The following is a 111,705-nucleotide window of genomic DNA, read 5'->3' as shown; positions in this document are numbered from 1 at the left end:
GACATGCGCTCCAAAGAACCCATTTCTTTCGGGCGCCGATGTTTCCCCATTCGGAATTCATCCCGTTTCCTCCGCCATGGCCGTCCGCCGACGAGTGACCGAATCATTGCGGCTGGTTACCAGCCGATCGTTCGATCGTTGACCGGTGAGTAATAAGAGCACTACCGTCAACGCGTTTCGAGCAAGCGTTTTGATCCCGCCTTCCGCGGTGACCTGTGCCCGCGCGAATGCGGCGCACCGCCTTTGCTGTCCTGAACACCCCCCACCCTGCGGTTTCACGCTGATTCGGAGAATCATGACGTCCGCTGCGCGTTCCGAGGACATGATCATCGGCATCACCCCGTTCGGCGAGCCCGACGCCGGTCTCGCCCTGGCGGTCGGCCGGGCCGGCGGCCTCGGCGTGCTCGATCTGGGGCCCGGGGACCGAAGAGCGCGCGAGGCGCTGGCCCGGCTGCGCCGCGCGTCACCGGGCGCCTTCGGGGTGCGGGTCGGACCGGGCTGCCGGCTCACCCCCGCCGATCTCCCGCCGGAGGACGCCGGGCCGCACACGGTGGTACTCGCCGCGGACGCGCGGTGGCCCGTGGCCGAGGTCGCGGGCCGGTACCGCGTGCTGGTGGAGGTCACCGATCTCGCGGGGGCCCGGGAAGCGGCGCGCGCCGGGGCGTACGGGCTGATCGCGCGGGGCGCCGAGTGCGGCGGCCGGGTCGGCGGGCTCAGCACCTTCGTCCTGCTGCAGCAACTGCTCGCGGCGCCGGATCCCGGGCTGCCGGTGTGGGCGTGCGGCGGCATCGGTCCGCGCACGGCCGCCGCCGCGGTGGCGGGCGGGGCGGCCGGTGTCGTCCTGGACAGCCAGCTCGCCCTGCTCGACGACTCGGCGCTGCCCGAACCGGCGGCCGCCGCGCTGCGCGCGATGGACGGCTCGGAGACCGTCGTCCTGGCCGGGCACCGTGTCCTGCGGCGCCGCGGCCCCGACGCCCCGCAGCTCCCGCAGGACACCGGGCCCGAGGCGGTGGCGGCGCTGCTCGGCGCACGCGATCCGCGCACCGAACTGCTCCCGGTGGGCCAGGACGGTTTCCTCGCGGCCCGCTTCGCCGACCGCTGGGGCGACGCCCGGCGCACGGTACGGGCCCTGCGCGAGGCGATGCTGGACGCCGTACGCGACGACACGGCCGTACGGGCCCTGTTGCCGGAGTCGCCGATGAGCGCCGCGCTCGGCACCCGGCTGCCGCTGGCCCAGGGGCCGATGACCCGGGTGAGCGACGAGGCGTCCTTCGCCGCCGCGGTCGCCGCCGAGGGGGCGCTGCCGTTCCTCGCGCTGGCGCTGGCCGACGGGGCGCGCACCCGGGAGCTGCTCGCCGCGACCCGGGACGCGGTCGCGGGCCGGCCCTGGGGCGTGGGCGTGCTCGGTTTCGCGCCGGAGGAGGTGCGCGCCGCGCAGCTGGAGGCCGTACGGGAGCTGCGGCCGACGCACGCGGTCATCGCGGGCGGACGGCCGTCCCAGGCGCAGGCGCTGGAGCGGGCCGGCATCCGGACCTTTCTGCACGTGCCGTCGCCGGGGCTGCTGCGGCAGTTCCTCCAGGCGGGGGCGCGCCGGTTCGTGTTCGAGGGCTCGGAGTGCGGCGGGCATGTGGGTCCGCGCGCCGGCTTCCCGCTCTGGGAGGCCCAACTCGCGGTTTTGGAAGACCACTTGGCCGAAGCCGACGGCTCGGACCTGGAGGTGTTCTTCGCGGGCGGGGTGCACGACGAGCGGTCGGCGGCGATGATCGCCGCGCTGGCCGCGCCGCTGACCGCCCGCGGGGCCGCGGTCGGGGTGCTGATGGGGACGGCCTACCTCTTCACCGAGGAGGCGGTGGCGCACGGCGCGATCCGCCCGCTGTTCCAGCGCCAGGTCCTGGCCGCCGAGGGCACCACGCTCCTGGAGTCCGCGCCGGGCCACGCCACCCGGTGCGTGCCGAGTCCGTTCGCCGCCGACTTCCGTACAAAGGCGGCCCGGCTGCGCACGGAGGGCCTGCCCGAGCGGCAGGTCTGGGAGGAGCTGGAGCGCCTCAACGTGGGCCGGCTGCGCCTCGCCAGCAAGGGCGTGACCCGCGACGGCGACGGCTCCCTCGTTCCGGTCGACGAGCAACGCCAGTACACGGAGGGGATGTTCATGGCCGGGGAGGTGGCCGTGCTGCGCTCGGCCACCACGACCCTCGCCGCGCTGCACACGTCCGTGACGACCGGCGCCGCCGCTCATCTCGCCCTGCGGGCCGCCGAGTGGGGCGGGACGGCGGGCGGGCGGGAGGAACCCGAGGCGCCGGCGCCGCTGGACATCGCGGTCGTCGGCATGGCCTGCATGTTCCCGCAGTCCCCCGATCTGCCCACCTTCTGGGCCAACGTCGTCGGCGGTGTCGACGCGGTCGGCGAGGTGCCGGCCGACCGCTGGGACCCGGCCGTCCACCACGGCGGGTCCACCCCGTCGAAGTGGGGCGGCTTCCTGCCGCCGATCCCCTTCGACCCGCTGCGCTACGGCATCCCGCCCGCGTCCCTCGGCAGTGTCGAACCGGTGCAGCTGCTGTCCCTGGAGGCCGCCCGGCGGGCCCTGGAGGACGCCGGATACGGCGACGGCGGAAGGGAGTTCGACCGCTCACGGACCTCGGTCGTGTTCGGCGCGGAGGCGGGCAGCGACCTGTCGAACGCGGCCACCCTGCGGGCCGTGCTGCCCTCGTACTACGGGAAGGTCCCGGCCGGCCTGGAGGAGCAGCTCCCCAAGCTCACCGAGGACTCCTTTCCCGGCATGCTCGCCAACGTGATCTCCGGGCGGATCGCCAACCGGCTCGACCTCGGCGGCGCCAACTACACGGTCGACGCGGCCTGCGCGTCCTCGCTCGCCGCGGTGGACGTCGCCTGCAAGGAGCTCGTCGGCGGCACCTCCGACGTGGTGCTGTGCGGCGGCGCCGACCTGCACAACGGCATCAACGACTACGTGCTGTTCTCCTCCGTCCACGCCCTGTCCCCCACCGGCCGCTCCCGGGCCTTCGACGGCTCGGCGGACGGCATCGCGCTCGGCGAGGGCGTGGCCTGTGTCGTCCTCAAACGGCTCGCGGACGCGGAACGGGACGGCGACCGGATCTACGGCGTCGTCAAGGGCCTCGGCGCCTCCAGCGACGGCCGCTCCCTCGGCCTGACCGCGCCCCGCCCGGAGGGGCAGCGCTCGGCGCTGGAACGGGCGTACCGCAACGCGGGCGTCTCCCCGGCCGACATCGGTCTCGTCGAGGCGCACGGCACCGGAACCGTGGTCGGCGACCGCACCGAACTGCGCATCCTGAGCGAGGTGTTCGCCGAGGCCGGGGCCGGGTCCGGGGCCTGTGTGCTCGGTTCGGTGAAGTCGCAGATCGGGCACACCAAGTGCGCGGCCGGACTGGCCGGGATGATCAAGACCCTGCTGGCGCTGTACACCGGTGTGCGGCCGCCGACGCTGCACCTCGAGGCGCCCAACGCGGCCTGGGACGCGAAGAGCAGCCCGTTCGCCTTCCACGCCGAGGCCCGGCCGTGGGCGGCGCCCGCCGGGGAACGGCTCGCCGGGGTGAGCGCGTTCGGGTTCGGCGGCACCAACTTCCACGCCGTGCTGAGCGCCTACGCGGACGGCGCGCCGCCGGCGCGCGGCCTGGACGCCTGGCCGGCCGAGCTGTTCCTGTTCCGGGGACGGGACGAGGGCGCGGCCCACCGGGCGGCCGAGGAGCTGCTGCGCGCGGCGGAGGCCGAGGGCCGGCCGTGGCGGCTGCGGGATCTGGCGCTGAGCGCGGCCCGGCGGTCGGACGCGAGCGGCGATCCCGTGCGGATCGCGGTCGTGGCGACGGACGCGGACGATCTGACGGGCAAGCTCCGGCGGGCGCTGCGCGGCGAGTCCGACCCCCGGCACGGGCTGCACACGTACGACCCGCAGGACGGCGCGGTCGCCTTCCTCTTCCCCGGCCAGGGCAGTCAGCGCCCGGGCATGCTCGCCGAACTCTTCCTGGCCTTCCCCGAGTTGCGCCCCTATCTGGAACTCGGCCGCTTTTACGCCGGCGCGCTGTATCCGCCGGCCGCCTTCGACGAGGCCGTACGGGACCGGCAGCAGGCCGCGCTGACCGACACCCGGGTCGCCCAGCCCGCCCTCGGGATGGCCGGGCTAGCCGCGCACGCCGTGCTCACGGCGGCCGGGGTGCGCCCCGACATGGCCGCCGGACACAGCTACGGCGAGCTGGTCGCCCTGTGCGCGGCCGGCGCCCTCGATCCCGAGACCCTGCTGGACCTGAGCGCCGAGCGGGCGGCGGCCATCCTGGACGCCGCCGCCGACGCCGGTCCGGAGCCCGGCACCATGGCCGCCGTCGCGGCCGGCGCCGAGGAGGTGGGCCGGGCCCTGCGGACGGCGGGCGCGCCGGACTCGGTCGTCCTCGCCAACCGCAACTCGCCCGAGCAGACGGTGATCTCGGGCCCGACCGACGCGGTCACGGACGCCGTACGGCTGCTGCGCGCGGCGGGTCTCGGGGCGAAGCGGATCCCGGTCGCCTGCGCCTTCCACAGCCCGCTCGTCGCCGGGGCCGGTGACCGGTTCGCCGAGGCGCTCGCCGAACGGCCGGTGCACGCACCCGAGTTCCCGGTGTGGGCCAACCGCACGGCCGCCCCCTACCCGGCCGACCCGGACGCCGTACGGGCCGGGCTCGCCGCGCAGATCGGGGCGCCCGTCGCCTTCGCCGAGCAGATCGAGGCGATGTACGCGGCGGGGGCGCGGGTCTTCGTCGAGGCCGGTCCGGGGTCCGTGCTGACCCGGCTGGTCGGACAGATCCTCGGCGACCGGCCGCACCGCACGGTGGCCTGCGAGCCCCGGCCTGGCGGCGGACTGCCCGGCTGGCTGGAGGCGCTGGCGCGGCTCGCCGTGGCGGGGCTGCCGGTGCGCACCGGCGGGCTGCTGCGCGGCCGGGACGCGGTCGACGCCGTCCACGCCCCCGTGCCGAAGCGGCCCGGCTGGACCGTGGACGGACAGCTGGTCCGCACGGCCTCCGGCGCCCTGCTGCCCGGTGCGCTCGCCCCCGCCCGACGCGTCCCTGACCCTGTCGAAAGGACCGTGCCGACTGTGACGACGAACCCTCCGCACGGCGTCCCGTCCGACCGGGACGCGCTGATCTCCGAGTTCCTGCGCACCAGCCGGGAGATGATCGCCGCCCAACGGGACGTGCTGCTCACCTACTTCGGGGCCACGCCGGGGGCACAGCCGCCGGCGCCGCTCGCACCGCGGACCGTGGCCGGGCCCGAGGTGATACCGGCGACGGCCGCACTCCCGGCGGCACCGGCACCGGTCGAGGAAACCGCATCCGTATCCGCGTCCGCCGGGGACACCGACGTCCGGCAGGTCGTCCTGGAGATCATCAGCGAGCGCACCGGCTACCCCGTCGACATGATCGAGCCCGACCTCGATCTGGAGGCGGACCTCAGCATCGACTCCATCAAGCGGGCCGAGATCGCCGGAGAGCTGGCGAAACGGCTGGGCACCGGGGCCGGGGCGGACCTCGCCTCGCTGGACGACGCCGAGTTGGAGGAACTGGCGAAGGCCCGGACGGCCGCGGCGGTGACGGACTGGCTCCGGTCCCGGCTGGACGGCCCGGCCCCGGCGGGCGGCACGGAGACCGCACGGCCGGCGGACGGTGCCCCTTCCCGGCCGGCCACCGGGGAGCCTTCCGGTCCCGGAGTGGTGGAACCGCCCCGACGGGGCGACCCGCAGTCCTTCCAACCGGCCGGTCCGGAGACTTCCCCACCGGCCGACCCGCAGACCTTCCGACTCGCCACCCCGGAGACTTCCCCGTCGGCCGGTCCGGAGACTGCCCCACCGGCCGGTCCGGACTCCCGCCCGGCCGACCCAGGCGCCGCCCGGCCCGTCGACGAGGTCGCCGGTGAGGCGCCCCGGCGGTATGTGCTGCGGCCGGTTCTGATGGGCGTCGGTGTGTCCGGGCCGTCCGTCGTGCTCTCCGGTGGCCGGTGGGCCCTCCTCGGGGACGCCCCGGAGATCGTCGCGCGCCTCGCGGCCCACGGCGCCGAGGTCGTCGTACACCCCCGGGACCACGCGCTGTCCGAGGCGGACGGGCCGGTGGACGGTGTGGTGTACCTCGGCGCGCTCGCGGGGCCCGAGGACGACGTGCCGGTGCTGCCCGACGCGTTCGGCGTGCTCAAGGCGGCCCTCGGGCGCGGTCCGCGCCGGCTGCTGGCCGTACGGCACCTGGACGCAGAGGCGCCGGACGCCCGTTCGGCCGGGCTGCGCGGGCTGTTCCGGACCGTGGCGCGGGAGTACCCCGAGACGCTCGCCCGGCTGGTCGACCTGACCGACGCCTCGCCGGACGCGGTCGCGCGCGCCGTGGTCGAGGAGGCCGTGGCCGCCGACGGGACGCCGGTGGTGGTGCGTGCGGAGGGCGGACGGTACGGCTTCGAGCTGGTGGAGGAGCCCCTGGGGGCGCTCGGCAGCACCGGCGCGGGACCGGCCGGGGACGGGGTCGCGGAGGCGGCCGCGCTCGGCCTGGAGCGGGACTCGGTGGTGGTGCTGACGGGCGGGGCGCGGGGCATCACCGCGCAGTTCGCCGCCGCCCTCGCCGGCGCCGCCCGCTGCCGGCTGGAACTGCTGGGCCGTACGCCCGCGCCGGACGGCCCCGAGGACCCCGGCACGGCCGCCGCGCGCACCACGGCCGAACTGCGGTCCGTGCTCGCCGCACGCGGCGGGCTGAAGCCGGCGGAGATCAACCGGGCCGCCGAACTCCTGCTGGCCCAGCGGGAGATCACCGCCACCCTCGGCGAACTCACCGCGCTCGGCGCCCGGGTGCGCTACCGCTCGGTCGACTTCCGGGAGCCGGAAGCGGTGGTGCAGACGGTCAAGGAGATCCACGCCGAGCACGGCCGGCTCGACGGCGTGGTGCACGCGGCCGGGGTCATCGAGGACCGGCTGATCGCGGAGAAGACCGCCGAGTCCTTCCAGCGGGTCTACGGCACCAAGGCGACCGGCGCGGACGCCCTGCTCACGGCGTTGGAGGAACTGCCGTCCGCGCCCGCGTTCACGGTGCTGTTCGGCAGCATCTCCGCCGTGCTCGGCAACCGGGGCCAGGTGGACTACGCCGCCGCCAACGACGCCCTGGAGACCCTCGGCGCCGCCTTCGCCGCCCGCACCGGACGGCGTGCGGTGACCGTGCACTGGGGCCCGTGGGCGCCCGCGCCCGGGCACGGCGGGATGGTCGGTGCGGAACTGGCCCGCGCGTACGCCCGGCGCGGCATCCGGCTGATCGACCCCGAGGAGGGCACCGCGGCGCTGCTGCGGGAGCTGGCGTGGGGCGATCCGTCGGTCACGGCCGTGGTCCACACCGCTTCGGGCTGGTGAACGGTGACGTCATCCCCTGTGACGGCGGACCCGCCGATCCTGACAGTCCGTCAAGTTCCGGTCGCCATCGTCGGCATGTCCGTGCTGCTGCCGGGATCCGCCGGTCTCGACGCGTACTGGCGGAATCTGCGGGACGGCGTGGACGCGATCGGCGAGGTGCCGGACGGGCGCTGGGACGCCGACTACTACCGGCCCGGCACGGCGGCCGAACCGGCCCTCGCGGACCGCGTCTACGCCCGCAGGGGCGGGTTCGTGGACGGGCTCGCGGAGGTGGAGGTCACCCGGTTCGGGATCATGCCGAACTCGGTGGCCGGCACCGAGCCCGACCAGCTGATCGCCCTGCACGTGGCCGCCGCCGCCCTCGACGACGCGGGCGGCACGGACCGGCTCCCCGACCGGGGGCGCGTCGGCGTCGTCCTGGGCCGGGGCGGCTACCTCACCCCCGCACTGGCCCGGCTCGACCAGCGGGTGCGTACGGCGGGACAGCTCGTGCGGACCCTGGGCGAGCTGCTGCCCGACCTGACCGACGGCCAACTCACCCGCATCCGGGAGGCGTTCACCGAGCGGCTGGGGCCGGACAGCCCCGAGTCGGCGATCGGTCTCGTGCCCAACCTCGCCGCTTCCCGGGTCGCCAACCGGCTCGATCTGCGCGGCCCGGCGTACACGGTGGACGCCGCCTGCGCGTCCTCCCTGGTCGCCGTGGACCAGGCGGTCGCCGAACTGGCCTCCGGGCGGTGCGACGTGATGCTCGCCGGGGGTGTCCACCACTGTCACGACATCACCTTGTGGAGCGTGTTCTCCCAACTGCGCGCCCTCTCCCCGAGCCAGCGGATCCGCCCCTTTCACCGGGACGCCGACGGCATCCTCATCGGCGAGGGCACCGGCGTCGTCGTCCTGAAGCGGCTGGCCGACGCCGAGCGGGACGGGGACCGGATCTACGCCGTGATCCGGGGCACCGGGGTGGCGAGCGACGGCCGGGCGGCCGGGCTGGTCAATCCCGATCCCGGCGGCCAGGCACAGGCCGTACGGCAGGCGTGGCGGGCCGCCGGACTCGACCCGGCAGCGCCCGGCGCGCTCGGGCTGCTGGAGGCGCACGGAACGGCGACCCCGGCCGGTGACAGCGCCGAACTGACCACGCTGGCCGAGGTGTTCGGGCCGGGTGACGGCGGGCGGGACGCCGTCCTGGGCTCGGTGAAGTCGATGATCGGGCACACCATGCCCGCCGCCGGTGTCGCCGGTCTGGTCAAGGCCGCCCTCGCCATCCACCACGCGACCCTGCTGCCCACGCTCCACTGCGACGATCCGCACCCGGGCCTCGCCCGCACCCGCTTCCGCACGCTGGAGAAGGCGGCGGAGTGGGAGACCGGCCCCGGACAGCCGGTCCGCCGGGCCGCCGTGAACGCGTTCGGGTTCGGCGGGATCAACGCCCACGTGGTGCTGGAGGAGGCACCGGGCGCACGGACGGGTGCCGCCGCGCCCCCCGGCCCCACCACCACACACGGCACCCGCCCGGCGGCTTCCCCGGGGGCCGCCCCCGCCTCCCAGGCCCACACTCTGGTCAGCGAGCCCGAGGCGGCTTCGCCGGGAGCCGACCCCGCCTCCCAGGCCCACACTCTGGTCAGCGAGCCCGAGGCGGCTTCGCCGGGAGCCGGCCCGGCCTCCCAGGCCCACACTCTGGTCAGCGAGCCCGAGGCGGCTTCGCCAGGGGCCGGCCCGGCCTCCCAGGCCCACACTCGGGCCGGCGAGCCCGAGGCGGCTTCGCCGGGAGCCGGCCCCGCCTCCCAGGCCCGCACGCAGGTCAGTGAGCCCGAGGAGATTCTGCTCCTGGCCGCCGACTCCCCCGCCCGGCTCGCCACCCTTCTGGACGCCGACGACGTCACCGTACGAGCCGCGGGACTCGATCCCGCTCGCCCGCACCCGGGATCGGGCCCGGCCCGGGTCGGGATCGTCGGACCCACCGCCAAGCGGCTCGCGCTGGCCCGTCGCGCGGTCGGCAAGGGGAGCGCCTGGCACGGCCGCAGCGACGTCTGGTTCCGGCCCGAGCCCCTGCTGGGCGCCGGTGGCGGAAAGCTGGCGTTCCTCTTCCCCGGCCTGGAGGGCGACTTCACGCCCCGGGTCGACGACATCGCCGCCCACTTCGGCCTGCCCGTGCCCGAACTCCCCCGGCGGGACGCCCAGGACATCGGCCGGCACGGCTTCGGTGTCGTCGCCGTGGGCCGGCTGCTCGACACCGCGCTGCGCCGCGCAGGGATCGTGCCGGACGCGGTCGCCGGGCACAGCGTGGGCGAGTGGACGGCGATGGCGGCGGGCGGACTGTACGCGGGGGACGAGGTCGACGCCTTCATGGCGGGCTTCGACCCGGACTCGGTGACGGTTCCCGGGCTGGCCTTCGGCGCGATCGGCGCGTCCGCCGCACGGGTGCTGGCGGCGCTGCGCGACGAGGGCGGGGCCGGGGCGGGACTCGTCCTCTCCCATGACAACGCGCCCGGCCAGTCCATGGTGTGCGGGCCCGAGCCGGCGGTGGAGGACTTCGTCCGGGTGTTCCGCTCCCGGGGCGTGCTCAGCCAGGTACTGCCGTTCCGGTCGGGCTTCCACACACCGATGCTGGAGCCCCATCTCGGCCCGATCGAGGAGGCCGCCGACCGGTTCCGGCTGCAGGCGCCCCACACGCCCGTCTGGTCGGGGACGACCGCCGCGCCCTTCCCCGAAGGGGAGGCGGAGATCCGGGCGTTGTTCGTCCGGCATCTGCTGGAGCCCGTGCGGTTCCGGCAGTTGGCGCAGGCCCTGTACGAGTCCGGGCACCGGGTGTTCGTCCAGGCGGGCCCGGGACAGCTCGGCTCCCTCGTCGGCGACACCCTCGGCGGACACGACCACCTGGTGGTCGCCGCCAACTCGCCCCACCGCACGGGCCTGGAACAGCTCCGCCGGGTGGCCACGGCGGTGTGGACGGCGGGGGCGAAGGTGGCTCCGGCCCTGGACCGCCCCCGGCGGGCCGGGGCCCGACGCCCGCCGGTGCGCCTGGACCTGGGGAGCGCACTCGTGTCGCTCCCGCCGGAGCGGCTCGCCGGACTCCGCGCCGGACTCGGCCCCGCGTCCAGCCCCGCATTCAGCCCCGGTCCCCGCCCGGGCGCCGGCGACCTTCCCTCCCCGCTGGATGCCCTTGCCGCACACTCTCCCCTGGCCGCCGAGTTGAGCGCCCTGATGCGCGAGACGGCGGACACGGCCGCGGCCCTGATGCGCCCACCGGCCCCGCACCACACTCCCGCCCCCGCCCCCACTCCCGCTCCCGCCCCTGTCCCCGTCCCCGTCCCCAGGGCGCTCACCCCCCGCCGCACCACCCTCCGCGTCTCCCCCGACACCATGCCCCACCTCCTCGACCACTGCTTCTTCCCGCAGCGCCCCGGCTGGCCCGAGGTAGCTGACCGGTGGCCCGTGGTGCCGGCGACGACGATCGTGCGGCACATCATGGACGCGGCGGCCGAGGCGGCCCCCGGCACGGTGCCGGTCGCCGTGCACGGCGCGCGGTTCGAGGAGTGGCTCACCGCCACCCCGCCGGTCGACGTACCGGTGACGGCGGTCCCGGAGGGCCCGGACCGCATGGCCGTGTCCTTCGGCCCGCGCGCCCGCGCCACGGTCGAACTGGCCGCCTCCCACCCGTCCCCGCCCCCGGCCCCCTGGCCGGCCGGCACCGCCGCCGAACGCGTCCCCGAACACACCGCCGCCCAGCTCTACGACGAGCGCTGGATGTTCCACGGCCCGGCGTTCCAGGGCGTCACCGAGCTGACCGCGATCGGCGACCGGCATGTGCGCGGGATCATCACCACCCCGCCCGCGCCCGGCGCGCTGCTGGACAACGTCGGTCAGATCCTCGGCTACTGGATCATGGCGACGCGGACCGAGCGGACCGTGGTGTTCCCGGTCGGTATGCGCGAGATGCGGTTCCACGGGCCGCATCCCGCACCCGGCACCGAGGTCGCGTGTCTCGTCCGGATCACCTCGCTCACCGACACCGTCCTGGAGGCCGACGTCCAGCTGACGGTCGCCGGCACGGTCTGGGCCGAGCTGTACGGCTGGCAGGACCGCCGCTTCGACAACGACCCGAAGACCCGTCCCGTCGAGCGCTTCCCGGAGCGCAACACCCTCTCCGAGTCCCGGCCGGGCGGCTGGACACTGCTGCACGAGCGCTGGCCGGACCTCGCCTCCCGCGAGCTGATCATGCGTAACTCGCTCGGCGGCCAGGAGCGTGACGAGTACGCGGCGCACGCCCCGCGCGGGCGCCGGCAGTGGCTGCTCGGCCGGATCGCCGTCAAGGACGCCGTACGGCGGTGGCTGTGGGACCAGGGCGAGGGCCCGGTCTTCCCGGCGGAACTCCGGGTGCGCAACGACGCGTCGGGCCGCCCGTACGTCACCGGCGTGCACGGGCGGGACCTGCCCCCGCTGGACGTCTCCCTGGCCCACTGCGCGGAGGCGGGCGTGGCGATCGTCCGCCCGCGCACACCCGGCCCGGGTCCCGGTCCCGGCATCGACATCGAGGAGGTCACGGCCCGCACGCCGGAGACCCTCGACGCGGCTCTGGGACCGGACGAACTCCGGCTGCTGAGCGGCCTGTTGTCGGCCGGCCAGGACTCCGAGGCGCTCTGGTTCACCCGCTTCTGGGCGGCGAAGGAGGCCGTCGCGAAGGCGGAGGGCACCGGATTCGGCGGCCGGCCACGGGACTTCACCGTCCGGAACGCGACCCCGGACGGCGACCGGCTGACCGTCTCCGGACGGCTGGCGCGCGCCTACACCGTGCTCTGCGAGCCCGCCGCCAACCCGCCCGCCCTGCCCGCCCGCCAGTACGTCGTCGCCTGGACCACCGGCCCGGCACAGGCACCCGCACCGGCACCCACACCGCCGAACCGACCGAACCGACCGAAGGAGTACGACCGATGACGCCCGTCACCGCCGACGAGGACAGTGTCCTCGCCGACATCACCGGCATGCTCGCGCGGCTCCTGGAGGACGAGTACGGCCTCGACGACGTGGAGATCGGCATGCAGACCTCGTTCAACCGCGATCTGGAGCTGGAGAGCATCGACCTGGTGACGCTGGCGGGACTGCTCCAGGAGCGGTACGGCGACCGGGTCAACTTCGCCGAGTTCCTGGCGGGGATGGAGTTCGACGAGATCATCGAGCTGACCGTCGGCCGGCTCGTCGAGTACGTGGTGACCAGTCTGAAGGCGGCGGGGGCGAGCTGAGCCATGGCGATGGTCGACACCGGCGCCGTCCGGTTGCACGTCCAGCGGCTCGGTCCCGGCGGGGGCCGCCCGGCCGGCGCCACCGTCGTCCTGGTGCACGGTCTGCTCACCGACAGCCTGGCCAGCCACTACTTCACCGTCGCGCCCGCGTTCGCGGCGGCCGGCCTGGACGTCGTCATGTACGACCTGCGCGGCCACGGGCGCAGCGGGCGCCCCGCCGAGGGCTACACCCTGGACCACAACATCGACGACCTGGAGGCGCTCCTGGACCGGCTGGGGGTGCCGGGGCCGGTGCATCTGGTCGGCAACTCCTACGGCGGCACGGTCGCGTTCGGTTACGCGGTCCGTCATCCGGAGCGGGCGGCCAGCGTCTGTCTCATCGAGTCCGAGCCGGCCACCCCGGCCTGGGCGCGGAAGCTGGAGCGGATCCTGGGCTGGGTGGTGGAGCGGCTCGCGCACCACGAGCCGGAGGCGCTCGCCTGGGTCACGGCCCACCGGGGGCAGCACACGGCCCGGCTGGCCAGGGGCGCGGCGCGGCTCGTGCGGGAGACGACCCTCGGCCGGGACATCCCGGCCAGCCGGGTGCTCACGCAGGAGCAGGTGGCGTCGGTGCGCTGCCCGGTGCTCGCCCTCTACGGGGGCGACTCCGACCTGGCCGAGCAGGCGGCCTGGCTGGAGGGGGTACTGCCGGACTGCCGGACGGTGATCGTGCCCGGTCATGAGCACTCGATCCTCGTGGAGGCCTCGGGGACGGTGGGCGGGCAGGTTCTGGCCCTGGTGGCGGAGACCCTGGGGACGGCGGCCCGGTGAGCCGGTTCCTGTTCGTCGTGCCGCCGCTGGTCGGGCATGTGAACCCGACGGTGGGGGTCGCGGCCGAGCTGGCCGCGCGGGGACACCGGGTGGCGTGGGTGTGCCCGGATCCGGAGCTGGTGGGGCGGCTCGCGGGGCCCGGTGCGCTCGTGTTCGGGTGTGCCGGTGCCGTCCGGGGCGAGCGGCCCGCCGAGCTGCGCGGCCCCGAGGCGCTGAAGTTCCTGTGGGAGTGGTATCTGCTGCCGCTGGCCGAGGCGATGGCGCCGGGTGTGCGGGCGGCCGCCCGGGAGTTCCGGCCGGATGTGGTGGTGGCCGACCAGCAGGCGTTCGCGGGGGCGTTCACCGCCGAGCGGCTGGGGCTGCCCTGGGCGACCTCGGCGACGACCTCGGCCGAGTTCACCGATCCGCTGGCCGGGCTGCCCAAGGTGCGGGAGTGGGTCGACGAGCGGCTGGCCGCACTGCGCACCTCGCTCGGCGCTCCCTCGGGGGCGACGGACCCGCGGTTCTCCCCGCATCTCGTGCTCGCCTTCAGCGCGGCGGAGTTGGCGGGCCCGGCCGAGGGGGTCCGCTGGGTCGGCCCCTCGATCGGCGCGCGCCCCGAGGCGTCCGGCTTCCCCTGGGAGTGGCTCGATCCCGGCCGGGCCACCGTCCTGGTGAGTCTCGGCACGGTCAACGCCGATGCGGGCGGGCGTTTCCTCGACGTGTGCCGCACCGCGATGCGCGAACGGGCGGACCGGGTGCAGGCGTTGATCGTCGACCCGGGCGGCGCCCTCGGCGCCGCCGGTGACGACAAGGACGTGCTGGTGGTGCCGTCCGTGCCCCAACTCGCGCTGCTGGAGCGGGGGCTGGACGCGGTGGTGTGCCACGCCGGGCACAACACGGTGTGCGAGGCGCTGTGGCACGGCGTCCCGCTGGTGGTCGCCCCCATCCGGGACGACCAGCCGGTGGTCGCCGGGCAGGTCGTGGACGCGGGCGCCGGGGTGCGGGTGCGCTTCGGCCGGGTCACGGCGTCGCGGCTGGGCGCCGCGCTGGACGCCGTACTGCACGAGCCCGAGTACCGGGCGGCCGCCGACCGGATCGGGTCGGCGTTGCGCGCCGCGGGCGGCGCACCGGCCGCCGCGGACCATCTCGACGCGTTGGCAAGGGAGTCCGGATGACCGACGAGACCCGGCCGGGCGAGCGGATCGCCGCGCTGCGCCCCGGCTACCAGGCCGACATCGCGGCCGGTGCGGAGCGCTTCCTGGAGCCCCGGCGCACCAGCTGCCCGTGGTGCGGCGGCGAGGCCCTCACCACCCGGCTGCGCACCACCGACCTGCTGCAGCACAAGCCGGGCCGGTTCGTCCTGGACCGCTGCGAGGGCTGCGGGCACGTCTTCCAGAACCCCCGGCTGAGCGCGGCGGGGCTGGAGTTCTACTACCGGGACTTCTACGACGGCCTGGGCGAGAAGAAGCTCGGGGAGACCTTCGGGGCGCGGACGAGGACGTACCGGAACCGGGCCGAGTCGATGCTGCCGTACGACTCCGCGCCGAAGGCCTGGCTGGACGTGGGCACCGGGCACGGGCACTTCTGCGCGGCGGCGCGGGAGGTGCTGCCGGACACGGTGTTCGACGGGCTGGACTTCACCGACGGCGTCGAACTCGCCGAGCGGGAGGGCCGGGTGGCGCACGGACACCGGGGGAGCTTCCCGGACCTGGCACCCGAACTGGCCGCCCGGTACGACGTGGTGAGCATGTTCCACTATCTGGAGCACAGCACCGACCCCGACCGTGAGCTGCGGGCGGCCCGGGAGGCGGTGCGGCCGGGCGGGCATCTGCTGATCGAGGTCCCGGACCCCGAGAGCCGGTACGCCCGGCTGCTCGGCCGCTGGTGGCTGCCCTGGCTGCAGCCGCAGCATCTGCATTTCGTGCCGGTGGCCAATCTGCGGGACCGGCTCACCGAGCTGGGCTTCACGGTGGTCGCGGAGCAGCATGCCGAGCCGCACGATCCGGTCGATCTGCTGGCCGCCGTGTGGCTGGCGCTGGACCACGCGGCGCCGCGCGAGGACGCGCCGTGGCTGTCCGCACGGCCGGGCGCGCTGCGCCGTACGCTGCGGGCCGCCCTGCTGATCGCGGGCGTCCCGGCGCTGATCGCGGGCACGCTGCTCGACCGGTTCGCCGTCCGGCCGCTGGCGCACCGGCTGGGTGTGTCCAACGCGTACCGGATCGTGGCCAGACGCGGCTGACGGCTGGGCAGACGGGTTCCGCCGTGCTAGCTTCAGGCCCACCGAACCATCAGGAATCCTGGCGATCCACGGTACGGCCCGACGAACGGAACCCGCATGTCCCTCCTGGCCAGACCGGCGGTGGCGACCCGCGCCGCCAAGACGATGCAGGGCCTCACCAGGCTGGCGAGCCGCCGCTCCGGCGGCCCCGGTTCCACGGCTGCCTGGCAGGCCCGGTTCCCCGAGTACCCGGGGGACGCAAGCGGGACGACCGTGTCGACGTCGGTGGCCCCGGCGCCGGTCACGGTGTACCTGCCGCCGGGCGGGACCGCCACCCGGCCACCCGTCCACGTCAACTTCCACGGCGGCGGCTATGTCATGTCGATGCCGGTGATGGACGACGCGCTGTGCCGCTTCCTGGCCGTCGAGGCGGGTGTGGTCGTGGTCAATGTGAAGTACGTGGTCGCGCCGCAGCACCCGTTCCCGGCGCCGACCACCCAGGCGTACGAGGTCGTGCGCTGGGTGGCCGGGCACGGCGCGGAGCACGGCTGGGACGGCGCGCGGCTCACCGTGGGCGGGCAGAGCGCGGGCGGCGGGCTCGCCGCGGCCGTGGCCCGCCAGGCCCTGGAACAGGACGGTCCGGCGATCGCCCTCCAGATCCTGCACTATCCGCCGCTGGACCTCGCCACCGCCGCCCGGGACAAGAAGGCGTCGGTCGCCCGGCCGATGCTGCGGCCCTGGATGGCGGACGTCTTCGACACGTCGTACGTGCCCGACCCGAAGGCGCGCGCCGACCGGCTCGTCTCCCCCGCGCACCCCTCGGACACCGCCGATCTCCGGGGCATCGCACCGGCTCTGGTGATCACCGCCGAGTACGACCTGCTGCGCGCGGAGGCGGTCCGCTACGCCGAGCGGCTGCGCTCGGCCGGCGCCCTCGTCGAGCATCACGACGTGACCGGCGCCGACCACGGCTACGACACGAGCGACGACGAAAAGGCCCGTACCTCTTACGCCCTGATGGCCCGTCATCTCCGCCGGGCCACCACGCCCGACGCCTCCTGAGAGGCGCGGGCGCCGCGGTCCCGCCGGAAGCCGCCGTCCCCCTATTCGGCGGCTTCCGGCGGGACGACCCCCAACTGCGCGGCCCGCCCGGCCAGTTCACGCCAGAGCTTCGGCGCCACCGGGATGCCCCGCTCCCCTCGCCCTGCGGCGACGGCGGCACTGCGTTCGCCCGGGTAGTACACGCCCTCCGCACCTTCCGCCACGGGCAGGCCCTTCAGCGCGTCCAGCGTCGCCCCGACGTCCTCGGCGAAGGTGTCCGCGCCGCCGAAGGCAGCCGGGTCGACCGCGATGAGCAGGGCGTTCTGGCGGTGCTTACGGCCCGCCGGATCACCGGAGTGGAAGGCCGCGAGGATCGGCGCGCCGACCAGCACACTGGTCAGCAGTTCGAACGCCAGGGACATGCCGGAGCCCTTCGCCCCGCCCAGCGGCAGCGGCATGACCGCCCGTTCCGGGTCGGTGGTGGGGATGCCGTCCTCGGTGGCCGCCGCCCCCTCCGGCAGCGGGGTGCCGGCCGCCTTCGCCTGCCGGATCTTCCCCAGGGCGATGGTGGCGGTGGCCATGTCGAGCAGCGGCGGGGCGTGCCGCGACCCCGGGGCGGTCGGTACGGCGACGGCGAGCGGGCTGGTCGCGACCGCCGCGCCCTTCACCCCGGTGTAGCCCATGTTCGGCATGCCGGCGACGAACCCGATGCCGACCAGGCCCTGTTCGGCGATCCGGGACACGTAGTAGCCGATCGCCCCGGTGTGCACGGTACGGCGTACGCCCACCGCCGCGACGCCGGTCGCCCTGGCCCGGGTCACCGCCTCGTCGGCGGCGGCGGTGAGGGCCACCGGGCCGGGCGCGCGGTCGGCGTCCACGACCGCCGTGGCCGGGGCGCTCGACTCGACGACGATCCGGGCGTCGGCGTTCGCGACGCCCTTCTCCAGCAGGTCCAGATAGGCGGGGACACGGGCGATGCCGTGCGAGTCGACGCCGCGCTGCGCGGCCCAGACGAACACGTCGGCGGTGGTCCGGGCGTGTTCGGCGCTCAGGCCGCCCTTCTCCAGGAGGGCGGCGGAGAAGGCGCGCAGGTCCGCTGCGGGCACCAGGACCTTCGGGGGTGGGGTGGACATGGGGGTCTCCTGAGTCAGCGGGTGACGAGGACGTCGACGACGGCGGTGGTGCCCCCGGCCACGGCCGCGAGGGCGCGCTCCAGCGCGGGGGCGAGCGCGTCCGGGGCGTCGACGGTCTCGGTGTGCATGCCGAAGGGTTCGGCGAAGGACGCCAGCCGGGGCAGCCGGTGCAGATCGGTGCCCAGCCACTCCCCCGTCCCGGCGGCCGCGCCGTCGGGGTAGAAGCGGCGGTGGTTGAGGTTCATCGACCGGTAGGCGCGGTTGTTGAACACCACGACCAGCAGCGGGAGTTCGTACGTCCGGGAGGCGTCGTACGACGGGACGAGCGGGTTGTAGGCGAACGCGCCGTCACCGATCGTGAGCACCACCGGGCGGTCCCGCGCGGCGAGTTTGACGCCGAGGGCGACCGCGAGGCCCTGGCCGAGTCCGCCCTGCACATAGAAGTACGAGTCGGGGGCCGAGGTCCGCAGGTGCCGCTTGACCACCCGGCTGTGGGTGATCGTCTCGTCGACGACGATCGCGTCCCTGCCGTCGAGCAGCCCGCGCAGGGTCGCGGCGACCAGCACCGGGTCGATCCCCTCCGCGGCCGCGGCCCTGGTCTCGGCGGCGTCGACGGCGGCCTGTTCCTCCGCGTGCCGCTGTTCCTGGGCCCGGCGGCGGGCGTCCGGCACCGCGCCGTCCAGGTCCTTGGCCCGTTTGGCCAGCTGGCGCAGGCTGTTCGTGACGTTTCCCTCCAAGTACCGGTCGGCGAACAGCACTTGGTAGACGACGTGCGGGCGCTGCGGCACCTCGTCGATCACCACGACCGTCGCCCTGGCGGGGCGGCGCGACGGCGGGTAGAACGGGGCGCGGCAGTTGACGAGCAGGATCAGGTCCGCCTCTTCCAGCCACGGCCCGATGTCGCTGCCCGCGTGGAGGGGGTGGGTGCGTGGGAAGTTGGCGCAGACCGCGGAGTCGGGCTCGACGACCGGGATCTGCCAGGCCTCGGCGAAGGCGACAAGGGCCTCGAAGCCGCCCGCCTCCCGGCCGGCCGTCTCGGTCACGATCACCGGGTGGCTGGCCTCGCGGATCAACTGCGCGACGGCGTCGGCCTCTTCGGGCGAGCTGTGGGTGGAGCCCGGCGCGACGACGGGCTTGGCCGTACGGCCGTCCCACTCCTCCAGGAGGATCTCCAGCGGGACGTTCAGGTACGCCGGTCCCGCCGGGGCCCGCCAGGACAGCTCCGCCGCCCGGGTGATCATGGTGGGCAGGGTGTGGACGCTGGCGGCCTCGTTGGCCCACTTGGTGAACGGCTGGGCGACCTGGTGCGGGCCGCCCACGATCGACAGGTTGCGGTACCACTGCCCGCCCGGGTCGTGGCCGGGGGCGTCGCCGTAGGTGGTCGACTCCGAGGAGGCCACCACCATGGGCACGCCCGCGAGGAGCGCGCCGTGCACCGCCATCGAGCCCTGCAGCAGGCCGGGGGCCGCGTGCAGCAGCACGCCCTGGGGGCGGCGGGCGAGGAGACCGTAGCCGGTGGCCATGCCGACGGCCACGGTCTCGTGGGTGAGGTCCAGGTAGCGCGGCGCCGGCTCGCCGTCGCGGTGGCGGCGGGCCAGGGACTCCCACACCGGGGCCCATTCGGAGCCGGAGGAGCAGAAGAGGTGGTCGGCGCCGGCGGCCTCGAAGGCGGCTACGAAGGCATCACCGCCGTCCCGGCGCGGCGTAGGGGTGCTGTCGGTCATCTGCGGGGTGTCCTCAGCCCTCGATCGGCCAGTTCAGGACCTCGGAGATACCGCGGCCCATGATCCACTCCAGCTCCTCGGGCGTGAAGTCCCAGTGCTTGGTGAACTGTTCGATGGTGTCGGTGTAGGTGATGCCGTGGCCCAGCAGCCGGGTGATGTCGGTGCCGTAGAAGCAGCGCTGCGGGCCCATCCTGTCGACCATCTCGCGCACGTACTTCTGGATGTTGCCGTTGGGGAAGGGCTGCGTCGAATAGCCGGGCAGCGCCGAGACCTTGACGTAGATGTTGGGGTGGACGGCCAGGTCGGCGGTCTCGGAGACCCAGTAGCCGATCGCGTCGTCCACACAGCGGGCCATGATGCCCATGTGATCGATGATGATCTTCAGTTGGGGGTGCTTCTCGGCGATCCGGCCGAGCTCGCGCTTCCAGATCGGGGCGTGGACCATGGTGGGGATGCCGAGTTCCTCGGCGACCGGCCAGTACCAGTCGTTGGTACCGTCGATCATCCAGTTGCGGTCCTGCGGCCGGTGGAAGGTCAGCCGTGTGCCCTTGACATGCGGGTTCTGCGCGAAGTCCGCCAGCATGGCCTTGCCCTCCGCGGGCTTGTTCTGCGGGATGCGGGCCATGATGCCGAAGCGGTCGGGATGCGCCTCGCAGGCCTCGAGCGCGTAGTCGATCCGGTCGCCCTCCCAGGACGGCGGCAGGATCAGCGCGCGGTTCACCCCGGCCTCGTCCATCAGCTCCAGCGCCTCCTCGTAGGAGAAGGGGTCCTCGCGGTGTCCGTTGAGGCGGATCCGCTCCCGGGCGCCGGGCACCCAGGGGCGGTCCGGGGACTCTTCCAGCCAGATGTGGATCTGCGTGTCGACGACGAACATGTCCCGTACTTCCTTCTCTCGGTGGGGCACGTGGTGAGGCGTTGCGCAGGGAACGCTAGGCGGGCGGAAAGGCCTTGCGGAGCCCCTGGGAGCGCAAGCTGTTCTTGCGTGAATCCGCCCTGTTCGCAGGGCACTTTCAGGATGCGGACCGGTGATCGAGGACGGCGTCGGCGAGGTGCTCGGCGATCGCCATGGAGGCCGTCGCGGCGGGCGAGGGCGCGTTGCGCACGGCGGTGATCCGGCCCCTGCGGTGGATGCGGAAGTCGTCCACGAGGGTGCCGTCACGGTCCAGTGCCTGGGCGCGCACGCCCGCCCCGCCGCGGACGACGTCCCGGACGCCCACACCGGGGACGTAGAGGGCGGCGTCCCGCATGAAGGCGGCCGTGGAGAACGAGCCCCGGTACTCCTTGATCCCGGTACGCCAGTGCCGGGCCGCCATCCGCCAGGTGCCGGGGTAGGCGGCGAGGCCGGCGAGGTCGCGGGGGGAGATCCGGGTGCGGGTGTAGCCCTCCCGGGCCAGGGCCAGGACGGCGTTCGGGCCGACCTCCACCGAACCGTCGACCCTTGGGGTGAAGTGCACGCCGAGGAACGGGTAGCGCGGGTCCGGCACCGGGTAGACCAGCCCGCGCACCAGATCCGTCCGCTCCGGCCCGAGCAGCATGTACTCGCCCCGGAAGGGGACGATCCGCGGCTCCCGCCGGTCCCGGGCGAGCCCCGCGACCGTGTCGGAGTGGAGGCCGGCGCACAGGATGAGGCGGTCCACGCGCAGGCGCTCCTCCCCCGAGGACGTCCTGGAGGCCAGCTCCACGCCGCCGGGTACGGCGGTGATCCCCGTGACCGGGAAGCCGAGCCGCACCTCGCCGCCGGAGTCGACGACGTCCTGCGCGAAGGCGCGGGCGATCGCCGGATAGTCGGTGATCGCGGTGCGCGGGGAGTGCAGGGCCGCGATCCCCCCGGCGTTCGGCTCGATCTCCCGGATCTCCTCCTTCGAGACCCTGCGCAGATCCGGCACATGGTTGTTCCTGGCCCGCTCGTACAGGCCGGCCATCCGGCCGAGCTCGTCCTCACGGACGGCCACCACCAGCTTGCCGATCTCCCGGTACGGCAGCCGCCGGTCCCGGCAGTACTCGCGCAGCAGCGCGACCCCCCGTACACACAGGTCGGCCTTGAGACTTCCCGGGGTGTAGTAGAGGCCGGCGTGCACGACACCCGAGTTGTGACCGGTCTGGTGCAGCGCGGCCGCCCACTCCTTCTCGACCACCACGACGCGGGTGCCGGGGCGGCGCAGCGCGAGTTCGCGGGCCGTGGCCAGCCCCACGATGCCCGCGCCCACGACACCGATCGTCTCGTCAGCCACGGGCGCTCTCCGGGGCGCCGAGATGGATCGCGACCGTCTTGACGCGGGTGGAGAAACGGAGCACCTCGTCGCCCTGCTCCTTGTACGCCGTACCGGAGTCGCGGAAGCCGCCGAACGGCAGATGGACGTCCCAGCCGGTGGTGGTCGTGTTGACGGCGACCTGCCCGCACTCGGCCTCGTCGGCGAAACGGTGGGCGCGGGCCAGGTCCCGGGTGAAGACGGCCGCGGCGAGGCCGAAGGCGGAGTCGTTGACGGCCTCGACGGCCGCGTCGAACCCGTCGACCGCCCGCAGCGCGAGCACCGGCCCGAACACCTCCTCGCGCCAGATCGCCGTCCCGGGCGTGATGTCGGCGAGGACCGTCGGCAGCACATGGCAGCCGTGGACCCGCTCGCCCTCGGTGTCGGCCCGGCCGCCGGTCAGGACGGTGGCGCCCTGCTCGACGGCCCTGGCGATGTCCGCGAGGACGCTGTCGCGCTGCTTCGGGCTCGACAGCGGGCCCAGGGTCGTCGCCGGGTCGGCGCCCGGACCGCCCTTCAGCGCCTCGACCTCGCCGATGAGGAGCCGGGTGAACTCCTCGTACACCGGACGGTCGACGATCACCCGGCTGGTGGCGGTGCAGCGCTGCCCCGCCTGTCCGAACGCGGCGGCCACGACGGCCCGCGCGGCGGCCGGGAGATCGGCGTCCGCCAGCACCACGGACGCGTTCTTGCCGCCCAGCTCGCCCTGGAAGCGGACGTTGCGGTCGGCGAGCCGGCGGCGGATGCGGGCTCCGACGGCGTTGGAACCGGTGAAGGTGATCCCGGCGATCCGCGGGTCGTCGAGGAGGGCCTCCTCGATGTCGGCGGTGCGGCCGGTGACGACGTTCAGGACACCGGCCGGCAGCCCGGCCTCGTGCAGGGCGCGGGCGAGGTGCAGCCCCGACAGCGGGGTCTCCGTGGCCGGCTTGAACACGGCCGCGTTGCCGGCCGCGAGCAGCGGGGCGAGCTTGCGCGCCGGGGTGATCAGCGGGTCGTTCCAGGGGCTGATCACCAGGATCACGCCGATCGGCTCGCGCTGGGTGTGCGTACGGTGGTGCGGGCGGGCGTCGTGCAGGAGGGTGCCGTAGCCCTGCCGGGCGCAGCCGGCGTAGTACTCCAGGAAGTCGGCGGCCTTGAGGGTCTCGCCGGTGGCCTCCGCGAGGGTCTTGCCGTTCTCCGCGGTGACGTCGGCGACGATCTCCTCGACCCGCTCGCGGATCAGCCGGGCCGCGTCGGTGAGGATCCGGGCCCGCTCGAAGGGGCTGGTGCGCTTCCACACGGCGAACCCGCGCTCGGCGTGGTCGAAGGCCCGGGTCACGTCCTTGGCCGGGAGGGCGGGGACACGGGCGACCGGGGTGCGGACGTCGGCGGGGTCGAGGACGTCGATCCAGTCGCCGCTCGTCACCCACTCCCCGCCGGAGAGGGTTTCCTGGGTTCGCATGTTCGGGTCACTTCCTTTGTCGGCCAGGGGCGGACTGCGAGAGAACACCAGGTCGGGGCGGTGCCACCAGGGCCTTGGCAGCAGGCATAGGTTGCATCGCGCGGGGGCCGGACCAGGGGCGGGTCGTGCTGGAATCGGCCGACCGGACCATACGACCGAGGAGAGAACGAGATGTCCTACGCAGTCGTCGCCCACTACCGCTGCGCCCCCGCCGACGAGGCGTCCGTGCGTGACGCGTTGCTGAAGATGCGCGAACACACGCTGGCCGAGCCCGCGAACGAGGGGTACGAGGTGCATGCCGTGGCCGACGAGCCGGGTGGGTTTCTGCTGTACGAGCGGTACGCGGACCGGGCCGGGTTCGAGGCGCACAAGGCGGCCGGACACTTCGAGGAGCTGATCGTGGAGACCGTGTGGCCGCTGCTCACGGACCGGACGGTCACGTTCGCCGAAACCCTTTAGCCCTACGGGGCCGGGCGCGCCCGGCCCCGTCGCTCAGAACTCGTTGCCCCAGCAGTACCGGGCGATCGTCTCCACCAGCACCAGCTTGCGGCGCTGGTCCTCCGCGCTCAGCAGCGGGCGTGAGGCCACGTCGGCGAAGCCGCGGGACGGGGACACCGCCGCGTCCTCCAGGTCCTTGAACTCGCCCACCCGGTCGATCCGGGTCATCACCGTGTCGATGTCCTCCGGCTCCGGCACGGTCGCGTCGACCACGCCCAGGCAGAAGTCCCGGTCGTCGGGGAGCGCCCGGACGAGGTCCAGTTCGGCCGGGGTGCCCTGGTCGAAGGGGAGGATCCAGCGGTCGGCGCCGACCGTGCCGTAGAGCCGCTCCGCCCGCGCCCGGTCCACCTCGGCGGGTGCCCGCCAGCCGGGTGAGACGCCGATCCGTACGCCTTCGGGCCGCTCGTCGAGTCGTACGGCCGATGCGTCCACCGCGAGCGCGTCCGCGAAGGAGAGGGCGCCCGGATCGGTGGGATCGGTACCCAACTGGCCCAGCAGGAGCGGGTTGTTGAGCTGGATCAGGCGTACGCCCCGGGAGACCAGGAGCGCGATCTCCGTCTGGACGATCTCGGCCAGCGCCTCGCCCAGTTCGCGGGCGGAGGCCGGGCCGAGGCCGGGCCGGAAGGTCGTCGCGGCGAGGTACGCCGGGGAGGGCAGCGAGGCCTTGGCGGCGATCACGGTCAGCTCGGTGAGCCGGGCCACCCGGTCGGCGAGCAGCGGGCCGCCCGCCTTCGGCAGCGCTTCGGCGACCCAGCGGGCCAGCCCGTCCGCGTCGGTCTCGTCCGTACGGCGCAGGCCCGAGAGCCCGTCGAGGACCGCACTGCGGAAGTCCTCCCGGGGGAAGTCGCCGTCGGTGACGACGGTCGAGCGGAGCCCCCGCTGGTGGGCGACCGTCTCCCGGACCGCCGCGTCCACGGACTGCGGGTCGTCGAGGGGGAGGCCGGCCGGACGGACCAGGCTGCCGTGGTGGTCGATGCGGTAGTTGAAGGTGTCGGCCATGGCTCAGGCGTCCTTTCCGGCGGGCCGCCCCGCGACGCCCCAGGCGGCGAACTCCAGTTCGTAGCCGAGGGACTTCAGGACGTCCTCGGCGATCTCCTGGTCCTCGTCGGCGGTGCCGCCGGCGATGCCGAGGCCGCCGACGATCTCGCCGTCCTTCTTGAGGGTGAGGCTGCCCTCGGTGGCCATGATCGGCATCGCGGCGCCGGGGAGCTGGGAGAGCTGGGAGAAGAAGACGGGCTGGCTCTCCTGCCACTTCTTCAGCATGGTGCCGGGGCGCTGCATCACGGCGGCGGTGTAGGCCTTGGCGCGGGCGATGTCCGGGGTGAGGGGGCGGGCGCCGTCGGCGCGGCGGATGGCGACGGGGAAGCCGCTGGCGTCGACGACGGCCACGCTCACCGCCTTTCCGAGGGCCCGGGCCCGCTCGTGGGCGGCCTCGACGATCTCCTCGGCGGCGGCCAGGGTCAGGCTGGTCATACGGCGTCCTTCGGTGCGGTGAGGGTGCGGCGCAGGTGGGCGATCGCGGCGTTGTAGGGGCCCGGTGTCTCCCAGTACATGGAGTGCGGGGCGCCGGGGACGATCTCCAGGTGCGAGCCGGGGAGGAGTTCATGGGCGCGGGTGACGGTCCTGACGCTCAGGACCGCGTCCTTCTCGCCGGCGAGGAACGCGACCCGCACACCCGAGGCCTGGATCTCCGCCAGGGAGGGGCCGTCGGTGTCGAGGTTGCGCAGGTCCTGCATCCTGGCGACGTTGAAGGTGCCCATCTGCTGGAAGAGGAAGGTGAGGTCGGCGCGCTCCTCCTGGAAGCGCCGGGTCAACAGGCGGTCGATGACGGGCAGTTCGACCGCCTTGGCGCGGTCGGCGGCGGCCAGCTCCTTCAGTTCCGGGTGGCCGATGCCGCCCAGGGAGTGACCGAGGACGACCGAGGAGACCCGCTCGGGGCGCAGCAGGCCGGCGCGCAGGGCGGCGACCGAGCCGATGGACTGGCCGACCAGCATGACGTCGGTCAGGTCCTCCTGGTCGAGGACGGCGACGACGTCACCGGGGAAGTCCTGGCCGTCGAACTCCGGCTTCGACGAGTGCGGAGGAGGGGTAGGTGCGTCGGATTTTCCGAAGCCGCGCAGGTCGATCGTGACCACGGTGAACTCGTCGCGCAGTGCGGCCACTTGTTGCCACCAGGCGGCGTGGTGACCGCCGCTGCCGTGCACGAGGAGGATCGCGGGGCCGCTGCCGTGACGCTCGTAGTAGAGGGAGGTGCCGTCGGAGTCGGCGATGGGCATGGGGTGAACTCCCGGAAATATGAGGTCAGTTGGGGCGCCGGGCGTGGTACACGAGCTCGATCATGGTGTGGTCGGGATCGTGGATGTAGCAGAACTTGGACTGGTTCTCGGGGCGTTGGATCGGGCGGGTGTGCCGGATGCCCAGTTCCTTCAGGTGCTCCAGGAACTCGTCCCAGTCGTCGACCTCGACGGCGAAGTGGTAGGGCGCCATGCGCTCCATCTCCTCGACCGGGGTGAAGTGCAGGTCGAAGTTGCCCCGGGTCATCAGCACCACGCGGGTGTTGGACTTGGGCTGGATCCTCTTCATCCCGAAGACCTTCGTGTACCACTCGGCGGTCCGGTCGGGGTCGGTGGTGGGGAAGTTGACGTGGTGGATGTAGCGGGGTTCCTTGCTCATGCTCGTTTCCCTTCGAGGTGTACGGGGTTGGACAGCACGCCGATGCCGCTGATCTCGACCTCCACGGTGTCGCCCGGCTCGATCCGGCAGGTGGACTCGGCGCCCATCCACAGCACGTCGCCGGGGTGCAGGGTGATGTGGCGGGTGATCTCGACGATGTGGTCGAAGGGGTCGAAGACCATGTCGCCGGTGGGGAACGCGGCCCGGACCTCGCCGTTGACGCGCAGGGTGGTCGTCTGGGCCAGCGCGTCGACGTCGGTCTCGATCCAGGGCCCCATCGGCTTGAAGGTGTCGCTGTTCTTGCTGCGCCAGAACGTGCGGTCCCGGTGCTGCCAGGTGCGGGCGCTGACGTCGTTGCCGACGGTCCAGCCGAAGACCGCGCGGCGGGCCTCCTCGTGGGTGGCGTGTCTGAGGGTGCGGCCGATGACGGCGACGAGTTCGGGTTCGGCCTCGAACCGGCCCTCGACCCCGGCGGGCTTGACGATGGGCGAACCGTGCCCGGTCAGCGCGTTGTTGGCCCGGTAGCCGACCTCGGGACGCTCGGGGGTCGCGGCGCCGGCGTGTGCGATGTGGCGGGGGTAGTTGAAGCCGACCGCGTAGAACACGGGGGGTATCACGGGCGGGAGCCAGACGGCCGTGGCGCGCGGCGTGCTGCCGATGACCTCGGGGTCGCCCTCGATCGGGGACGCCGACAGCAGTTCGACGGCCTCCTCCCCCACCCGGCCCCACACCGCCCGGCCGTCGACCGAGACACGTGCGTACCTCATGGCGCCAGCAGATGGGAGACGCGCTTGGTGACCAGATAGGCGTCCAGCGCCTCCGGCCCGCCCTCACGGCCGTAGCCACTGTCCTTGACCCCGCCGGAGGGGGCCTCGTGGACCGAGCCGCCGCAGTGGTTGAGCGACAGGATCCCGGCCTCCAGTGCGTCCGAGAGGCGCTCGGCGGTCGCCGCCGAGGAGGTGAACCCGTAGGCGGCCAGTCCGTACGGCAGCGCGTTCGCCGTGGCGAGCGCCTCGTCGAGGCCGGTGAACGGCACGATCGGCGCGATCGGCCCGAACGGCTCCTCGCGCAGCAGTTCCGCGTCCGGGGGTACGTCGGTGAGGACCGTCGGTGCGAAGAAGTACCCGGGCCGTTCCGGGCGTGCGCCGCCGGTGCGGACGGTGGCGCCGCGCGCGACGGCGTCGGCGGTGAGCCGCTCCAGGGAGGTCAGCCGGCGTGCGTTGGCAAGGGGGCCCATGGTGGTCGCCGGTTCCCGTCCGTCGCCGACGACGACCGCCTCGGCGGCCTTCACGAACTCGGCGGTGAACTCCTCCACCAGGGACTCGTGGACGAGGAAGCGGCTCGGCGAGGTGCAGACCTGGCCGGCGTTGACGAACTTCGCCCGCGCCGACCTGCGAGCGGCCGTCACGGGGTCGGCGTCGGCGCAGACGATCACCGGGGCGTGGCCGCCCAGCTCCATCAGCGACGGTTTCATGACCTGCCCGGCCCGTGCGGCCAGCAGCTTGCCGACGGGCACGGAGCCGGTGAAGGCGACCAGGCGGACGACGGGCGAGGCGATCAGGTGGGCCGAGACCTCGGCGGGCTCGCCGAAGACGAGGTTGAGGACCCCGGCGGGCAGGCCCGCGTCCGCGTAGCAGCGGACCAGCTCCATGGCCGTGGCGGGGGTCTCCTCGGAGGCCTTGAGGACGAGCGGGCAGCCGGCGGCGAGGGCCGAGGAGATCTTCCGGTTGGGGCCGCCCACCGGGAAGTTCCACGGGACGAAGGCGGCGACCGGGCCGATGGGTTCGCGGCGTACGGTCAGCACGGTGCCGGGGTCCGAGGGGATGATGCGGCCGTAGGCGCGGCGGGCGTCGTCGGCGTGCCAGCGCAGGGTCTCGGCGGTGCGGTGGGCCTCGCCGGTGGACTCCGCGAGCGGCTTGCCCTGCTCCAGGGTGCTGATCCGGCCGAGGTCGGCGGCGCGCTCGGCGATCAGGCCGGCGGCGGCGTGCAGGATCGCGGTGCGGCGGGTGACGGGCGTGGCGCGCCAGATCCGGAAGCCCTCCCGCGCGGCGTCGAGGGCGCGGTCCAGGTCGGCGGCGGTGGCGAGGGGGACTTCTCCGATCACCTCCTCGGTGGCCGGGTTCACGATCGGGGCGGTGGAGCCGGTTGCGCCCTGGCACCACTCGCCCGCGATGTACATGCGGACGGCGGGGTAGCCGTGGTCGGTGGTCATGGGTGAGTGCCTCTCAGGCAGGGGTGTCCTGGTCGCGGTGGGTGCGCAGGGCCCAGATGTGGTGCGGCGGGGTGCTCTCGTGGACGCGGGTCCCGTAGGAGTCGTCGACGCGGTCCATGTCGGCGGCGTACTCGACACGGCCGCCGCACGGGGCGTGCAGGAACCGGAAGACGTTGGAGCCGATCGTGTGCCGGCCGAGCCGGCGGGCCTCGCGCCAGCCCTTGTCGATCATGTGGTTGGCGCCCTCGATCACGTCGTCGAAGCCGGGCACCTCGTAGGCGATGTGGTTGACGCCGACGCGGTCGGGGCGGTGGCAGAGCAGCATGGTGTGCTGGTCGTCGTCGCCCGGGGCCTGCAGGAAGACGCCCATCGGCTCCACGACGTCCGTCGGACGGAAGCCGAGCAGGCCGGTGTAGAAGGCGACGGCCTGGTCCTTGCCGTCCTTGGCGATGTTCAGCGCGACATGGCACATCCGCAGCGGGTGGGCGCGGGTGAGCGGCTCGAGTGCGGTGTTCCAGCGGTGGACGTGTCCCAGCGTGTTGGCGGGGCGCGGCGCGACGGCGGTCCTCCGCGGCCGGGCGAGGGTGAGGCCGACGCCGAAGCCGCTCAGGTCGACGGTGTGGAAGACGCCGTCGGCGCTCTCGCGGACGGGGTGCTCCCGGGCGACGGCGTCCACCAGCCGCCGTAGCTCCTCCCGTGTGTCGACGCCCCAGACGACCTCGCGCAGGGTGGGCCCGTCCTCCACCGGCCCGGGGAGCAGAGGGCTCGGATCGGTGTCGAGGTGCAGGGTCTGCCCGGTGAGCGTCTCGAACACGGCGTGTTCACCGGTCCGCTCCACCGTGAACAGCCCGAAGTCGTCGAAGAACCGTATGCAGGTGTCGAGGTCGTCGATGCCGTAGGTGACCGATTCGATTCTCTGGATTCCCATGGATTCCTCGTCCTCTCCGGGTCGCCCGGTGAGCGTAGATTCGGGACGGACGGGCCCTCAACGGTCCGAGCCGTACGCACTGCGCAACCCTTTGTTGCGCCGTCGGCCGCGGTTATCGGATGGCCGGGATCGGGTTCTGCGAGAACCACTCGGAGAGAAACTCCAGGAACACGCTGATCTTGCGCGGGGTGGCCGGCCCGGGCCCGTGGATCGCGTACAGCGGGCGGTCGGGTACGGCGAGTTCGGGGAGCAGCACCTGCAGGGCGCCGGAGACGAGGTCGTCGTAGACCGGGCGCTGCGGCAGCAGGGCGATGCCCCGGCCGTGCACGGCGGCCTTCTGCAGGGCGAGGTAGGAGTTGGACGAGAAGGCGATGTTGCGGATCTTGTGCAGGGTGCTGGCGTGTCCGTGGCCGATGCGCCAGACCGGGTCGTTGACGTGCACCAGGCAGTCGTGGTGGGCGACGTCGTTGGGGTGGTCCAGGGCGCCGCGGCGTCCGATGTAGTCCTGGGCGGCGCACAGCACGAAGGGCAGCGAGGAGATCTTCTTCAGGCGTACGGAGGAATCCCGCAGATCGCGGGTGTGGAAGGCGACGTCGAATCCGCTGTCCAGGAAGTCGTAGGTGCGGTCGGACATTCCGCCCAGTTCGAAACGGACCTGGATTTTGGGATGGGCCGCGGAAAACGCGGCGATCGCGTCGCCGAGGTCCAGGCTGCCTATCCATTTCGGGCAGATGATGCTGAGGGTGCCCTCGGCCCGGTCGTGTGAGTCGGCGAGCGCCGCGTCCTGGGCGTCGATCTCGTCGAGGATGCGGGCGGCGAATTCCGCGTATCTGTGCCCCGGTTCGGTGAGGCTCACCGAGCGGGCGGTGCGGTTGACCAGGCGCACCCCCACCTGCCGCTCCAGCTCGGCCACGTGCCGGGAGACCAGTGACCCCGATGAGCCGAGTTTCTTGGCGGCTCCGTTGAAGCTTCCGGCCTGAGCGACGGTGACGAAGCTGTGCATCAGCAGCAGGCGGTCCATGTTTCCTTCTCACTTCGGGCAGTACCGGGGTGCTTCACTCACGTTCTTCTCGGTGACCAACAGAAGAGGAATGTTGGCAATCTTGTCAACCTTCTTGTCGCCCAGGAGTCCGACGGCGTTCTTCACGGCGGTCTCGCCGATGACCTGGGCGGAGTTCGCCACGGTGGCCGAGAACTCACCGCTCTTCACCGCGGCCAGCCCCTCGTCGGTGCCGTTCATGGTGACGATCCGGACGTCCTTGCCTGCGGCGTCGAAGGCCTTGCGCACCCCGAAGGCCATCTCCTCGTTGGCGACGAAGGCGTAGTCGAGGTCCGGGTGGGCCTGGATCATGTTCTCGGCCACGTCCTGGGCCTTCGCCGGGTTGAACATGCCGGGCTGGTTGGCGACCACCTCGGCGGTGGCCGGGAGCGCGTCCTTGAAGCCGCCCACGAGGAGGTCCGAGGCCGCGCCGGGCGCGCCGGCCACGATGCCCACCTCGACGTCCTTGCCGCCCGCGTCCTGCGCGATCCAGCCCGCGTCCAGGGCGCCGGCCTTCTTCAGGTCGACGACGGCCGCGCCGAGGATGTCCCCGGTGTCGCCGGTGGCCACGGAGGTGAGATAGATCGGCACGCCGGCCGCCTTGGCCTTGGCGATGTCGCCCTTCAGCGCGTCGACGTTGACCGTCTGCACGATCAGCGCGCTGACGTCGCGGGAGATCATGTCCTCGATGTTGGACAGCTCGGTCCCGGCGTTCTGGTGCGAGTTGGCCGTGTAGACCTTGGCGTCCTCGGTCTTGGCCTGTGCCTCGACGGCCTGCTGCAGACAGCTGTGGAAGGCGGTGTCGCCGCCGTTGACGAAGCCGAGGGAGACACCGCCGGAGCCGGCGCCGCCGTCCCCCTTGCCGCATCCGGTCAGCAGCAGGGCACAGCCGGCGACGCCGGCGAACAGCACTCTGGGCGAGCGGGCGGAGAGTGTCATGGTGAACCGCCTTTCAGGGCGAGGGAGATGGGGTCAGTGGCCGGCGGAGCCGGAGCGCGCCTTGTGCATCTCGTTGGCGACGGCCGCGACGAGCAGCACGGCGCCGACGGAGACCGGCTGGTAATTGCTGGAGAAGTCCAGGAGGTTGAGGGCGTTGGCGACCACACCGAGCAGCACCAGGCCGAGGGCGGTGCCGACGACGGTGCCGTGACCGCCCGCGAGCGAGGTGCCGCCGATGACGACCGCGGCGACGACGGCCAGTTGCAGCGGGAGTCCCGCGGTGCCGCCGGGGCTGGAGGAGCCGAGCCGGGAGAGGATCATCAGTCCGGCCAGGCCCGAGAGGGTGCCGGTGAGGCCGTACAGGGTGAGCTTGCGGGCGGTGACGTCGATGCCGCTGAGCCGGGCGACGTGCTCGTTGCCGCCGATGGCGAAGGCGTCCCGGCCGAACACCGTGAACCGCATGACGAGGCCCGTCGCGGCCAGCACCAGGACGGCCACCACCAGCAGACAGGGCACGCCGAGCACCTTGTCGTTGCCGAGGGCGGACATCCGGGTGCCGATGGAGAGGGTGCTGCCGTCGTGGACCAGGAGCGCGACGCCGTCGAGGAGGGTCGCCGAGGCCAGGGTCACCACGAAGGGCGCCACCGGGGTGAAGGTCACCACCAGCCCGTTGACCAGTCCGATCGCGGTGCCGAGCAGCAGCGCGACGAGGACGGCGTACACCGTGGGCTGCCCGTCGGCCAGGAGTTTCGCGGAGACGGCGGCCGTGACGGCGACATTGCTGCCCATGGAGAAGTCCATGCCGCCCGCGGTCATCAGCAGGGTGAGCCCGGCGGCGAGGACGGCGTTGACGCTGATCTGGCCGAGGATGTTGACGAGGTTGCGGTCGGTGGCGAACGTCTCGCTCCGCACGGCGGTGAAGACGACGACGAGCACGAGGACGGCGATCAGTCCGGCGTGCGGGACCTCGCGCAACCGGCGCGGGGAGAGGCGGGAGGGGGGCGGCCCGGCGACGGGAGCGGGGGCATCGGGCAGGGTCTTGACGCTCAACTCGGCTGTCCTCCGAGGGCCGTGGCGACGAGTTCGTCGCGGGTGATGTCGGCGATGTCGTGTTCGGCGACCGTGCGGCCGGCGCTCACGACGACGACCCGGTCGGCCAGGCGCATGACCTCCTCGGCGGAGGAGGAGGCGAGCAGGACGGCCACGCCCCGGGAGGCGAGATCGTCGAGGAGGGCGTGGATGTCGGCCATCGCCGCGATGTCCACGCCGTTGGTGGGGTCCTCCAGGAAGCAGGCGGCGGGTCGTGTCTCCAGCCACTTGCCGAGCAGGACCTTCTGCTGGTTGCCCCCGGACAGCGCGCTCACCGGCGGGTTCCCGGCCAGTGACGTCACCCCGTAGCTCCGCCGCAACGGGGCGGCTCGGCGGGCGAGTTCGGTACGGCGGTGCAGTCGGCGGCGGGCGAAGCGGTCGTCGGCGAGCATCAGGTTCTCGTCCAGGGAGAGTCCCGGGACCAGGCCGAGGGCGCGGCGGTCGCCGGTGACACAGCGCAGTCCGGCGGCGAGCGAGGCGGCGACGCGGCCGAAGGGCACCTCCCGTCCCGCCACGTGGAGTCGACCGGAGTCGGGGCGACGCCGTCCCGACAGCAGGTCGAACAGCCGGGACTGGGCGTCCCCGGCGGGCCCGAGGACGGCGACGATCTCGCCCTTGCGGACCTCGACACCGAAGTCCCGGACCGCTCTGCCCTGGTTCAACCCCCGTACCGAGAGGCCGACTTCGGCCCTGGGCTCGGGGCGTTCGGGACGGGCGGAGACGACGTCCCGGCCCACCATGGCCCGTACCAGACCGGTTTCGTCGAGGTCGGCGGCGGGGGCGCTCCTGACGACCCGCCCGTCCCGCAGGACGGTGAGCCGGTCGGCGACGGCCATGACCTCGTCGATGTAGTGCGAGATGTAGACGACGGCGACGCCCTCGTCCCGCAGGGTGCGCACCAGCGCGCGGATCCGGTGGGCGTCCTGGGCGCTGAGGCAGGCGGTGGGCTCGTCCAGGATCAGGACGCGGCCGCCGCGGCGGACCTCGCGGGCCACCTCGACCATGGTCTGTTCGGCGACGGTGAGGGAGCCGGCGGTGCGCTCCACGTCGACGGCGAGGCCGAGGGCGGCGAGCGCGGCGCGGGCCTCGTCCCTGACGGTCCGCCAGCGCACGGCGGGGCCCCGGGTGGGCAGGTCGCCGAGGAGGATGTTCTCGGCGACGGTGAGGTCCATGGCCAGCTCGCGGCGCTGTGGGACGCAGGAGATGCCGAGCCTGCGGGCCCTGCGCACGGTCAGCCCGTGCTGCCGCCGGCCGTCGACCTCGATCGTGCCGCCGTCGGCCTGGTGGACCCCGGACAGCACCTGCACGAGCGTGGACTTGCCGGCGCCGTTCATGCCCATCAGGGCGTGGATCTCACCGGGGAACAGATCGAGGTCGACGCCTTTCAGCGCGGCCGCCCCGCCGAAGCTCCTGGTGACGCCCCGGACGCTCACGACCGGGTTCACTGCACCCGTCCGTAGCCGCGGATGTCCGGGAACGGGGGCTCCTTGTCGGCCTGGAGGTCCACCTGGAAGGTGTTCAGGCACATGCCGAGCATGGTGAAGTTGCCGAGCGCGCCGATGGTGTCGACCAGGCCCTTGGGCCCGAAGTGGGCGAGGGCGGCGGCGAAGGTCTCGTCCCCGACGAAGTGCTCCTCCAGGACCTCCCGGCAGAACCGGTAGAACGCCTGGTCCGCCTCGTCGTCGAAGACCGCCTCGCGCTTCTCGGCGATCGCCTTCACGGCGGCCTCGGGGACGCCGGCCTCGATCGCCTGGTGGACATGGGCGTTCCACGAGTACTGGGCGTCCCAGTTGCGGGCGGCCATCAGCAGGGCCAGCTCCCGCAGATGCCCGGGCAGGCCGCAGTCGAAGCGGGCGAAGGCGCCGAGCGACTCGGCCCGTTCGCACATCTCGGGGCTGTGCAGCCAGACCCGGAAGGGGCCGCGCACGGCTCCGCGGCGGCCGGCGATCCGGGCGGCCAGTTCCTGCTGCCGCGCATCCATTTCCTCTTCGCTGAGAACGGGGAGCCTCATCCGGCCGTTACCTGCCTTCTCTCTCCGGCACGTCATGGGCACGGTCCTGCGGCCGTGCGGTGCCAGGTGAAGGTACAGCGGTGTCCGAGAACCTCACCCACCTCGGAATGCAAGGTAAACCTGCACGTTGGAGGCCCCCCATTCACGGGGCGGCGACCTAACGTCGTGCCCCATGACGACCATCATCAAGGCCGCGTCCGTGCCCCTGCTCGACCGTGGCGGCGCGGTCGTGACGACCCCGCTCATCACCACCCCGTCGGCGAACGGGGAGAACCGGATCACCAGCGGGATGAGTGTCTATCCGGTGGGCTCCGGGGCGCCGCTGCACTCGCACAACTGCGACGAGCACGTCACCGTGCTGGAGGGGGAGGCGGAGGTGTGGGTGGACGGCGAGGTGACGAGGCTGGAGCGGTACGACACGACGTACATCCCGTCCCCGGTCCCCCATCTGTTCCGGAACGTCGGCGAGGTGCCGCTGCGGATCCTGTGGGTGTACTCCTCGGGGCATGTGACGCGGACGTTCACCGGGACCGGGAAGACGGTGGAGCATCTGTCGGCGGAGGACCGGATGGGGGCGGACGGCTGAGGGCTCAGCGCACCCCCGCCTTCACCGCCTCCAGGACGACCTCGGCCACGGCCTTCGGCTGTTCCACCAGGACCGCGTGTCCCGCGTCGGGGACCGTCACCAACCGCACGTACGGGCAGGCCTGGAGGCCGGCCCGTTCCTCGTCGGTCAGGCCGATCTCGTCGTGGTCGCCCCGTACCACCCAGGTCGGGACGCCGGCCCCGCACAGCCGCTGCACCAGGGACGGATGGCGCCCGAGGTAGGCGTAGTAGTCCTGGAGGATCCGGCGGCAGGCCGCCGGGTCGTTGTCGGCCATCACCGCCGCGAGCGCCTCCGCGCGCTGCGGCGGCAGTTCGCGTCTCATCGCCCGGGGCAGCAGCCCGAGCATGCCGGCCCAGACCACCGCGCCGAGCCCCGGCACCCGGCCCACCGCGTTCAGCACCGCCAGGGACTTCGTCTCGTCCCCGCGCGAGAAGCTCGGTGAGAGCAGCACGAGCGGGCCCCGGAACAGGCCGAGGGCCGCCATCTCGATCGCCACGTTGGCGCCCAGACTGTGCCCCACGACGGCCTCGCAGCCGGCCTCGGCGGCGAAGTCCGCCATCAGGTGGGCGTAGTGCTCCATGGACACGTCCTCGGGCGGCTCGGTGCGGCCGAAGCCCGGCAGGGTCACCGCGACCGTCCCCAGGCCGGCCACCGCGGGCTCGGCCATGACGTCCGCGCAGAACTCGGTCGTGCACAGTCCGCCCGGGATCATCAGCACCCGGTGCGCGGCGTCCGCCGGTCCTCCGCGGCGGACCTCCCAACGCTCACCCATACAACGAGCGTGACCCCGTACGACCCGCTCCGCACCCCGAACGCCGGCCACCGCATCCGAGGTGCGGGGCCGGCGTCCCGGTGTCCCCCGGGTGTCCGTGCGCGTCGGTCAGTGCGCGCCCACCAGCTCCCGGCCGGAGGTGACGGGGGTCTGCCTGGCGCTGCGCAGCGCGGCGGTCCCGATGAAGACCATGGAGGAGACGCCGGCGAGCGCGAAGGCGGTGAAGCCCCAGTCGCCGTTGCCCGCGGCGAGCAGCTGACCGCCGAGCCAGGGGCCGAAGACGGCGCCGAAGCGGCCCATGCCGGAGGTCCAGCCGACGGCGGTGGCGCGGTTGCCGGGGTTCGACCGGATCGACACCGTGGCGTAGATCATCGTCTGCGCGCTGTTGAGGAAGACACCGGTGAGGAAGACGACGATCATCGTGATCGTGGTCGCCATGTGCACGCTGAGCAGGAAGACACCGGCGGCGGTGAGCGCGAACCAGACCGCCGAGATGCGCGGGGCGCCGAAGCGGTCGGCGGCGCGGCCGGCGACCAGCATGCCCACGATGCCGCCGAGGTTGAAGACGACGACGAAGGTCAGGGCGTTGGCGAGCGCGTAGCCCTCGCCGCGCATCAGGGTCGGCAGCCAGGTGGCGACACCGTAGACCAGGAGGAGGCCGCCGAAGGAGGCCAGCCAGTACAGCAGGGTCTGGATCCACTCGCCGCCGCGGAAGAGGGCGGCGAGGGCGTCGAAGCGGTCGGCGGCGGACGTGCGGCCGGACTTGGCCGCGGGCAGTTCGACGTCGTAGCGGGCGGCGAGCGCGGTCGCCTCCTCGGTGCGGCCCTTGGCGACGAGGAAGCTCAGCGACTCGGGCAGGAACTTCGCGAGGACGGGTGCGAACAGCAGCGGCGCCACGCAGACCCAGAAGGCCGCGCGCCAGCCGACGGGGTCGATCAGCCACTTGGCGACGTAGGCGGAGAGGATGCCGCCGGCGTGGTGGGCGGTCATCAGCAGACCGATGGTGACGGCGGCGCGGCCGCGCGGGGCGTAGTCGGAGACCATGCTGATCGCGGTGGGCAGCAGACCGCCGAGGCCGACGCCCGCGAGGGTCCGGCCGAGGCCGAAGACCTCGACGCTGCCGGCCAGCGCGCACACCCCGGACGCCAGCGAGAAGAGGACCACGCAGCCGACCATCAGCTTCTTGCGCCCGATCCGGTCGGCGACCGTACCCGCGGTGAGGGCGCCGACGAGCATGCCGAAGGTGGCGTAGCTGCCCAGGTCACCTGCGGTGTCCGGGGTGAGGCCGAAGGTCTTCGTCTCCAGCAGGTGCGGCAGCACGGAGCCGTAGACGAACATGTCGAGGCCGTCGAACAGGACGGCCAGCCAGCACAGTCCGACGGCCAGGAGGGCCAGTCTGCTGCCGCGCGCGGCCAGGTTGTCGGGGGAGGAGGACATCGTTGTTTCCCTCTCGAGCGGGGTGGGTCCTCAGACGCTAAGGACCCACCCCGAAAAGTGTCAACGCTTTTGTCAACAATCTCATCGACAATCAGGCGATGGGCGGCGTCCCGTGCGTGTGGAAGGACTCGATGGTCTTCAGGCCCCAGGCCTGGCCCTTCCTGCGCTCCTCCTCGGTCCAGGTGATCAGCGGCCAGTCGGGGGCCAGCACCAGCCGTGTGAGCGGGTTGCACAGCTCGATGCGGTTGCCGCCGGGCTCGTAGACGTAGAGGAAGAACGTCTGCTGGATGGCGTGCTTGTGCGGTCCCGTCTCGATGAACACACCCGTGTCGATCGCGAGGTCGGCGGCCCGCAGGATGTCCTCACGGGTGTCCGTCGCGAAGGCGATGTGATGCAGCCGGCCGGCGCTGCCGGTCCAGTCCGAGGTGTAGACGACGTCGTACGACTTGTTCGTGTACGTCAGCCAGCGCGCCGCGATCGTGCCGCTGTCGAGCCTGATCTGCTCGGTGGGCCGGGCGCCGAGCACATGCTGCTGGAACTCGGCGTTGGCGAGGACGTCGGCGGCGAGGAAGTTGACGTGGTCCAGACGCCGCACGCCCACGCCCCGGTTGGGCTTGGCCTGCGGCTGGTTCTTCAGCGCCGGTTTGAGCTCCTCGGGGGCCCGGTAGTGCTCGCTCTCCCAGTACAGGGCGTGCTCGTGGCCGTCGGGATCGGTGGTGACGTAGAGCTTGCCGAGGCCGGGTTCGTCCTCGGCCCACGTCCCCGATCCGCCCGCCGCCTCGATCGCCGCGATACGGCGGTGGAGGGCTTCCTCGCTGGAGGTGCGCAGGGCGAGCCGGCCGAGGCCGGGCTGCTCGCGGGCGGTGAGGACCAGGCTGTGGTGCTCGTAGTCGTCGAAGGTCCGCAGGTAGACCGTGTCGCCGTCCTCGCCGTCGACCGTGAGGCCCAGATAGTCGGTGCAGAAGGCGACGCTGGCGTCCAGGTCCGGGGTGAAGAGCTGGGCGTGGCCGATGTGGGCGATGTCGCCGAGCGGCGGAGTCATCGTTGACCTCCAGTGGGGAAGACCGTGCCGTCGAAGATCTTGCGGGCCGTGCGGACCACGGCGGTGCGACGGGCGGTGGGCAGACCCTCGGGGGTGGTGCCGAGGGTAGTGTCGATGTCCAGGAATCCAGTGGGATGTTCTATGCGAATTCGGTCACTGTCGGCGGGTGGCACGGCGGCCTTGTGCGCCACACCTCCCTCGATCCGCAGCCCGGCCGCGACGCTCGCCGCGCCGAGGACCCCGATCGCGGTGTGACAGCGCACGGGGATGAAGGTGCGGGTGGTGACCGCACCCCCGGCGCGGGGCGGGGCGAGCAGGGTGAGCTTGGGGACGGTGGTGTCGGAGACGTCACCGAGGCCCATCAGCCGGCCCGCCGTCAGCCGGATCGCGCGCAATCGGTCGGCCAGAGCCAGGTCCTCCTCGAGGTCCCGGGGCGACTCGTAGCCGGTGACGCCGAGATCCGCGGCGAGCATCAGCACGGTCGGCATGCCGTTGTCCACGCAGGTCACCGGGGTGCCGTCGATCATGTCCCGGACGTTGCCGGTGGGCAGCAGGGGACGCTTGCCCGCGGGGAACCCGATCACCACGGGCGCGGCCGCCCCCGGGACGCCGGAGATCTCGGCGTCGCCGGTGTAGCGCACCCGGCCGCCGGGGGTGGGGAAGGTCGCCGTCGCGAGGTCGCCGCTGTTGACCATGCGGATCCGTACGGCGGTCTCGGTCTCCCCCGCCGCCACGAGTCCGCGCTCGACGGCGAACGGGCCGACGCCCGCCAGGATGTTGCCGCAGTTCTGACGGTCGCTCACCTCGGCCCGGTCCACGGCGACTTGAAGGAAGAGATAGTCGACGTCGGCCCTCGGGTCGGCGGACCGGGACACCACCGCCACCTTGCTGGTGAGCGGGTGCGCACCGCCCAGGCCGTCGATCTGGCGCTCGTCCGGGCTGCCCATCACGCGCAGCAACAGCTCGTCGCGCAGGGCCGGTTCGGCGGGGAGGTCGTCGGCGAGGAAGTAGGCGCCCTTGGAGGTGCCGCCCCGCATCAGCAGACAGGGCACCTCCTCGGGCAGGGAGGTCACTGTGGCTCCCCCGGGTACTCCTCGTACGTCCGGTACTCGACGCCGAGTTGGCGCAGTGTCTCCCGCAACCCGTAGCGGTCCAGGCCGAGTTCGCCGTCGAGGAAGGCGGCGCGGGCGCGGGCCTCCTTGGCCTCGCGGGCCTCGGACGCCTCCGCCGCGGCCCGGGCGCGCTCGCGCGGGACGACCACGACACCGTCGTCGTCGGCGAGGATCACATCGCCGGGGCGGATCACCTGCCCGTCGATCGCGACGGGCACGTTCACCGAGCCGCCGGTGGCCTTCACCGTGCCCTGCGCGGACACCGCCCGCGACCAGGCCGGGAAGTCCATCTCACGCAGCTCCTGGGTGTCCCGGACGCCCGCGTTGATGATCAGTCCGCGTACCCCGCGCCGCTGGAGCGCGGTCGCGAACAGCTCGCCGAACATGCCGTCGGTGGAGGGGGAGGTGGTGGTGACGACCAGGACGTCGCCCTCGCCGCACTGCTCGACGGCCGCGTGGATCATGAGGTTGTCGCCGGGCCAGCTGAGTACGGTCACGGCGGTGCCGGCCATCCGTACGCCCTGCTGGATCGGGCGGATGCCCGGCCCGAGCAGCCCGGTCCGCCCCATCGCCTCGCTCACGGTGGCCACCCCGAAGGCGGCCAGCGCGTCGACGTCCTTGCGCTCCGCCTTCGGCGGGCCGGTGACGATCACGCCGCCCATGCTTCCTCCTTCTGCGGAGCTCCGCCGCACGTCGAGCCGTTCACGCCAGCTCCTTCGCGATCTGCGGGTACGGGCGCATGAACGCCTCGGCCATCGTCCGGTGGGCGAGGCCCAGGTTGGGGCCGGCGTTGCGCTTGAGCTGGACGCCCCGGCGGACGGCGAGGTCGGTGTAGTAGTCCCACAGGTGCTGCTGGGCGCCCAGGCACTCCATCGCCTTGCGCTTGGTGTCCCAGACCTCGGTGATGTCGAGGAGGACCTCGGGGCGGAAGCCGCTCATCTCGGGCTGGTGCGGCTCGAAGTAGAAGACCGGCGGGGCGCCGATGATCTCGCCCTCGCCCGGATAGCCGATGGCCTGCGCGAGGACCCGGGCCTCCAGGGCCATCCGGTGGGCGGCCGGGTGGTCGCCGTTGTACGGGTCCTCGGCGGGATGGGTGAGGACGACGTCGGGCTGGGTCTCGCGGTAGACGGCGACGAGGCGGTCGGTCAGCTCGGCGGAGGCGAGAAGCGGGTAGTCGCCGGCGTCGAAGAAGCGGACCTCCGCCCCGAGGGTGGCGGCGGCCCGCTCGGCCTCGTCCCGGCGGATCGCCTTGATCTCGTCGAGCTTCCTGCCCTCGCGCCACGCCTTGGCGGACTCCCCTCGCTCGCCGAAGGTCAGGCAGGCGATGGTGATCTTCTCCCCGCGCGAGGCGGCCAGGGCGATGGCGCCGCCCGCGCGCCACACGAAGTCCCCGGCGTGCGCGGTGACGACGAGGGTGGATCGGGGTGGGTGGGCGGGCGCGTTGGCCTGGGTCATGCTGATGTCTCCTTGGTGACAGGTGGGCGCCCGCCTCGCGCAGCCGTGATCAGTCGCGCAGCGCCTCGATCACGCTGCTGAGGTGGGCGCGGACGGCCGCCTCGGCCGCCTGCGGGTCCCTGGCCCGGATCGCTTCGATCATGGTCAGGTGCTCGTTCAGGGATTGCTGCGGACGCCCCGGCCTCAGCGCCAGCTGGAAACGGTGGCGCACCAGCTGGGCGTTGAGCCGCTCCAGCAGTTCCTGCGCGGTCTGCTGGCCGGAGAACTCCCGGATGCGGGTGTGCAGTTCATGGTTGAGGTCGGAGTAGGTGACCGGTTCGCCGTCGGCGACGGACTTGGTCATCGCCGTACCGAGCTCGGTCAGCTCCACCAGCTGCTCGTCGCTGGCCGCGACGGCCGCCTTCGCGGCGCACAGCCCTTCGAGGACCATGCGGCACTCGGTGATGGCGACCGCCTCGTCCACGGTCACCACCCGCACCCGCGAGCCGCGGTTGCGGATCCGCTCGACGAGTCCCTGGGACTCCAGATCGATGAGTGCCGCGCGGATGCTGGCCCGTGTCACACCGAACTGCTCGGCGAGCTCGTTCTCCACCAGCCGCTGCGCCGGTGCCATCTCGCCGTGCAGGATCGCCTGCCGCAACTGCGCGAGCGCATGTTGCTTGGCCTGCTCCCCGGTGCTCGGACGGGCTTCCTTCGGCATTGCGCCCTCCCTGAGTGAGTGCCTGTCGAACCTAAATCTAGCCAAACAAGATTGTCAACAATTTTGTCGGTCACTTGATGACGGCGTTGGCCACGACCACGACCATCCCGAGCAGCGCGTCCAGCAACCCGATCAGCGCCGCGGCCGCCCAGGAGCGGTGCGCACGTCGGGCCGCGATCAGGCCGAGGGCGAACAGCAGGGCGATGTTGAGGGAGAACGCCGGGTACTCCACCCCGTTCGCCGGCCACCAGCCCCAGCCCGCGCCCGCCAGCACCATCACCGTCGGCACGACCGCCGCGACCAGCGGCCATTCGTCGCGCAGGGCACGCAGCGCGTCCCAGCGGCGGTGCGGGGCGCGCTCGGCGATGTAGTGGGCGTAGCCGTGCGCGAGGGCCGAGGCGCCGGCGGTGATCAGCAGCCAGAGGGCGTCGTAGCGGCGCCTGGCGGGGGACGAGGCCCCGTACTGGGTGAGCGCGGCGACCATGGAGCTCGCGAGGACGGCGCCGTAGACCCCACCGAAGAGGATCGTCTCGTGGGCCTCGTGCCCAGGGGGCCGGTCCACGTCCGCCGCGTCGTCCGCCATGCGCACAACGATCACCCGGCCCCGCCCCGCCCGCCAGTCGCGACGAACCGTCCTCGCGGCCCGGCGGATACCGCACACAGTGTCCACACCGCGGGCGCGGGCGGCGCCGCTAGGGTCGGCCGCATGACCCACAGCTTCGCTCTGCACATCCCCGACGCCGCCCTCGAACCCGAGCCCCTCGACCCGGCGCAGATCGTCTCCGGCGCGCCCGAGGTGACCGGCAAGGTCGTGTGGGAGTCGGCGGACGGCCGGCAGGTCCGCGGCGTCTGGCAGATCACGCCGGGCGTCGTCACGGACACCGAGGCCGACGAACTGTTCGTCGTGATCAGCGGCTCGGCGACCATCGAGATCGAGGGCGGCCCCACCCTGACCGTCGGCCCGGGCGACCTGGCGGTCCTGCGCGAGGGCGACCGGACGACCTGGACGGTCCACGAGACCCTGCGCAAGGCGTACGCGATCAACCTCTGAGCGCCTGCCGGGTCAGCCGCCCGCCGCCTGGGGCATGTTGTACGGGGTCACCACCTGGATCGCGGACGGCAGGGTCGGCCCGGCGGGCGGCAGCGCCCCGTGGGCGCGCATCACCGTGTGGCAGGCCTCGCGCATGTCCTGGCGCAGGTCGTGGTGGAGGACCGCGGACAGCCGGTGGTCGCGCAGCAGCCGGGTGTTGTCGTGGTCGAGGTCGTGCGCGACGAACACGGCGCACTCGCGACGCGCGTCGGCGAACGCCTTCAGGGTGGCGAAGTTCCCGCCGCCGATCGAGTACACGGCCCGGATCTCCGGGTCGCGGGCCAGGGCGGCCCGGACGAGGTCGTACTGGGTGGCGTCCAGGCCCTGCCCCTCGGTGATCTCCACCAGGGCGCGACCCGGGTGCCGGGCGCGCATCACGCCCCGGAAGCCCATCTCGCGCTCCTCCTCGTTGCGGAAGAACCCGCTGGACAGGCTGGTGAGGACATTGCCGGGGCGCTCGCCCAGCCACTGCCCCATGAGGTACGCGGCGGTGGCGCCCGCGGCCCGGTTGTCGATGCCGACATAGGCGAGCCGGGCGCTCGCGGGCAGGTCGGTGACGAGGGTGACGACCGGGATGCCCGCGGCGACCAGCCGGCCCACGGCGGCCGTGATCTCGGGGACGTCCGGCGCCTTGAGGATCACGCCCTGCGAGCCGCGCCGGGCTATCCGGTCGAGGACGGCGATCTGCTCGCCGACCGGTCCGGTCTCCCGGAAGTGGAAGCGGGAGCGCAGCACGGCCGGATGCAGCGAGGGCAGTTCGGCCTCCAGGGCGGCCCGTACGGCGGTGGTGAACCGCTCGGGGGCCTGCATCACGATGTCCACCATGAAGGTCCGGCCGACGAGCCGGACCTGGGTGCGCTGCCGGTGCAGTTCGGCGATGGCCCGCCGCACCTCCTGGGCGGTTGACTCACGCACCCCTCCCCTGCCGTTCAGGACCCGGTCGACGGTGGCCTCGCTCAGGCCCGCCTGACGTGCGATCTCACGAAGGGGGAAGGGGTGACCCACGGAAGGCTCCTCATGGTCGCTCTCGTAGTCGCCCGTCGGGCCGCTTGAGGGGTTTTTGATGGCCGCCTGCTGGTTGTTCGACGGGTTTGTCATGACAAGAATGGCAGTGCTGAGCCGCTGTTGTCATCGAAGGGACGACGACGTCCTTCGACTCTCTAGGAGCTGCACCCCCATGCGCATCGGAATCCTCGGCCTCGGCCGTATCGGCGCCTTCCACGCCGAGACCCTCTCCGGACTCGACGCCGTCGAGTCGCTCGTCGTGACCGACCCGTTCGCGGAGGCCGCCAAGGCCGCCGCGGAGCGGTTCGGGGCCGAGGTCGTGGACTCGCCGGAAGCCCTGCTGGCCGCCGGTGTGGACGGCATCGTCGTCGCCGCCGCGACCGACGCCCACCCCGCGCTGATCCTCGCCGGTGTCGAGGCGGGCATCCCCGTCTTCTGCGAGAAGCCCGTCGCGAAGACCATGAGCGAGGGCGTCGAGGTCCTCAAGGCCGTCCAGGGCAGCGACGTGCCGATCCAGATCGGCTACAACCGCCGCTTCGACGCCGGGTTCGTCGCCGCGCGGGCCGCCGTGCGCTCCGGTGAGCTCGGCAAGCTGCACACCGTCCGCTCCACCACCCTGGACCCGGCGCCGCCGCCGGCCGCGTACATCGCCGCCTCCGGGGGCATCTTCCGCGACTGTTCGGTCCACGACTTCGACATCATCCGCTGGGTGACGGGCCGTGAGGTGACCGAGGTGTACGCGGTGGGCGGCAACCGGGGCGCCGACTACATCAAGGAGGCGGGCGACGCCGACACCACCGGCGCGCTGCTCACCCTCGACGACGGCACCATCGCCGTGATCTCCAACTCCCGTCACAACGCCCGTGGTTACGACGTCCGCATGGAGATCCACGGCTTCACCGACTCCATCGCCGTGGGCCTCGAGGACAAGCTGCCGCTGCGCTCGGTGGAGCCCGGGGTCACCTTCCCGGCCGGTACCCCGCACGACTTCTTCATGGACCGCTTCACGGCCGCCTACCGCGCCGAGCTCACCGCGTTCACCGAGGTCGTGGCCGGCACCCGGCCCTCGCCCTGCACGATCGAGGACGCCCTGGAGGCGGGCTGGATCGCCGAGGCCTGCACGCTCTCGCTGCACGAGCACCGCCCGGTGACGATCGCGGAGGTACGGGCCTCCTGACCCGGCTCACCCCGGCTCACCCCGGTGAGGGCGGCCCCGACCGGGGGTCGCCCTCACAGGCAGTAGCGGACCATCCAGTCGTCCGGGTCGTACGCGTCGCGCGCCGGGTCCCGTGGGACGGCCGGGCGCTCCTCCACCGTGTCCTGCGGGCGCACCCGCTCGGGCAGCGCCCCGAACCGGACCCTGCGCCGGTCCTCCTCGGTGCCTTCCTGCCGTTCCTCCTGCATCTCACCCTCCCCGTCCAGGACTCCACACACCTTCCGCCTTCTCCAACGTCCTCAGCGCGCCGCCGGTTCCGCCGGCAGGTCGAAGACATGGTCCGGGGAGATGATCCTGGTGATGGCGTCCCCGAACAGGGTGCTGGGCTCCTGGTCCTTGTAGTTGATGTCGGTGTTGAGCACCACGACGAGGGTGGCCTGCGCGGACGGAAGATAGACGGTCAGGGACTCGTAGCCGGGCAGCGAGCCGTTGTGGCCGATCCAGCCCTGCACATCGAAGATGCCGAGGCCGTACCCGGCGCCCGGAATGGGCGTCGGCGGAGTGGTCAGCCGCTGCTTCTGCGTGTCGGGGCTGATCATCCGGTCGCCGTCGGGCAGCACCCCGGTCGCCACCGTGCGCGCCCAGACCCGCAGATCCTCGAGCCGGGAGATCATCGCGCCGGCCGCCCAGCCCCAGGACGGGTTCCAGTTCGCCGAGTCCTCGACCTCACCGGACGCGGTCTGGTCGGTGTAGCCCTGCGAGTGCGGCGTCGGGAACTCGGCGCCCACCGGGAACAGCGTGTGGTCCAGGCCCACCGGGTCGAGGATGTGCTCCTGGACGTAGTCGTCGAGGCGCTGCCCGCTCATCCGCTCGACGACCAGGCCGAGCAGGATCAGATTGGTGTTGCAGTAGGAGAACTGCGCTCCGGGCTGGAACAGCACCGGATGCCTGAAGGAGTAGTCGAGCAGCTCCTGCGGGGTGAAGGGCCGCTTCGGGTTCGAGGTGAACGCCTTGTAGAAGTCCTCGTCCGCCGAGTAGTTGAACAGTCCGCTGCGCATGCCGGCCAGCTGCCGCAGGGTGATCCTGTTCCCGTTGGGCACGCCGTCGACGTACTGGCCGATGGTGTCGTCGAGTCCGACCTTGCCCTCGTCGACCAGCTGCAGCAGCGCGGTGACGGTGAACGTCTTCGTCTCGCTGCCGATGCGCATGTAGAGGTCCGGGTTCATGGCCCGGCCGGTGCTCTTGTCGGCGACGCCGAAGGACTTGACGTACTGCCCCTTGTCGGGGGTCCAGACGCCGACGCTCACGCCGGGCACGTTCGCCTGTCGCATCACGCGCTGCACGGCCGCGTCGAGCTGCTGCCGTACGGCGGGGGTGAGCGCCACGACGCCGTCCCCGGAGGAGGTCGGCGAGGGCGTGTCGGTGCCGGTGGCGACGGAGGAGGCCGAGTCCGGCAGGGCCACCGCGGCCCCGCCCGCCGGCACCACCAGCGCCCCCACGGCGACGGCGACGACGGCCCCCCTGCGCAGTCGGGCGTACGGGTGTGTCATGGGCTCGCTCCCGTATGAGGAGGTCTGCGCCGCAGGCCACAGCCGCACCCGTGGCACGGGCCGCGTGCGGCACATCACCACCACCATACGAGCGGGTGCGCGCCGCCGCCTGTCGGCGACGGCGCACGGGCACCCGGGGTCGTGGAGCTTCCCTCACGCCCCGCAGGACCGCAGGAACGCGCGGGTGCGCACGGCGATCGGCAGGGGCTTGTCCGGCTCGCACGGGTACATGTCCTGCTCGACGATCGCGAACAGTTCGACCCCGAGCTTCTGGGCCGCGACCAGCACCGGCTCCAACTCCGGTACGCCGCCCGGTGGTTCGCACATCACGCCGCGCTGCACCGCCGGGCCGAACGGCACCTCGTCCCGGACCACCTCGGCCAGGACCGCCGGGTCGACCTGCTTGAGGTGCAGATAGCCGATGCGTTCGCCGTAGGTCTCGATCAGCTTGACGCTGTCACCGCCGCAGTAGGCGTAATGACCGGTGTCCAGGCAGAGGTTGACCAGTTCGCCGTCGGTGGAATCGAGGAAGCGCTCGACGTGGTCCTCGGTGTCGATGTGGGTGTCGGCGTGCGGATGGACGACGATGTCGAGACCGTACGTCTCCTTGACCTCGTGGCCCAGCCGTTCCATGCCCTTGGTGAGATGCGCCCACTGCTCGGCCGTCAGCTCCGGCGGCTCCAGGATCTCGGCGGTCTTGTCGTCGCGCCAGAAGGACGGGATGACGACGAGATGCCCGGCGCCCGTGGCCCGGGTGAGCGCGGCCACCTGGCTCACGTGCTCCCAGGTGGACTCCCAGACGGACGGGCCGCGGTGCAGTCCGGTGAAGACCGTGCCGGCGGAGACCCTCAGGTTCCGCCGGGCCACCTCGTCGGTGAGACGGGCGGGGTCGGTGGGCAGATAGCCGTACGGGCCGAGTTCGAACCAGGAGTAGCCCGCCTCGGCGACCTCGTCCAGGAACCGTTCCCACGGCACCTGTCGGGGGTCGTCGGGGAACCACACGCCCCAGGAGTCGGGGGCGGAGCCGACCCGGATGCGGTCCAGGGGTGCGGCCATCTCAGGACTTCCCCTCGCCACCGCCCGCCACGGGGGCGGTGAGGTCTGCCTCTTCGGGGAGTTCCTCGGTGTCGACGCCGCGGACCTGGGACAACTCGTGCTTGAGGGCGGCGAGTTCGGCACCGCCGGCCATGTGGTTGGTGAGCTCCTCGAGGCTGACCTCGCTGCGGTCGGCGGAGAGTTCGAGGGTGCCCAGGCGCAGGACGCTGAAGTGGTCGCCGACCATGTAGGCGTGGTGGGGGTTGTGGGTGATGAAGATGACGCCGAGGCCGCGGTCGCGGGCCATGGCGATGTACTTCAGCACCACGCCGGACTGCTTGACGCCGAGGGCTGCGGTGGGCTCGTCCAGGATCAGCACCCGGGCGCCGAAGTAGACGGCGCGGGCGATGGCCACGCACTGGCGCTGGCCGCCCGAGAGCGTGCCGATGGGCTGTTCCAGGTCGTCGAGGACGATGCCCATCTCGCGCAGTTCGTGGTCGGCGGTCTTCTTCATCTTCTCGATGTCGAGGCGGCGCAAGGGCCAGGGGCCCTTGGTCATCTCGGAGCCGAGGAAGAAGTTGCGCCACACCGGCATCAGCGGCACGACCGCGAGGTCCTGGTAGACCGTGGCGATGCCCTTGTCGAGCGCCTCGCGCGGGGTGGTGAAGCGGACCGGGGCGCCGTCGACGAGGAACTCGCCCTCGGTGTGCTGGTGCAGCCCGGAGACGATCTTGATGAGGGTGGACTTGCCGGCGCCGTTGTCGCCGAGGACGCAGGTCACCTTGCCGGGGTACACCTTCAGGTCCACGCCGTGCAGGGCGCGGATGTTGCCGTAGGACTTGCCGGCGTTGCGCAGTTGGACGATCGCCCCGTCCGCCCGATCGGCGGCGGTGTCCGCGATGACCGCGCCGTGGGTGCCGGTTCCGTTGGTGGATGTCATGGGGGTCACCTCCGGGTCGCCGTACGGCTGACCCACAGATTGATCAGGACGGCGCCGAGCAGCATCACGCCGAGGAATGCCTTGAACCAGTCGGGGTTCCAGCCGGCGTAGACGATGCCCTGCTGCACCATGCCGAACATGAAGGCGCCGAAGACCGGGCCGATCGCCGAGCCGGCGCCGCCGGTCAGCAGACAGCCGCCGATGACGGCCGCGGAGATGTAGATCAGCTCCTGGCCGACGCCCTCGCCGGACTGCACGGTGTTGAACGTGAAGAGCTGGTGCATGCCGATGAACCAGGCGCCGAAGCCGACCAGCATGAACAGCGAGATCTTGGTGAACGTGACGGGCACGCCGACCGCCCGCGCGCTCTCCTTGTTGCCGCCGACCGCGAAGATCCAGTTGCCGTACCTGGTGCGCAGCAGGACCCAGGTGGCGAGGGCGGCGAAGGCCAGCCAGTAGAAGATCGTGATCTTCACTTCGACACCGCCGATGTCGAAGGACGAGGCGAAGATCTTCTTCGCCTGGTCGAAGCCGTCCATGTCGCTGATGTCGTCGGTGGCCACGTTGGTGGTGACCAGCTTGGTCACCGCGAGGTTGACGCCCTGCAGGATCAGGAAGGTGCCCAGGGTGATGAGGAAGCTGGGCAGCCCCGTCTTCACCACCATCCAGCCGTTGAGGAAGCCGATGGCGAGGGAGACCGCGAGGGCGACGATCACCCCGACCCAGACGTTCATGCTCAACTGGTAGGCGAGCATGCTCGCGGTGAGCGCCGAGGTGATCACGGCGACACCGGCGGAGAGGTCGAACTCGCCGCCGATCATCAGCAGGGCCACGGGCAGCGCCATGATCCCGATGGTGGACGACTGGTAGAGGATGTTGGCCATCGAGCCGGCCTCGCGCACCGGCGGGGCCGTGATGAGGAAGAACACGTACACCGCGACCGCGCCGAGGAAGACACCGACCTCGGGGCGGGCCAGCAGGCGGATGGCCAGCGGGCGTTCGGCGGTCCGGCCGTCGGTCTTCCTCGGGCCGGAGGCCGGCGGTGTGGTCACCGCCGGCTCGGCGTGGTGAGTCATACTCATCACCGGGTGCCCTTCGCGGCGAACGCGGCGACCTTGTCGACGTTGGTCTTGTCGACGAAGGCCGGACCGGTCAGCACCGGAGCCTCGCCGCCGCCCATGTAGTTGCCGTTGTTCTTGTAGAGCCACAGCGAGTCGATCGCCAGGTAGCCCTGGAGGTAGGGCTGCTGGTCGACGGCGAACTGGATCGTGCCCTTGCTGATGGCTCCGGTCAGGTCCTTGTTCAGGTCGAAGGTGGCGATCTTCGCCTTGCTGCCGGCGTCGGACGCCGACTGCACGGCGGTCAGCGCGAAGGGGGCGCCGAGCGTGACGACGTAGTCGATGGACTTGTCCTGGGTGAGCTTGGCGGTGATCGTGGACTTCACGGACGGCATGTCGGTGCCGTTGACGTTCAGGACCTCGGTGCTGCCCGAGAAGGTCTTCTTCACGCCGTCGCAGCGCTGGGTCAGACCGATGTTGCCCTGCTCCTGGATGACACAGACGGCCTTCTTGGCGCCTTCCTCGTTGAGCCGCTTGCCGAGCGCCTCACCCGCGACCGTCTCGTCCTGCCCGAAGAACTCCATCAGACCGAGCTTCTGCCACTCGCTCACACCGGAGTTGAGGCCGACGACGGGTATGTTCGCGGCCTTCGCCTTGGCGACGACGTCCTTGAGGGCGTCGGGCTTGGCGAGGGTGACGGCGATGCCGTCGACCTTCTGGTCGATGGCGTTCTGGACCAGGTTGGACTGGTTGCCCGCGTTCGGGTCCGCGGAGTAGATCAGCTTGACGTTGTCCTTGGCCGCGGCGGCCTCGGCGCCCTTGCGGACGATGTCCCAGAAGGTGTCGCCGGGCGATTGGTGGGTCACCAGCGCCACCGTCATCTGCGGGGTGCTCGCCTTGCCCGCCGAGGCGCCGTCCGCGCTCTCCTCGGCCTTCTTGCCACCGGAGCTGCTCGAGCAGCCCGCCAGGGTCAGGGCCACCGCCGCGGCCATGGCCACGACCGGGGCGATTCTGCGGGAACGGGGCGAAGAGCTGTCCATCTTTCCTGCACCTCACTGTGCGACGGGAGAACGACCGGGAAGCGAGAGGGATCTCTGGGATCGGGGGCCCATTACTGCTCAGGGTGGGGCCATGCGGCCAGGTCCGCGACCGTTCGGTTTCCGTTCGGTTTGTGGACTCGGCCTGTGCACTGCTGGGACGGGATCCAATCCCCTGTCAGGCCCGGTGTCAATACTTTGTTAAGACATCATTTCACGATCAGGTCCGAATGTAAGAACAAACCATTGACAGCGAAGGCCACCGGGACCTACACCTGGGAGACGCCAGACCCCCCGACCACCATAGAAGCCGATCATCACCCCTCGCACACAGGCGTACCCCTCGCATGTGTGGACGATTCGGGGAGGTTCGTCGAAGGATCCGCTCCCGCGGCCGACACAGGAGGTGCCCTTGATGGCGAAGACCGGTGAACGTACCCGCGCGGTGGCAGGTTCGGCCCTGGACGGGCTGCCCTTCGCGCTCGACCGGTCCAGCCCGGTGCCGCTCTACTACCAGCTGGCCCAGCAGCTGGAGTCGGCGATCGAGCACGGTGCGCTCGCTCCCGGCAATCTCCTGGGCAACGAGATCGACCTCTCGACCCGGCTCGGCCTGTCCCGCCCCACGGTCCGCCAGGCGATCCAGTCCCTGGTCGACAAGGGGCTGCTGGTGCGCCGCCGGGGCGTCGGCACGCAGGTCGTGCACAGCCAGGTGAAGCGGCCGCTGGAGCTCAGCAGCCTCTACGACGACCTGGAGGCGGCCGGACAGGGACCCACCACGCACGTCCTGCGCAACGAACGCGTCCCCGCCGCCGCCGATGTGGCGGCCGCGCTGGGGATCGCGGAGGGCGCCCAGGTCACGCTGCTGGAGCGGCTGCGCTCGGCGCACGGCGAGCCGGTCGCGTATCTGTGCAACTACCTGCCCCCGGCCCTGTTCGACCTGGACACCGCGCGGCTGGAGGCGACCGGCCTGTACCACCTGATGCGCTCGACGGGCATCACCCTGCACAGCGCCCGGCAGACCATCGGCGCCCGCGCGGCCACCGCCGAGGAGGCCGTTCTCCTCGGCGAGGAGGCGGGCGCGGCCCTGCTGACCATGCAGCGCACGGCGTACGACGACACCGGCCGGCCGGTCGAGTACGGGACGCACATCTACCGCGCGTCCCGGTACGCGTTCGACTTCCAGCTGCTGGTCAGGGGCTAGCCACCAGCTAGCGCGGGGCCATCCGCAGGGCGCCGTCCATGCGGATGGTCTCGCCGTTGAGGTAGTCGTGGTCGATGATCGACAGGGCGAGCTGGGCGTACTCCTCGGGCCGCGCCAGCCGCTGCGGGAAGGGCACCCCGGCCGCGAGACCCGCCCGGAACTCCTCGGAGACGGTCGCCAGCATCGGCGTCTCCACGATGCCCGGGGCGATGGTGCACACCCGGATGCCGTACTGCGCCAGGTCACGGGCGGCGGGCAGGGTCAGCCCGACGACGCCCCCCTTGGACGAGGAGTAGGCGGCCTGGCCGACCTGGCCGTCGTACGCGGCGATCGACGCGGTGTTGACGATCACGCCGCGCTGGCCGTGCTCGTCGGCCTCGGTGGCGGCGATGGCCTCGGAGGCGAGCGCGAGGACGTTGAAGGTGCCGATCAGGTTGATCTGGATCACCTTGGCGTACAGGGCGAGGTCGTGGACGCCCTTCCTGCCGAGGATCCGCGCGGACGGGCCGATGCCCGCGCAGTTGACGACCGTACGCAGCGGCACGCCGGCGTCCGCCGCGACGGCGACGGCGGCCCGGACCTGCTCGGGGTCGGTGACGTCGGTCGGGACGTAGGTGACGCCCGCGACCTCGGGGGCCCGGTCGACGCCGTCCTTGAGATCGAGGGCGAACACCTGCGCGCCGCGCTCGGCGAGGGCCTTCGCGGTGGCCGCGCCGAGGCCGGAGGCACCGCCGGTGACGAGGGCGGCGGTGTGGGCGAGCTGCATCATCACTCCTTGCCGAAGGCGGTGAGCACACCGCCGTCGTTACGGTCCAGCGCACGGGAGATGATCATGCGCTGGATCTGGTTGGTTCCTTCGAAGATCTGCATGACCTTGGCCTCGCGCATGTACCGCTCGACGGGGAAGTCGCGGGTGTAGCCGTATCCCCCGAGGACCTGCACGGCGTCCGTGGTCACCTTCATGGCGTTGTCCGTGGCCACGAGTTTGGCGATCGACGCCTCGCGTGTGAAGGGCAGACCGAGGTCCTTCAGCCGCGCGGCGGACAGCGCGGTGGCCCGCGCCGACTCGATCGCGGCGCCCATGTCGGCCAGCACGAACGCCAGCCCCTGGTGCTCGATGATCGGCTTGCCGAAGGTCTCGCGCTCGCGGGCGTAGCGCACCGCGTGGTCGAGGGCGCCCTGGGCGAGACCGCAGGCCACGGCGGCGATGCCGAGCCGGCCGTGGTCGAGGGAGGCGAGCGCGATCTTCAGGCCCTGCCCCTCCGCCCCGATGAGCCGCTCGGCCGGCACCCGGACGTCGTCCAGCCGCATGGTGGCGGTGGCCGAGCCGGTCAGCCCCATCTTGCGCTCCGGCGGGTCGGCGCTGAGCCCCGGGGTGTCCGCCGGGACGAGGAAGCAGGAGATGCCGTGGCTGCGGTCCTCGGAGGTGCGGGCCATGACCGTGTAGAAGTCGGCGTGTCCGCCGTGGGTGGTCCAGGCCTTGGCGCCGTTCAGCACGTAGGTGTCGCCGTCGCGCACGGCGCGGGTCAGCATGGCCGCCGGGTCGGAGCCGGCGTGCGGCTCGGACAGGCAGTACGCGCCGAGCAGTTCGCCGCCGAGCATGTCGGGCAGCCACCTGCGCCGCTGCTCCGCGCTGCCGAAGCGGGCGAGCGGGAAGCAGGACAGGGCGTGCACCGAGATGCCCACGGCGACGCTCGACCAGACCGCGGCGACCTCCTCCAGCACCTGGAGATAGACCTCGTAGGGCTGTCCCGCCCCGCCGTCCTCCTCGGCGAAGGGCAGGCCGAGCAGGCCGCTGCGGCCGAGGGTGCGGAAGGCGTCGCGGGGGAACGCCCCGTCGGCCTCCGCGTCGGCGACCCGGGGTGCGAGTTCCTTGGCGGCGAGGGTGCGCGTGAGCTGGATGAGCTCCACGGCCTCCTCGGTCGGCAGGGCGCGAGTGGCAGGCATGGTGACCTCCACGGAGTAGTACGGGAAACGAGTACTGGCAATGATACTGGAGTGCGTACGAACGTATCATTCACAGTACGGCACGTCTCCGTGGCACAGCCGGGCGGGAACAGAGCGGTGGGTCAGGACGAGACGGCGTGCACGATCAGCGAGGCGAGCTGCTCATAGGCCTCGGCGTCGGACAGCCCGGTGCGCGCCTTCAGCTCACCCTGCTGGATCTGCCGCATGGTCGCGGCGGCGACCTCCCCGACGAACGCGGTGTGCACGTCCCGGAAGGCGCCGCCGGAGACCCCTTCGGCGATGAGCTGCCGCACCCGCTCCGCGGCCATGCGCGTGTTGGCCTCGTACACCTCGCGGGCGGGCGGGAAGTCCGCCACGTCGTCGAGGAACCGGCGCGAGAGCGGGCGCAGCTGTTCGGCCACGGCCGTCAGATAGACCCGGACCCGGTCGGACGGATCGACGGTCTGCGCCACGCGCTTCTCCACGGCCTCCGTGGCGCCGCGGAAATAGTGCTTGACCGCCTCGACGACCAGGCCCTGCTTGCTGCGGGCGAGCTGGTAGAGCGTGGTCTTCGAGCAGCGCAGCCGCTCGGCGAGGTCGTCCAGGGTGAGGTCGGAGAACCCCTCCGCCGTGAGCAGTGCGACGAGTCGTTCCAGCAGGTCGGCCTGTCGGGCGGTTCGGCGGGTGGACGGCATGATCCCAGCGTAGCCCCCTCGGTCACGGCACTGGTTACCGCTCGGTCATCAGTGCGCGGTGTCCAGCCGGGCCCGCTGGTCCCCGGTCAGTTCCAGGTCCACGGCGGCGAGGTTCTCCTCCAGTTGCGCCAGGGAGGACGCGCCGGCCAGCGGAACGATCGGCAGCTCGCCGCCCAACTGCCAGGCCAGGACCACCTGGTTCACGGTGGCACCGGTCTCGCGCGCGACCTCGCGCAGCGCGGCGAGCCGGGCGGGGGTGCCCGGGTGGTCGTAGTCGGCGGGCAGCGGCCGGTCCTCGCGGGTGTACGCCCCCTTGAGCAGCGGCGAGTACGCGACCAGGGTCAGACCGGGCTCGGCCCGCAGATAGCCGAGGAGTTCCGGGCCGGCGTGGCCGAGGCCGCCGTCCGGGAAGAGGTCGTCGGGGATGTCGGTGCGCGGGCGCAGATGGCTGTGCTGGTACTGGAGCACCTCGTAGCCGGGCAGGCCGGCCGCGGCGGCGAGCGCCCGGGCCCGCTCCACGCGCCACATCGCCTGGTTGCTCACCCCGAGCAGGCCGACCGTGCCCTCGGCGACGAGTTCCGCGAACGCCTCGACGGTCTCGCGCTGCGGCACGGTGTGGTCGTCGATGTGGGCGTAGAGCAGATCCAGCTTGGCCACACCGAGCCGGTCCCGGCTGCGTTCGGCGGACTCCCGGATCACCTTCGCCGACAGACCCTCCGGGTTGTCGGTGTAGCCGGTGCCGGGGGCGAGCGGGCGGGCGCCGAGCTTGGTGGCGAAGACGATCTCGTCGCCGACGCCCCTGCTGCGCCGCCACCGGCCGAGCAGTTCCTCGCTCTGTCCGCCCTGACCGCCGTCCACCCAGAACGCGTAGTTGTCGGAGGTGTCGACGAAATTGCCGCCGGCCTCGACGTAACGGTCGAGGATCGCGAACGACGTCTCCTCGTCGGTCACCGACCCGAACAGCATCGCGCCGAGCGCGAGCACGCTGACCTCGCGCCGGGTGGCGGGGTCGGTGCCCAGGGTGCGGTACTTCATGATGCTTCCTCCCGTACGGCCGGACCCATCGGCGACCCCGGCTCGAAGCGAGTCTTCAGCTTGAAGTGCGCTTCAGGGCAAGGCCTTTGACGAATCCGGCCGACGCGGACTCGGCCGACGCGGACTCGGCGGCCGATATCGATCGTCACCGGTTTGACAGGTGACGCCACCCATGGAACGGTCGCCTCGACACCGCGACGAGGGGAGCATCCGGATGATCAGCAGGCGGGACTTCGGCAGTCGGGCGGGCGCGGGGGCGGTCGGCGCGTCCCTCACGGCCCTGGGTGCGCCGACGGCGACGGCCGCCGACTCCGGGACCGCCGTGAGACCGTCCCGGGGCGGACCCTCCTTCGGACCGGTGAAACAGGTCAGGGCAGGCGCCCTGACCATCGGTCACGTCGAGCTGGGCCCCGCCCACGGCCCCGTCGTCGTCCTGCTGCACGGCTGGCCGTACGACATCCACAGCTACGCCGAGGTCGCGCCCCGGCTGGCGGCGCGGGGCCACCGGGTCGTCGTGCCGTACCTGCGCGGCCACGGCACGACGCGGTTCCTCTCCGCACACACGCCGCGCAACGCCCAGCAGTCGGCGGTCGCCCTGGACGTGCTGGCGCTGATGGACGCCCTGGGGATCGAGCGGGCGGTCCTCGCCGGGTTCGACTGGGGGTCACGGACGGCCGACGTCGTCGCCGCGCTGTGGCCGGAGCGCTGTACGGCGCTGGTCTCGGTGACCGGCTATCTGATCACCGACCGGGAGGCGAACCGCAACCCGCTGCCGCCGTCGGCCGAGTGGGCCTGGTGGTACCAGTACTACTTCGCCACGGAGCGGGGCCGGCTCGGCCTGGAGAACGCGGCGTACCGCAAGGACCTGGCCCGGCTCGTCTGGCGGTTCAACTCACCGACCTGGGACTTCGACGAGGCCGCCTTCGAGCGCACCGCGACGGCCTTCGACAACCCGGACCACGTCGACATCGTGATCCACAACTACCGCTGGCGGCTGGGCCTGGCCGACGGCGAGGCCCACTACGACGACCTCGAACAGCGGCTCGCCCAGAGGCCCGTGATCGGCGTCCCCACCGTCACCCTCGACGGCGAACGCGACCCGTTCACCCCGGCCGGGGACGGTGCGATGTACCGGGACAGGTTCACGGGCCCGTACGCGCACCGGACCCTGCCCGGCATCGGCCACAACGTCCCCCAGGAGGCGCCGGAGGCCTTCACGGACGCCGTACTCGAAGCGCACGCCCTGGCCCGTCGCTGACCGGACGGTCCGCCGCCGCCCGGGCCGTCACCCCTCGGCGGGGGCGGCGGACCGCTTCTTGCGGGCGCGGTACGCGGCGGCCTTGAGCCGGTTGCCGCAGGACTCCATGCCGCACCACTGCCGGCGCACACCGCGCGAGCGGTCGATGTAGACACGGGTGCACTCGGGGTTGCCGCACTCCTTCAGCAGCGGCACGTCCGGCCCGCTCAGCAGTTCGACGGCATGGCGCGCCACCGTGGACAGCGCCTCCTGCGGCGTCGCGTCCGTCCACCGGCCCGTCGGCGTGAGCTGCGGGGTGGCCGGGGGCCGGCGGGCCGCGTTGTTCACCACGGCGAGGGCCCGGCGATCGTAGGCGTCACCGGTCAGACGGGCGCCTACCAGCTCGTAGATCGCCTCCCGCAGCGCCTTCGCGCGCTCGACGTCGGCCGCCTCGCTGGGCGTGACGGCGTCCACCACCCCGGACTCCAGGAACCAGGCGTCCAGCCGCTCCGGCGACACGAACATCTCGAACCGCTCCGACCGCCGGGCCCGCAGCGTCGCGGCGAGATCCAGAGCGGGATCTCCGCAGAGGAAGACGTGGTCGAGGTGCACGTCACCATATTGACAGGTGACGCCGAAAAGGCCGTATCGGATCCTCCGATACGGCCTCTGACCTGCTGTGCGAGCAAGTCGGGACGACAGGATTTGAACCTGCGACCCCTTGACCCCCAGTCAAGTGCGCTACCAAGCTGCGCCACGTCCCGGTGCGCCACCGTCGCGGAGTTCCGCGTGATCGCGCGAACAGCACTTTACCCCACGACGGGCGGCGCACCGAAAGGGAGCCCGGCGCGGGACAATCGGCGTATGGACCGACGGGAGCGCGTGGACGGCATGGGCGGCACTCGGGGCGGCGCGAGGGGCGAGGGGGCCGTCGGGGCGCGGGACCGGGACGGCGAGGGGCGGGCGCGCAGCGCGCGGCCCCGGGACGGGCTGGGACGGCCGCTGCCGTACGGGGCGCAGGGGGTGGCGCGGCAGCCCGAGGGGGTCGTACGGACCCCGCCGGAGACCGTCGCCGAGGCGCAGGCGCTGCTGGACGCGGGGAAGCCGTTCCACGCGCACGAGGTCTTCGAGGACGCCTGGAAGAGCGGCCCCGAGGCGGAACGCGCCCTGTGGCGCGGCCTCGCCCAGCTCGCGGTGGGCCTGACCCACGCGGCCCGGGGCAACCTCACCGGCGGCCCCCGGCTGCTGCGGCGCGGCGCCGGGGCCGTGGCGGAGTGGGCGGCGGCCCCGGGGAGCGCGCGGGCGTACGGAATGGACCTCCCGGGGCTGGTCCGGTGGGCGCGGGCGTTGGCGGACGAGGTGGAGCGGACCGGCGCGGCGGTGGACGCGCAGCGGCGCGCACCGCGGCTGCGCTGACTCCCGGCCCGGTCGCTGTCAGTGGCGTACGGCAGACTCGGTGACGTGCGAAAGATTCATGTCATCGGTATCGGCGCGGGCGACCCCGACCAGCTCACCCTGCAGGCCGTGCGGGCCCTGCGGAGCACGGACGTGTTCTTCGTCCTGGACAAGGGCGAGGTGAAGAGCGACCTGACGCGGCTGCGCCGGGACATCCTCGAGGCGCATCTGCCGGAGGGCGGGTACCGGGTGGTCGAGGCGCGGGATCCGGAGCGGGACCGAAGGGCAGGCGGGGCCGACTACTCCCCCGCGGTCGGCGACTGGCGCAGCGCCCGCGCGGACATCTACGAGGGGCTGATCTCGCGGGAGCTCGGCGAGGACGAGAGCGGCGCGTTCCTGGTGTGGGGCGACCCCGCGCTCTACGACAGCACCCTGGGCGTCCTGGAGGAGGTGCTGGCCCGGGGCACGGTGGCCTTCGACCATGACGTCGTCCCCGGCATCAGCAGTGTCTCGGCGCTGGTCGCCCGGCACCGCACCGGGCTGAACCGGGTGGCGCGCCCGGTGCAGATCACCACGGGGCGGCGGCTCGCCGAGGGCTTCCCGGAGGGGGTGGACGACGTGGTGGTGATGCTGGACGCCCACCAGACCTTCCGGCGGTACGCCGAGGAGGACATCGACATCTACTGGGGCGCCTACATAGGCACCCCGGACGAGATCCTCGTCTCCGGCCCGATCGCCGAGGCCGGCCCCCGGATCGAGCGGGTGCGGGCGGAGGCGCGCGAGCGCAAGGGCTGGATCATGGACACGTATCTGCTGCGCCGCAACCCCGGGGAGCGGTAACCGGGCGCGGTAGCCCGGGCGGCCCGCCCGGCATGCGGGGGCGGCACCCCGATGTGATCGTGACCTCGTGACCGTCGCCGGGGAAAGAGCTCCCTCCTCCGCAGCGCAGCCGCCCGTGCTGGACCCGGGCCGCCGGAACATCGTGTTCGTGACGATCGTGCTGGGCCTGCTGCTCGCGGCGCTGGACCAGACGATCGTGGGCACGGCGCTGCCGACGATCGTGTCGGATCTCGGCGGGGCGACGCACATGTCCTGGGTGGTCACGGCGTATCTGCTCGCGGAGACGGTGGCGACCGTCCTCGTCGGCAAGTTCGGCGACCTGTTCGGCCGCAAGGTGGTCTTCCAGGTCTCGGCCGTCGTCTTCATCACCGGCTCCTTCCTGTGCGGTCTGGCCACCAGCATGCCGCTGCTGATCGCCTGGCGGGCCGTGCAGGGCGTCGGCGCGGGCGGGCTGATGGTGACGGCGATGGCGCTGATCGCCGATGTGATCCCGCTGCGCGAACGTGGCAAGTACCAGGGCGCGATCGGCGCCGTGTTCGGGGTGGCGACCGTCGTCGGCCCGCTGCTGGGCGGGCTGTTCACGGACCATCTGTCCTGGCGCTGGGCGTTCTACGTCAACGTGCCGATCGCGGTCCTCGTCGTCGTCGCGGCCGCCCGCACCATCCCCGTGGTGCGGGCGGCGGCCCGCCCGGTCATCGACTACCCGGGCATCGCGCTGATCGCGATCGGGGCGAGCGCGTTGATCCTGGCGACCAGTTGGGGCGGCACCGAGTACGCCTGGAACTCGGGTGTCGTCATCGGCCTGTTCGTGAGCGGAGCCGTCGCCCTCGCCCTGTTCTGCCTGGTGGAGACCCGGGCGAAGGAACCCATGCTGCCGATGCGGCTGTTCCGCAGCCCCGTCTTCACGGTCTGCTCGGTCCTCAGCTTCATCGTCGGCTTCGCGATGCTCGGCGCGATGACCTATCTGCCGAGCTATCTGCAGTACGTCGACGGCGACTCGGCGACCGTCTCCGGCGTGCGCACGCTGCCCATGGTGGCCGGTCTGCTCATCGCGTCGATCTTCAGCGGCAACGTGGTCAGCCAGACCGGCCGGTACCGGCTGTTCCCGATCGTCGGCTCGCTGGTGATGGCCCTCGGCCTGTATCTGATGTCCCTGATGGGACCGGACACGAGCGCCTGGCTGGAGTCGGTCTACATGTGCGTGCTGGGCACCGGCATCGGCCTGTGCATGCAGGTGCTCACGATCGCCGTGCAGAACACCGTCGCCTACGCCGACCTCGGCACCGCCACCTCCGGCGTCACCTTCTTCCGCACCCTGGGCAGTTCGTTCGGCACGGCCGTCTTCGGCACGATCTACACCAACGCCCTCACGCCCAACCTGCGGGAGGGCGTCGCCTCCGCCGCCGCCGTCGCGGGCGGCACCCCGGACGCGGCGGTCGTCGCCCGGGCGGCGACCAGCCCGCAGGGCGTGCACGCGCTGCCCTCCGCGGTCGCCGCGCCGATCATCGAGGCGTACGCCGACACCCTGCGGACGGTGTTCCTGTGGACCGTGCCGGTCGCGGCCGTGGGGTTCGTCGTCGCCCTGTTCCTGAAGCAGGTGCCGCTGCGCGACAGCGCGCGGATGGGCTCCACCGACCTGGGCGAGGGGTTCGCCTCCCCGCACGACGCGAACTCGCAGCGCGTACTGGAGGCCTCCGTCGCGAAGATCATCGGCGGGGCGGGGCTGGACACCGCGCGCCGGATCTTCGAGGACTCCGACACCCGGCTGGACGTGGCGGGCGCCTGGGCGGTGATGCAGGTGGAGCTGCACGACCGGATGGTGGGCCACACCAGCCTGGGGCTGGTCGCCGCCCGCCGCCGGCTGCCACCGGAGGTGCTGCTGCCGGTGTTCGACCGCATGGTCGACGAGGGATACCTGACCCGGGACGGCTCGCTGCTCTCGCTCACCGGGGCCGGGGTGCGCGAGGCCGCGGTGATCACCGAGGCCTGGGCCCGCTGGCTGGAGGAACGGGTGGCACAGGACATCGGCCACCCCGCGCCCAGCGATCTGCGCGCCGCCGTGGACACGATCTCCAAGCGGCTGCTGGCCGAGGACCTCGGCGACGGAGCACCCCGGGGCCGCGCGGAACCCGAACCGGCGGCCGTCGCCCCCTGAGAAACCTCCGACCGGTGCACGGTCTGTTCGGCCGGCGGTCGGTGCCTCTTGCATGTTCTATGTCATGGAGCATAATTACCGACCAGTAGCAGGCGGCTGTACCGAGCGCGCCTGCGGAGAGGTGTGCCCATGAGCCCGCGCAGGACCGACAGCCGCCGGCGGATGATCGCCGGCGCCGCCGACCTGCTCGGCGAGCACGGCGCGGGCGGGGTGAGCATCGACCGGGTGCTCGCACACAGCGGCGCGCCACGCGGCTCGGTGTACCACCACTTCCCGGGCGGCCGGGCCCAACTCATCGACGAGGCCGTGGTGTTCGCCGGGGACTTCATCGCCGGACTGATCGAGAGCGCGATGGACGACCCCGATCCGCTGCGGGCCGTCGACGCGTTCTTCACCCTGTGGCGGGAGCGGCTGGTACGCGGTGACTTCCGGGTCGGCTGCCCCGTCGTGGCGGTGGCCGTGGAGAACGACGACGCCGCCCCGGAGCAGGCCCGTTCCGCGGCGGCGGCCTTCGCCCGCTGGCAGCGGGCGCTGGCCGCGCTGCTGCTGCGGCACGGGCTGACCGAGGAACGCAGCCGGCGGCTGGCCGCGTTCGTCGTCGCCGCCGTCGAGGGGGCGGTGGTGATGAGCCGGGCCGAGCGGAGCACCGGCCCGATCGACGCGACCGCCACCGAGATCCACGACCTCCTGGACCACGCCCTGCGATCGGCGCGCCCGCAGCCCTGACATCGCCCTCCCCGCTCCTCCCTTCCCCTCCCCCGAAGCCCTGATGTGCCCGCCCCGAAGGAGTCGCCATGCCCACGCTCGACCGTCAGGAGAACGTCTTCGTCCTCGATCTCGGGGACGGCGAGAACCGCTTCCACCCCGACTGGCTCGCCGCCGTCGACGCCGCCCTGGACGAGGTGGAGAAGGCGGACGGCCCGCGCGCCCTGGTGACCGCCGCGACGGGCCGGTTCTGGTCCAACGGCCTCGATCTGGACTGGCTGTTCGCCCACGCCGACCAGCAGCAGGAGTACGTGATCGCGGTGCACGCGCTGTACGCCCGGCTGCTGACCCTGCCGGTCGTGACCGTGGCCGCGCTCCAGGGGCACACCTTCGCCGCGGGCGCGATGTTCTCGCTGGCCCACGATGTGCGGGTGATGCGCGCCGACCGCGGCTTCTGGTGTCTGCCCGAGGCCGACATCGGCATCCCGTTCTCGCCGGGCATGTCCGCCCTCGTCCAGGCCCGGCTCGCCCCGCGGACCGCCCACGAGGCCATGGTCACCGCCCGCCGCTACGGCGGCCACGAGGCGCTGGCCGCCGGGATCGTGGACCACGCGGTCGACGAGGACGCCGTACGGACCACGGCCGTCGAGCTCGCCGCGGCGCGGGCGGGGACGGCGGGCGACACCCTGCGCACCATCAGGTCCCGCATGTACGCGCAGGTGCTGACACCGCTGCGGGACCGGGAGAACCCGCTCGGCGACTGAGTCCGAGCAGCACGGACGCAACGCGGGACTGCAAGACTGCAAGACGCCAAGCACTGCGAAAGGACCCCCGTGACCACCACCGACCTCACCGCCCTGTCCGGCCTCGAACTCCTGCGTCTCGTACGGGACGGGCGGCTCGGCGACACGCCGTCCATCGGCCGGCTGCTGGGGATGCGCTTCGACGAGGTGGAGCACGGGCGGATCGTGCTCTCCCTCGACACGCGCCCCGACTTCGCCAACCCGCTCGGCACCGTGCACGGCGGCATCGCCGCGACCATGCTGGACTCGGCCCTCGCCTGCGCGGTCCACACCACCCTGCCCGCCGGCACCGGCTACACCACGCTGGAGCTCAAGGTGAACTACATACGGCCCGCCCGCACGGACGGCCAGACCCTGACGGCCGAGGGCACCGTCGTCCACGCGGGCCGCCGCACCGCCACGGCCGAGGGCAGGGTCGTCGACGAGGAGGGCCGGCTGATCGCCCACGCGACGACCACCTGCATGATCCTCCGGGCAGGTGACTGACCCCGGGGCTATCGTCCCCGTATGGATGCAGTGCGCGCCGTCCTGATCGACATCGACGGGGTCCTCACCGTCTCCTGGAAGCCGCTCCCGGGCACGGTGGAGGCGCTGCGTGCGGTCCGGGAGGCGGGGCTCCCCGTCGCTCTCGTCACCAACACCACCTCCCGCACCCGCGCCTCGATCGCCCGCACGCTCGCCGAGGCCGGTTTCCCGGTGACCGCCGAGGACGTCCTCACCGCCCCGGCCGCCACCGCCGCGCACCTCGCCGAACACCATCCGGGTGCCCGGTGCGCGCTGCTGAACAGCGGGGACATCGCGGAGGACCTCGAGGGGGTCACGCTCGTCGACGACGACGTGGAGGTGGTGGTCGTCGGGGGCGCCGGCCCCGAGTTCGGGTACGCGGCACTGGACCGCGCCTTCGGGCACCTCCAGCGCGGCGCGCGTCTGGTGGCGATGCACCGGAACCTTTACTGGCGTACGGACGCCGGGCTGCGGCTGGACTCGGGCGCGTTCGTGACCGGCCTGGAGGCGGCCGCGCGGGTCGAGGCCGAGGTCACCGGAAAGCCGTCGCCGGCGTTCTTCGCGGCGGCGCTGCGGCGGCTCGGCACCGGCGCGGACACGACGCTGATGGTGGGCGACGACATCGAGTCGGACGTCCTCGCCGCCCAGCGCGCCGGGATCACCGGAGTCCTGGTGCGGACCGGCAAGTACCTGCCGCAGACGCACCGCACGGCGAGCGGCACCCCCGACCACGTCCTGGACTCCTTCGCGGACCTGCCACGACTGCTCGGGCTGGGGCCCTAGCGCAGTAGCAGCTGCAGGCCGCCCACGACGGTCGCCGCGATGACGAGCTGTTCGAACAGGCGCTGGTTGATGCGGTGGACCGCCCACTTGCCGAGCACCGCGCCGGGGACGACGAACACGGCGAGCGCGGCGTCCAGGAGCAGCGAGGGGCCGTCGATCAGGCCGAGGCCGGCGCTGAAGGGCACCTTCGAGAGGTTGACGATGAGGAAGAAGAAGGCGGAGGTGCCGAGGAAGCCGAGTTTGCGGAAGCCCGCCGAGAGCAGGTACATCGACATCACCGGACCACCGGCGTTGGCGACCATCGTGGTGAAGCCGCCGAGGACGCCGTAGGAGCGGGCCGTGACGCGGCCCGCGCGGGTGACGACCGCGTCGGGTTCGACGGGCGCCTCGGCCGTCCGGCGGCGCCACACGGTGACGGCCGCCATCAGCAGCAGGATCGCGCCGATCGAGGTGCGCACCGCTCCGTCGTCGGCCCACATCAGGAAGACCGTGCCGAGGACCACCCCGGCCGCGACCGCCGGGAACAGCCGCCACAGGGTGGGCCAGTGGGCGTGCCGCCGGTAGGTGAGGACGGCCAGGACGTCCCCCGCGATCAGCAACGGCAGCAGGACCCCGGTCGACGCGCGGGCCGGCAGGACCGCCGCGAAGATCGCCAGGCTGACCGTGTTGGCGCCGCTGACCGCCGTCTTGGAGAAGCCGACCAGCAGGGCCGCGAAGGCGAGGGCGGCGAACTCCCAGCCGGTGATGTGCCACAGATTCATCGTGTTCATGCGGAGACCGATGCTAGGCGCACGCATACGACGGCGTAAGAACCGTCTCGCCAGATGGCCGGGCCTCACCGCCCGCCCTGAGAGGATCCCCCGGAGGCCTTCACCCGACCCAGCTGGAGGAGCCATGGCCGAGCACGTCCTCGCCGGCACACAGGGCGCGATCACCGCACACGCGTGGCCCAACCCGGCGGCCCGCTATGTCGCCCTCGTCGTGCACGGATACGGCGAGCACGCCGGCCGCTACACGGAACTCGCCGGCGTCCTGACCGCGCACGGCGCCGCCGTGTTCGCGCCCGACCACATGGGGCACGGAAGGTCGGACGGCGAACGGGTGCGGATCGAGGACTTCGAGGACGTGGTCACCGATGCGCGGGCCGTCGCCGAACTCGCCCGGGCCACACACCCGGACCTGCCGCTCGTCGTGATCGGGCATTCCATGGGCGGCCTGATCGCCGCCCGCTACGCCCAGCGGTACGGCGCCGGTCTCGCCGCGCTCGTCCTGTCCGGGCCGGTCATCGGCGCCTGGGACCTGCCCGGCCGGCTGCTGGCGCACGCGGAGATCCCCGACCTCCCCGTCAGCCCCGCCGCCCTCTCCCGGGACCCGGCGGTCGGGACGGCGTACGCGGCGGATCCCCTGGTCTGGCACGGGCCGATGAAACGGCCGACGCTCGAGGCGTTCGTACGGACCCTGGAGACCGTCGCCGAGGACGGGCACGTCGGACCGCTCCCGCTGCTGTGGCTGCACGGCGACGACGACCGGCTGGTCCCGCTGCCCGGCAGCCGCACCGGCGTCGAGCGGCTCGGCGGGGGCGGGCTGACCGAGCGGATCTACGCCGGGGCCCGGCACGAGGTGTTCAACGAGACGAACCGGACGGAGGTCTTCACCGACCTGACCGGCTTCCTGGACGGGGTCCTCGACCACGGCGAGGCGCCCCTGCCCGCCTACTGAGGCGATCCCGCCGCCAGCCTGGACAGCGCCGCCGACACCAGGGTCCGCACCCCCGGCACCAGCACCGCCGGATCCGGCGCGAACAACGGGCTGTGGTTTCCCGGCACGTTGGCGAACTTCTCCATCAGCTCCTCCCCTGGCGCCGCCTCCCAGACGGCGGCCGGGGTCGAGGTGACGTACCAGTAGTCGTACGGCACACCCTGGGGCGCGAGCAGCGAGAAGTCCTCGCTGCCCATCGTCCCGCCGAAGTCGAACACCGTGTGCTCGCCGAAGAGCCGCCGGTGCACGGTGGCGATCTCGCCGTCCAGGGCGGGGTCGTTGACGGTGTTCGGATAGCCGGGCAGGACGGTGACCTCGGGCGGCACCGGGCAGCCCGCGGCGGCGCACTCCCCCTCGACGATCCGGCGGATCGCGGTGAGGACGCGCTCGCGCACCCGGTCGTCCCGGGTCCGCACGTTCAGCGAGAGCCGGGCCTCGGCGGGGATGATGTTGGGTTTCGTCCCGGCGTGGAAGGAGCCCACGGTCAGCACCGCCGACTCGCCCGCCGCGACCTCCCTGGAGACGACCGTCTGGAGCCGGGTGACGACATACGCGGCCGTCACCACGGGGTCGACGGTCGACTCGGGCCGTGAACCGTGCCCGCCGACCCCGTACACGACGACCTCGACGTCGTCCGAGGCCGACAGGGTCAGTCCGGGCGTGTGCGGATAGAACCCGGCGAGCCCGGGTGCCGCGTGCTGCCCGAACAGCACGTCGGGACGCGGGAACCGTTCGTGGACGCCGTCCGCGACCATCGCGGCCGCCCCGCCCTCCGCCTCCTCGGCGGGCTGCCCGACCACGACGAGCGTGCCGGACCACAGGTCCCGGGCGGCGGCGAGGGCCTCGGCGGCGGCGGCGAGCCAGGTGACATGGAGGTCGTGGCCGCAGGCGTGCATCACCCCGTCGACGGTCGAGGCGTACGACAGCCCGGTCGCCTCCCGGACGGGCAGCGCGTCCATGTCGCCGCGGAGCCACACCACGGGCCCCTCGCCGTTGACGAGCACGGCGACCACCCCGGTGCGGGCGACGCCCTCGGTGACCTCGTACCCGGCGGCCCGCAGCCGGCCGGCGAGCCGCGCCGCGGTGCGGTGCTCCGCGAAGGCGAGTTCGGGGTGGCGGTGCAGGTCCCGGTAGAAGTCCTCCAGGTCTCCCTGCTTCAGTCCCGAGGTGATGTCCCGGGTGAGACGGGCGACGGCGGCCGGATCGGTCATAGGCGGAGGGTACGGGGTGGTCGGCCGAACGGTCGAGGAACCGGCCCCCGGACGTTGGCCGTTCGGCCGAGGCGCGGGGCACCCCCGGAAGGCGAGGCTGGAGCCGCTTCCTCCCGTTCCCCCTTCTCTCTATCTCTCTATCTCTCTTCCAGGAGTACGCGATGCTGTCCAGCAAGTTCGTCGTGGGCGCGATCGGAGGTGCCGCGGCCGTGGTGGCCGTCGGCGGCCTCGGCACCCATCTGCTCGCCGGCACCGAGTCGACCACCGGACTCGACCGGTTCACCACCGTGCTCGTCGACGGTCACAGGGCGCTGGCCGCGAACATCGTCGAGGGCCGCACCGAGGGCAAGTACCACCCGCTGCCGTGGGTCGGCACGGACGTCACGGTGACCTGCCCGAGCGGTCTGAAGGCGGTGGCCGGCGCCACCCTCACCTGCGTCGGCAAGGAGAGCGACGGAAAGACCGTCGACATCCCGGTCACCGTGGTGAAGGCCACCGCCGGCTCGGTCACCTGGAAGTTCGAGCGATGAGCCCGGACCGGGGCGCGGCCTGGGGCCCGCCCGCCTGAGGCATGATGCGACCCATGACCACCCCGAACCAGGCCGGCGGCGCCGGTGCCCCACCGATCAGGGTCCTGATCGCCGACGACCAGGACATGGTCCGCACCGGCTTCCGTTTCTTCCTGGACGCGCAGCCGGACATCACGGTGGTCGCCGAGGCCGCCGACGGCGAGGAGGCGGTGGCGCTGGCCCGCAGGCTGCGGCCGGACGTGTGTCTGCTGGACATCCGGATGCCGCGGCTGGACGGCCTGGCGGCGACCCGGCTGCTCGCCGGGCCCCAGGTGGCGGACCCGCTGCGGGTGGTCGTGGTGACCACCTTCGACCTGGACGAGTACGTGTACGGGGCGCTGCGCGGCGGCGCCTGCGGCTTCCTGCTGAAGGACTCGGGGCCGACGCTCCTCGCCGAGGCGGTCCGGGCCGCCGCCGCGGGTGACTCGCTGGTCTCCCCGTCGGTCACCGTCCGGCTGCTCCAGCACCTCACCGCCCCGCAGCCGCCCGCAGCGGCCCCGCGCCCGGCCGCCGCCGAGCCGCTCACCGACCGTGAGCTGGACGTCGTACGCCTGGTCGCCCTGGGCCGGACCAACGCGGAGATCGCCGCCGAACTGTACGTCTCCCTGTCGACGGTGAAGACCCATCTCTCCAGCGTCCAGCTGAAACTGGGCGCCCGGAACCGCGTGGAGATCGCGGCCTGGGCCTGGCAACACGGCCATGCCGGCCCCCGCGCATAGAACCTCAGAGGTCCAGGACGCGCGCGATCGTGCGCAGGACGCCGTTGTCGTTGTTGGAGGGGGCGAGGTGGCGGGCGCGGCCGAGGACCTGGGGGTGGGCGTTGGCCATGGCGAAGGACCAGTCGGCGGCGTCCAGCATCTCCAGGTCGTTGAGGTAGTCGCCGAACACCATGGTCTGCGCGGGGGTGATGCCCAGCTCGCGCTGGAGCCGGCGCAGGGCGGCGCCCTTGTTGGCGGTGCGGTTCATGACGTCGACCCAGTGCTCGCCGGAGACGACGACCTGGTGGGTGTCCGCGAACGGGGCGAGGGCCGGGGCGGTGGTCTGCTCGACGGGGCCGAAGTCGAAGAGAGCGACCTTGATGGCCTCGTCCTCGACGGCGGTGAGGTCCTCGACGAGTTCGCAGCGCACGTAGTACCGGCGCACCTCGGCCAGGAAGGCCTCGTCGGCCCGCTCGACGTACGCGGACCGCTTCCCGCAGACGACCGCGCCCAGGTCGACGCCGTCGGCCGCGAGTCCCCGTACGGTGTCCACGATCCTCGCGGCGACGCCCGGCGCGAGCGGATCGGAGCTCAGTTCCCGGCCGTCGCGCACCACATAGGTGCCGTTCTCGGCGATGAACACCATCCCGTCGGCGACCTCGGCGAACTCCGCCGCCAGGGTGGCGTACTGGCGTCCGCTCGCCGGGCTGAACAGCACCCCGCGCTCCCGCAGCCGCGCCAGGGTGTCCCACAGCCCCTCGGGTATCCGCTTGTCGTCGTCCAGCAGGGTTCCGTCCATGTCGGTGACGACGAGCCGGATGTCGACGGGACCGGCCGGGGGCTCGGCGGCGGTCGGCCGGGGGGCGTGCGAGTAGGGCATGTCCTGCTTCCTGTGCTGCGGGCGCGCGTGCTCCCGAGAGGGTGACCGGATTTTCACCCTACCGGGGGACCCCGCGAATCCCGGGACAGCGATGATCATGGGACGGCACAATGGACAGCCGGACGGTCGGTCGCGAGAAGGAGCGGTGACGTGGGCGGTGCACGGCTGGACACCAGCGTGGCGCACAACGCGCGGGTGTGGAACTACTGGATCGGCGGCAAGGACAACTACGAGGTCGACCAGCGGGTCGGCGAGCACGTCGCCGGCATGTTCCCGCTGATCCGGGACATCGCCCGGGCGGACCGCTGGTTCCTGGGCCGGGCGGTGCGGTTCCTCGCCGAGGAGCGAGGGGTGCGCCAGTTCCTGGACATCGGCACCGGGCTGCCGACGGCCGACAACACACACGAGATAGCGCAGCGGATCGCGCCGGACTCGAAGATCGTGTACGTCGACAACGACCCGATCGTGCTGGCCCACGCCCGCACCCTGCTGACGGGCACCTCCGAGGGCGCCACCGACTACATCGACGCCGACGTCCACGACCCGGGCGCGATCCTCGAACGGGCCTCCGGCACGCTGGACTTCGACCGCCCGGTCGCGGTGATGATGCTGGGCATCCTGAACTTCGTGCTGGACTACGAGGCGGCCCGCGACATCGCCCGCAAGGTCATGGCCCAGGTCCCCTCCGGCAGCTACCTGGTGCTCACGCACCCCACGCACGACCCGGAGGTGGGCGGCGAGGGCCAGATCCCGGCGATGAAGTTCTGGAACGAGAACGCCACCCCGCCCATCACGGCCCGCTCCGGCGCGGAGATCACCGCGTTCTTCGAGGGCCTGGAGCTGCTGGAGCCGGGCCTGGTGTCCTGCGCGCGCTGGCGGGCCGACGGCGACGCGGCGGCGGTGGTGCCGCAGTACGGCGCGGTGGCCGTGAAACCCTGAACTCACTGACGGACGAGCCCGTGGAGGACGTATGACCACCCTTGCCGACCCCGTCCCCGGCGGGCGTCCCGGAGACCTCGAGCGGGCCTCCGCGCTGAGCGGGGAGCTGTCCGGCGCGGGCGTGCACGGGATCGTCCTGTCCTACGTCGACACGGCGGGCGTCGGCCGGGTGAAGACGGTCCCGGCGGCGGGGCTGGCGTCGGCGGTGGCCTGGGGGGTGGGGATGTCCCCGGTGTTCGACACGTTCCTGGCGAACGACCACATCGTCACCACGGACGTCCTCGGCTCCCCCGACGGCGATCTGCGGCTGTACCCGGACCTGGACCGGCTGGTGGTGCTGGCCGGGCAGCCGGGGTGGGCGTGGGCCCCGGTCGACCGTCTCACCCAGGACGGCGAGCGGCATCCGGGCTGCTCGCGCACGTTCCTGCGGCGGATCGTCGCCGACGCCGCCCGCGACCACGGCCTGGCCTTCCGGGCCGGCATCGAGATCGAGTGGGCGGTCGGGCTGGACTCCGCGCCCGCCGGGGAGTTCGTCCCGGCGACCACGGGACCGGCGTACTCGGCGACCCGGATGGTCGAGCTGAGCGAGTACACCGCCGATCTGCTGGCCGCGTGCGAGGCGCAGGGCGTGACCGTCGACCAGATCCATCCGGAGTACGCGCCCGGGCAGTTCGAGATCTCGGTGGGGGCGCTGGACCCGGTGGCGGCGGCCGACCGCAGTGTCCTCGTGCGGCAGACGATCCGCGCGGTGGCCCGCCGGCACGGGCTGCGGGTCTCGTTCTCCCCCGCCGTCGCCGCGGAGGGCGTCGGCAACGGCGGGCACGTCCATCTGTCCGCCTGGCGGGACGGCGTGAACCTGCACTCCGGGGGCGAGGGACGGCACGGCCTGACGGCCGACGCGGAGTCCTTCGCAGCCGGGGTCCTCGCCCGGCTGCCCGCCCTGACGGCGGTGACCGCGCCCAGCCCGGCCAGCTATCTGCGACTCAAACCCTCCCAGTGGGCGGGGGTGTTCACCGCCTGGGGCCTGGAGACCCGTGAAGCGGCCCTGCGGCTGGTACGGGGCACGGCGGGCCGGCGCGCGGAGCAGGCGAACCTGGAGGTCAAACCGGTCGACCTGGCCGCCAACCCGTATCTGCTGCTGGGCTGTCTGATCGCCGCCGGACTGGACGGGGTGGCCGCGCGGGCCACGCTCCCGGAGGAGATCACCGGCGACCCGGCCCGCCTCGCCGCCGACGAGGCCGCGGCGCAGGGCGTACGACGCCTGCCCGCCTCGCTCGACCGGGCCCTCACGGAGTTCCGCGCGGACGCGGTGCTGCGGGCCGCGCTGGGACCGGTCCTCGCCGACGCGGTGACCGCCGTACGGCAGGGCGAGATCGACGCGACGTACGGGCTGGACGACGCACAGGTGGCCGCCGCCTACCGGTGGGTGTACTGACATGGGCGCCGGACCGGTCCACGAGGAGCTCGCCGCGCTGGAGTCGGTGGATCACCACTGCCACGGCGTGACCACCGGCGCCCTGGACCGGCCGGGCTTCGAGTCGCTGCTCACCGAGGGCGAGCACTGGGCGGGCCTCTCCTCCTTCGACACCCCCGCCGGGGTCGCCGTACGCCGCCACTGCGCACCCCTGCTCGACCTCGACCGGCACGCCCCCGCCGACGCCTATCTGGCCCGGCGCGCCGAGCTGGGCCCGCAGGAGGTGAACCGCCGCTTCCTCACCGCGGCCCGCACCGGTGTGTTCTGCGTCGACACCGGTTTCGCCCCGCTCCCCCTCACCACCCCCGCCGAACTGGCCCGCGCGGGCGGCGGCACCGCGCTGGAGATCGTACGACTGGAGTCGGTGGCGGAGTCCGTGGCCGCGCGGGGTGTCGACGCGGGCGGGTACGCCGACGCCTTCCGGGCGGCGGCGCTGGACGCGGTGCGCCGCCCGGGGGTGGTCGGGGTGAAGTCGGTGGCCGCCTACCGCACCGGCTTCGACCTGGACCCGGCCCGCCCCTCGGACGTCGAGGTCACCCGGGCGGCCCGACGGTGGCTGGCGCGCGGCGGCCGGCTCGACGAACCGGTCCTCGTCCGGCATCTGCTGTGGACCGCCGTCGATCTGGGCCTCCCGCTGCAACTGCACACGGGCTTCGGCGACCACGACATCCGGCTGCACCGGGCGGATCCGGCGCATCTCACGGACTGGCTGCACCTGATCGCGGGAACGATTCCCGTGCTGCTCCTGCACTGCTGGCCCTACCAGCGGCAGGCCGCGTACCTCGCGGCCGTGTTCGAGCAGGTGTACCTCGACGTGGGGCTGACCCTGCACCACGTCGGCCCGGTGCGGGCACGGACGGTGCTGGAGGAAGCGTTGGAGATCACACCGTTCCGCAAACTGCTGTACAGCTCGGACGCCTACGGTGTGTCGGAGTTCTACGCGCTCGGAGCGCTGGCGTTCCGCCGAGGCCTTGGAGACCTCCTCCAGGACCGGGTGGACGCCGACGAACTGAGCCTGCCCGACGCGCTGCGCCTGGCGCGCTGGGCCACAGCGGACAACGCCCGCCGGGTCTACCGGCTTCCCGACGGACACTGAAAGTATGATCAAGCAATGTCAGACTTGACCGAGACCACACCCGGCTGGCTGAGCGCGGACGAGCTCGAGATGGCCCGCGCCCGGATGCCGATCCTCTACGTCGAGGCCGTGCCCGTGCGCGTCGACGACAGCGGCGAAGTCGTCAGCATCGGACTGCTGCTGCGCATCGGACCCGACGGAAACGTCAGCCGGACCCTGGTCTCCGGCCGGGTCCTGCACCACGAGCGGGTCCGCGACGCCCTGCTGCGGCACCTGGAGAAGGACCTCGGGCCGGTGGCCCTGCCCAAGCTGCCGGCCTCCCTGCAGCCGTTCACGGTCGCGGAGTACTTCCCGACGCAGGGCCTCACGCCGTACCACGACCCCCGTCAGCACGCGGTGTCGCTGGCCTACATCGTGCCGGTGACGGGTGACTGCCAGCCCCGGCAGGACGCCCTGGACCTGGTCTGGTTCGACCCGCAGGAGGCGGCCTCCCCGGCGGTGCAGAGCGAGATGCCGGGCGGACACGGGTTCCTGCTGCGCCAGGCCCTGGCGCACGTCGGCCTGTCGGCCTCCTGAGCGGGATGGTTCCCCGTCAGCGTGCGCTGATCGGCGCGGCCCGCAGTCGCCCCTGCACCCTCGTGGTGTGCAGGGGCTGCTGCTGCGGCGACGCCCGTAAACACCCCGGCTACGACCACGCCTGGCAGCTGGAGCGGCTGCGGGCGGCCGCCGCCGGCTCGGACGGCGCCCTGGAGGTCCGTACGACGGACTGCCTCGGCCCGTGCGACCAGGCCAACGTGGTCGTCGTCCAGCCTTCCGCCGCCGGGCGCCGGGCGGGTGGGCGGCCCACCTGGGTCGGCTTCGCCTCGGACGACGACTGCACCGACGAGCTGCTGGCGTGGGCGCGGGCCGGCGGCCCCGGCGTGGCGGCGCCCCCGGTCACCCTGGAACTGCAGTTCATCCAGCCGCCCCGGGACGCCCGGGTCCGCAGCCGGCGCTGACAACTTCCCCGGCTGTGGGCCGAGTTGGGCGCGCGGATCTTGATGTCGTAGGTTGACCCGATGGGGGCTACGACACAAGAGCGGGCGGGGAAACGTTCCGGCGGGGCGGCGCGGTCGTCGGCGCTGATGGCGCTGGGCACCGTGGTGTCCCGGGCGACGGGGCTGATCCGGCAGGTGTTGCAGGGCGCCGCACTGGGCACCGGCCTGCTGGCGACCACGTACAACACCGCGAACACCGTGCCCACCAGCCTGTACACGCTGCTGATCGGCGGCGCGCTGAACTCGGTGCTGGTACCGCAGCTGGTGCGGGCCCGGTCGGCCCACGCGGACGGCGGCCGGGCGTACGAGCAGCGGCTGGTGACCCTGGTGGTGTCCGTGCTGGCCGTCGGGACCGCGCTGGCGGTGTGGGCGGCCCCGCAGATCGTCGCCGTGTATCTGCGCGACACCCCGGACCACCACGACGCGTACCGGCTGACCGTCGTCTTCGCCCGCTTCCTGCTCCCGCAGATCTTCTTCTACGGGCTGTTCAACATGTACGGCCAAGTCCTGAACGCCCGTGAGAGGTTCGGCGCGATGATGTGGACGCCGGTCCTCAACAACATCGTGCTGCTGGGCGTGTTCGGCGCCTACCTGGGACTGATGACCGTGCCCGCGCGGGTGCAGGACATCACCGACACGCAGGTGCGCCTCCTCGGCGTCGGGACGACGGCCGGGATCGCGGTGCAGGCGCTGGCGCTGGTGCCGTTCGCGCGGGCGGCCGGGTTCCGGTTCCGGCCGCGCTTCGACTGGCGCGGCTCGGGGCTCGGTTCCGGTGTGCACGCCGCCAAGTGGACCCTGCTGTTCGTCCTGACGAACCTCGTCGCCCTGACCGTCGTCACCAACTACGCGAACGCGGCCGACCAGGCGCTGCCGGACGCCGGCGCGGGCTACACGGCGTACACGTACGCGCAGACCATCTGGATGCTGCCGCAGTCGGTGGTCACGGTGTCGCTGGTGACCGCGCTGCTGCCGAGGATGAGCCGGGCGGTGGCGGAGGGCCGGATCGCGGACCTGCGCGCCGATCTGTCCCGGGGGCTGCGGGTGAGCGGGGTCGTCGTGGTGCCCGCCGCGTTCCTGTTCCTCGCGCTCGGCCCGCGGATCGCCACGCTGCTGTTCGCGCACGGGGCGGCCGACGCGGCCTCCGCGCAGCCGCTCGGGCACATGCTCCAGGCGTTCGGCCTCGGTCTGATCCCGTTCTCGGCGCAGTATCTGCTGCTGCGCGGCTTCCACGCCTTCGGGGACACCCGGACGCCGTTCTTCCTGGCGGTCTGGATCGCGACGGTGAACATCGCCCTGGCCACCGCCTGCCATCTACTGCTGCCGGTCCGCTGGGCGGTGACCGGCATGGCCGGCGCCTACACCGTGTCCTACCTGGCCGGACTCGCCCTCACCGCCCGCCTCGTACGCCGACGGGTCGGCGGCCGCCTCGACGACGGCGCCCTGCGCCGGACGTACACCCGGCTGATGGGCGCCTCGGCCCTGGCGGCGGCCCTCGGCTGGGCGGCCGACCGGGCCTGCGGCACGTGGCTGGGCGGCGGCACGGTCCCCACCGCGCTGGCGCTCACGGCGGGGACCCTCACCCTGGGCCTGGTCTACACGGCCCTGGCGCGGCTGCTGAAGGTGGAGGAACTACGACAGCTCGGCCGGATCCGCTGAGCCGCCCTCACCGGGTGATCTGCTCGGCGAGGGCTGCGCGGGCACGGGCCACCCGCGACCGGACCGTCCCCACCGGGCAGTCGCTCACCCGGGCAGCCTCCTCGTACGGCAGCCCCAGCAGCTGCGTCAGCACGAACGCCTCCCGCCGGTCGGCGGGCAGCGCCTCCAGCAGCTCGCGCAGCACGATCCCGTCGTCGAAGCCGGGCAGCCCGCGCGGCTGGGCCAGCTCCACGGCCGGCCGCCAGTCCGGCAGGTCCGCGAGGCGGGGGCGGGTGGCTGCGTACCGGTAGCTGTCCATCACGGCCCGGCGGGCGATCGACAGCAGCCACACCCGCGCCGAGCACCGCCCCTCGAACCGGTGCAGACTGCCCAGCGCCCGCAGGAAGGTGTCCTGCGCCAGGTCGTCCACCGCCTGCGGGTCGGCGCACAGATGGGCGACGTACCGCAGCACGTCCCGGTGCAGGGCCCGTACGAGCTGCTCCACGGCCCCGGCGTCCCCGTGCCGGGCGGCCAGGGCGAGGGCGGTGGTGGTCTCGTCGGCGGGGGTGTCCTTGTGGGCGCGGCGGTGGGTGCTGTGCCGGGCGGACTTGGCGTGGGTTCGGGGGCTCTCGTGTTTGCCGGTCTTCTTGTCGCGCGGGGTCGTCGGAGCAGGGGGCATCGCCATGGGTCCTTCTCGGGTGGAGGGGAAAGTGCCGTACGGTTCCGGCCGTCGTCGGACGGCGGTCCGCGCGGGCGGCCCCCGGGGAGTGATCGCGTGGACGAGGAGGAACGGCCGCGGCGCCCGCTCCGAACGACCGCGCACCCCGGCATGGGACGGACGGGGCAGGACGGGCCGGTGGGCGGGCCACCGCAGCGGGGCGGTCAGCCACCCGGCCACGGCCCGCAGCACCCGGAACCCGGCCCGCTCCCCGAACGCCAGCCAGAGTCCGCACAGCAGCGCGGCGAGCACATGGGCGGCGAGCATGCCGGAGTCCGATCCGTAGCCCGGTCCGGACCCCATGTGCTCCATGCCGTCCATGGCGCCACCACCGGCCTGCGGCGCGAGGGAGAAGGCGAAGTGCAGCCCGGCCTGCGCGGCGAGCGCCACCGCCGTCACGGCCGGCACATCCCGCTCCCGCCCGGCCAGGCACCAGCCCGCCCCGCCGACGACGGCGAACCCGCCGACCGGCGCCCACCAGGACAGGAGGTCCCCGGACATCATGACGTGCCCCAGGGCGGCGAGCAGCACACAGACGGCCGCGAACACGGCGGCCCTCAGCATGCGCGACCAGCACCCCGGGATCATGGGGCCTCATCCTGGCAGCGCGTTCCCGGGGACCGACGGGGGTTGGGCGAATCCACAGCCTGCACGGGAGGTTCACAGGCTGAACCGACGGAGTCTCAGAAACCGACCGATCAGGGCTTGTTCCAGGAGAGGCTGACGGTCAGCTGAGCCGACGCGCCGACCGCCGTGACGATGGCCCCGGCCTGCGCGTTCAACTCGACGCCGAATTGCACGACAAGGCCGTCCGGCCGCTGCGGGAAGTCCTTCACCTGTGCGGCCACTCCATGGGCGACCGCCCGCACGGCATGCATGACGGACTCGAAGGTGCCCTCGGCTTTGTCGATCACGGTGGACGGCGACGCTCCCCGGGTGAGCACGGAGCTTTGTGTCTGCTCCTCGGAAACCCGGACGAGAACAGCGCTGCCGTCATCTAGCAGGAACTCTACAATCGCCATAAACTACGAATTATCACGAAATCCCCGATACTGCTGGGTAGTTGACGGTTCTTCCAATTCTGGAAGGAGCTGAACGATGCCTCTCGCCGTCGAGATCGTTCTCATCGTCATCGGAATTCTGCTCCTGGCGGCTGCTCTGATCGGCAGCGGTATCTCCAGACGCCTGATGACGATCCCGAAGATGAAGCGAGCGCCGCGCATCGTGATCGCCATATTGGGCGTGCTGCTGCTGGCGGGCGGGATGTGGGGGGTGACCACCGAGGCGAATCAGCACGGGCCCTCACTGTCCGCCCTCAAGAAGCACATTCCGTCCGACGTGACATCGACGCTGACCTGCAGGGAGGCCGCCGAGGCCCCCAAGGGGGCGGTGAAGATGGACTGCAGCACCCAGGACAGCGTCCCCGAGCAGGTCTGGTATGTCATGTTCGACAACGTGAACGCGATGCAGGACTGGTGGGTGAGCCAGGCCAGGCCCAGCGACCTACCGGGAAGCAGCTGCGCCACCTTGAGCGACTTCAAGAAGGGGAGCTCGTATTGGTACTACGTTGACGACCAGTCCGTCGCCGTCGGTGACGAATCCTGCTACGCAGCCGGCAACATCGTTGTGGCCATGTACACGGACCGGCGTTTCAATATCGTCGTCTGGGCACAGATATCGGACCCGAAGAATTTCTCCGAGTTCCAGAGCTGGCTCACCAACACCTCTAGGCCGACAGGGCCGGATGACGCCACCCCCGAAACTCCCTCGCAAACCCCCGACGGTGGTTGACCCGGTCGGCCCGGGGAGAGAAGGGCGCCATGGCGGCCGATTTTGATTTCGTCCTCGAAATGAGCGAAACGCCCGACGGCTACCGTATCGACGTGACGTCGCCGTCCGGTGAGGACACCGCCGTCGCCGCCATCGACGCCTATGAGCTGCTCGACCGGCTCCCGTCCCTGCAGGCGGCCGTACTGGGCTCGGCCGCGCGCTCGCGGAGCGTGGGGACCGGAATGGAGCTCCCCGCCATGGAGGTCGGCGGCACCCTCTTCGACTCCGTCTTCCAGAGCGGGATCAAGGCTCTCTACCTGTCCAGCAGACAGAAGGCCCAGGAACACGGTCGGCGGCTGCGCATGGTCCTGCGGGTCCGTTCCCCGGAACTCGCCGCACTGCCCTGGGAGCTGCTCTACGACGAGAAGCTGGGCGGCTATCTGTGCCTGCACCACCCGGTGATCCGCCATGTGGAGATGCTGGAGCCGGTCGCTCCGCTGCGCGTCGAGCCGCCGTTGAGCATCCTCGGGATGGTGGCCCTGCCGGGTTCCCTCAGCCCGCTGGAGGCGGAGGCCGAACGGGAAGGACTGAGCACCGCGCTCAAGCCGCTCATCGACGAGGGGAGGGTGCGGCTCGACTGGGTGGCCGGCGGAACCAAGCACGATCTCTTCAACGCCCTGTTCTCCGGCTGTCACATCTTCCACTTCATCGGCCATGGAAAGTTCGACGATCAACGACGCGAGGGGATGCTCGTCTTCTCCGACGAGCAGGGCAGGGAGTCTCCGTTGCACGCGGAGGCGCTCGGCTCGCTCATCAGCGTCGCCGACCCCTCCCCGCGCCTCGTCGTGCTCAACAGCTGCGAGACGGGAACCTCCCACGCACGCGATCTGTTCTCCAGCACGGCGGCCAGGCTGGAGTACACGGTGCCGGCCGTGGTCGCCATGCAGTTCGCGGTGACCGACAAGGCGGCCGTGCTGTTCTCCCGGGCCTTCTACCAGGCGCTCGCGGCCAACCGGCCGGTCGACGAGGCGGTCCGCACGGGCCGTATCGCCCTGCGGGCCGACAAGGACGACAGCCTCGAGTGCTTCACGCCCGTCCTGTACCAGCGCAGTGGCGACGCCCGCCTGTTCGACTTCACGTCGCTGCGCAAACCCACACGCCCCCAGGACGTCGTCGACCAGATCAACAAGGAAGGGCACGACGGGCAGACCGACGAGCACCCGAAGACCGACCAGTCCGCCGAGCCCTCGCACGTCTCCCGGCCCCCCACGACTCACTCCGCTGATCTCACGCCCCGGCCGGAGATCGACACCGGGCACTGGGTGGTCAGCATGGCCGTCCATCCTTCCGGGCGGCTCCTCGCCACCGGCTCCCGCAAACTCGTGCGGGTCTGGGACGTGATCACCGGCCAGCCGACCTGGCAGCGCCGGCTCGGCGGGTGGAGCACGATGGTCAACGCGCTCGCCTTCAGTCCCGACGGCGACCGCCTGGCGAGCGGCAGCACGGACAATCTCGCCCGCGTCTGGGACATGACGTCCGAGGCCACCCCCCTCAAGTTCACCCACCGCCATTTCGTCAACACGGTGGCCCATGACCGGAGCGGGCGGCTCCTGGCCACCGGGAGCGCGGACGCCACCGCCTGCCTGTGGGATCTCGGCACGGGCAGCCGTGTCCTGACCCTGCACCATGCGCGGGCCGTCAAGTCCCTGGCGTTCAGCCCGGACGGGCGCCGCCTGCTCACGGGATCCGAGGACAGGAACGCCTACGTCTGGGACACGGAAACGGGGCGGCCGGAGGCACAGATCGAGCACCAGGACTTCGTCCTCGGTGTCGCCTACTCCCCGGACGGGCGGAAGGTCGCCACCTGCAGCCAGGACCGCACCGCCCAGGTCAGCGAGACGGAGACCTGGACCCCGCTCTGCCGCGTGGAGCACAAGGGCGGTCTGCGGGCGGTGGCCTTCAGCCCCGACAGCAGCATGATCGCCACCGGAAGCGAGGACGGAGCCGTCGGTGTGTGGTGGGCCGACTCGGGGCAGTCGCTGCTCGCCCTCAAGTACAACCGCTCGGTGAACGCCGTGGCGTTCTCGCCGGACGGCCGGTTCCTCGTCAGCGCGGGTGAGGACAAGATCGTGCACACGGTCCGCGTGCCCGGCACCCACCCCTGAGCACGTCCGTCAACGCAGCGAGGCTCCGTTCCCTCGCGGGAACAGAGCCTCAAAAGAACCGACGGATCGGCTTCACCGTCGGGACGACAGGATTTGAACCTGCGACCCCTTGACCCCCAGTCAAGTGCGCTACCAAGCTGCGCCACGTCCCGTTGCCCGTCTGACCTGGGGTTTCCCCTGGCCGAACGTGCATGGAAACAATACCGCACTCGGGTCGGTGGTCGCGCACCCGTTTCCGGCCGGGGCGGTTCAGTCGGTGGGCAGGCCCAGCTCCGGGTAGGCGTCGAGGAGGCGGGGCGGGGCGGCCTGGCGCCAGGAGTCGGCGAGGATGTCGCGCAGCTCGCCCTCGTCCTCGATGGCGGTGAGCCGGGCCCGCACCCAGGCGAACTGTGCCTCGTGGGCCGCGATCCAGAACTTCGCGGGCTCGGCGAGGACCAGTTCGTCCCGTTCCTCCTTGGGGCAGCGCACGGCGATGGACGTCTCGTCCTCGGGGAGCGTGGCGAACATCTTCCCCGCGACCCGGAACGTGGGCATGTTCCAGGCGACCTTCTCCGTGGTGTCCGGCAGGGCGAGGGCGATACGGCGTACGTCTTCGGCGTCGGGCATGCTCCGCACCGTAGCCGCTGCCACTGACAGTCAGCCCCTGGTGAGGTGTTTGTAGTACAGGGTGGTGGGGCGCAGGATCCCGGCCGGGTCCGCCGCGTAGTCGGGGATCACGCCCGCCCTGGTCCAGCCGGCGGTGCCGTAGAGGTGCTCGGCGGGGCTGTCGGTCTCGGTGTCCAGGTGGAGCAGGGTGATGCCGGCGGCGAGGGCGGCCTGCTCGGCGGTGGTGAGGAGGGCGCGGCCGAGGCCCTTGCCGCGGGCGTCGCGGTGGACCATGAGCTTGACGAGTTCGGCGCGGTGGCGGCTGTTGGGTTTGTCGGGGAAGGCGAGACTGACGGTGCCGATCACCCGGTCTCCGGTGTACGCCGCCCAGACCGCGAGGTGTCCGGCGTCGGCGCCCTCGGCCCGCTCCCGCCACCAGGCGAGGGCCTCGACGGTGTCCAGCGGTGCCAGGAAGCCGATCGAGGCGCCGCCGGCCACGGTGTCGACGAGCAGGGCGGCCAGCTCCTCGGCCGCGAGGACGAGATCGGCCCCGTCCAGGCGCCGTACGGTCGCTGTCACGGCAGCACCACCGCCAGCACATAGCGGACCGCGGTGTCGCCGACGCAGCGGAACCGGGTCGGGCCCCACACCCGAAGGCGCAGGCAGTCGCCCGAGTCGAGGTGGTGCTCGTCGTCCTGATCGGTCATGGCCAGGGCTCCTTCGAGGACCCAGATGTGCTGTTCGAGGCCGGGCACGGGCGGGCGGTCGTAGGCGATGTCGGCGCCCGGCGCGAGCCGTCCCTCGACGAGTTCGCCGCGCAGTCCGCGGTGCGGCGGGGACACGGACCGGCGTACGAAGCCGGCGTCGCGGTCCTGCCAGACCTGCTGGTCGGCGGCCCGCACCAGCAGCGCGGGCTCCGTCTCGACCTCGCTGAGCAGCTGGGACATCGTCCGCCCGTACACCGCGCACAGGCGGTTGAGCATCGAGGCCGTCGGACTGATCTCGGCCCGCTCGGCGCGGGACAGCGTCGAACGGCTCACCCCGCTGCGTTCCGCCACGTCTCCCAGGGACCAGCCGCGTTCGGCGCGCAGTGCGGCCAGGCGGGCGCCCAGCCGCGCATCGACGGCGTCCGGGGCCGCCTCCTCGGTTCGTTTCATATTCGGGAAGTTATCCCGGATATGAGACAGGCGGGTTACGGGCGGCTCACACCCGGGCCGCCTCCCGCAGGGCGTCCAGCACCGGCAGGATCAGCGGGTGCTCCTCCGCTCCACGCCGTACGGCGGCGAAGACGCGGCGGGTCGGGGCCGCGCCGTCTATCGGGCGGACCACGACACCGGTGAGGTCCATGCCGCGCAGGGCCGAGCGCGGGACGAGGGCCACGCCCGCGTCGGCGGAGGCGAGGGCGACGACCGCGCGGAAGTCGTCCGAGGAGTGTTCGAGCCGCGGCTGGAATCCGGCGTTCTCGCAGGCCAGGACGACCACGTCATGGCAGGGGTTGCCGGGGTAGGGGCCGATCCACGAGTCCTTGGCCAGCTCCGCGAGGGGGACTTCCGCGGCGTCGGCGAGGCGGTGGGTGACCGGGACGACCGCGTCGAAGGGCTCGGCGTACAGCGGGACGTGCGCGAGCCGGGGGTCGTCGGCGGCCGGGGCGCCCCGGTACTCGACGGCCACGGCCACGTCGACCTGCCGGTCGAGGACCATCGGCAGGCTGGCGTCCCCCTCGGCGTCCTGGACGCGGATCCTTATCCCGGGCGCGCTGCGGGCGAGCCGGGCCACCGCGGGCGCCACGACCAGGGCGATCCCGGTCGCGAAGGCGGCGACGGTGACCGTGCCGGCCTCCCCGGAGCTGTAGGCGGCCAGCTCCGCCTCGGCCCGCTCCAGCTGGGCGAGGACCGCGTGGGTGTGGCTGAGCAGGATCTCGCCGGCCGGGGTGAGCCGTACCCCCTTCGCGCCGCGCTCCACGAGACGGTGGCCGGTCTCCTGCTCCAGGGCGGCGAGCTGCTGGGAGACGGCGGAGGGGGTGAGGTACAGCGCGGCGGCAGCCGCCGTCACGGTGCGGTGGTCGGCCACCGCACGGAGGATGTGGAGCCGCCGCGCCTCGATCATGGGATCGATTATCGCAATATGTCGGGGCTCCTCAGCCCTCCAGTTCCGCGCGCGCCGCGACGAAGGCGTCCACCGCGCGGTTCACGTCGTCCGTGGAGTGCGCGGCCGACAGCTGGACCCGGATCCGGGCCTGCCCCTGCGGGACGACCGGGTAGGAGAAGCCGATCACGTACACCCCGCGCTCCAGCAGCAGTTCGGCCATCCGGCCCGCCTTCGCCGCGTCGCCGATCATCACGGGGGCGATGGCGTGGTCGCCGGGGAGGATGTCGAAGCCCTCCTCGGTCATCCGGCGGCGGAACAGGGCGGTGTTCTCCCTGAGCCGGACGCGCAGGTCGTCGGCGGACTCCAGCAGGTCGAGGACCTTCAGGGAGGCCGCCGCGATCACCGGGGCGAGGGTGTTGGAGAACAGGTACGGGCGGGAGCGCTGCCGCAGCAGGGCCACGATCTCCGCGCGGGCGGCGACATAGCCGCCCGAGGCGCCGCCGAGCGCCTTGCCGAGGGTGCCGGTGATGATGTCGACGCGGTCCATCACGCCGTGCAGTTCGGGGGTGCCGCGCCCGCCGGGGCCGACGAAGCCGACCGCGTGGGAGTCGTCCACCATGACCATCGCGTCGTAGCGGTCGGCGAGGTCGCAGATCTCGCGCAGCGGCGCCACATAGCCGTCCATGGAGAAGACCCCGTCGGTGACGACCAGCCGGCGGCGCGCGCCGGACGCCTCCTTCAACTGCCGCTCCAGGTCCTCCAGATCACGGTTGGCGTACCGGAAGCGGCGGGCCTTGGACAGCCGGATGCCGTCGATGATCGAGGCGTGGTTGAGGGCGTCGGAGATCACCGCGTCCTCGGGGCCGAGCAGCGTCTCGAAGACACCGCCGTTGGCGTCGAAGCAGGAGGAGTACAGGATCGTGTCCTCCTGGCCGAGGAACGCCGACAGCCGGGCCTCCAGCTCCTTGTGCACCTCCTGCGTGCCGCAGATGAAGCGCACGGACGCCATGCCGTAGCCCCAGCGGTCCAGCGCCGCGTGGGCGGCGGCGACGACCTCGGGGTGGTCGGCGAGGCCGAGGTAGTTGTTGGCGCAGAAGTTCAGGACCTCACCGGGACGGCCGCCCGCGGTGACGGCGACGGTCGCCGACTGCGGGGTGCCGATCACCCGCTCGGGCTTGTGCAGTCCGGCGGCGCGGATCTCGTCGAGGGTGGTGCGCAGGTCGTCGCGCACGGAGTCGAACATGGGGAAGCTCCTCAAGTGCCTTCGCCGAAAGGGGGGTTACGCGGTCCAGTCGAGGATGACCTTGCCGCCGCGGCCGCTCGCCGCGTCGGCGAACGCCGCCTCGAAGTCGCGGTACCCGTACCGGCCGGTGATCACGGGGGCGAGGTCGAGGCCGCCCTCCAGCAGGACCGACATCGCGTACCAGGTCTCGAACATCTCCCGGCCGTAGATGCCCTTGATGGTGATCATCGAGGTGACGATCCGGGCCCAGTCGACCGGGAACTCCTCCGCCGGCAGCCCCAGCATGGCGATCCGGCCGCCGTGGGTCATGTTGGCGATCATGTCGCGCAGGGCCGCGGGGCGGCCGGACATCTCCAGGCCGATGTCGAAGCCCTCGCGCAGCCCGAGCTCGCGCTGGCCGTCGGCGATGGAGGAGCGGGAGACGTCGAGGGCGAGGCTCGCGCCGATCTTGCGGCCCAGCTCCAGGCGCTCCTCGCTCACGTCGGTGATCACGACGTTGCGGGCGCCGGCGTGCCGGGCGACGGCGGCGGCCATCAGACCGATCGGGCCGGCGCCGGTGATGAGCACGTCCTCGCCGACCAGCGGGAAGGACAGCGCGGTGTGCACGGCGTTGCCGAACGGGTCGAAGATCGCGGCCACGTCGAGGTCCACGGGGACCCGGTGCACCCAGACGTTCGACGCGGGCAGCACGACGTACTCCGCGAAGGCGCCGTCGCGGCCGACGCCGAGGCCGACGGTGGCCCGGCACAGATGGCGGCGCCCGGCGAGACAGTTGCGGCACTTGCCGCACACGAGGTGCCCCTCGCCGCTCACCCGGTCGCCGACGGCGATGTCGGTGACGTCCCGCCCCGTCTCGACGACCTCGCCGACGAACTCATGACCGAGGACCAGCGGGGTGCTGATCGTCTGCTGCGCCCAGCCGTCCCAGGCCCGGATGTGCAGATCGGTGCCGCAGATGCCGGTCCGCTGCACCTTGATCAGTACGTCACCGGGGCCGGCCTCGGGCTCCGGGACGTCCCGGAGCCACAGCCCGGGCTCCGCCTTCTCCTTGACCAGCGCCTTCAAGCTGCGGCTCCTGTGGTGAGGCCCGGGAGGCGCACGGGCAGGCCGCGGCGCCCCGCTGCCGGGGAGGGGGGTGGATTCGCTCAGCAATCTGCCGCATGCCACCGGCCCCGGTCCATCGAGCTTTTCTTAAGCGGAGCAACAGCTTTCCTTCACGCCCTGATCCTGGGTCCCCCCGACACACCCCGCTAGGCCGGTGGAGTGCCCGTCTCCAGTCGTACGACGAGGTCGGCGGCCGTCGCCTTGATGGTCTCCAGGCCGGAGGTGCCCCAGCGCCGGGGGGCGAGGTCGGCGACGCACACCGTGCCGAGGACCGTGCCGGTCGTGTCGATGAGCGGCGCGCCGAGGTAGGAGCGGACACCGTACTCGTCGACGACCGGGTTGCCCGCGAAGCGCGGGTAGTCGCCGACGTCCTCCAGGACCAGCGCCTTGCGCCGGACGGCGACGTGCGGGCAGTAGCCGTACTCGCGCGGCAGCCGCCGGCCCACCTCGGGCTTTCCGCCCCGGGCCGCCTCTCCCCCCGCCGGGGTGTGCAGCCCCGCGAAGAACTGCCCTTCCTCCCGGAGGAAGTTGACCATGGCGTAGGCGGCGCCGGTCAGCGCGGCGAGACGCTCGGCGTAGGTGTCCAGGGCGGGCTCCGGCCACTCCCCGAGGCCGAGTCGGCGCAGCCTCAGGGTGCGGGCGGGGGCGTCCCTGTCCTCCGGGGTGAGCAGCAGGCGACCGGCCGGGCGGGGCGGGTCGTAGCTCATGGGCGTGCTCCGGGCCGGCGGGTTCGGTCTCGGGGGGCGTCGGGGGCGTGGGGGACGTCGGGGACGTCGTAGGGCATGTGCGGCTCCATGACGGGGGTGCGGGGGTCACATGGTGGCGCCGCGGCTCGGCTGGGGTGCCGCCGGTGCGTGGGCGATGAGGTGCCGGACGAGGGTGAGCAGGGTCTGCACGCCGGAGGCGGAGATCCGGGCGTCGCAGCGCACGATGGGGATGTCCGGGTCCAGGTCGATGGCGGCGCGCACCTCCTCGGGGTCGTAGCGGTGGGAGCCGTCGAACTCGTTGATCGCGACGATGAAGCCGAGGCCGCGCTCCTCGAAGAAGTCGACGGCCGCGAAGCACTCCTCGAGGCGGCGGGTGTCGGCGAGGATGACCGCGCCGAGGGCGCCCTCGGACAGTTCGTCCCACATGAACCAGAACCGCTCCTGCCCGGGCGTGCCGAACAGGTACAGCACGTGCTGCGGGTCCAGGCTGATGCGGCCGAAGTCCATGGCGACGGTCGTCTCGACCTTGTTCTCGATGCCGTCGAGGTTGTCGGTCGCGGCGCCGACCGTGGTGAGCAGCTCCTCGGTGCTGAGCGGGGCGATCTCGCTCACGGCGCCGACGAAGGTGGTCTTGCCGACCCCGAAGCCGCCCGCGACCAGGATCTTCAGCGCGGTCGGAAAAGGGTCGGCGCGGCCGTCGTCATAGCCCTTGTCGTAGCCCTCGTACGCCTCTCGCGAGTCGTACTCGTCGCTCTCAGAGCTGTCGTCGTAGTCCATCGAGCACTGCCTCCAGTAGGGCCCGGTCGGTGGGGTTGTGGTGGAACTCGGGGGGCTTGGTGGTCAGGGCCCCGCAGTCGACGAGGTCCGACAGGAGGACCTTGGTGACCGCCGCCGGCAGCTTCAGATGGGCGGCGACCTCGGCGACCGGGACGGGGGCCCGGCACAGGTCGAGGGCCTGGGCGTGCTCGGGGCCGAGGTAGCCGAGGGGTCTCGCGCCGGTGGCCATCACCTGGGACATGAGGTCGAGGGCGACGGTGGGCTCGGTGCGCCCGTTGCTGACCGTGAACGGGCGCACCAGCCGTCCGGCCGCGTCGTCGAGCCAGGGCCCGTCGCCGGCCGCCGCCACGCTCAAGTTCCCGTCACCGACGCATCGACGGCGTGCTGCCGGGGCGCGGTCGTCAGATACGGCCGCACGCTCTTCACGAGCATCGCCATCTCGTAGCCGAGGACGGCGGCGTCGGCCTCCCGGCCGGCGAGCACGGCGAGACAGGTCCCGGAACCGGCGGTGGTGACGAACAGCAGCGTCGAGTCGAGTTCGACGACGACCTGCCGTACGTCCCCGCCGTCGCCGAAGCGGACGCCCGCGCTGCGGCCGAGGGAGTACAGGCCGGAGGCCAGGGCGGCCATGTGGTCGGCGCTGTCGGCGTCGAGACCGTGGACCGATTTCACCAGTCCGTCGCAGGAGAGCAGCACGGCGCTGGTGGTGTGCGGTACGCGCTGCACGAGGCCGCTCATCAGCCAGTCGAGATCGGATACCTGGGCGGTCGGCGCATCGCTCGCCATGGTGGATCGACTCCTTGGGGTACGAAGGTCTGCGGGAGCGCTGGGGGTGGGGGTACCGCTCATCCGGCGGGGGCGCTCCCGTCGTGCCGGGGGGTGGGGTGGTCGGAACCGGAGCCGGGAGCCTGCGCGGGCCCGGCCGTCAGTCCGTCCCGCACGCCGTACGCCTGGGGGGCGGCGGAGGCGTGTGCGGAGGGCGCCTCGGTTATCCGGGGCGGGACGACGGGGGGCGGCGCGGAGGCGGCGGACCGGTCCGAGGTGGTCGTGGGGTTCACGGTGGGGTGGTGGGACCGGTCCGGGGCGGGCGTGGAGCCCGGGGTGGTGCGGTGGGGCCGGTCGAAGGGGCCGGGCTCCGGGTAGGCGCTGCGCTCCAGGGCCTCCCACTCCGGGAACGGCACGGCCGACTCCAGCACCTCCGCCTCCAGGCTCTGCTGGGCCTCGGCGAGGCCGATGCCCCGCTGGAAGGCGGCCATCAGACCGGGGTCGTGGCCGACGGGCTGCTCGACGTCCGGACGGGGGGCCGGGCCACCGCGCAGCTGGGGCGCGATGTGCTCCTGGGCGCGGCGCCGGGGCAGCTGCGGCTTGCCCATGGTGCCGCGCACGGCCCCCGAGCGCGGGACGGGTGCGATGCCCGCGTTCTCCTCCACGACCCCCCGGTCGGCCCGCCGGATGCCGGGCACGGCCTCGGCGGGGTTGGGCCGGTCCTGCCGGGCTCCGCGCACGGGCAGCGGCACGGGGCCGTCCGGGGAACCGGCGCCCCGGCTGTGATCGGGGGCCGACCGGAGCAGGGGGTCGGGAACCGCTCCCCCTGCTCCGGTACGGCCCACCGGCCTCCCGCCGATGAAGCCGACCTGCCCACCGGGCTCCACCGCCCTGCCTGCGGCGGCGTTGTCCCCGGTGGGTCCGGGGTGCGCGGACGCGGTCGAGAGGGGTCCTTCGGCGATGGGCCCGGCGTAAGGCGAGGCAACCGGGCGGGTCGCTTCGGTGCCGGGCCTGGCGTGCGCGGTCGAACGGTCCGCTTCGGTGGTGGGTCCGGGGTACGGGGCCCCGGTCGAGGGGGTCGCTCCGGCGGTGGGCCCGGGGTGCGCGGACGCGGTCGAGCCGATCGCCTCGGTAATGGGCCCGGGGTACGCAGAGGCGACGGAGCGGGTCGCTCCGGTGTTGGACCCGGGGTGCGCGGACGCCGTGGGGTCGGCCGAGTCGGTGCCGGTGTGGAGGAGGCGGTCCGGTACGCGGGAGCCCTGGGTGTCGGAGGTGCCCCGGGTGTGCGGTGGGGTGGTGGGCGGGTGGCCCGTGGCGGCGGTGGTGGTCTGCGGCCGTGGGGGCGCCGGGAGGCGCTCCGTGGCGCCCGTGTCCTCCGGCTGCGCGGGGGCAGGTCGGCGCGGTGCCGGGCCGACCTGCCCCCGCGAGGGAGCCGGCCGGCGCCCGGTGCCCGGCCCCTCCGGCCGGTGTGCCGTACCGGCGCCCTGGCGAGGCAGTTGCCGCGAACGGCCGGCGTCGGCGGTGTCCCGGCGGTCGTCGCCGGGGGCGGCGTTCGGGGCGGGGGCGGCGTTCGGGGCCGGGGTGGCCAGGGGATCACGCGCCGGTACGACGGCTCCGGCGGCGCCTCCCAGCAGGGCCTGCGGGACGACGAGTACGGCCTGGACACCGCCGTAGATGTTGGACTGGAGTCGGACCCGGATGCCGTGCCGACGGGCGAGCTGGGAGACGACGTACAGGCCGATGCGGCCGTCGGCCAGCAGGCGGCCGACGTTGACCTGGTCGGGGTCGGCGAGCAGCGCGTTCATCCGGGCCTGCTCCTCGACCGGCATGCCGAGGCCGCGGTCCTCGACCTCGACGGCCAGCCCCGAGGTGCAGAGGTTGGCGCGCAGCAGCACCTGGGTGTGCGGCGCGGAGAACACCGTGGCGTTCTCGACGAGTTCGGCGAGGAGATGGATGACGTCGGCGACGGCGTGCCCGCGCAGTTCGCCGTCGATCGGCGGCACCAGCTTGACCCGGGAGTACTGCTCGACCTCGGCGATGGCGGAGCGCAGCACCTCGGTCATGGAGACGGGGTTGCTCCACTGCCGACGGGAGACGGCCCCGCCGAGGACGGCGAGGTTCTCGGCGTGGCGGCGGATGCGGGTGGCGAGATGGTCGACGTGGAAGAGGCCCTTGAGCAGTTCGGGGTCCTCGATCTCGTTCTCCAGCTCGTCGAGGATCGAGATCTCGCGGTGCACGAGGGACTGAAGCCGTCGCGCGAGGTTGACGAAGACCTCCAGTTTCTGTTCGCTGCCGGCCTGGCTGGACAGCCGGGAGGCCTGCACGACGGCCGTGACGGCGCCGTCGTGTGCGCGGGCGAGGTCGGCGGCGAGCAGTTCGAAGTCGTCGGCGTCGCCGGGCGGCCCGCCGCGCGACCTGCGCCGCTCCGGGGCCTCGCCGCGGCGCAGCGACTCGACGAGCGCGCGCAGGTCGGCCTCGCCGCGGGCGCTGCTGCGGCGCAGGGCGGCGAGGCGGTCGCTGACGGAGCGGGCGGCGCGGTCGGCGGCGACGGCCGCGACGAGGATGCCGACGCCGGTGACCGCGACCGCGCCGGCCAGGACGGCCCACAGGACGGGGCCGGGCCGGGTGCCGGTGGAGCGCACGGTGAACAGGACGACCGCGCAGGCGCTGAGCGCGACGGCGGTCGGCGGCAGCACGGCGAGACGCAGCAACTGGGGCCGTATGTGCGTCTCGGCCGGCGCGGGTGCGGTGCGGGCTACCGGTCGTCCGTGCCGCCCGCCCTCACGGCGGTCTGCACGTGCGGCCGGTGCGCGGAGGTGAGACATCGGGGTCCTCGTGCTGGGTCCATGGGCCTGGTCGACCACTCACAGTAGTCGCCCGCGCATCATGTGCGGCGGGCAGTTGACAAACTCCCCCAGGGAGCTTCGCCCTGTGGTATGAGCGGTCGCACAGAAGGCCGATAAGCCCAGAATTCACCCGTTCACCAATGGCACCGAAGAAGTAAGGGAACGATCAGCATCCGTCAGAAATGGTCACGGTGAGTGATGTTCTCCCGGCCGTTCTCAGCGCTCCAGTTCCTGGAGCAGCTGCTCGACCGCGCCGGCCCAGGTCCGCTTCGCGGCCAGCATCTCGCGGGCCTTCGCGGCGTGGACGAACGCGGCGTCCAACTCACCGAGCACCCGGACGATCGCGTCCCGCCATCGCTGGACGTCCTGGTCGTCGTACCGCCGGCCCAGCACCGGCACGACCATCCGGTGGATCATCTCGGGCTCGTCGGTCAGCAGTTCCTCCACCAGCCGCCCCAGTCCGCTGGCACCGCTGATCACGGCCGGCGTGCCCGACACGACGGCTTCCAGTCCGGCCAGGCCGAACCCCTCGACCCGTGAGGGCATCAGGACCAGGCTGGCCAGGCGCAGGTCGTCCCGGACCATCTCCACGTCGTCGGTGAAGATCCGCGGCGTCACCTTGACCTTCGGAGAGTCGGCCAGCTCCTCCAGATCGTTCTTCAGCTTCCTGCCGTCCCCGATGCGCGCCCCACGGGCCAGGATCTCCACGGCACGGTGCGACGTCGCCTCGCCGGCCATGGCCGCGCCGACCGCCCGCGCCGCCAGGTCGATCCCCTTGATGCCGTCGTCGGAGAGCCGCCCGAAGACCAGGATCTTCGGTGTGTGCGGGGGTCTGGTCCGGGCTTCCGCGACGGAGCCGTCCGGGGCGTCGAACCCGGGGTCGAAACGTACGACCCTGCCCAGGCCCCGCTTTCCGTGCACCCGGGCGTCGAACCACTCGTACAGCGTCGGCCCGACGCAGGCCACCAGGCTCGCGCCGCGCGCCAGGTCCTCCTCCTCCCGGACCCGGTTCTCCGACACGACGGCCGGGTCCTCCTTGGCGCCTTCCGGTGTGTCGGGGTCGTCGGGCTTGTGGAAGGGGGTGTCGTCGGCGGACATGTGGATGAAGTGGATCCGCGCGGCCCCCGGGAAATGCTCCTGCATCACGCGCGCGTACCGGCCGGTGACCCGGCTGTGGCCGATGACGACGTCGGGTGTCACCCCGCCGGGCAGGGCGGGGCGGTACATGAGTGCGTCCTCGCGCCGCCCGCCCGGGGTCACGGGCGCGGCGATCAGACGGACCCCGTGCCGCTCGGCGTCCTCCCTCTCCCGCGGTGAGGGGTCGGGCACCAGGCAGTACACCTCGACCCTCCTCGCCTTCGACACCGCCAGCGCGATGCAGAGATACCGGTTGAGCGCGCTGAGCCCACCGCGCGCCGGCAGCCACTCGTCGGCGACCGCCAGCACGCGCGTCACCGCCGGACCACCACCCGCCACCGCACCGGCCCCGGTCGCGCGCGGCCCGGCCCCGTCCGGCTCCACGCCCTCCCGCCACGCCCCGCCGTTCCACACCATCGGCGCGCTGGACCACTCGACGCCGAGGGCGGCCCCCAGCAGGGCGGCGGCCTCGGCCGGGGTGTCGCTGTCGATCGCGGCCACCGCACCGGTCTCGGGGTTGTTCACCTCGACGCGCACCGAGACGCCCGGCCCCAGCGGCGCCGCCCCCAGCCACCGGACGACCTCCCGGGACATCCGGCCGAGGTCCTCGGAGCCCGCGTCCGCGGGTGCGCCGAAGAAGTTGATCACGACCGCTGTGACGGCGCGCCCGCCTTCCCCGTCCGCGGTCGGTCCGCGGTGCCCCAGGTCGAGGCCGGGTACCGCGGGCAGCCCGCGGCTCCGCAGGCGGTCGAGGAGTACTTCGCGCGCGTGGAGGTCCACGTCCGCGGCGAACTGGACGATCAGGGACGTGCTTTCGCCACCGGCCATGTCCCGATGATGGCAGAGAACACCGCCTTTCCCCGTGCGGCCCGGGCCGGCCGTGGTTGCATGGCCGGGTGGCGCCGACACCGGGAACCCCGTTCCTCGCACAGCTGTTGTCACCGGACCTCGCGTTCCGCCCGCCTCCCGCCCCCGGCTCCGACCGCGGGGCGGCCGGCCACCCCCCGGAGCCGGACCTCATGCAGCGGGCGGCGCGGGCGGCGGCCGGGCTGCACTCCCTCGGCCGGTGGGGTGAACTCGCCGAGTTCTACGCCGATCTCGCCGACGCCGAGTGGAAGGGCGGCCGGCACCGGCGGAGTCTGCGGCTGCTGCTGGCGGCCCGCGCGGGTGCCGTACGGGCGGGCGACGACGCCCGGACGCTGAGCATCACGAGTCTGCTCGCCATGCGCCACCGGCTGCGCGAGGGCTTCGGGGTGGCCGAGCTCTGGAACCGGTCCCAACTGGCGTCCCCGCTGGAGGAGTCGACGGCGAGGGCGCACGCGGTCGCCTGGCGGGAGCTGGCCACGCTGCGGGACCTGGACGGCGAGTACCAGCAGGGTGTCGCCCACTGCGATCGGGCCCTGGCGGTGTGCCGCGCGTTCCGACAGTGTCCCGGGATGGTCCTGGTCGAGGTGCAGTCCCTGCTCGAACGCAGCCTCGCCGAACGGCTGTCGGGGCGGCTGGACCTGGCGCTCGCCACCCTGGCCGAGGCGCGCGAGCTGGCCGAGGCGTCCGGACCCGAGGTCAACGACCTCACCCACGGTCTGATCGCGGTGCGCCAGGCCAGACTTCAGGTCATGACCGGCGATCCGGAGGCCGGGCTGGCGGCCTATCTGCGTGCCGAGGCCCGTTTCACCGGGGTCAGCGCCGACAACCTCATGATCACCCGGATCTCGCGGATCGCCTGTCTGGCGATGCTGGGCCGGACCGGGGAGGCGCTGGAGCTGGCGGACCGGCTCGCCGAGGAGTGCGAGTCGGCCGGTGAGCGGTCCCGGCTCGGGCAGATCCTGCTGGAGCGGGCCGAGATCCAGTACACCGTCGGCGACTTCGTGGGCGCGCAGGCCACGGCGCGCCGGGCCGGCCAGGTCCAGGAGGGCGACGACACGCTGGAGGCGCTGCGCTGGCGGCGCCATCTCGCGCGGGCTCTGCTCGCCTCGGGCGGGGACCAGGGCGAGGCCGCCGCCCAGCTGAGCGCCGTCCTCACGGCGGCCTGCCGGCCCGACCGCCGTGATCTGGCCCGGACCTGGCAGGCACTCCATGACGCGCTGCTGGTGTCCGACGAGTCCGTGCTGCCCGCCGACGTGTGGTTCGCGGCCGGGCGTGGTGCCCTGACCGGCGCGGAACTCCAGCGCGATCTGCTGAGCGAGCCCCAGGCGCGGTGGGGTGTGCACGCGGAGCGCGAGGAGGTGTACGCCTCGGCGATCCGGATGCACGCGGCGGTGGCGCAACACGAGGCCGTGGCCCAGGTGATGGAGCTGGGCAGGGCGGACGTGCTCAACCGGATCCTGGCCGACGGGCCGCGGGAGGGGACCGGCCCGCTGACCGCTCTGCCGCTGCTGCCCCCGCCGGCGGACGAGGAACTCCTGGACGATCTGTTCGCACTCGGTTCCGCGGTGGCCGAGGTGCTGGCGGGTGGCGGGTCCGAGCAGGCGGCCGAGGTTCTTCCGCTGCCGGGCGAACTGCCGTCGGCGGACGCCCTGGACGGCCTCGGGGACGTGGTCGTCCTGGTGCAGCTGGGCCACAGCCGGCAGGGCTGGTGGTCGGCGACGGCGGTACGGGAACGGGGCGGTCGCTGGACGACGACCGTACGGCCGGTGCCCGAGCGGCTCGACGGGTGGATCGGGCGGCTGGCCGCGGGCGAGCCGCTGCCGCCGCGAGGGGTGGGCCGTGCCGCGTGGCGGGCGCTGGGCGAGGTGCTCCTGCCGTCGCCGGAGGTCTGGCAGGGCACCGCCGAGCGGCCCCGGTCGGTCGTGATCTGCCCCGATCCTCGTCTGTGGCACGTGCCGTACCCCGCGCTGCTGCGGGACGACACGGCCCTGGTCGACGTGGCGGAGGTGACGTTGACGCCGAGTCTGCGCACGCTGTGTCTGGTGCGTGACCGGGCCGGGCGGGCGCCGGGTCCGGGGGGACCGGCCGTCAGTCTCCTGGACGGCGGACTTCCGGGGCACGCCGGTGAGCGGGCCGCGCTGGACGCCTGGCCCGGCGCGCACCGCCCGCTCGGGGACCTGGCCGCCGTGGCCGGGGCGCCCGATGCCGCCCTGCTGTACGTCAGCGGGCACGGGGCCGCCCCGGGCGACTCGGTGCTCGGCCCGTCCGGGGTCACGCTGGACGGGCTCGCCGTCCTTCCGCTGCCCGGCCTGCTGATGCTCGTGGGCTGCTGGAGCGCCACCGCGGCCAGCCGCTACGGCCGGGACCCGCTCAGTCTCGCCGTGGGCGGGCTGCTCGGGGGCGCCCGGACGGTCGTCGCCGGCATCGGCCGGATCGGCGAACAGGCGGCCGCCCGGATCGGCGCGGAGGTCCTGCGGTACGTCGCGGAGGGCGCCCCCGTCCGGTCGGCGGTCCGGCTCGCGTCCCGCGCCCTGCGCGACCGTCACCCCGAGCTCGGCCCGTACGACTGGGCGGGGTTGTGTGTGATGGGGGCCGGCGACTGAGCGGGCTCAGACGTCCGGTGCCGGTCGCACGGCGGGCCGGGGCGTGAACGCCGTGGCCGAGACGTCCCGGGCGAGGACCGCCTCCTGGGCGCCGTACGTGGAGATCGACTCGACCCGCAGCACCAGGCAGAAGCGTTCCATGCTCGCGAGCCGCCGGGACAGCTCCCGGTGGGAGCGCCGCAGATAGACCATCGCCGCGTGGTTGGTGACGGCAGTCTGGCCGCAGATCACGAAGACCGGCCGGGTCGCGGACGCCGGACGGAACTTGGCGACCAGGACGTGCTCGCGCCGTCTGCGCTCGCACGGGAAGGTCTCCCCGCCCACGACGAAGGCCATGGAGTCGTCCCTGTCGCTGAAGGGCCGGACGTCGACTCCCGGCAGGTACTGCTCCAGGTGCCCCGCCGTGCGGACGTTGGATCCGTTCTCCGGTCCGCCGATGCAGAACTCGACGCTGGGCCCGTTGCTGTCGCGGAATTCGCCGCTGACCCGCATCGACACCTCGCAGCCCAGCTCCCGTGCCAGGACGACGGCCTCCACCATGGCCTGCACGTCGTGGTGGGCGGCCGTGCGGGGCCGGTCCCACTTGTGGTTCATGACGACGATGCAGGTCTCCCCCGGTCTCATGCCGAAGAAGCGGGCCTTGCCGTACAGGGCGCGGGCGTTGCGGCCACGCTGCCAGAGCCAGACCAGCACGGCGCTGATCATGCTGGTGACCAGTCCGATCCCGACGTTCAGCGTGACGTCCCCCACCGCCGGCCCCCTCCGTCGGTCCCCCGCGTGCCGGCCTCCCGGCAGCGCCCGCGGCACCCCGGGAGGTCGCGGGCCGGTTCATTCTCCCAACCCGGGCCGCCGCCCGCCAGACCGCTCCAGGCCGGTGAACAGCCGGGGCCGTCCGCCTCGCGAGGCCTGGACCGCGGGGTCGAACACCGGCGCGAGGGCCCGGGTCAGACGGTCGAGCCAATCCTGCGCCCCGCCCCGTATCCACGGGTGCTCCTCGCGCAGGGCCGCCCAGTCGATCCGCCAGTGGGCCATGGCCCGCGGGCCGAAGGCGTCGGCTTCCGGGCCCAGGGTGCGGCGCAGGACCTTGCGCAGCAGTCGTGGCGAGAGCCGGGTGTCCGGGGCTTCGGCGAGCAGGACCGCGTCGTAGAGGTCCTTGCCCTGTGCCCGGCCCTGCCCCGCGTGGTCGGTGTGCAGCCACAGCAGCTTCCAGGCCAGGGAGAGTTCGCGGCTGACGGTCCGTACGGGGACGAGGGTGCCGTCGCCCCGGGGGACCGCCGTCCAGACCGGGGCCTCGGGGAGGACTTCGTCGCGGCAGAAGTCCAGCTGCACCCGGCCCGGCGGCAGCCCGTCCGCGCGCCAGGGGATGGCCAGGCGGACGCCCGGGGTGTCGTACTCCGCGTAGGTCCAGGTGCCGTCCTCGTCCGCGCCGTCCGGGGCGAGCAGCACTCCGGGGGCCGCGCGCGGGGACTCGCGGACCCGGTCCAGCAGGTCGTGGTAGGGAGGGCTCGGTTCGGCGTTGTCCGGTTCGTCGAGCATCCAGTGCAGGCCCTCGGGCGCCAGGAGCGGGCGCCGGCCGTCGGTGTGGAACTCCTCCGGTGTCCACATCTCGTAGCGGGCGGCGCCGTCCGCGGCCTCCGGCCACTGCTGAAGGACGTCGACGCCGTCCACGTACGGATAGGGGTGCAGGGGGTCGACGAGCACCTCGTCCTCCAGCACCACCCAGTCGAGGTCGGCGGGTTCGCGGGCCGTGTCCCCGGCCCAGGCGGGCATGGTCATGCTGCCGCGCAGCACGAGGGACGCGCTCCAGGGGGCCTCCGCGACGAGTGTGAGGACATGGTCGAGGGCGGCGCGGTGGGCCGCGCGCTCCTGCGGGTTCACCGGGGGCCGCCGAGGGAGGCCGCGGGGGCGGGTTCGTGGATCCAGCCGGCGTCCAGCGCGGGGTTGTCGTCGTACACGACGAACTCCTCCTCGGTCTCGACGATCCGGTGGCCCGCGTCCGTGAGGGCCGCGGTCAGGGCGTCGAGACGACGCCGGGCCTCGAAGCGGCCGACGCCCCGGCAGCGCTGGGTGACGAAGCGCTCGTGGTGGTCCGCGTCCAGGGCACGGCGGGCGTTGCGGGACAGGTGCGCCGCATGGCGTTCGGCCAGTTCGCGTACGGCCCTCAGGCGGGCCGGGGCGTCGGTCAGGACCAGTTTGACGTGATGCTCGAAGTAGCAGTGCTCGCCGGGCAGGGCGGCGGCCTGCACGCGGGTGAGGGGGACGTCGGCGTTCCACGGGGAGGCCTCTATCTTCAGCCTGGTCACGTCGAATCCGTCCCGGCGCAGCAGGTCCGTCCACTCCCGCGCCGCCGTGCGCTGTGCGGCCAGGGTGCCGCGGCCCCGGCCGGTGAGCATGGGCTGGTCCGGGCTCGCGCCCCGGTCCAGCACGATCCGGGTGTACTTCATCCCGTGCCGCCGCGCCCAGCGCGGCAGGGCGTCGTCGGGGGCGCCGCGGGCTCCGGGGCGGATCGTCAGATGGGACTCGAAGTCCCCCGCGAAGGCCGGTGCCGGGCGGCCGGCCTCGTCTTGTCCGTTCACGGCGGGCGACGCTAGCAACAGGCACTGACATCGCCACCGGAGCGGCACGACGGACCGGACCGGGAAGACACCGGCTTCCCGCACGCGTCCCGGCCCGGCCTCAATCCGCACCGGCGTCCCGCGCGCGGCCCACCCCTCCCCGTCCGCGTCGTCGTCAGCGTCAGCGGTCTCCCGCGAAGTCGAGGTCGTCCTCGCGGGGCTCGGGCTCGGCGGCCGCCGTGCTCGGCTCGGGCGTGAGCCACGGTCGGGGGAGCGGGCCGGCGACGGTCGTCCACCACGCGTCCGTGGGGAGCTTGTCCGCGGGCTCGAAGGGCTCGCCGGGCCGCGGGGTCGCGACGGGCTGGCCGGCCGCCTCGCCCGCGTCCTTCGTCCACTGGCCGGGCTCCGCCCACGCGTGCGTGGCGAGGTTGAAGGTGCCCCAGTGGATGGGCAGGAGGACGCCGCCCGGCTCGCCGCCCTGGAGGTCGAGGTGTGCGCGCACGCCCTCCTCCGGCGTCATGTGGATGTCGGGCCAGAAGTCCGAGTACGCGCCGATCTGGATCATCGTGGCGTCGAACGGGCCGTGCTCGGCGCCGATGTCCCGGAAGCCCTCGAAGTAGCCGGTGTCGCCGCTGTGGTAGATCCGGTGCTCCTCGCCGGCGACCACCCAGGAGGCCCACAGGGTGTGCTGGGTGTTGCGCAGGCCGCGGCCGCAGAAGTGGCGGGCCGGGGTGGCGGTGAGGGTGAGGCCGCCGACCTTGGTCGCCTCGTGCCAGTCCAGCTCGCGCAGCCGGTCCGCGGAGACGCCCCAGTGCTCCAGATGGGCGCCGACGCCGAGCGGCACCGCGAACAGGGTGTCGGTGCCGGCCAGCGCCTTGATCGTGGGCAGGTCCAGGTGGTCGTAGTGGTCGTGGGAGATGACGACGACGTCGACCGGGCCCAGCGCGGCCAGCGGCAGCGGCACCGGGTGCAGCCGCTTGGGTCCGGCGAAGGAGAACGGGGAGCAGCGCTCGCCCCAGACGGGGTCGAACAGCACCCGCTGCCCGTCGATCTCCGCGAGGACGCTGGAATGGCCCATCCAGGTCAGCCTGAGGCCCGTGACGGGCGGCTTGGCGAGGTCGGCGAGGGTCGTGGCGTGCACGGGGACCGTGCCGGAGGGGGCGCGGCGGGGCCGCTGCTCCTTGTCGAAGTAGACCTTGGCGAAGTCCAGCGCCGAAGCCGAGGGACGGATGCGGGTGAGGCCGCCGGGGTTCTGGAAGACGCCGTCCTTGAAGTGGGGGGATCTGCGGATGCGCGCCATGCGCTCACCGCTCGGGTCCGCGCCGAAGCCCTCGGGCTGCAGTGCGCGGAGCCCGGAGCTCAGGAAACGGAAACCGGACACGGTACCTCCAGGTGGAGTCGCTGAGGCATTCCATTATGGTCGCCACCTCCGACAGCGCGTTGACAGCCCGTGCCCAGCCTCCCGATACTGACCCACTGTTCAGTAGCGGTCGTCCTGATCCGTCCGAGGAGTCCCCATGCCCGCCGCCCCCCTGTTGTCCCTCACCTGGACGGACGACGTCACCGGCCGCCGCGGCCATCTGGTGGTCGACCGGCTGGTGCGCGGGGTGTGCAGCGGCGGTCTGCGGATGCGGGAGGGCTGCACCCTGGAGGAGGTGACGGGCCTCGCGCGCGGAATGAGCCTCAAGGAGGCGCTGCACTACGACCCCGCGGCGCGGTACGTCCCCCTGGGCGGCGCCAAGGGCGGCATCGACTGCGATCCCCGGGACCCGGAGGCGTACGGCCTGCTGGTCCGCTATCTGCGGGCGGTACGGCCGTACGTGGAGAGCTGCTGGACCACCGGCGAGGACCTGGGGCTGAGTCAGGACCTGGTGGACCGGGCGGCCGCCGAGGTGGGGCTGGTCTCGTCCGTGCAGGCCGTGTATCCGCTGCTCGACGACGAGACGGCGGCCCGCGCACGGCTCGCGGACGCCTTCGCGGTCGAGGTGGACGGCATCGGGCTGGACGAGCTGGTCGGCGGCTGCGGGGTCGCCGAGTCGGTGCTGACCGCCCTGGACCGGGCCGGGGCGCCGTACACGGGGACACGCGTCGCGCTCCAGGGGCTCGGCACCATGGGCGGCGCCACGGCGCGGTTCCTCACGCGCGCGGGGCTGACGGTCGTGGCCGTCGCCGACGTCAAGGGCACGATCGCCAACCCGGACGGGCTGGACGTGGAGGCGCTGCTCGCGGCGCGGGACGCCCACGGCACGGTGGACCGTGCGGCGCTGCGGTCCGGCGACCGCGAACTGCCGGGCGACGCCTGGCTGTCGGCCGAGGCGGAGGTGCTGGTGCCGGCGGCGGTGTCGTACGCGATCGGCGCCGCGGAGCAGGGGCGGATCACGGCCCGCTGGATCGCCGAGGCGGCCAACATGCCGGTGCTGCCGGAGGCGGAGGCGTCGCTGCACGCGCGCGGGGTGACGGTACTGCCGGACGTGGTGGTCAACTCCGGGACGAACGCCTGGTGGTGGTGGACGCTGTTCGGGGACGTCGGCGCGGACGCGGACGAGGCGTTCGGGTACACCCGCCGTTCGATGCGCGCCTTGGTGGAGCTGGTCCTGGCCCGCGCCGAGGCGGACGGGACGACGCCGCGGGCCGCCGCGCACGCGGTCGCGGCGGAGCGGCTGCAGGTGATCGCGGAACGGTTCGGCAGCCACCGCTGAGGAAGTCGGCGCAGGTCGAGCGGGCTCTGCGGACCGGTGCCGCACCGGGCCCCTGTGTAGGGTGACGCCGTGGCGAGGGTCCGGTTGAGCGTGGCCGAGCGGCGTGAGGAGCTGCTGCGGGCCGCCATCGAGCAGATCGAGGCGCGGGGCGTGGCGGCCGTCAGGATCGCCGACGTGGCCGCGGCGCTCGGCGTGAGCAACGCGCTGGTCCTCTATCACTTCTCGACCAAGGAGAAGCTGGTCGCCGCCGCCTTCGCGTACGCCGCCGAGGACGACCTGACGCATCTGCGCAAGCTGCTCGGCCGTCGTACGAGCGCGCTGCGCCGGCTGCGGTCGGCCGTGCGCTGGTACGCGCCCACCGGCCAGGCCAAGGGCTGGCGGCTGTGGATCGAGGGCTGGGCGGTGTCCCTGCGCGAGCCCGCGCTGCGGGAGGTCTCCCGTGACCTCGACCGCGCGTGGAAGGCCGCGCTGGCCGAGGTGATCGCCGAGGGCGTGACGGCGGGCGAGTTCACCTGCCCCGACCCCGCCGCCACGGCCCTGCGTCTGACGGCCCTCCTGGACGGCCTGGCCGTACAGCTGACGTCGTACGGCGGCACGGTGTCACGGGTGAAGGCGCAGGAGTGGGTGGAGGACGCGCTGGCCAGGGAGCTGGGCACCCCGGTCGAGCCGGTCCGGCCGGCGTCCGGGGACGAGGCCCCGTGAGGGACCCGGCCCCGCCGCTCCCGGCCCCCGCGCCCCCACCCCCGCCTCACGCCACCGAGGCGATCCGCATCCGGATGTCCTCCGGCGACAACGCGCCCTTCGCCGTCACATGGTCCCCGGACGACTCCCCCCTCAGCCGCCGCCCGATCCACGGCACGAGGTACTCCCGCGCCCAGTGCACGTCGTCGCGCCGCACCTCCAGCGTCCCCCTCGGCGGCAGCGGCGGCCACGCCTGCTCGGGGTCGGCCGGCACCTGAAGTCCGAGCGCCTGCCCGGCCCGCAGCGCCACGCGCGTGTGCCCCTCGGGAGACAGATGCAGCCGGTCGCCGTCCCAGGCCCGCCGGTCCTGCACGGACTTGAGGGACCACAGGTCGAGCACGGGGCACCCGTACCGGTCGGCGACGGCCCGCACATGTCCGTTGTAGGTGGCGATCTTCCCGCGCAGATGCTTGAGCACGGGCACGCCCCGGGTGTCGAAGCCGGTGGTCACCAGGACCGTCCCGGCGACGGCGGTCAGCGAGGCGATCGCGCGCTCGAAGCGCTCGGCGACCTCGTCGGGATCGGTGCCGGGACGGATGATGTCGTTGCCGCCCGCACAGAAGGAGACCAGGTCCGGCGCGAGCTCGACGGCCCGCGGCAGCTGGTCCTCCATGATCTGGTCGAGCAGTTTCCCGCGCACCGCCAGGTTGGTGTACTCGAAGTCGCCCTCGGGGCGCCGGTCCGCGAGGAGTACCGCGAACCGGTCGGCCCAGCCGACGAACGCCCCGTCGGGGCCGGGGTCGCCGACGCCCTCGGTGAAGCTGTCCCCCACCGACACGTACGACCCGATCACTGATCTGCTGTCACTCTTCGAATCGTCTGCCACAGCGGTTCATGATTCCCCTTCGAATGTGACCTACGCGACCGTAGGAAGGGGTTGACGGGCGGTGAGATAAGCCACTCCTAAAGAATTTGCCAATCAGGGAATAAGGGACCACACCCGGAAGCCGCCGATGCGGAAATGGCTCCAGGTGGTACGGAAGGCGAAGTGCCCCCGGACGTACGGCTCCGGGTCCGTGTAGTCGAAGACGAGTCGCCCGTTGTTCCACCAGCGCACGGTGGAGCCGTCGGACACGATCCGGACGTGGTGCGGCTCGTTCGCCACGAGCAGCGGCTCGGTGTAGTCGTACACGAGCGGCCGTACGCCCGCCTCGCCGACGTAACGGCGCAGCCGGGTGGTGGTGTTGGTGTTGGCGCCGTAGCCGACGTAGTACGTCTTCAGGTAGTCGTACTCGGCGAGGGCGCCGCCGCGCGGGGTGGCGAAGAGGTCGTCCGGGGAGCGGACGTCGACGGCGTTCCAGAAGTTGTTGAGGTCGGAGACACGGTCGTTGACACCGCCCGCGGAGACGGGTGTGGCGATGTATTCGAGGACGTACGGCCCGTCGAGCGGCCGCTTGAACCAGAGGGTCGCCCCGGCGGGCACATCGACCTCCAGGACCCCGCACGAGGCCGTGACGGTCCCGCCCCGCTCCAGTTCCACGGCCCACTGCCCGAGTCCGTGGCGGAAGTCGTCGCGGGCGATCAGCCGGCGGCGGGACGGAGCCGCCACCGCGGTCCCCGGCGCCAGGGCCGCCAGTGCGGCTCCGGTGGCAAGTGCTCCGAACGCTCTACGCGTGGTCGTCATGCCGACTCTCCCCAGAAAGCGCTTTCTCTCCATGGGGATCACTGTGTCCCCACCCCGCCCCCGCTGTCGATGGGGCGAAAAGGCATCAACACGCACGGCGAAGGCCGGACCCGTGGTTCGGGTCCGGCCTTCGCCGTGCGTGTCAGGCATGTCGGGCGCGCTCGGCGGCCGCCGCGTCGGAGGGGGTCAGCCGACGGCGAGGCCGTGGGAGCGGAGGTAGGCGACCGGGTCCACGTCGGAGCCGTAGTTCGGCGTGGTGCGGATCTCGAAGTGCAGGTGCGGGCCCGTCACATTGCCGGTGGCGCCGGAGAGGCCGATCTGCTGGCCCGCGGTCACGGTCTGGCCGGCCGAGACCGAGAGCTGCGACAGGTGGGCGTACTGGGCGTAGTAGCCGTCGTTGAGCTTGATGACGACCTGGTTGCCGTACGCGCCGCCCCAGCCGGCGGAGACGACCGTGCCCGCGGCTATGGCCTTGAGGGAGGTACCGGTCGGGACGACGAAGTCGACGCCCGTGTGGTAGCCGCTGGACCACATGCTGCCGGCCACCTTGTAGCCGGTGCCGACGGTCGCGCCGGACACCGGGAGGGTGTAGCCGCCGGCGGTGCTGGTGGCGCTCTCGGCTGCCTGGGTGGCCTCGTTCGAGGAGGACGAGGACGACGAGGAGCCCTTCGAGTCGGAGGACTTCGCCGACGAGGACGAGGCCGACGACTTCGACGAGGAAGAAGAAGACGAAGAAGAACCGGATGAACCGGACGACGACTCGACGCTCGCGGCCTTCTTGCCGAGGGACAGCTTGAGACCCGGGTGGATCAGCGAGGGGTTGCTGCCGACGGCCTCGCGGTTGTCCGCGTACAGCTTCTGCCAGCCGCCGGCCACATGCTGCTCGTCGGCGATCTTGGCGAGGTAGTCGCCCGCCCGCACGGTGTAGGTCTTCGCGCTCGATGCGGCGGACTTCCGCGACACCGGAGCGGCCTGTACGGCGTTTTCCGCGACCGATCCCGAAACGGCCTGGGCGGCCGGCCGGGAAACGGACTGCGGGGTGGCCGCATGGGCGCCGGCGGCCCCCATGAGCGGGAGGGCGAGTGCGACCCCGCCGGTTCCGGCGACGGCGATGGAACGGGTGAAGCGCTGGGTCTTCGGGCGGCGGTGCTTACCCTTCGCGGGCATGGCGAATTCCTCTCCGGCGCCTGCGAGGTGAGCTGTCGGGTGCGGACTGGAGATGCCCGGCCGCGACGGGTCGCGGCTTTACCCCAAGCCTGTTCCGGAGACCGGAGCAGGCGGTTCTGCCTGTGGGTCCCCCGCTCCTGCCGTGCACGGGTGAGTGTGCGGATTCCGGGCGGCGGCAGGATTCGGCGTCCGTCCGGATTGGTCTGGAACGTAAGCGACCAAGACGCACAGGAACAAGCAGTGGTTGCCCTGTTCACGCCTTTCTCTTGATCCGCTGTGCGAATTCCCGGTGACGCTCCGTGCAACCAGCACGGGGAAATTCGGCTAACGCCCTTGAAAAGCGCTTTGATTACGTGAACATGACGGGCGACGCAGGGTCACGGATATGACCCTGCTCACGTAATACCCCTCCAGGATCCCTTATTCCAGAGCGAGTTGGAACGAAGGATTCAATTCGGACAGAACCCTCAGATGCGACGCAGGCGGATAACCGTCGCATCGAGGTCACCGCGCAGCCCGGTCCGCAGCCCGTGGTGCAACAGCACCGCACCTCGGTGGACTTCGCCCGTTTCGCGGCATTCGTACGACGCTGTCGGGTCGAGGCCGCGCAGGCGCAGCGCCGGGACCGGCTCCCCGTAGCGCTGGGCCTGGAGCCAGGCGAGGACGACGGTCTCGTCGCCGCGGACGTACTGGACGGCACTCAGTCCACCCGCCGGGGGACGCAGCCGGTACTGGTCGCCGCGCTGGACGAGGGGCCGGATCTCCTTGTAGAGGTCGACCCAGCGACGGGCCTCGGCGAGCTCCTCCTCGGTCCACTCGGAGAGGTCCCCGCCGACGCCGAGCACCCCGGCCATGGCGCTGACGAACCGGAACCGCAGCGAGCTGACCCGGCCGTTGAGCTGGGTGTTGGGGCTGTCGGTGACCCAGGCGGCCATCACCCGCGCGGGGTGGATCTGGCTGAAGCCGTGCTGGATGTCGAGCCGGTCGAGCGGGTCGGTGTTGTCGGAGGTCCACACCTGGTCGGTGCGGGCGAGGATGCCGAGGTCGATCCGTCCGCCGCCGCCCGAGCAGGACTCGAAGGCCACGCCCGGGTGGGCCGCCCGCAGCCGGTCCAGGAGCCGGTACAGGGCGCGGACGTGGTCCACCCACAGGCGCTGCGGGTAGGGGTCGTCGGGCCAGCCGGCGTCGGTGAAGCAGCGGTTGAAGTCCCACTTGACGTAGTCGATGGGGGCGCTGGACAGCAGGCCGTCGAGCCGCTCCCAGAGGTACTCCTGGACGTCCTCGCGCGCCAGGTTCAACATGAGCTGATTGCGGAACTCCGTCCGCTTTCGTCCTGGTTGGAACTGGACCCAGTCGGGGTGTGCCCGGTACAGATCGCTGTCCGGGTTGACCATCTCGGGCTCGACCCAGATGCCGAACTGCATGTCGAGCGCGTGCACGTAGTCGGCGAGGGTCTTCAGGCCGTTCGGGAAGCGGTCCGGGTTGGGCCACCAGTCGCCGAGGCCGGCGTGGTCGCCGGTGCGGGCGCCGAACCAGCCGTCGTCCACGACGAACAGCTCGACGCCGATCGCCGCGGCCCGCCGGGCGAGGGTGGCCTGCTGCTCCTCGGAGATGTCGAAGAAGGTGGCCTCCCAGGAGTTGAACAGCACCGGCCGGTCCCGCTCGGCGTCCGGGATCACATGGGCGCGCTGGTACGCGTGCCAGGCCCGGCTGGCCCCGCCGAAGCCCGCGTCGCTCCACAGACCGGCGAACAGGGGCGTGGTGAGGGACTCCCCCGCCGCCAGCCGCAGCAGGCCGGAGTCGTCGTGTCCCGCGCCGCCGGTGATCTGCACGCGCGCGTCGGGGAGTTGGGCGACGGCGATGCGCCAGGAGCCGGACCAGCCGAGGGCGCAGCCGTAGACCTCGCCGCGCTCCTCCGTCGCGTCGGTGTCGAGGGCGACCCAGGGCAGGTACTGGTGGCCGGTGTGGCCGCGCCGGCTGCCGATGATCTTCTCGCCGTAGGTCAGCGGGGCCCGGACCAGCCGGGACTCGGCCGCCCAGCGGCCGTGCAGATGCGACAGCCGCCAGTCGTCGCGCTCGGGCAGGGTCCAGGTCGCGGAGTCGGCGCGCAGCAGCTCCAGCGGCTCCTCGCCCTCGTTGAGCAGGGTCGTCCGGCGCTCCACGACGTCGCCGCGCATCCGGTAGTGCAGGGTGATCACCAGGGCGCCGTCCCGGAAGTTCAGCAGCAGCTCGGCGCCCGGGTCGTCGGCGTCCTGGATCTCGTACGACTCGAAGGTCCACTCGGTGCCGCGGCGCCCGGTGCCGGTGCGCACGGACAGGGCGGGGCGGACGAAGCGGGGGCCGCCCTCCACCGGGTACTCCTCACGCCCGTCCAGCGCGGCCTCGAAGGACGCGCGGCCCTGGAAGGGAACGGCCGCCAGGGCCTCGGCGTCGGCGAGCTCGATCCTCGGGCCCCAGTGCAGATGCACCAGTTCGTCGGCCTCGGTGAGATGGAGGGCATAGCTGCTCGCAGGCCCCGAAAGGAGCCAGGTACGGCCGCCCGCGGCGATCTCGGGCTTCACGGTCTCGGGCATCAAACCCCCACTGATTCGAACAGGTGCGATCAAGCCCCAACATCATCAGCTGCGCGCGCCCTGCCCGGCAACGCCTGTGGACAAACCGCTCACCTGGGGAGATGAAGGATTCGTCCGCCTGTGGACAACCCGTTGCCCGGGGAATCCATGTCGTATGGTCGAATCGGTCCCGTCGGTCACCCGAGCCGCACCGACGGAGCCCGACCGGGAGGGAGCCCCCGTGACGCAGCAGATCCCGTCGACCGAGCCCGAGCTGGCAGGTGTCCGCAACTTCCGTGACGTGGGCGGTCTGCCGACCGCCGACGGACGGCGGCTGCGGCACGGCGTGCTGTTCCGCAGCGGCCATCTCGCGCACGCGACCGACGCGGACGCCGCGTTCCTGTCCTCCCTCGGCCTGCACACGGTCTTCGACTTCCGCAACGCGGCGGACCAGAAGCTGGAGGGCCCGGACGTCGACCTGCCCGGGGTGCGCAATGTGAACCTGCCGCTCTCCGACCCAGCGGACGGCGCGGAGTTCTGGAAGATGGTCCGCGACGGCGACATCGAGCAGTTGCGCGTCCTCCTCGGCGAGGGCAAGGCCGCCGGCCGGATGATCGCCTCGTACCGCACGATCATCAAGGGGCGTACGGCCGAGCACTCGCGCGTGCTGCACTCGCTCGCCGAGGACAGCGTCCCGGCGCTGATGCACTGCGCGGCCGGCAAGGACCGCGCCGGTCTGTCCGTCGCGGTGACGCTGCTCGCCCTCGGCGTGGAGCGCGAGGCGATCCTCGCGGACTACCTGGAGTCCAACGCCAAGCACCGCCGCTACAAGGTGCGGCGGGGCGGCTCGGCGGCGACCGCGTACACCCCCGAGGTGATGGAGCTGCTCAGCCCCCTCTTCGACGCCCGTGAGGAGTACCTCGCGGCGGCGCTGGAGACCATCGACGAGACCTGGGGCGGGGTCGACCCCTATCTGGAGAAGGGCCTGAAGCTGGCTCCCGCGACCCGGGAGCGGCTGCTCGAGCGGCTGCTCGACTGAGGCCGCCCGCGCCCGGAGTTCCTACTGGTTGGCTCCCGCCTCGAACAGGAACCAGATGAACGCCGCGAGGACGTGCCCCACCGCGATGTAGATGATCAGCCGGATCCAGAGGCTGCGCGGGAACCGTTCCTCCATGTCGGTCATGACGTCTCTCCAGGGGTGGGGCCCAGGCACAGCGCGGCCGTGGGACTCTGCAACAGGGTGTGGACGAACAGCAGATCGACCCCGTCGGGGTCCTGAGCGGCGAGGCGGTGCGGGGTCAGCGAGTCGAAGTGCGCGCTGTCCCCGGGGCCGAGCAGATGCGCGGTGTCCCCGAGGCGCAGCCGCAGCCGGCCCGTCAGGACGTGCAGCCACTCCTCCCCCGGGTGCACGCGCACGATGTCGCCCTGGGAGCCGTGCGGGACGTGCACGCGCAGGGCCTGCATCCCGCGCCCGGACGCACCGGCCTGCCAGTACGTCCAGCCGCCCGCACGGGTGGGTTCCATCTCGGCGGCGCGGACCACGGCGTCCCGGTCGGCGACCGTCTCGCCGAGCAGCTCCGAGACCGTCGTACCGTAGACCCGGGCGAGCGCGAGCAGCATCGGCAGCGAGGGCTGGCGCTGCCCGGTCTCCAGCCGGGAGAGATGGGCGGGCGAGAGCCCGGCCGCGCGGGCGGCGGCCTCCAGGGTGAGGGCCGCCCTGCGGCGCAGGGACCGCAGCTGCGGGGCGACGACCGGCAGGTCGTCCGCGGTGGACGGGGAGTCGGGCGAACTCATACGTCCATTCAGCCGGAGCCTTGCCTCTGGGGCAAATTTCTTGCCTCAGAGGCAAAACGGGGCCGGGGGACGGTCAGCGGTTGGCCACCGCCTGCTTGATCAGGGTCTTGCCGAAGTCCCACATCAGCCCGCCCCCGCCGTGTGCGTCGTCCATCACCTCGGTGAAGGCGTCGACGAACCGGTCCACGTCCCGCTCGTCGACGACCAGCGGCGGGATCAGCTTGATCACCTCCAGGTGGTCGCCGGAGACCTGGGTGAGGATCCGGTGCCGCTGGAGCAGCGGGACGACGACCATCTGGGCGAAGAGCCCCTTGCGGGCGGTCTGGAGCATGGTCCACCGGCTGCGCAGCTTGAGCGACCTCGGCCGGCCGAACTCGATGCCGATCATCAGGCCCCGGCCGCGGACGTCGGCGAGCAGCTCGTAGGTGTCGGTCAGCGCCGCCAGCTTGGACTTCAGCCGCTCGCCCATGACGCGGGCGTGGGCGACGATCTGTTCGTTCTCCATCACGGACAGGGTCGCGAGGCCCGCCGCCATCGCCTGGGCGTTGGAGCCGAAGCTCGCCGAATGGACCAGGACGCGGTCGATCGACGAGTAGACCTTCTTGAAGATCCAGTCCTTGCCGAGGGTCGCGCCGACCGGCACATAGCCGCCGGAGAGCGCCTTGGCCACGCACACCAGGTCCGGTTCGACGCCGTCCTCGTGCTGGTAGGCGTAGAAGTCGCCGGTCCGGCCGAGACCCGTCTGCACCTCGTCGGCGATGAGCAGCGCCTTGTGCCGGTGGAGCAGCTCCTGGGCGGCGCGCAGATGGCCGGGCGGGGCCTCGTGGACGCCCTTGCCCTGGATCGGCTCGACGATCAGGGCGGCGACGTCGTCCTTCTTCAGCTCCCGCGCGAGCGCGTCGAGATCGCCGAGCGGTACGGCCGTGTCGGGCAGCAGCGGGGCGAAGCCCTCGCGGAAGCCGTCCTCGCCGTTGACCGACAGCGAGCCGGTGGTCAGGCCGTGGAAGGCGTGGTCGCAGTAGAGGATCCTGGGCTTCCCGGTGGCCCGGCGGGCGAACTTCAGCGCGGTCTCGACCGCCTCGGTGCCGCTGTTGCCGAAGAACACCCGGTCCAGGTGGGGGCTGTGGGCGAGCAGCCGTTCGGCGAGCAGGCCCGGCAGCGGCTGGCAGTCGAAGCGGGTGAGGTCGGCGAGGGAGGCGTCGAGGACGTCGTGCAGCGCCTTGCGGACGACGGGGTGGTGGCGGCCCAGGCCCATCACCCCGAATCCGGCGAGCATGTCGAGATAGTCGTTGCCGTCGGCGTCCCAGAAGTGGGCGCCCTCGGCCCGCTCGTAGACCAGGTCGAAGCCGATGGTGTGCAGCATGCGCGGGAGCTGGTGGTTGAGGTACTTCGTGTGCAGCTCGTAGCGCTCGGCTCCGCGCTCGGCCAGGAGGGCGCCGAGGTCGAACTCCTTGGTCATGCGTGTTTCTCCTTCACTGGCCCGTCGGCCTCCTTGAGCGCCAGGCTCGCGCCGATCCGCCCGGCGATCTCGACCGGCGTGAGACCGATGTCGGCGAGCACCTCACCGCGTTTGGCGTGCGCGAGGAACTGCTCCGGGATGCCGAACCGCCGTACGGGCACGTCGACCTCGGCGTCCCCGAGGGCCAGGGTCACCGCCGAACCGACGCCCGCCGCACGGCTGTTGTCCTCCACGACCGCCACCAGCCGGTGCCCGGCGGCGAGCGGCGGCAGGGCCGGGTCGACGGGCTTCACCCACCGGGGGTCCACGACCGTGCAGCCGATGCCGCGCGCTTCGAGCAGCTCGGCGGCCTGCAGACACACCGGCGCCATGACGCCCACGGCGACGAGCAGCACCTCGGCCTCCGGCGCCCGGTGCAGCACGTCCATGCCGCCCACCCGGTCGAGCGCCGGGATCTCGGGCCCGACCGACTCCTTGGGGAAGCGGACCAGGGTCGGCGCGTCGTCCACCGCGACCGCCTCCCGCAGCTGGGCGCGCAGCTGCTCGGCGTCGCGCGGGGCGGCGATCCTGAGCCCCGGCACGACCTGGAGCACCGACAGGTCCCACATGCCGTTGTGGGAGGCTCCGTCGACCCCGGTGACCCCCGCCCGGTCCAGCACGAACGTCACCCCGCAGCGGTGCAGCGCCACGTCCATCAGCAGCTGGTCGAAGGCCCGGTTGAGGAAGGTGGCGTAGACGGCGACGACCGGGTGCAGCCCGCCGGTGGCGAGGCCGGCCGCGCTGACGGCGGCGTGCTGCTCGGCGATGCCGACGTCCCACACCCGGTCCGGGAACCGCTCGGCGAAGGCGCCGAGCCCCACCGGGTGCAGCATGGCCGCCGTGATCGCCACGACGTCGTCGCGCTCCTCCCCGATGCGGACGATCTCGTCGCCGAACACCGACGTCCAGGACGGGCCGCCGGAGGGCGTGAGCGGGGCGCAGGTGAGGGGGTCCATCGCGCCGACGGTGTGGAAGTGGTCCTCCTCGTGCGCGACCGCCGGCTCGTAGCCGCGCCCCTTCTCGGTCAGGCAGTGCACCAGCACCGGCCCGTGGAACCGCTTGGCGCGCCGGAGCGCGGACTCGACGGCCTTGATGTCGTGCCCGTCGATCGGCCCGACGTACTTCAGCCCGAGGTCCTCGAACATGCCCTGCGGGGCGAAGGCGTCCTTGAAGCCCTTCTTCGCGCCGTGCAGCGACTCGTAGACGGTGGCGCCGACGACCGGGGTCCGCAGCAGGACGTCCTTTCCCCAGGCCAGGACCTTCTCGTAGCCGTCGGTGGTGCGCAGGGTCGCCAGATGGTTGGCGAGCCCGCCGATGGTCGGGGCGTAGGAGCGCTCGTTGTCGTTGACGACGATGATCAGCGGCCGGTCCTTGGCCGCCGCGATGTTGTTCAGCGCCTCCCAGGCCATGCCGCCGGTCAGCGCGCCGTCGCCGATGACCGCGACCACATGGCCCTTCTCGCCCAGCACCTGACGGGCCTTGGCCAGGCCGTCGGCCCAGCCGAGCGCGGTGGAGGCATGGCTGTTCTCGATGACGTCGTGCTCGGACTCCTCACGGGACGGGTAGCCGGACAGGCCGCCCTTCCCTCTCAGCTTGGAGAAGTCCTGCCGTCCCGTCAGCAGCTTGTGTACGTAGCTCTGGTGGCCGGTGTCCCACAGGATGCGGTCGCCCGGCGACTCGAAGACGCGGTGCAGCGCGACGGTGAGTTCCACCACCCCCAGGTTGGGCCCGAGGTGCCCGCCGGTCCTGGCGACCGCGTGCACCAGGAAGTCCCTGATCTCTTCGGACAGTTCACCGAGCTCCGGCTCGGACAGCGCCCTCAGGTCGCGTGGTTGCCGGATGTTCTCCAGGATCGTCACGATCGGGCCCCCTTCGGTCCGTGCGGTTCCGTGCTGTTCAGCTCACGGTGACGGCCGGCTCCCCTGCCGCGACGCCGTCCCGCTCCATCCGCTCGGCGATCTTCATCGCCTCTTCGATGAGGGTCTCCACGATCTTCGACTCGGGGACGGTCTTGATGACCTCGCCCTTGACGAAGATCTGGCCCTTGCCGTTGCCGGAGGCGACCCCGAGGTCGGCCTCCCGCGCCTCGCCGGGGCCGTTGACCACACAGCCCATGACGGCGACCCGCAACGGGACCTCCATGCCCTCCAGACCGGCGGTGACCTCGTCGGCCAGCTTGTAGACGTCGACCTGGGCGCGGCCGCAGGACGGGCAGGAGACGATCTCCAGCCGCCGCTGCCTGAGGTTCAGGGACTCCAGGATCTGGATGCCGACCTTGACCTCCTCGGCGGGCGGTGCGCTCAGCGAGACCCGGATGGTGTCGCCGATGCCCTCGGAGAGCAGCGCACCGAAGGCGACGGCCGACTTGATGGTGCCCTGGAAGGCCGGCCCCGCCTCGGTGACGCCGAGGTGGAGGGGGTAGTCGCACTGGGCCGCGAGCTGGCGGTACGCCTCGATCATCACGACCGGGTCGTTGTGCTTGACCGAGATCTTGATGTCGCGGAAGTCGTGCTCCTCGAAGAGCGAGGC

102 protein-coding genes, 2 tRNA genes and 1 riboswitch are annotated in these 111,705 nt (G+C 72.7%); of the genes, 35 read left to right on the top strand and 69 right to left on the bottom strand.

Annotated elements, in window-relative coordinates; all coding sequences use genetic code 11:
• Nucleotides 1-295 precede the first annotated feature (295 nt).
• From ABZ464_RS22115 to ABZ464_RS22085, 7 genes are all read left to right on the top strand, one after another.
• Nucleotides 296-7,375 (top strand): SDR family oxidoreductase, encoded by a 7,080-nt coding sequence (locus tag ABZ464_RS22115; RefSeq protein ID WP_359279332.1) that lies wholly within the window; start codon nucleotides 296-298, stop codon nucleotides 7,373-7,375.
• Between the two features lie 39 nt (nucleotides 7,376-7,414).
• Nucleotides 7,415-12,307 (top strand): beta-ketoacyl synthase N-terminal-like domain-containing protein, encoded by a 4,893-nt coding sequence (locus ABZ464_RS22110; protein WP_359279416.1) that lies wholly within the window; start codon nucleotides 7,415-7,417, stop codon nucleotides 12,305-12,307.
• Entirely contained in the window at nucleotides 12,304-12,612 is a 309-nt protein-coding gene (locus tag ABZ464_RS22105; protein ID WP_359279331.1) for an acyl carrier protein, read from the top strand. The genes ABZ464_RS22110 and ABZ464_RS22105 overlap by 4 nt, the downstream gene beginning before the upstream one ends.
• A gap of 3 nt (nucleotides 12,613-12,615) precedes the next feature.
• The gene (locus ABZ464_RS22100) at nucleotides 12,616-13,422 is read left to right on the top strand and encodes an alpha/beta hydrolase (RefSeq protein WP_359279330.1); all 807 of its coding nucleotides are present in this window, start codon (nucleotides 12,616-12,618) and stop codon (nucleotides 13,420-13,422) included.
• Nucleotides 13,419-14,579 carry a glycosyltransferase gene (locus ABZ464_RS22095; protein ID WP_359279329.1) on the top strand — a complete coding sequence of 387 codons (1,161 nt, stop codon included), beginning with the start codon at nucleotides 13,419-13,421 and terminating at the stop codon, nucleotides 14,577-14,579. Before ABZ464_RS22100 ends, ABZ464_RS22095 begins: the two co-directional genes overlap by 4 nt.
• Nucleotides 14,576-15,643: a class I SAM-dependent methyltransferase gene (locus tag ABZ464_RS22090; RefSeq protein ID WP_359279328.1), complete on the top strand. Its 1,068-nt coding sequence runs from the start codon at nucleotides 14,576-14,578 to the stop codon at nucleotides 15,641-15,643. Before ABZ464_RS22095 ends, ABZ464_RS22090 begins: the two co-directional genes overlap by 4 nt.
• Before the next feature lie 96 nt (nucleotides 15,644-15,739).
• Nucleotides 15,740-16,684, top strand: coding sequence for an alpha/beta hydrolase fold domain-containing protein (locus tag ABZ464_RS22085; protein WP_359279327.1), 945 nt, complete (start codon nucleotides 15,740-15,742; stop codon nucleotides 16,682-16,684).
• 41 nt (nucleotides 16,685-16,725) lie between these two features.
• On the opposite strand, the gene ABZ464_RS22080 is transcribed toward ABZ464_RS22085, so the two are convergent.
• From ABZ464_RS22080 to ABZ464_RS22060, 5 genes are all read right to left on the bottom strand, one after another.
• Nucleotides 16,726-17,796 carry an Ldh family oxidoreductase gene (locus ABZ464_RS22080; protein ID WP_359279326.1) on the bottom strand — a complete coding sequence of 357 codons (1,071 nt, stop codon included), beginning with the start codon at nucleotides 17,794-17,796 and terminating at the stop codon, nucleotides 16,726-16,728.
• A gap of 14 nt (nucleotides 17,797-17,810) precedes the next feature.
• On the bottom strand, nucleotides 17,811-19,520 hold the full coding sequence (locus tag ABZ464_RS22075) for a thiamine pyrophosphate-dependent enzyme (protein ID WP_359279325.1): 1,710 nt from the start codon (nucleotides 19,518-19,520) through the stop codon (nucleotides 17,811-17,813).
• 13 nt (nucleotides 19,521-19,533) lie between these two features.
• Nucleotides 19,534-20,394 carry an amidohydrolase family protein gene (locus ABZ464_RS22070; protein ID WP_359279324.1) on the bottom strand — a complete coding sequence of 287 codons (861 nt, stop codon included), beginning with the start codon at nucleotides 20,392-20,394 and terminating at the stop codon, nucleotides 19,534-19,536.
• Between the two features lie 136 nt (nucleotides 20,395-20,530).
• Entirely contained in the window at nucleotides 20,531-21,751 is a 1,221-nt protein-coding gene (gene lhgO / locus ABZ464_RS22065) for an L-2-hydroxyglutarate oxidase (RefSeq protein WP_359279323.1), read from the bottom strand.
• Nucleotides 21,744-23,210, bottom strand: coding sequence for an aldehyde dehydrogenase family protein (locus tag ABZ464_RS22060; RefSeq protein WP_359279322.1), 1,467 nt, complete (start codon nucleotides 23,208-23,210; stop codon nucleotides 21,744-21,746). The genes lhgO and ABZ464_RS22060 overlap by 8 nt, the downstream gene beginning before the upstream one ends.
• 171 nt (nucleotides 23,211-23,381) lie before the next feature.
• Here ABZ464_RS22060 and ABZ464_RS22055 point away from each other — a divergent pair, with 171 nt between their 5' ends.
• The gene (locus tag ABZ464_RS22055) at nucleotides 23,382-23,669 is read left to right on the top strand and encodes an antibiotic biosynthesis monooxygenase (RefSeq protein WP_359279321.1); all 288 of its coding nucleotides are present in this window, start codon (nucleotides 23,382-23,384) and stop codon (nucleotides 23,667-23,669) included.
• 33 nt (nucleotides 23,670-23,702) lie between these two features.
• On the opposite strand, the gene ABZ464_RS22050 is transcribed toward ABZ464_RS22055, so the two are convergent.
• From ABZ464_RS22050 to ABZ464_RS21995, 12 genes are all read right to left on the bottom strand, one after another.
• Nucleotides 23,703-24,707, bottom strand: a complete 1,005-nt coding sequence (locus ABZ464_RS22050) for a methionine synthase II (cobalamin-independent)-like protein (RefSeq protein WP_359279320.1) — start codon at nucleotides 24,705-24,707, stop codon at nucleotides 23,703-23,705.
• A gap of 3 nt (nucleotides 24,708-24,710) precedes the next feature.
• A complete protein-coding gene (locus tag ABZ464_RS22045) occupies nucleotides 24,711-25,181 on the bottom strand; it encodes a heme-binding protein (RefSeq protein WP_359279319.1) in 471 nt (156 codons plus the stop codon).
• The gene (locus ABZ464_RS22040; RefSeq protein ID WP_359279318.1) at nucleotides 25,178-25,984 is read right to left on the bottom strand and encodes an alpha/beta hydrolase; all 807 of its coding nucleotides are present in this window, start codon (nucleotides 25,982-25,984) and stop codon (nucleotides 25,178-25,180) included. Before ABZ464_RS22040 ends, ABZ464_RS22045 begins: the two co-directional genes overlap by 4 nt.
• Before the next feature lie 25 nt (nucleotides 25,985-26,009).
• Nucleotides 26,010-26,381: a VOC family protein gene (locus tag ABZ464_RS22035; RefSeq protein WP_359279317.1), complete on the bottom strand. Its 372-nt coding sequence runs from the start codon at nucleotides 26,379-26,381 to the stop codon at nucleotides 26,010-26,012.
• A complete protein-coding gene (locus ABZ464_RS22030; RefSeq protein ID WP_359279316.1) occupies nucleotides 26,378-27,148 on the bottom strand; it encodes a fumarylacetoacetate hydrolase family protein in 771 nt (256 codons plus the stop codon). Before ABZ464_RS22030 ends, ABZ464_RS22035 begins: the two co-directional genes overlap by 4 nt.
• Nucleotides 27,145-28,593: an NAD-dependent succinate-semialdehyde dehydrogenase gene (locus ABZ464_RS22025; protein ID WP_359279315.1), complete on the bottom strand. Its 1,449-nt coding sequence runs from the start codon at nucleotides 28,591-28,593 to the stop codon at nucleotides 27,145-27,147. The genes ABZ464_RS22030 and ABZ464_RS22025 overlap by 4 nt, the downstream gene beginning before the upstream one ends.
• Before the next feature lie 13 nt (nucleotides 28,594-28,606).
• On the bottom strand, nucleotides 28,607-29,521 hold the full coding sequence (locus ABZ464_RS22020) for a VOC family protein (RefSeq protein WP_359279314.1): 915 nt from the start codon (nucleotides 29,519-29,521) through the stop codon (nucleotides 28,607-28,609).
• Nucleotides 29,522-29,633: 112 nt separating this feature from the next.
• Nucleotides 29,634-30,542: a LysR family transcriptional regulator gene (locus tag ABZ464_RS22015; protein ID WP_359279313.1), complete on the bottom strand. Its 909-nt coding sequence runs from the start codon at nucleotides 30,540-30,542 to the stop codon at nucleotides 29,634-29,636.
• 9 nt (nucleotides 30,543-30,551) lie between these two features.
• Entirely contained in the window at nucleotides 30,552-31,499 is a 948-nt protein-coding gene (locus ABZ464_RS22010) for a sugar ABC transporter substrate-binding protein (protein ID WP_359279312.1), read from the bottom strand.
• Nucleotides 31,500-31,532: 33 nt separating this feature from the next.
• Nucleotides 31,533-32,549, bottom strand: a complete 1,017-nt coding sequence (locus ABZ464_RS22005) for an ABC transporter permease (protein ID WP_359279311.1) — start codon at nucleotides 32,547-32,549, stop codon at nucleotides 31,533-31,535.
• Nucleotides 32,546-34,033 carry a sugar ABC transporter ATP-binding protein gene (locus ABZ464_RS22000; protein ID WP_359279310.1) on the bottom strand — a complete coding sequence of 496 codons (1,488 nt, stop codon included), beginning with the start codon at nucleotides 34,031-34,033 and terminating at the stop codon, nucleotides 32,546-32,548. Before ABZ464_RS22000 ends, ABZ464_RS22005 begins: the two co-directional genes overlap by 4 nt.
• Nucleotides 34,030-34,569, bottom strand: a complete 540-nt coding sequence (locus ABZ464_RS21995) for a carboxymuconolactone decarboxylase family protein (RefSeq protein ID WP_359279309.1) — start codon at nucleotides 34,567-34,569, stop codon at nucleotides 34,030-34,032. The genes ABZ464_RS22000 and ABZ464_RS21995 overlap by 4 nt, the downstream gene beginning before the upstream one ends.
• A gap of 202 nt (nucleotides 34,570-34,771) precedes the next feature.
• Here ABZ464_RS21995 and ABZ464_RS21990 point away from each other — a divergent pair, with 202 nt between their 5' ends.
• Nucleotides 34,772-35,185, top strand: a complete 414-nt coding sequence (locus tag ABZ464_RS21990) for a cupin domain-containing protein (protein ID WP_359279308.1) — start codon at nucleotides 34,772-34,774, stop codon at nucleotides 35,183-35,185.
• 4 nt (nucleotides 35,186-35,189) lie between these two features.
• Here ABZ464_RS21990 and ABZ464_RS21985 read toward each other — a convergent pair whose 3' ends face one another.
• The 8 genes from ABZ464_RS21985 to ABZ464_RS21950 all read right to left on the bottom strand — a co-directional run bounded on the left by ABZ464_RS21985 (nucleotide 35,190) and on the right by ABZ464_RS21950 (nucleotide 42,307).
• Nucleotides 35,190-35,978: an alpha/beta hydrolase gene (locus tag ABZ464_RS21985; RefSeq protein ID WP_359279307.1), complete on the bottom strand. Its 789-nt coding sequence runs from the start codon at nucleotides 35,976-35,978 to the stop codon at nucleotides 35,190-35,192.
• 108 nt (nucleotides 35,979-36,086) lie between these two features.
• Nucleotides 36,087-37,415, bottom strand: coding sequence for an aromatic acid/H+ symport family MFS transporter (locus ABZ464_RS21980; protein WP_359279306.1), 1,329 nt, complete (start codon nucleotides 37,413-37,415; stop codon nucleotides 36,087-36,089).
• Between the two features lie 91 nt (nucleotides 37,416-37,506).
• Complete coding sequence (locus tag ABZ464_RS21975; protein ID WP_359279305.1) at nucleotides 37,507-38,457, bottom strand: VOC family protein; 951 nt, start codon at nucleotides 38,455-38,457, stop codon at nucleotides 37,507-37,509.
• On the bottom strand, nucleotides 38,454-39,530 hold the full coding sequence (locus tag ABZ464_RS21970; protein WP_359279304.1) for a 4-oxalomesaconate tautomerase: 1,077 nt from the start codon (nucleotides 39,528-39,530) through the stop codon (nucleotides 38,454-38,456). Before ABZ464_RS21970 ends, ABZ464_RS21975 begins: the two co-directional genes overlap by 4 nt.
• The gene (locus ABZ464_RS21965; RefSeq protein ID WP_359279303.1) at nucleotides 39,527-40,231 is read right to left on the bottom strand and encodes a 4-carboxy-4-hydroxy-2-oxoadipate aldolase/oxaloacetate decarboxylase; all 705 of its coding nucleotides are present in this window, start codon (nucleotides 40,229-40,231) and stop codon (nucleotides 39,527-39,529) included. Before ABZ464_RS21965 ends, ABZ464_RS21970 begins: the two co-directional genes overlap by 4 nt.
• Nucleotides 40,232-40,271: 40 nt before the next feature.
• Entirely contained in the window at nucleotides 40,272-41,024 is a 753-nt protein-coding gene (locus tag ABZ464_RS21960; protein WP_359279302.1) for a PIG-L deacetylase family protein, read from the bottom strand.
• A 49-nt stretch (nucleotides 41,025-41,073) separates the two neighbouring features.
• Nucleotides 41,074-41,724: a GntR family transcriptional regulator gene (locus tag ABZ464_RS21955; protein ID WP_359279301.1), complete on the bottom strand. Its 651-nt coding sequence runs from the start codon at nucleotides 41,722-41,724 to the stop codon at nucleotides 41,074-41,076.
• A gap of 70 nt (nucleotides 41,725-41,794) precedes the next feature.
• A complete protein-coding gene (locus ABZ464_RS21950) occupies nucleotides 41,795-42,307 on the bottom strand; it encodes a hypothetical protein (RefSeq protein WP_359279300.1) in 513 nt (170 codons plus the stop codon).
• A gap of 123 nt (nucleotides 42,308-42,430) precedes the next feature.
• Between ABZ464_RS21950 and ABZ464_RS21945 the strand changes: the two genes are divergently transcribed.
• Nucleotides 42,431-42,775: a cupin domain-containing protein gene (locus ABZ464_RS21945; RefSeq protein WP_359279299.1), complete on the top strand. Its 345-nt coding sequence runs from the start codon at nucleotides 42,431-42,433 to the stop codon at nucleotides 42,773-42,775.
• Between the two features lie 12 nt (nucleotides 42,776-42,787).
• Here the strand turns inward: ABZ464_RS21945 and ABZ464_RS21940 are convergent, their stop codons facing one another.
• Complete coding sequence (locus ABZ464_RS21940) at nucleotides 42,788-43,819, bottom strand: LacI family DNA-binding transcriptional regulator (RefSeq protein ID WP_359279415.1); 1,032 nt, start codon at nucleotides 43,817-43,819, stop codon at nucleotides 42,788-42,790.
• Between the two features lie 172 nt (nucleotides 43,820-43,991).
• Between ABZ464_RS21940 and ABZ464_RS21935 the strand changes: the two genes are divergently transcribed.
• A complete protein-coding gene (locus tag ABZ464_RS21935) occupies nucleotides 43,992-44,996 on the top strand; it encodes a Gfo/Idh/MocA family oxidoreductase (protein ID WP_359279298.1) in 1,005 nt (334 codons plus the stop codon).
• Between the two features lie 53 nt (nucleotides 44,997-45,049).
• Here the strand turns inward: ABZ464_RS21935 and ABZ464_RS21930 are convergent, their stop codons facing one another.
• The 6 genes from ABZ464_RS21930 to ABZ464_RS21905 form a co-directional block, all read right to left on the bottom strand.
• Nucleotides 45,050-45,223, bottom strand: coding sequence for a hypothetical protein (locus ABZ464_RS21930; protein WP_359279297.1), 174 nt, complete (start codon nucleotides 45,221-45,223; stop codon nucleotides 45,050-45,052).
• Nucleotides 45,224-45,274: 51 nt separating this feature from the next.
• Nucleotides 45,275-46,525 (bottom strand): serine hydrolase domain-containing protein, encoded by a 1,251-nt coding sequence (locus ABZ464_RS21925; RefSeq protein WP_359279296.1) that lies wholly within the window; start codon nucleotides 46,523-46,525, stop codon nucleotides 45,275-45,277.
• A gap of 153 nt (nucleotides 46,526-46,678) precedes the next feature.
• The gene (locus ABZ464_RS21920; protein ID WP_359279295.1) at nucleotides 46,679-47,581 is read right to left on the bottom strand and encodes a sugar phosphate isomerase/epimerase; all 903 of its coding nucleotides are present in this window, start codon (nucleotides 47,579-47,581) and stop codon (nucleotides 46,679-46,681) included.
• A gap of 1 nt (nucleotide 47,582) precedes the next feature.
• The gene (locus ABZ464_RS21915; RefSeq protein ID WP_359279294.1) at nucleotides 47,583-48,500 is read right to left on the bottom strand and encodes an ATP-binding cassette domain-containing protein; all 918 of its coding nucleotides are present in this window, start codon (nucleotides 48,498-48,500) and stop codon (nucleotides 47,583-47,585) included.
• 5 nt (nucleotides 48,501-48,505) lie between these two features.
• Nucleotides 48,506-49,582, bottom strand: coding sequence for an ABC transporter permease (locus ABZ464_RS21910; RefSeq protein WP_359279293.1), 1,077 nt, complete (start codon nucleotides 49,580-49,582; stop codon nucleotides 48,506-48,508).
• Nucleotides 49,582-50,598 carry a sugar ABC transporter substrate-binding protein gene (locus tag ABZ464_RS21905; RefSeq protein WP_359279292.1) on the bottom strand — a complete coding sequence of 339 codons (1,017 nt, stop codon included), beginning with the start codon at nucleotides 50,596-50,598 and terminating at the stop codon, nucleotides 49,582-49,584. The genes ABZ464_RS21910 and ABZ464_RS21905 overlap by 1 nt, the downstream gene beginning before the upstream one ends.
• A gap of 412 nt (nucleotides 50,599-51,010) precedes the next feature.
• On the opposite strand from ABZ464_RS21905, the gene ABZ464_RS21900 reads away from it, so the two are divergent.
• Nucleotides 51,011-51,796, top strand: coding sequence for a GntR family transcriptional regulator (locus ABZ464_RS21900; protein WP_359279291.1), 786 nt, complete (start codon nucleotides 51,011-51,013; stop codon nucleotides 51,794-51,796).
• A 7-nt stretch (nucleotides 51,797-51,803) separates the two neighbouring features.
• Here the strand turns inward: ABZ464_RS21900 and ABZ464_RS21895 are convergent, their stop codons facing one another.
• The 4 genes from ABZ464_RS21895 to ABZ464_RS21880 all read right to left on the bottom strand — a co-directional run bounded on the left by ABZ464_RS21895 (nucleotide 51,804) and on the right by ABZ464_RS21880 (nucleotide 55,473).
• On the bottom strand, nucleotides 51,804-52,562 hold the full coding sequence (locus ABZ464_RS21895; protein WP_359279414.1) for an SDR family NAD(P)-dependent oxidoreductase: 759 nt from the start codon (nucleotides 52,560-52,562) through the stop codon (nucleotides 51,804-51,806).
• A 2-nt stretch (nucleotides 52,563-52,564) separates the two neighbouring features.
• Complete coding sequence (locus ABZ464_RS21890; RefSeq protein ID WP_359279290.1) at nucleotides 52,565-53,743, bottom strand: acyl-CoA dehydrogenase family protein; 1,179 nt, start codon at nucleotides 53,741-53,743, stop codon at nucleotides 52,565-52,567.
• 122 nt (nucleotides 53,744-53,865) lie between these two features.
• On the bottom strand, nucleotides 53,866-54,438 hold the full coding sequence (locus tag ABZ464_RS21885) for a TetR/AcrR family transcriptional regulator (RefSeq protein WP_359279289.1): 573 nt from the start codon (nucleotides 54,436-54,438) through the stop codon (nucleotides 53,866-53,868).
• Between the two features lie 48 nt (nucleotides 54,439-54,486).
• The gene (locus ABZ464_RS21880; RefSeq protein WP_359279288.1) at nucleotides 54,487-55,473 is read right to left on the bottom strand and encodes an aldo/keto reductase; all 987 of its coding nucleotides are present in this window, start codon (nucleotides 55,471-55,473) and stop codon (nucleotides 54,487-54,489) included.
• Between the two features lie 214 nt (nucleotides 55,474-55,687).
• On the opposite strand from ABZ464_RS21880, the gene ABZ464_RS21875 reads away from it, so the two are divergent.
• Nucleotides 55,688-56,731, top strand: coding sequence for an alpha/beta hydrolase (locus ABZ464_RS21875; protein WP_359279287.1), 1,044 nt, complete (start codon nucleotides 55,688-55,690; stop codon nucleotides 56,729-56,731).
• Nucleotides 56,732-56,758: 27 nt separating this feature from the next.
• On the opposite strand, the gene ABZ464_RS21870 is transcribed toward ABZ464_RS21875, so the two are convergent.
• Nucleotides 56,759-57,322 (bottom strand): ABATE domain-containing protein, encoded by a 564-nt coding sequence (locus ABZ464_RS21870; protein ID WP_359279286.1) that lies wholly within the window; start codon nucleotides 57,320-57,322, stop codon nucleotides 56,759-56,761.
• 78 nt (nucleotides 57,323-57,400) lie between these two features.
• A tRNA-Pro gene (locus ABZ464_RS21865) sits at nucleotides 57,401-57,474 on the bottom strand.
• A gap of 100 nt (nucleotides 57,475-57,574) precedes the next feature.
• Between ABZ464_RS21865 and ABZ464_RS21860 the strand changes: the two genes are divergently transcribed.
• The 7 genes from ABZ464_RS21860 to ABZ464_RS21830 all read left to right on the top strand — a co-directional run bounded on the left by ABZ464_RS21860 (nucleotide 57,575) and on the right by ABZ464_RS21830 (nucleotide 63,895).
• A complete protein-coding gene (locus ABZ464_RS21860) occupies nucleotides 57,575-58,126 on the top strand; it encodes a DUF309 domain-containing protein (RefSeq protein ID WP_359279285.1) in 552 nt (183 codons plus the stop codon).
• A 45-nt stretch (nucleotides 58,127-58,171) separates the two neighbouring features.
• The gene (gene cobF / locus ABZ464_RS21855; protein WP_359279284.1) at nucleotides 58,172-58,945 is read left to right on the top strand and encodes a precorrin-6A synthase (deacetylating); all 774 of its coding nucleotides are present in this window, start codon (nucleotides 58,172-58,174) and stop codon (nucleotides 58,943-58,945) included.
• A 67-nt stretch (nucleotides 58,946-59,012) separates the two neighbouring features.
• Entirely contained in the window at nucleotides 59,013-61,100 is a 2,088-nt protein-coding gene (locus tag ABZ464_RS21850) for an MDR family MFS transporter (protein ID WP_359279283.1), read from the top strand.
• Nucleotides 61,101-61,229: 129 nt separating this feature from the next.
• On the top strand, nucleotides 61,230-61,826 hold the full coding sequence (locus ABZ464_RS21845; protein WP_359279282.1) for a TetR/AcrR family transcriptional regulator: 597 nt from the start codon (nucleotides 61,230-61,232) through the stop codon (nucleotides 61,824-61,826).
• A 68-nt stretch (nucleotides 61,827-61,894) separates the two neighbouring features.
• The gene (locus ABZ464_RS21840) at nucleotides 61,895-62,569 is read left to right on the top strand and encodes an enoyl-CoA hydratase-related protein (protein WP_359279281.1); all 675 of its coding nucleotides are present in this window, start codon (nucleotides 61,895-61,897) and stop codon (nucleotides 62,567-62,569) included.
• Nucleotides 62,570-62,638: 69 nt separating this feature from the next.
• Nucleotides 62,639-63,094, top strand: a complete 456-nt coding sequence (locus tag ABZ464_RS21835; protein WP_359279280.1) for a PaaI family thioesterase — start codon at nucleotides 62,639-62,641, stop codon at nucleotides 63,092-63,094.
• A gap of 21 nt (nucleotides 63,095-63,115) precedes the next feature.
• Complete coding sequence (locus ABZ464_RS21830) at nucleotides 63,116-63,895, top strand: HAD-IIA family hydrolase (protein WP_359279279.1); 780 nt, start codon at nucleotides 63,116-63,118, stop codon at nucleotides 63,893-63,895.
• On the opposite strand, the gene ABZ464_RS21825 is transcribed toward ABZ464_RS21830, so the two are convergent.
• Nucleotides 63,892-64,665, bottom strand: coding sequence for a sulfite exporter TauE/SafE family protein (locus tag ABZ464_RS21825; RefSeq protein WP_359279278.1), 774 nt, complete (start codon nucleotides 64,663-64,665; stop codon nucleotides 63,892-63,894). The genes ABZ464_RS21830 and ABZ464_RS21825 overlap by 4 nt on opposite strands.
• A 124-nt stretch (nucleotides 64,666-64,789) precedes the next feature.
• On the opposite strand from ABZ464_RS21825, the gene ABZ464_RS21820 reads away from it, so the two are divergent.
• On the top strand, nucleotides 64,790-65,614 hold the full coding sequence (locus tag ABZ464_RS21820) for a lysophospholipase (RefSeq protein WP_359279277.1): 825 nt from the start codon (nucleotides 64,790-64,792) through the stop codon (nucleotides 65,612-65,614).
• Here ABZ464_RS21820 and ABZ464_RS21815 read toward each other — a convergent pair.
• Nucleotides 65,608-66,864 carry an amidohydrolase gene (locus ABZ464_RS21815; protein WP_359279276.1) on the bottom strand — a complete coding sequence of 419 codons (1,257 nt, stop codon included), beginning with the start codon at nucleotides 66,862-66,864 and terminating at the stop codon, nucleotides 65,608-65,610. The two genes, ABZ464_RS21820 and ABZ464_RS21815, sit on opposite strands and share 7 nt — an antisense overlap.
• Before the next feature lie 161 nt (nucleotides 66,865-67,025).
• Between ABZ464_RS21815 and ABZ464_RS21810 the strand changes: the two genes are divergently transcribed.
• On the top strand, nucleotides 67,026-67,394 hold the full coding sequence (locus tag ABZ464_RS21810) for a DUF4333 domain-containing protein (protein WP_359279275.1): 369 nt from the start codon (nucleotides 67,026-67,028) through the stop codon (nucleotides 67,392-67,394).
• 53 nt (nucleotides 67,395-67,447) lie between these two features.
• On the top strand, nucleotides 67,448-68,152 hold the full coding sequence (locus tag ABZ464_RS21805; RefSeq protein WP_359279274.1) for a response regulator transcription factor: 705 nt from the start codon (nucleotides 67,448-67,450) through the stop codon (nucleotides 68,150-68,152).
• Nucleotides 68,153-68,156: 4 nt separating this feature from the next.
• Here the strand turns inward: ABZ464_RS21805 and ABZ464_RS21800 are convergent, their stop codons facing one another.
• A complete protein-coding gene (locus ABZ464_RS21800) occupies nucleotides 68,157-69,011 on the bottom strand; it encodes a Cof-type HAD-IIB family hydrolase (RefSeq protein WP_359279273.1) in 855 nt (284 codons plus the stop codon).
• A gap of 150 nt (nucleotides 69,012-69,161) precedes the next feature.
• On the opposite strand from ABZ464_RS21800, the gene ABZ464_RS21795 reads away from it, so the two are divergent.
• The 6 genes from ABZ464_RS21795 to murJ all read left to right on the top strand — a co-directional run bounded on the left by ABZ464_RS21795 (nucleotide 69,162) and on the right by murJ (nucleotide 75,192).
• Entirely contained in the window at nucleotides 69,162-69,950 is a 789-nt protein-coding gene (locus ABZ464_RS21795; RefSeq protein WP_359279272.1) for an SAM-dependent methyltransferase, read from the top strand.
• Between the two features lie 31 nt (nucleotides 69,951-69,981).
• Nucleotides 69,982-71,385: a glutamine synthetase family protein gene (locus ABZ464_RS21790; RefSeq protein ID WP_359279271.1), complete on the top strand. Its 1,404-nt coding sequence runs from the start codon at nucleotides 69,982-69,984 to the stop codon at nucleotides 71,383-71,385.
• A gap of 1 nt (nucleotide 71,386) precedes the next feature.
• On the top strand, nucleotides 71,387-72,520 hold the full coding sequence (locus tag ABZ464_RS21785) for an amidohydrolase family protein (protein ID WP_359279270.1): 1,134 nt from the start codon (nucleotides 71,387-71,389) through the stop codon (nucleotides 72,518-72,520).
• Nucleotides 72,521-72,535: 15 nt separating this feature from the next.
• Nucleotides 72,536-73,075: an NUDIX hydrolase family protein gene (locus tag ABZ464_RS21780; RefSeq protein ID WP_359279269.1), complete on the top strand. Its 540-nt coding sequence runs from the start codon at nucleotides 72,536-72,538 to the stop codon at nucleotides 73,073-73,075.
• A gap of 5 nt (nucleotides 73,076-73,080) precedes the next feature.
• Nucleotides 73,081-73,497: a (2Fe-2S) ferredoxin domain-containing protein gene (locus tag ABZ464_RS21775; RefSeq protein ID WP_359279268.1), complete on the top strand. Its 417-nt coding sequence runs from the start codon at nucleotides 73,081-73,083 to the stop codon at nucleotides 73,495-73,497.
• Nucleotides 73,498-73,623: 126 nt separating this feature from the next.
• Entirely contained in the window at nucleotides 73,624-75,192 is a 1,569-nt protein-coding gene (murJ, locus tag ABZ464_RS21770) for a murein biosynthesis integral membrane protein MurJ (RefSeq protein ID WP_359279413.1), read from the top strand.
• 7 nt (nucleotides 75,193-75,199) lie between these two features.
• Here the strand turns inward: murJ and ABZ464_RS21765 are convergent, their stop codons facing one another.
• Together ABZ464_RS21765 and ABZ464_RS21760 are read right to left on the bottom strand one after the other, a co-directional pair.
• Entirely contained in the window at nucleotides 75,200-75,850 is a 651-nt protein-coding gene (locus ABZ464_RS21765) for a sigma-70 family RNA polymerase sigma factor (RefSeq protein ID WP_359279412.1), read from the bottom strand.
• A 737-nt stretch (nucleotides 75,851-76,587) separates the two neighbouring features.
• Nucleotides 76,588-76,911: a CU044_2847 family protein gene (locus ABZ464_RS21760; RefSeq protein WP_359279267.1), complete on the bottom strand. Its 324-nt coding sequence runs from the start codon at nucleotides 76,909-76,911 to the stop codon at nucleotides 76,588-76,590.
• Between the two features lie 76 nt (nucleotides 76,912-76,987).
• On the opposite strand from ABZ464_RS21760, the gene ABZ464_RS21755 reads away from it, so the two are divergent.
• Both ABZ464_RS21755 and ABZ464_RS21750 read left to right on the top strand, forming a co-directional pair.
• Nucleotides 76,988-77,680: a hypothetical protein gene (locus tag ABZ464_RS21755; RefSeq protein ID WP_359279266.1), complete on the top strand. Its 693-nt coding sequence runs from the start codon at nucleotides 76,988-76,990 to the stop codon at nucleotides 77,678-77,680.
• Nucleotides 77,681-77,739: 59 nt separating this feature from the next.
• Entirely contained in the window at nucleotides 77,740-79,824 is a 2,085-nt protein-coding gene (locus ABZ464_RS21750; protein ID WP_359279265.1) for a CHAT domain-containing protein, read from the top strand.
• A gap of 78 nt (nucleotides 79,825-79,902) precedes the next feature.
• Here the strand turns inward: ABZ464_RS21750 and ABZ464_RS21745 are convergent.
• The 13 genes from ABZ464_RS21745 to ABZ464_RS21685 all read right to left on the bottom strand — a co-directional run bounded on the left by ABZ464_RS21745 (nucleotide 79,903) and on the right by ABZ464_RS21685 (nucleotide 91,904).
• Nucleotides 79,903-79,976 (bottom strand) — tRNA-Pro (locus ABZ464_RS21745).
• Nucleotides 79,977-80,073: 97 nt separating this feature from the next.
• On the bottom strand, nucleotides 80,074-80,430 hold the full coding sequence (locus ABZ464_RS21740; protein ID WP_359279264.1) for an MmcQ/YjbR family DNA-binding protein: 357 nt from the start codon (nucleotides 80,428-80,430) through the stop codon (nucleotides 80,074-80,076).
• 30 nt (nucleotides 80,431-80,460) lie between these two features.
• A complete protein-coding gene (locus tag ABZ464_RS21735; RefSeq protein ID WP_359279263.1) occupies nucleotides 80,461-80,988 on the bottom strand; it encodes a GNAT family N-acetyltransferase in 528 nt (175 codons plus the stop codon).
• Nucleotides 80,985-81,566 carry an XRE family transcriptional regulator gene (locus tag ABZ464_RS21730; RefSeq protein ID WP_359279262.1) on the bottom strand — a complete coding sequence of 194 codons (582 nt, stop codon included), beginning with the start codon at nucleotides 81,564-81,566 and terminating at the stop codon, nucleotides 80,985-80,987. The genes ABZ464_RS21735 and ABZ464_RS21730 overlap by 4 nt, the downstream gene beginning before the upstream one ends.
• A gap of 46 nt (nucleotides 81,567-81,612) precedes the next feature.
• The gene (locus ABZ464_RS21725) at nucleotides 81,613-82,515 is read right to left on the bottom strand and encodes a LysR family transcriptional regulator (protein ID WP_359279261.1); all 903 of its coding nucleotides are present in this window, start codon (nucleotides 82,513-82,515) and stop codon (nucleotides 81,613-81,615) included.
• A gap of 31 nt (nucleotides 82,516-82,546) precedes the next feature.
• Nucleotides 82,547-83,740 carry a glycine C-acetyltransferase gene (locus tag ABZ464_RS21720; RefSeq protein WP_359279260.1) on the bottom strand — a complete coding sequence of 398 codons (1,194 nt, stop codon included), beginning with the start codon at nucleotides 83,738-83,740 and terminating at the stop codon, nucleotides 82,547-82,549.
• A gap of 36 nt (nucleotides 83,741-83,776) precedes the next feature.
• Entirely contained in the window at nucleotides 83,777-84,805 is a 1,029-nt protein-coding gene (gene tdh / locus ABZ464_RS21715) for an L-threonine 3-dehydrogenase (RefSeq protein WP_359279259.1), read from the bottom strand.
• Between the two features lie 185 nt (nucleotides 84,806-84,990).
• Nucleotides 84,991-85,551, bottom strand: a complete 561-nt coding sequence (locus tag ABZ464_RS21710) for a GAF domain-containing protein (RefSeq protein ID WP_359279258.1) — start codon at nucleotides 85,549-85,551, stop codon at nucleotides 84,991-84,993.
• A 105-nt stretch (nucleotides 85,552-85,656) separates the two neighbouring features.
• Complete coding sequence (locus ABZ464_RS21705; protein ID WP_359279257.1) at nucleotides 85,657-86,328, bottom strand: ATP/GTP-binding protein; 672 nt, start codon at nucleotides 86,326-86,328, stop codon at nucleotides 85,657-85,659.
• A complete protein-coding gene (locus tag ABZ464_RS21700) occupies nucleotides 86,306-86,677 on the bottom strand; it encodes a DUF742 domain-containing protein (protein WP_359279256.1) in 372 nt (123 codons plus the stop codon). The genes ABZ464_RS21705 and ABZ464_RS21700 overlap by 23 nt, the downstream gene beginning before the upstream one ends.
• A 2-nt stretch (nucleotides 86,678-86,679) precedes the next feature.
• Complete coding sequence (locus ABZ464_RS21695; RefSeq protein ID WP_359279255.1) at nucleotides 86,680-87,114, bottom strand: roadblock/LC7 domain-containing protein; 435 nt, start codon at nucleotides 87,112-87,114, stop codon at nucleotides 86,680-86,682.
• 59 nt (nucleotides 87,115-87,173) lie between these two features.
• Nucleotides 87,174-89,918 (bottom strand): ATP-binding protein, encoded by a 2,745-nt coding sequence (locus ABZ464_RS21690; protein ID WP_359279254.1) that lies wholly within the window; start codon nucleotides 89,916-89,918, stop codon nucleotides 87,174-87,176.
• Between the two features lie 237 nt (nucleotides 89,919-90,155).
• A complete protein-coding gene (locus tag ABZ464_RS21685) occupies nucleotides 90,156-91,904 on the bottom strand; it encodes a glycosyltransferase family 4 protein (protein WP_359279253.1) in 1,749 nt (582 codons plus the stop codon).
• A gap of 68 nt (nucleotides 91,905-91,972) precedes the next feature.
• Here ABZ464_RS21685 and ABZ464_RS21680 point away from each other — a divergent pair, with 68 nt between their 5' ends.
• Entirely contained in the window at nucleotides 91,973-94,546 is a 2,574-nt protein-coding gene (locus tag ABZ464_RS21680) for a CHAT domain-containing protein (protein ID WP_359279252.1), read from the top strand.
• A gap of 6 nt (nucleotides 94,547-94,552) precedes the next feature.
• Here ABZ464_RS21680 and ABZ464_RS21675 read toward each other — a convergent pair whose 3' ends face one another.
• The 4 genes from ABZ464_RS21675 to ABZ464_RS21660 form a co-directional block, all read right to left on the bottom strand.
• The gene (locus ABZ464_RS21675; protein ID WP_359279251.1) at nucleotides 94,553-95,296 is read right to left on the bottom strand and encodes a hypothetical protein; all 744 of its coding nucleotides are present in this window, start codon (nucleotides 95,294-95,296) and stop codon (nucleotides 94,553-94,555) included.
• A gap of 78 nt (nucleotides 95,297-95,374) precedes the next feature.
• The gene (locus ABZ464_RS21670; protein ID WP_359279250.1) at nucleotides 95,375-96,424 is read right to left on the bottom strand and encodes a nucleotidyl transferase AbiEii/AbiGii toxin family protein; all 1,050 of its coding nucleotides are present in this window, start codon (nucleotides 96,422-96,424) and stop codon (nucleotides 95,375-95,377) included.
• Nucleotides 96,421-97,122, bottom strand: coding sequence for a hypothetical protein (locus ABZ464_RS21665; RefSeq protein WP_359279249.1), 702 nt, complete (start codon nucleotides 97,120-97,122; stop codon nucleotides 96,421-96,423). The genes ABZ464_RS21670 and ABZ464_RS21665 overlap by 4 nt, the downstream gene beginning before the upstream one ends.
• A gap of 160 nt (nucleotides 97,123-97,282) precedes the next feature.
• Nucleotides 97,283-98,482: an MBL fold metallo-hydrolase gene (locus ABZ464_RS21660; protein WP_359279248.1), complete on the bottom strand. Its 1,200-nt coding sequence runs from the start codon at nucleotides 98,480-98,482 to the stop codon at nucleotides 97,283-97,285.
• Nucleotides 98,483-98,618: 136 nt separating this feature from the next.
• On the opposite strand from ABZ464_RS21660, the gene ABZ464_RS21655 reads away from it, so the two are divergent.
• Both ABZ464_RS21655 and ABZ464_RS21650 read left to right on the top strand, forming a co-directional pair.
• Nucleotides 98,619-99,800: a Glu/Leu/Phe/Val dehydrogenase dimerization domain-containing protein gene (locus ABZ464_RS21655; RefSeq protein WP_359279247.1), complete on the top strand. Its 1,182-nt coding sequence runs from the start codon at nucleotides 98,619-98,621 to the stop codon at nucleotides 99,798-99,800.
• 69 nt (nucleotides 99,801-99,869) lie between these two features.
• On the top strand, nucleotides 99,870-100,502 hold the full coding sequence (locus ABZ464_RS21650) for a TetR/AcrR family transcriptional regulator (protein WP_359279246.1): 633 nt from the start codon (nucleotides 99,870-99,872) through the stop codon (nucleotides 100,500-100,502).
• Between the two features lie 46 nt (nucleotides 100,503-100,548).
• Here ABZ464_RS21650 and ABZ464_RS21645 read toward each other — a convergent pair whose 3' ends face one another.
• From ABZ464_RS21645 to ABZ464_RS21630, 4 genes are all read right to left on the bottom strand, one after another.
• Complete coding sequence (locus ABZ464_RS21645) at nucleotides 100,549-101,334, bottom strand: SGNH/GDSL hydrolase family protein (RefSeq protein ID WP_359279411.1); 786 nt, start codon at nucleotides 101,332-101,334, stop codon at nucleotides 100,549-100,551.
• Nucleotides 101,335-101,460: 126 nt separating this feature from the next.
• Nucleotides 101,461-102,165: a DUF6250 domain-containing protein gene (locus ABZ464_RS21640; RefSeq protein WP_359279245.1), complete on the bottom strand. Its 705-nt coding sequence runs from the start codon at nucleotides 102,163-102,165 to the stop codon at nucleotides 101,461-101,463.
• A 186-nt stretch (nucleotides 102,166-102,351) separates the two neighbouring features.
• Nucleotides 102,352-103,332 carry a LysM peptidoglycan-binding domain-containing M23 family metallopeptidase gene (locus ABZ464_RS21635; RefSeq protein WP_359279244.1) on the bottom strand — a complete coding sequence of 327 codons (981 nt, stop codon included), beginning with the start codon at nucleotides 103,330-103,332 and terminating at the stop codon, nucleotides 102,352-102,354.
• A 4-nt stretch (nucleotides 103,333-103,336) separates the two neighbouring features.
• A riboswitch (cyclic di-AMP (ydaO/yuaA leader) is annotated at nucleotides 103,337-103,495 on the bottom strand.
• A 304-nt stretch (nucleotides 103,496-103,799) separates the two neighbouring features.
• Nucleotides 103,800-105,905, bottom strand: a complete 2,106-nt coding sequence (locus ABZ464_RS21630) for an alpha-galactosidase (protein WP_359279243.1) — start codon at nucleotides 105,903-105,905, stop codon at nucleotides 103,800-103,802.
• Nucleotides 105,906-106,125: 220 nt separating this feature from the next.
• Between ABZ464_RS21630 and ABZ464_RS21625 the strand changes: the two genes are divergently transcribed.
• Nucleotides 106,126-106,923 (top strand): tyrosine-protein phosphatase, encoded by a 798-nt coding sequence (locus tag ABZ464_RS21625; RefSeq protein WP_359279242.1) that lies wholly within the window; start codon nucleotides 106,126-106,128, stop codon nucleotides 106,921-106,923.
• Nucleotides 106,924-106,944: 21 nt separating this feature from the next.
• Here the strand turns inward: ABZ464_RS21625 and ABZ464_RS21620 are convergent, their stop codons facing one another.
• The 5 genes from ABZ464_RS21620 to ABZ464_RS21600 form a co-directional block, all read right to left on the bottom strand.
• Entirely contained in the window at nucleotides 106,945-107,067 is a 123-nt protein-coding gene (locus ABZ464_RS21620; protein WP_358983733.1) for a DUF6126 family protein, read from the bottom strand.
• A complete protein-coding gene (locus ABZ464_RS21615; protein WP_359279241.1) occupies nucleotides 107,064-107,678 on the bottom strand; it encodes an XRE family transcriptional regulator in 615 nt (204 codons plus the stop codon). The genes ABZ464_RS21620 and ABZ464_RS21615 overlap by 4 nt, the downstream gene beginning before the upstream one ends.
• Nucleotides 107,679-107,751: 73 nt before the next feature.
• Nucleotides 107,752-109,137 (bottom strand): aspartate aminotransferase family protein, encoded by a 1,386-nt coding sequence (locus ABZ464_RS21610; RefSeq protein ID WP_359279240.1) that lies wholly within the window; start codon nucleotides 109,135-109,137, stop codon nucleotides 107,752-107,754.
• Nucleotides 109,134-111,035, bottom strand: a complete 1,902-nt coding sequence (gene dxs / locus ABZ464_RS21605; RefSeq protein ID WP_359279239.1) for a 1-deoxy-D-xylulose-5-phosphate synthase — start codon at nucleotides 111,033-111,035, stop codon at nucleotides 109,134-109,136. The genes ABZ464_RS21610 and dxs overlap by 4 nt, the downstream gene beginning before the upstream one ends.
• A 37-nt stretch (nucleotides 111,036-111,072) precedes the next feature.
• Nucleotides 111,073-111,705: flavodoxin-dependent (E)-4-hydroxy-3-methylbut-2-enyl-diphosphate synthase (locus tag ABZ464_RS21600; RefSeq protein ID WP_359279238.1), on the bottom strand; the 633-nt coding region annotated here is incomplete at its 5' end.

This window comes from Streptomyces sp. NPDC005820 (assembly GCF_040630255.1).
GTDB lineage: Bacteria > Actinomycetota > Actinomycetes > Streptomycetales > Streptomycetaceae > Streptomyces.
The sequence above is the reverse complement of the archived record's forward strand: the minus strand, read 5'-3'. Positions and strand labels throughout refer to the sequence as shown.

Bases quoted from the DNA above. Each gene is read 5' to 3' on its own strand.
- ABZ464_RS22115 (WP_359279332.1), top strand. From the start codon at position 296: ATGACGTCCGCTGCGCGTTCCGAGGACATGATCATCGGCATCACCCCG.
- ABZ464_RS22105 (WP_359279331.1), top strand. From the start codon at position 12,304: ATGACGCCCGTCACCGCCGACGAGGACAGTGTCCTCGCCGACATCACC.
- ABZ464_RS22100 (WP_359279330.1), top strand. From the start codon at position 12,616: ATGGCGATGGTCGACACCGGCGCCGTCCGGTTGCACGTCCAGCGGCTC.
- ABZ464_RS22090 (WP_359279328.1), top strand. From the start codon at position 14,576: ATGACCGACGAGACCCGGCCGGGCGAGCGGATCGCCGCGCTGCGCCCC.
- ABZ464_RS22085 (WP_359279327.1), top strand. From the start codon at position 15,740: ATGTCCCTCCTGGCCAGACCGGCGGTGGCGACCCGCGCCGCCAAGACG.
- ABZ464_RS22080 (WP_359279326.1), bottom strand. From the start codon at position 17,796: ATGTCCACCCCACCCCCGAAGGTCCTGGTGCCCGCAGCGGACCTGCGC.
- ABZ464_RS22075 (WP_359279325.1), bottom strand. From the start codon at position 19,520: ATGACCGACAGCACCCCTACGCCGCGCCGGGACGGCGGTGATGCCTTC.
- ABZ464_RS22070 (WP_359279324.1), bottom strand. From the start codon at position 20,394: ATGTTCGTCGTCGACACGCAGATCCACATCTGGCTGGAAGAGTCCCCG.
- ABZ464_RS22060 (WP_359279322.1), bottom strand. From the start codon at position 23,210: ATGCGAACCCAGGAAACCCTCTCCGGCGGGGAGTGGGTGACGAGCGGC.
- ABZ464_RS22055 (WP_359279321.1), top strand. From the start codon at position 23,382: ATGTCCTACGCAGTCGTCGCCCACTACCGCTGCGCCCCCGCCGACGAG.
- ABZ464_RS22050 (WP_359279320.1), bottom strand. From the start codon at position 24,707: ATGGCCGACACCTTCAACTACCGCATCGACCACCACGGCAGCCTGGTC.
- ABZ464_RS22045 (WP_359279319.1), bottom strand. From the start codon at position 25,181: ATGACCAGCCTGACCCTGGCCGCCGCCGAGGAGATCGTCGAGGCCGCC.
- ABZ464_RS22040 (WP_359279318.1), bottom strand. From the start codon at position 25,984: ATGCCCATCGCCGACTCCGACGGCACCTCCCTCTACTACGAGCGTCAC.
- ABZ464_RS22035 (WP_359279317.1), bottom strand. From the start codon at position 26,381: ATGAGCAAGGAACCCCGCTACATCCACCACGTCAACTTCCCCACCACC.
- ABZ464_RS22030 (WP_359279316.1), bottom strand. From the start codon at position 27,148: ATGAGGTACGCACGTGTCTCGGTCGACGGCCGGGCGGTGTGGGGCCGG.
- ABZ464_RS22025 (WP_359279315.1), bottom strand. From the start codon at position 28,593: ATGACCACCGACCACGGCTACCCCGCCGTCCGCATGTACATCGCGGGC.
- ABZ464_RS22020 (WP_359279314.1), bottom strand. From the start codon at position 29,521: ATGGGAATCCAGAGAATCGAATCGGTCACCTACGGCATCGACGACCTC.
- ABZ464_RS22015 (WP_359279313.1), bottom strand. From the start codon at position 30,542: ATGGACCGCCTGCTGCTGATGCACAGCTTCGTCACCGTCGCTCAGGCC.
- ABZ464_RS22010 (WP_359279312.1), bottom strand. From the start codon at position 31,499: ATGACACTCTCCGCCCGCTCGCCCAGAGTGCTGTTCGCCGGCGTCGCC.
- ABZ464_RS21995 (WP_359279309.1), bottom strand. From the start codon at position 34,569: ATGGATGCGCGGCAGCAGGAACTGGCCGCCCGGATCGCCGGCCGCCGC.
- ABZ464_RS21990 (WP_359279308.1), top strand. From the start codon at position 34,772: ATGACGACCATCATCAAGGCCGCGTCCGTGCCCCTGCTCGACCGTGGC.
- ABZ464_RS21985 (WP_359279307.1), bottom strand. From the start codon at position 35,978: ATGGGTGAGCGTTGGGAGGTCCGCCGCGGAGGACCGGCGGACGCCGCG.
- ABZ464_RS21980 (WP_359279306.1), bottom strand. From the start codon at position 37,415: ATGTCCTCCTCCCCCGACAACCTGGCCGCGCGCGGCAGCAGACTGGCC.
- ABZ464_RS21975 (WP_359279305.1), bottom strand. From the start codon at position 38,457: ATGACTCCGCCGCTCGGCGACATCGCCCACATCGGCCACGCCCAGCTC.
- ABZ464_RS21965 (WP_359279303.1), bottom strand. From the start codon at position 40,231: ATGGGCGGCGTGATCGTCACCGGCCCGCCGAAGGCGGAGCGCAAGGAC.
- ABZ464_RS21960 (WP_359279302.1), bottom strand. From the start codon at position 41,024: ATGACCCAGGCCAACGCGCCCGCCCACCCACCCCGATCCACCCTCGTC.
- ABZ464_RS21955 (WP_359279301.1), bottom strand. From the start codon at position 41,724: ATGCCGAAGGAAGCCCGTCCGAGCACCGGGGAGCAGGCCAAGCAACAT.
- ABZ464_RS21950 (WP_359279300.1), bottom strand. From the start codon at position 42,307: ATGGCGGACGACGCGGCGGACGTGGACCGGCCCCCTGGGCACGAGGCC.
- ABZ464_RS21945 (WP_359279299.1), top strand. From the start codon at position 42,431: ATGACCCACAGCTTCGCTCTGCACATCCCCGACGCCGCCCTCGAACCC.
- ABZ464_RS21935 (WP_359279298.1), top strand. From the start codon at position 43,992: ATGCGCATCGGAATCCTCGGCCTCGGCCGTATCGGCGCCTTCCACGCC.
- ABZ464_RS21930 (WP_359279297.1), bottom strand. From the start codon at position 45,223: ATGCAGGAGGAACGGCAGGAAGGCACCGAGGAGGACCGGCGCAGGGTC.
- ABZ464_RS21925 (WP_359279296.1), bottom strand. From the start codon at position 46,525: ATGACACACCCGTACGCCCGACTGCGCAGGGGGGCCGTCGTCGCCGTC.
- ABZ464_RS21920 (WP_359279295.1), bottom strand. From the start codon at position 47,581: ATGGCCGCACCCCTGGACCGCATCCGGGTCGGCTCCGCCCCCGACTCC.
- ABZ464_RS21915 (WP_359279294.1), bottom strand. From the start codon at position 48,500: ATGACATCCACCAACGGAACCGGCACCCACGGCGCGGTCATCGCGGAC.
- ABZ464_RS21910 (WP_359279293.1), bottom strand. From the start codon at position 49,582: ATGAGTATGACTCACCACGCCGAGCCGGCGGTGACCACACCGCCGGCC.
- ABZ464_RS21905 (WP_359279292.1), bottom strand. From the start codon at position 50,598: ATGGACAGCTCTTCGCCCCGTTCCCGCAGAATCGCCCCGGTCGTGGCC.
- ABZ464_RS21900 (WP_359279291.1), top strand. From the start codon at position 51,011: ATGGCGAAGACCGGTGAACGTACCCGCGCGGTGGCAGGTTCGGCCCTG.
- ABZ464_RS21895 (WP_359279414.1), bottom strand. From the start codon at position 52,562: ATGCAGCTCGCCCACACCGCCGCCCTCGTCACCGGCGGTGCCTCCGGC.
- ABZ464_RS21890 (WP_359279290.1), bottom strand. From the start codon at position 53,743: ATGCCTGCCACTCGCGCCCTGCCGACCGAGGAGGCCGTGGAGCTCATC.
- ABZ464_RS21885 (WP_359279289.1), bottom strand. From the start codon at position 54,438: ATGCCGTCCACCCGCCGAACCGCCCGACAGGCCGACCTGCTGGAACGA.
- ABZ464_RS21880 (WP_359279288.1), bottom strand. From the start codon at position 55,473: ATGAAGTACCGCACCCTGGGCACCGACCCCGCCACCCGGCGCGAGGTC.
- ABZ464_RS21875 (WP_359279287.1), top strand. From the start codon at position 55,688: ATGATCAGCAGGCGGGACTTCGGCAGTCGGGCGGGCGCGGGGGCGGTC.
- ABZ464_RS21860 (WP_359279285.1), top strand. From the start codon at position 57,575: ATGGACCGACGGGAGCGCGTGGACGGCATGGGCGGCACTCGGGGCGGC.
- ABZ464_RS21845 (WP_359279282.1), top strand. From the start codon at position 61,230: ATGAGCCCGCGCAGGACCGACAGCCGCCGGCGGATGATCGCCGGCGCC.
- ABZ464_RS21840 (WP_359279281.1), top strand. From the start codon at position 61,895: ATGCCCACGCTCGACCGTCAGGAGAACGTCTTCGTCCTCGATCTCGGG.
- ABZ464_RS21830 (WP_359279279.1), top strand. From the start codon at position 63,116: ATGGATGCAGTGCGCGCCGTCCTGATCGACATCGACGGGGTCCTCACC.
- ABZ464_RS21825 (WP_359279278.1), bottom strand. From the start codon at position 64,665: ATGAACACGATGAATCTGTGGCACATCACCGGCTGGGAGTTCGCCGCC.
- ABZ464_RS21820 (WP_359279277.1), top strand. From the start codon at position 64,790: ATGGCCGAGCACGTCCTCGCCGGCACACAGGGCGCGATCACCGCACAC.
- ABZ464_RS21815 (WP_359279276.1), bottom strand. From the start codon at position 66,864: ATGACCGATCCGGCCGCCGTCGCCCGTCTCACCCGGGACATCACCTCG.
- ABZ464_RS21810 (WP_359279275.1), top strand. From the start codon at position 67,026: ATGCTGTCCAGCAAGTTCGTCGTGGGCGCGATCGGAGGTGCCGCGGCC.
- ABZ464_RS21805 (WP_359279274.1), top strand. From the start codon at position 67,448: ATGACCACCCCGAACCAGGCCGGCGGCGCCGGTGCCCCACCGATCAGG.
- ABZ464_RS21800 (WP_359279273.1), bottom strand. From the start codon at position 69,011: ATGCCCTACTCGCACGCCCCCCGGCCGACCGCCGCCGAGCCCCCGGCC.
- ABZ464_RS21790 (WP_359279271.1), top strand. From the start codon at position 69,982: ATGACCACCCTTGCCGACCCCGTCCCCGGCGGGCGTCCCGGAGACCTC.
- ABZ464_RS21785 (WP_359279270.1), top strand. From the start codon at position 71,387: ATGGGCGCCGGACCGGTCCACGAGGAGCTCGCCGCGCTGGAGTCGGTG.
- ABZ464_RS21780 (WP_359279269.1), top strand. From the start codon at position 72,536: ATGTCAGACTTGACCGAGACCACACCCGGCTGGCTGAGCGCGGACGAG.
- ABZ464_RS21775 (WP_359279268.1), top strand. From the start codon at position 73,081: ATGGTTCCCCGTCAGCGTGCGCTGATCGGCGCGGCCCGCAGTCGCCCC.
- murJ (WP_359279413.1), top strand. From the start codon at position 73,624: ATGGCGCTGGGCACCGTGGTGTCCCGGGCGACGGGGCTGATCCGGCAG.
- ABZ464_RS21765 (WP_359279412.1), bottom strand. From the start codon at position 75,850: ATGCCCCCTGCTCCGACGACCCCGCGCGACAAGAAGACCGGCAAACAC.
- ABZ464_RS21760 (WP_359279267.1), bottom strand. From the start codon at position 76,911: ATGGCGATTGTAGAGTTCCTGCTAGATGACGGCAGCGCTGTTCTCGTC.
- ABZ464_RS21755 (WP_359279266.1), top strand. From the start codon at position 76,988: ATGCCTCTCGCCGTCGAGATCGTTCTCATCGTCATCGGAATTCTGCTC.
- ABZ464_RS21750 (WP_359279265.1), top strand. From the start codon at position 77,740: ATGAGCGAAACGCCCGACGGCTACCGTATCGACGTGACGTCGCCGTCC.
- ABZ464_RS21740 (WP_359279264.1), bottom strand. From the start codon at position 80,430: ATGCCCGACGCCGAAGACGTACGCCGTATCGCCCTCGCCCTGCCGGAC.
- ABZ464_RS21730 (WP_359279262.1), bottom strand. From the start codon at position 81,566: ATGAAACGAACCGAGGAGGCGGCCCCGGACGCCGTCGATGCGCGGCTG.
- ABZ464_RS21725 (WP_359279261.1), bottom strand. From the start codon at position 82,515: ATGATCGAGGCGCGGCGGCTCCACATCCTCCGTGCGGTGGCCGACCAC.
- ABZ464_RS21720 (WP_359279260.1), bottom strand. From the start codon at position 83,740: ATGTTCGACTCCGTGCGCGACGACCTGCGCACCACCCTCGACGAGATC.
- ABZ464_RS21710 (WP_359279258.1), bottom strand. From the start codon at position 85,551: ATGAGCTACGACCCGCCCCGCCCGGCCGGTCGCCTGCTGCTCACCCCG.
- ABZ464_RS21705 (WP_359279257.1), bottom strand. From the start codon at position 86,328: ATGGACTACGACGACAGCTCTGAGAGCGACGAGTACGACTCGCGAGAG.
- ABZ464_RS21695 (WP_359279255.1), bottom strand. From the start codon at position 87,114: ATGGCGAGCGATGCGCCGACCGCCCAGGTATCCGATCTCGACTGGCTG.
- ABZ464_RS21690 (WP_359279254.1), bottom strand. From the start codon at position 89,918: ATGTCTCACCTCCGCGCACCGGCCGCACGTGCAGACCGCCGTGAGGGC.
- ABZ464_RS21685 (WP_359279253.1), bottom strand. From the start codon at position 91,904: ATGGCCGGTGGCGAAAGCACGTCCCTGATCGTCCAGTTCGCCGCGGAC.
- ABZ464_RS21655 (WP_359279247.1), top strand. From the start codon at position 98,619: ATGCCCGCCGCCCCCCTGTTGTCCCTCACCTGGACGGACGACGTCACC.
- ABZ464_RS21640 (WP_359279245.1), bottom strand. From the start codon at position 102,165: ATGACGACCACGCGTAGAGCGTTCGGAGCACTTGCCACCGGAGCCGCA.
- ABZ464_RS21635 (WP_359279244.1), bottom strand. From the start codon at position 103,332: ATGCCCGCGAAGGGTAAGCACCGCCGCCCGAAGACCCAGCGCTTCACC.
- ABZ464_RS21630 (WP_359279243.1), bottom strand. From the start codon at position 105,905: ATGCCCGAGACCGTGAAGCCCGAGATCGCCGCGGGCGGCCGTACCTGG.
- ABZ464_RS21620 (WP_358983733.1), bottom strand. From the start codon at position 107,067: ATGACCGACATGGAGGAACGGTTCCCGCGCAGCCTCTGGATCCGGCTG.
- ABZ464_RS21615 (WP_359279241.1), bottom strand. From the start codon at position 107,678: ATGAGTTCGCCCGACTCCCCGTCCACCGCGGACGACCTGCCGGTCGTC.
- ABZ464_RS21610 (WP_359279240.1), bottom strand. From the start codon at position 109,137: ATGACCAAGGAGTTCGACCTCGGCGCCCTCCTGGCCGAGCGCGGAGCC.